99 protein-coding genes and 3 tRNA genes (1 of these 102 only partly in view) are annotated in these 115,343 nt (G+C 71.2%); 63 read left to right on the top strand and 39 right to left on the bottom strand.

Going from position 1 to position 115,343, the window contains the following annotated elements; all coding sequences use genetic code 11:
* Nucleotides 1-67 precede the first annotated feature (67 nt).
* Genes CUC05_RS24845 through CUC05_RS18410 form a run of 7 tightly spaced genes read right to left on the bottom strand, consistent with a single transcriptional unit; the run spans nt 68 to nt 8,496 of the window.
* Nucleotides 68-1,135 carry a peptidoglycan DD-metalloendopeptidase family protein gene (locus CUC05_RS24845; RefSeq protein WP_157965740.1) on the bottom strand — a complete coding sequence of 356 codons (1,068 nt, stop codon included), beginning with the start codon at nt 1,133-1,135 and terminating at the stop codon, nt 68-70.
* On the bottom strand, nt 1,132-3,630 hold the full coding sequence (locus tag CUC05_RS18430) for a hypothetical protein (protein WP_157965739.1): 2,499 nt from the start codon (nt 3,628-3,630) through the stop codon (nt 1,132-1,134). Before CUC05_RS18430 ends, CUC05_RS24845 begins: the two co-directional genes overlap by 4 nt.
* Nucleotides 3,627-6,086, bottom strand: coding sequence for a VirB4 family type IV secretion system protein (locus CUC05_RS18425; protein WP_108667591.1), 2,460 nt, complete (start codon nt 6,084-6,086; stop codon nt 3,627-3,629). Before CUC05_RS18425 ends, CUC05_RS18430 begins: the two co-directional genes overlap by 4 nt.
* Nucleotides 6,083-6,490 carry a TcpE family conjugal transfer membrane protein gene (locus CUC05_RS18420; RefSeq protein WP_157965738.1) on the bottom strand — a complete coding sequence of 136 codons (408 nt, stop codon included), beginning with the start codon at nt 6,488-6,490 and terminating at the stop codon, nt 6,083-6,085. Before CUC05_RS18420 ends, CUC05_RS18425 begins: the two co-directional genes overlap by 4 nt.
* On the bottom strand, nt 6,487-6,717 hold the full coding sequence (locus CUC05_RS24840) for a hypothetical protein (RefSeq protein WP_157965737.1): 231 nt from the start codon (nt 6,715-6,717) through the stop codon (nt 6,487-6,489). The genes CUC05_RS18420 and CUC05_RS24840 overlap by 4 nt, the downstream gene beginning before the upstream one ends.
* Before the next feature lie 55 nt (nt 6,718-6,772).
* Nucleotides 6,773-7,594 carry a hypothetical protein gene (locus tag CUC05_RS18415; protein ID WP_108667589.1) on the bottom strand — a complete coding sequence of 274 codons (822 nt, stop codon included), beginning with the start codon at nt 7,592-7,594 and terminating at the stop codon, nt 6,773-6,775.
* A complete protein-coding gene (locus tag CUC05_RS18410; protein WP_157965736.1) occupies nt 7,591-8,496 on the bottom strand; it encodes a LysM peptidoglycan-binding domain-containing protein in 906 nt (301 codons plus the stop codon). The genes CUC05_RS18415 and CUC05_RS18410 overlap by 4 nt, the downstream gene beginning before the upstream one ends.
* 137 nt (nt 8,497-8,633) lie before the next feature.
* Between CUC05_RS18410 and CUC05_RS18405 the strand changes: the two genes are divergently transcribed.
* Nucleotides 8,634-9,500, top strand: coding sequence for an SDR family oxidoreductase (locus CUC05_RS18405; protein WP_108667587.1), 867 nt, complete (start codon nt 8,634-8,636; stop codon nt 9,498-9,500).
* 104 nt (nt 9,501-9,604) lie between these two features.
* On the opposite strand, the gene CUC05_RS18400 is transcribed toward CUC05_RS18405, so the two are convergent.
* Nucleotides 9,605-12,139 (bottom strand): cell wall-binding repeat-containing protein, encoded by a 2,535-nt coding sequence (locus CUC05_RS18400; protein ID WP_108667586.1) that lies wholly within the window; start codon nt 12,137-12,139, stop codon nt 9,605-9,607.
* Between the two features lie 122 nt (nt 12,140-12,261).
* On the opposite strand from CUC05_RS18400, the gene CUC05_RS18395 reads away from it, so the two are divergent.
* The 4 genes from CUC05_RS18395 to CUC05_RS18380 all read left to right on the top strand — a co-directional run bounded on the left by CUC05_RS18395 (nt 12,262) and on the right by CUC05_RS18380 (nt 16,246).
* Nucleotides 12,262-12,846, top strand: coding sequence for a class I SAM-dependent methyltransferase (locus CUC05_RS18395; RefSeq protein ID WP_108667585.1), 585 nt, complete (start codon nt 12,262-12,264; stop codon nt 12,844-12,846).
* Nucleotides 12,847-12,887: 41 nt separating this feature from the next.
* The gene (locus CUC05_RS18390; protein WP_108667584.1) at nt 12,888-13,622 is read left to right on the top strand and encodes an alanyl-tRNA editing protein; all 735 of its coding nucleotides are present in this window, start codon (nt 12,888-12,890) and stop codon (nt 13,620-13,622) included.
* A gap of 35 nt (nt 13,623-13,657) precedes the next feature.
* Nucleotides 13,658-14,116, top strand: coding sequence for a class I SAM-dependent methyltransferase (locus CUC05_RS18385; protein WP_108667583.1), 459 nt, complete (start codon nt 13,658-13,660; stop codon nt 14,114-14,116).
* A 117-nt stretch (nt 14,117-14,233) separates the two neighbouring features.
* Entirely contained in the window at nt 14,234-16,246 is a 2,013-nt protein-coding gene (locus CUC05_RS18380) for an SDR family oxidoreductase (protein WP_108667582.1), read from the top strand.
* Between the two features lie 426 nt (nt 16,247-16,672).
* Here CUC05_RS18380 and CUC05_RS24835 read toward each other — a convergent pair whose 3' ends face one another.
* On the bottom strand, nt 16,673-17,158 hold the full coding sequence (locus CUC05_RS24835; protein ID WP_157965735.1) for a GNAT family N-acetyltransferase: 486 nt from the start codon (nt 17,156-17,158) through the stop codon (nt 16,673-16,675).
* Nucleotides 17,159-17,604: 446 nt separating this feature from the next.
* Between CUC05_RS24835 and CUC05_RS18370 the strand changes: the two genes are divergently transcribed.
* Genes CUC05_RS18370 through CUC05_RS18360 form a run of 3 tightly spaced genes read left to right on the top strand, consistent with a single transcriptional unit; the run spans nt 17,605 to nt 20,901 of the window.
* A complete protein-coding gene (locus tag CUC05_RS18370; RefSeq protein ID WP_108667581.1) occupies nt 17,605-18,537 on the top strand; it encodes a c-type cytochrome in 933 nt (310 codons plus the stop codon).
* The gene (locus tag CUC05_RS18365; RefSeq protein ID WP_108667580.1) at nt 18,534-19,481 is read left to right on the top strand and encodes a QcrA and Rieske domain-containing protein; all 948 of its coding nucleotides are present in this window, start codon (nt 18,534-18,536) and stop codon (nt 19,479-19,481) included. Before CUC05_RS18370 ends, CUC05_RS18365 begins: the two co-directional genes overlap by 4 nt.
* Before the next feature lie 40 nt (nt 19,482-19,521).
* Entirely contained in the window at nt 19,522-20,901 is a 1,380-nt protein-coding gene (locus tag CUC05_RS18360; RefSeq protein WP_108667579.1) for a cytochrome b, read from the top strand.
* A 36-nt stretch (nt 20,902-20,937) separates the two neighbouring features.
* On the opposite strand, the gene CUC05_RS18355 is transcribed toward CUC05_RS18360, so the two are convergent.
* Nucleotides 20,938-21,306, bottom strand: a complete 369-nt coding sequence (locus tag CUC05_RS18355) for a hypothetical protein (RefSeq protein WP_157965734.1) — start codon at nt 21,304-21,306, stop codon at nt 20,938-20,940.
* A gap of 55 nt (nt 21,307-21,361) precedes the next feature.
* On the opposite strand from CUC05_RS18355, the gene CUC05_RS24830 reads away from it, so the two are divergent.
* The gene (locus CUC05_RS24830; protein WP_157965733.1) at nt 21,362-22,630 is read left to right on the top strand and encodes a hypothetical protein; all 1,269 of its coding nucleotides are present in this window, start codon (nt 21,362-21,364) and stop codon (nt 22,628-22,630) included.
* Between the two features lie 38 nt (nt 22,631-22,668).
* Nucleotides 22,669-23,151: a methyltransferase family protein gene (locus CUC05_RS18350; RefSeq protein WP_157965732.1), complete on the top strand. Its 483-nt coding sequence runs from the start codon at nt 22,669-22,671 to the stop codon at nt 23,149-23,151.
* A gap of 27 nt (nt 23,152-23,178) precedes the next feature.
* Here the strand turns inward: CUC05_RS18350 and CUC05_RS18345 are convergent, their stop codons facing one another.
* From CUC05_RS18345 to CUC05_RS18325, 5 genes are all read right to left on the bottom strand, one after another.
* The gene (locus CUC05_RS18345) at nt 23,179-23,868 is read right to left on the bottom strand and encodes a hypothetical protein (RefSeq protein WP_108667576.1); all 690 of its coding nucleotides are present in this window, start codon (nt 23,866-23,868) and stop codon (nt 23,179-23,181) included.
* Nucleotides 23,869-23,882: 14 nt separating this feature from the next.
* Nucleotides 23,883-25,016 (bottom strand): glycosyltransferase, encoded by a 1,134-nt coding sequence (locus CUC05_RS18340; protein ID WP_108667575.1) that lies wholly within the window; start codon nt 25,014-25,016, stop codon nt 23,883-23,885.
* A gap of 8 nt (nt 25,017-25,024) precedes the next feature.
* Complete coding sequence (locus CUC05_RS18335) at nt 25,025-26,173, bottom strand: glycosyltransferase family 4 protein (protein ID WP_108667574.1); 1,149 nt, start codon at nt 26,171-26,173, stop codon at nt 25,025-25,027.
* 265 nt (nt 26,174-26,438) lie between these two features.
* Complete coding sequence (locus CUC05_RS18330) at nt 26,439-28,640, bottom strand: transglycosylase domain-containing protein (RefSeq protein WP_108667573.1); 2,202 nt, start codon at nt 28,638-28,640, stop codon at nt 26,439-26,441.
* An 89-nt stretch (nt 28,641-28,729) separates the two neighbouring features.
* Complete coding sequence (locus tag CUC05_RS18325) at nt 28,730-29,167, bottom strand: DUF5318 family protein (protein ID WP_157965731.1); 438 nt, start codon at nt 29,165-29,167, stop codon at nt 28,730-28,732.
* Nucleotides 29,168-29,548: 381 nt separating this feature from the next.
* Here CUC05_RS18325 and CUC05_RS18320 point away from each other — a divergent pair, with 381 nt between their 5' ends.
* The 5 genes from CUC05_RS18320 to CUC05_RS18295 all read left to right on the top strand — a co-directional run bounded on the left by CUC05_RS18320 (nt 29,549) and on the right by CUC05_RS18295 (nt 36,326).
* Nucleotides 29,549-30,253: a PadR family transcriptional regulator gene (locus tag CUC05_RS18320; protein ID WP_157965730.1), complete on the top strand. Its 705-nt coding sequence runs from the start codon at nt 29,549-29,551 to the stop codon at nt 30,251-30,253.
* On the top strand, nt 30,250-31,392 hold the full coding sequence (locus CUC05_RS18315; RefSeq protein ID WP_108667570.1) for an inositol-3-phosphate synthase: 1,143 nt from the start codon (nt 30,250-30,252) through the stop codon (nt 31,390-31,392). Before CUC05_RS18320 ends, CUC05_RS18315 begins: the two co-directional genes overlap by 4 nt.
* 153 nt (nt 31,393-31,545) lie before the next feature.
* Complete coding sequence (locus tag CUC05_RS18305; protein WP_205712419.1) at nt 31,546-33,819, top strand: CRTAC1 family protein; 2,274 nt, start codon at nt 31,546-31,548, stop codon at nt 33,817-33,819.
* Nucleotides 33,820-33,872: 53 nt separating this feature from the next.
* Nucleotides 33,873-35,162, top strand: coding sequence for an acetyl-CoA C-acyltransferase (locus CUC05_RS18300; RefSeq protein ID WP_108667567.1), 1,290 nt, complete (start codon nt 33,873-33,875; stop codon nt 35,160-35,162).
* Nucleotides 35,163-35,501: 339 nt separating this feature from the next.
* Nucleotides 35,502-36,326, top strand: coding sequence for an alpha/beta hydrolase (locus CUC05_RS18295; RefSeq protein WP_157965728.1), 825 nt, complete (start codon nt 35,502-35,504; stop codon nt 36,324-36,326).
* 742 nt (nt 36,327-37,068) lie between these two features.
* Here the strand turns inward: CUC05_RS18295 and CUC05_RS18290 are convergent.
* Nucleotides 37,069-38,556, bottom strand: a complete 1,488-nt coding sequence (locus CUC05_RS18290; protein ID WP_108667565.1) for a CCA tRNA nucleotidyltransferase — start codon at nt 38,554-38,556, stop codon at nt 37,069-37,071.
* 93 nt (nt 38,557-38,649) lie between these two features.
* Nucleotides 38,650-39,723: a type IV pilus twitching motility protein PilT gene (locus tag CUC05_RS18285; RefSeq protein WP_108667564.1), complete on the bottom strand. Its 1,074-nt coding sequence runs from the start codon at nt 39,721-39,723 to the stop codon at nt 38,650-38,652.
* Nucleotides 39,724-39,899: 176 nt separating this feature from the next.
* Between CUC05_RS18285 and CUC05_RS18280 the strand changes: the two genes are divergently transcribed.
* The 9 genes from CUC05_RS18280 to CUC05_RS18240 all read left to right on the top strand — a co-directional run bounded on the left by CUC05_RS18280 (nt 39,900) and on the right by CUC05_RS18240 (nt 50,443).
* Nucleotides 39,900-40,397: an NUDIX hydrolase gene (locus CUC05_RS18280; RefSeq protein WP_108667563.1), complete on the top strand. Its 498-nt coding sequence runs from the start codon at nt 39,900-39,902 to the stop codon at nt 40,395-40,397.
* Nucleotides 40,394-42,523, top strand: a complete 2,130-nt coding sequence (locus CUC05_RS18275; RefSeq protein WP_108667562.1) for a DUF6049 family protein — start codon at nt 40,394-40,396, stop codon at nt 42,521-42,523. The genes CUC05_RS18280 and CUC05_RS18275 overlap by 4 nt, the downstream gene beginning before the upstream one ends.
* A gap of 17 nt (nt 42,524-42,540) precedes the next feature.
* Entirely contained in the window at nt 42,541-44,256 is a 1,716-nt protein-coding gene (gene murJ, locus CUC05_RS18270; protein ID WP_157965727.1) for a murein biosynthesis integral membrane protein MurJ, read from the top strand.
* Between the two features lie 64 nt (nt 44,257-44,320).
* Nucleotides 44,321-45,886 carry a protein kinase domain-containing protein gene (locus CUC05_RS18265; RefSeq protein WP_157965726.1) on the top strand — a complete coding sequence of 522 codons (1,566 nt, stop codon included), beginning with the start codon at nt 44,321-44,323 and terminating at the stop codon, nt 45,884-45,886.
* A 40-nt stretch (nt 45,887-45,926) separates the two neighbouring features.
* Nucleotides 45,927-46,511: an RNA polymerase sigma factor gene (locus CUC05_RS18260; RefSeq protein WP_108667559.1), complete on the top strand. Its 585-nt coding sequence runs from the start codon at nt 45,927-45,929 to the stop codon at nt 46,509-46,511.
* Between the two features lie 41 nt (nt 46,512-46,552).
* Entirely contained in the window at nt 46,553-47,713 is a 1,161-nt protein-coding gene (locus CUC05_RS18255; protein ID WP_108667558.1) for a hypothetical protein, read from the top strand.
* Nucleotides 47,714-47,823: 110 nt separating this feature from the next.
* Nucleotides 47,824-48,762 carry a thioredoxin-disulfide reductase gene (trxB, locus tag CUC05_RS18250; RefSeq protein WP_108667557.1) on the top strand — a complete coding sequence of 313 codons (939 nt, stop codon included), beginning with the start codon at nt 47,824-47,826 and terminating at the stop codon, nt 48,760-48,762.
* 115 nt (nt 48,763-48,877) lie between these two features.
* On the top strand, nt 48,878-49,201 hold the full coding sequence (gene trxA / locus CUC05_RS18245; RefSeq protein ID WP_108667556.1) for a thioredoxin: 324 nt from the start codon (nt 48,878-48,880) through the stop codon (nt 49,199-49,201).
* A gap of 132 nt (nt 49,202-49,333) precedes the next feature.
* On the top strand, nt 49,334-50,443 hold the full coding sequence (locus CUC05_RS18240) for an N-acetylmuramoyl-L-alanine amidase (protein WP_170128055.1): 1,110 nt from the start codon (nt 49,334-49,336) through the stop codon (nt 50,441-50,443).
* Here CUC05_RS18240 and CUC05_RS18235 read toward each other — a convergent pair.
* Entirely contained in the window at nt 50,401-51,066 is a 666-nt protein-coding gene (locus tag CUC05_RS18235; RefSeq protein ID WP_157965725.1) for a GNAT family N-acetyltransferase, read from the bottom strand. The genes CUC05_RS18240 and CUC05_RS18235 overlap by 43 nt on opposite strands.
* Nucleotides 51,067-51,349: 283 nt before the next feature.
* Here CUC05_RS18235 and CUC05_RS18230 point away from each other — a divergent pair, with 283 nt between their 5' ends.
* Nucleotides 51,350-52,597: an aminotransferase-like domain-containing protein gene (locus tag CUC05_RS18230; RefSeq protein ID WP_205712418.1), complete on the top strand. Its 1,248-nt coding sequence runs from the start codon at nt 51,350-51,352 to the stop codon at nt 52,595-52,597.
* Complete coding sequence (locus CUC05_RS18225) at nt 52,594-53,553, top strand: D-alanine--D-alanine ligase family protein (RefSeq protein WP_108667553.1); 960 nt, start codon at nt 52,594-52,596, stop codon at nt 53,551-53,553. The genes CUC05_RS18230 and CUC05_RS18225 overlap by 4 nt, the downstream gene beginning before the upstream one ends.
* 110 nt (nt 53,554-53,663) lie before the next feature.
* Here CUC05_RS18225 and CUC05_RS18220 read toward each other — a convergent pair whose 3' ends face one another.
* The 8 genes from CUC05_RS18220 to rpmH all read right to left on the bottom strand — a co-directional run bounded on the left by CUC05_RS18220 (nt 53,664) and on the right by rpmH (nt 61,826).
* Entirely contained in the window at nt 53,664-54,563 is a 900-nt protein-coding gene (locus CUC05_RS18220) for a ParB/RepB/Spo0J family partition protein (RefSeq protein ID WP_108667552.1), read from the bottom strand.
* The gene (locus CUC05_RS18215; RefSeq protein WP_108667551.1) at nt 54,560-55,522 is read right to left on the bottom strand and encodes a ParA family protein; all 963 of its coding nucleotides are present in this window, start codon (nt 55,520-55,522) and stop codon (nt 54,560-54,562) included. The genes CUC05_RS18220 and CUC05_RS18215 overlap by 4 nt, the downstream gene beginning before the upstream one ends.
* A gap of 2,943 nt (nt 55,523-58,465) precedes the next feature.
* Nucleotides 58,466-59,281 carry a 16S rRNA (guanine(527)-N(7))-methyltransferase RsmG gene (gene rsmG / locus CUC05_RS18205; protein ID WP_108667549.1) on the bottom strand — a complete coding sequence of 272 codons (816 nt, stop codon included), beginning with the start codon at nt 59,279-59,281 and terminating at the stop codon, nt 58,466-58,468.
* 2 nt (nt 59,282-59,283) lie between these two features.
* The gene (locus tag CUC05_RS18200) at nt 59,284-59,787 is read right to left on the bottom strand and encodes a Jag family protein (RefSeq protein WP_108667548.1); all 504 of its coding nucleotides are present in this window, start codon (nt 59,785-59,787) and stop codon (nt 59,284-59,286) included.
* A 111-nt stretch (nt 59,788-59,898) separates the two neighbouring features.
* On the bottom strand, nt 59,899-61,011 hold the full coding sequence (locus CUC05_RS18195) for a YidC/Oxa1 family membrane protein insertase (protein WP_108667547.1): 1,113 nt from the start codon (nt 61,009-61,011) through the stop codon (nt 59,899-59,901).
* A complete protein-coding gene (gene yidD / locus CUC05_RS18190) occupies nt 61,011-61,316 on the bottom strand; it encodes a membrane protein insertion efficiency factor YidD (protein ID WP_108667546.1) in 306 nt (101 codons plus the stop codon). The genes CUC05_RS18195 and yidD overlap by 1 nt, the downstream gene beginning before the upstream one ends.
* Entirely contained in the window at nt 61,313-61,654 is a 342-nt protein-coding gene (rnpA, locus tag CUC05_RS18185) for a ribonuclease P protein component (RefSeq protein WP_108667545.1), read from the bottom strand. Before rnpA ends, yidD begins: the two co-directional genes overlap by 4 nt.
* A gap of 34 nt (nt 61,655-61,688) precedes the next feature.
* The gene (gene rpmH, locus CUC05_RS18180; protein WP_108667544.1) at nt 61,689-61,826 is read right to left on the bottom strand and encodes a 50S ribosomal protein L34; all 138 of its coding nucleotides are present in this window, start codon (nt 61,824-61,826) and stop codon (nt 61,689-61,691) included.
* Nucleotides 61,827-62,247: 421 nt separating this feature from the next.
* Between rpmH and dnaA the strand changes: the two genes are divergently transcribed.
* From dnaA to CUC05_RS18125, 11 genes are all read left to right on the top strand, one after another.
* Complete coding sequence (gene dnaA / locus CUC05_RS18175; RefSeq protein WP_108667543.1) at nt 62,248-63,666, top strand: chromosomal replication initiator protein DnaA; 1,419 nt, start codon at nt 62,248-62,250, stop codon at nt 63,664-63,666.
* 292 nt (nt 63,667-63,958) lie between these two features.
* Entirely contained in the window at nt 63,959-65,083 is a 1,125-nt protein-coding gene (gene dnaN / locus CUC05_RS18170; RefSeq protein ID WP_108667542.1) for a DNA polymerase III subunit beta, read from the top strand.
* A gap of 1 nt (nt 65,084) precedes the next feature.
* Nucleotides 65,085-65,606 (top strand): DinB family protein, encoded by a 522-nt coding sequence (locus CUC05_RS18165; protein WP_205712417.1) that lies wholly within the window; start codon nt 65,085-65,087, stop codon nt 65,604-65,606.
* Nucleotides 65,607-65,634: 28 nt separating this feature from the next.
* Nucleotides 65,635-66,798: a DNA replication/repair protein RecF gene (gene recF / locus CUC05_RS18160; protein ID WP_108667541.1), complete on the top strand. Its 1,164-nt coding sequence runs from the start codon at nt 65,635-65,637 to the stop codon at nt 66,796-66,798.
* A 55-nt stretch (nt 66,799-66,853) separates the two neighbouring features.
* Nucleotides 66,854-67,174, top strand: a complete 321-nt coding sequence (locus CUC05_RS18155; protein ID WP_108667540.1) for a DciA family protein — start codon at nt 66,854-66,856, stop codon at nt 67,172-67,174.
* 150 nt (nt 67,175-67,324) lie between these two features.
* Complete coding sequence (gene gyrB / locus CUC05_RS18150; protein WP_276308918.1) at nt 67,325-69,379, top strand: DNA topoisomerase (ATP-hydrolyzing) subunit B; 2,055 nt, start codon at nt 67,325-67,327, stop codon at nt 69,377-69,379.
* A 33-nt stretch (nt 69,380-69,412) separates the two neighbouring features.
* Entirely contained in the window at nt 69,413-72,106 is a 2,694-nt protein-coding gene (gene gyrA / locus CUC05_RS18145) for a DNA gyrase subunit A (protein WP_108667538.1), read from the top strand.
* Nucleotides 72,107-72,167: 61 nt separating this feature from the next.
* Nucleotides 72,168-72,605 carry a DUF3566 domain-containing protein gene (locus tag CUC05_RS18140; protein WP_108667537.1) on the top strand — a complete coding sequence of 146 codons (438 nt, stop codon included), beginning with the start codon at nt 72,168-72,170 and terminating at the stop codon, nt 72,603-72,605.
* A gap of 51 nt (nt 72,606-72,656) precedes the next feature.
* Nucleotides 72,657-72,730 (top strand) — tRNA-Ile (locus CUC05_RS18135).
* A gap of 428 nt (nt 72,731-73,158) precedes the next feature.
* Nucleotides 73,159-73,818 (top strand): carbonic anhydrase family protein, encoded by a 660-nt coding sequence (locus tag CUC05_RS18130; RefSeq protein ID WP_157965724.1) that lies wholly within the window; start codon nt 73,159-73,161, stop codon nt 73,816-73,818.
* Nucleotides 73,819-74,138: 320 nt separating this feature from the next.
* Nucleotides 74,139-74,211, top strand: a tRNA-Ala gene (locus CUC05_RS18125).
* A gap of 33 nt (nt 74,212-74,244) precedes the next feature.
* Here the strand turns inward: CUC05_RS18125 and CUC05_RS18120 are convergent.
* Entirely contained in the window at nt 74,245-75,069 is an 825-nt protein-coding gene (locus tag CUC05_RS18120) for a class I SAM-dependent methyltransferase (protein WP_108667535.1), read from the bottom strand.
* Between the two features lie 15 nt (nt 75,070-75,084).
* Between CUC05_RS18120 and CUC05_RS24825 the strand changes: the two genes are divergently transcribed.
* On the top strand, nt 75,085-75,408 hold the full coding sequence (locus CUC05_RS24825) for a hypothetical protein (protein ID WP_108667534.1): 324 nt from the start codon (nt 75,085-75,087) through the stop codon (nt 75,406-75,408).
* A gap of 182 nt (nt 75,409-75,590) precedes the next feature.
* On the opposite strand, the gene CUC05_RS18110 is transcribed toward CUC05_RS24825, so the two are convergent.
* A complete protein-coding gene (locus tag CUC05_RS18110; protein ID WP_157965723.1) occupies nt 75,591-75,821 on the bottom strand; it encodes a cell division protein CrgA in 231 nt (76 codons plus the stop codon).
* Nucleotides 75,822-76,090: 269 nt separating this feature from the next.
* Between CUC05_RS18110 and CUC05_RS18105 the strand changes: the two genes are divergently transcribed.
* Nucleotides 76,091-76,783 carry a class E sortase gene (locus CUC05_RS18105; RefSeq protein ID WP_157965722.1) on the top strand — a complete coding sequence of 231 codons (693 nt, stop codon included), beginning with the start codon at nt 76,091-76,093 and terminating at the stop codon, nt 76,781-76,783.
* Nucleotides 76,780-76,905, top strand: a complete 126-nt coding sequence (locus CUC05_RS25960) for a hypothetical protein (RefSeq protein ID WP_276308917.1) — start codon at nt 76,780-76,782, stop codon at nt 76,903-76,905. Before CUC05_RS18105 ends, CUC05_RS25960 begins: the two co-directional genes overlap by 4 nt.
* Here CUC05_RS25960 and CUC05_RS18100 read toward each other — a convergent pair.
* Nucleotides 76,880-78,307, bottom strand: coding sequence for a glycosyl hydrolase family 18 protein (locus tag CUC05_RS18100; RefSeq protein WP_157965721.1), 1,428 nt, complete (start codon nt 78,305-78,307; stop codon nt 76,880-76,882). The two genes, CUC05_RS25960 and CUC05_RS18100, sit on opposite strands and share 26 nt — an antisense overlap.
* A gap of 104 nt (nt 78,308-78,411) precedes the next feature.
* Between CUC05_RS18100 and CUC05_RS18095 the strand changes: the two genes are divergently transcribed.
* Genes CUC05_RS18095 through CUC05_RS18085 form a run of 3 tightly spaced genes read left to right on the top strand, consistent with a single transcriptional unit; the run spans nt 78,412 to nt 82,942 of the window.
* A complete protein-coding gene (locus CUC05_RS18095; RefSeq protein ID WP_108667530.1) occupies nt 78,412-81,648 on the top strand; it encodes an AMP-binding protein in 3,237 nt (1,078 codons plus the stop codon).
* Between the two features lie 14 nt (nt 81,649-81,662).
* Nucleotides 81,663-82,334: a TetR/AcrR family transcriptional regulator gene (locus tag CUC05_RS18090; protein WP_108667529.1), complete on the top strand. Its 672-nt coding sequence runs from the start codon at nt 81,663-81,665 to the stop codon at nt 82,332-82,334.
* A gap of 8 nt (nt 82,335-82,342) precedes the next feature.
* Complete coding sequence (locus CUC05_RS18085) at nt 82,343-82,942, top strand: anthranilate synthase component II (RefSeq protein WP_240606281.1); 600 nt, start codon at nt 82,343-82,345, stop codon at nt 82,940-82,942.
* 599 nt (nt 82,943-83,541) lie between these two features.
* On the opposite strand, the gene pknB is transcribed toward CUC05_RS18085, so the two are convergent.
* The 7 genes from pknB to CUC05_RS18050 all read right to left on the bottom strand — a co-directional run bounded on the left by pknB (nt 83,542) and on the right by CUC05_RS18050 (nt 92,235).
* A complete protein-coding gene (pknB, locus tag CUC05_RS18080) occupies nt 83,542-85,488 on the bottom strand; it encodes a Stk1 family PASTA domain-containing Ser/Thr kinase (RefSeq protein ID WP_170128054.1) in 1,947 nt (648 codons plus the stop codon).
* 43 nt (nt 85,489-85,531) lie between these two features.
* Nucleotides 85,532-87,013, bottom strand: coding sequence for a peptidoglycan D,D-transpeptidase FtsI family protein (locus tag CUC05_RS18075; RefSeq protein ID WP_108667527.1), 1,482 nt, complete (start codon nt 87,011-87,013; stop codon nt 85,532-85,534).
* A complete protein-coding gene (locus tag CUC05_RS18070) occupies nt 87,013-88,395 on the bottom strand; it encodes an FtsW/RodA/SpoVE family cell cycle protein (RefSeq protein ID WP_157965720.1) in 1,383 nt (460 codons plus the stop codon). The genes CUC05_RS18075 and CUC05_RS18070 overlap by 1 nt, the downstream gene beginning before the upstream one ends.
* Nucleotides 88,392-89,738, bottom strand: a complete 1,347-nt coding sequence (locus CUC05_RS25955; RefSeq protein ID WP_108667525.1) for a Stp1/IreP family PP2C-type Ser/Thr phosphatase — start codon at nt 89,736-89,738, stop codon at nt 88,392-88,394. The genes CUC05_RS18070 and CUC05_RS25955 overlap by 4 nt, the downstream gene beginning before the upstream one ends.
* Before the next feature lie 7 nt (nt 89,739-89,745).
* Nucleotides 89,746-90,210, bottom strand: a complete 465-nt coding sequence (locus CUC05_RS18060; protein ID WP_108667524.1) for an FHA domain-containing protein — start codon at nt 90,208-90,210, stop codon at nt 89,746-89,748.
* A gap of 4 nt (nt 90,211-90,214) precedes the next feature.
* Nucleotides 90,215-91,045 (bottom strand): FhaA domain-containing protein, encoded by an 831-nt coding sequence (locus CUC05_RS25950; RefSeq protein WP_108667523.1) that lies wholly within the window; start codon nt 91,043-91,045, stop codon nt 90,215-90,217.
* A 95-nt stretch (nt 91,046-91,140) separates the two neighbouring features.
* Nucleotides 91,141-92,235 carry a hypothetical protein gene (locus CUC05_RS18050; protein ID WP_108667522.1) on the bottom strand — a complete coding sequence of 365 codons (1,095 nt, stop codon included), beginning with the start codon at nt 92,233-92,235 and terminating at the stop codon, nt 91,141-91,143.
* 149 nt (nt 92,236-92,384) lie between these two features.
* Between CUC05_RS18050 and CUC05_RS18045 the strand changes: the two genes are divergently transcribed.
* The 9 genes from CUC05_RS18045 to CUC05_RS18005 all read left to right on the top strand — a co-directional run bounded on the left by CUC05_RS18045 (nt 92,385) and on the right by CUC05_RS18005 (nt 103,512).
* On the top strand, nt 92,385-96,023 hold the full coding sequence (locus CUC05_RS18045; RefSeq protein ID WP_108667521.1) for a penicillin acylase family protein: 3,639 nt from the start codon (nt 92,385-92,387) through the stop codon (nt 96,021-96,023).
* Nucleotides 96,024-96,144: 121 nt separating this feature from the next.
* Nucleotides 96,145-96,657: a DUF2617 family protein gene (locus CUC05_RS18040; RefSeq protein ID WP_108667520.1), complete on the top strand. Its 513-nt coding sequence runs from the start codon at nt 96,145-96,147 to the stop codon at nt 96,655-96,657.
* Nucleotides 96,654-97,112: a DUF4247 domain-containing protein gene (locus CUC05_RS18035; RefSeq protein ID WP_108667519.1), complete on the top strand. Its 459-nt coding sequence runs from the start codon at nt 96,654-96,656 to the stop codon at nt 97,110-97,112. Before CUC05_RS18040 ends, CUC05_RS18035 begins: the two co-directional genes overlap by 4 nt.
* Nucleotides 97,113-97,179: 67 nt before the next feature.
* The gene (locus CUC05_RS18030) at nt 97,180-97,611 is read left to right on the top strand and encodes a DUF350 domain-containing protein (protein WP_108667518.1); all 432 of its coding nucleotides are present in this window, start codon (nt 97,180-97,182) and stop codon (nt 97,609-97,611) included.
* Between the two features lie 25 nt (nt 97,612-97,636).
* Nucleotides 97,637-99,193, top strand: a complete 1,557-nt coding sequence (locus tag CUC05_RS18025; protein WP_108667608.1) for a polyamine aminopropyltransferase — start codon at nt 97,637-97,639, stop codon at nt 99,191-99,193.
* Nucleotides 99,193-100,035, top strand: coding sequence for a potassium channel family protein (locus CUC05_RS18020; protein WP_108667517.1), 843 nt, complete (start codon nt 99,193-99,195; stop codon nt 100,033-100,035). Before CUC05_RS18025 ends, CUC05_RS18020 begins: the two co-directional genes overlap by 1 nt.
* A gap of 198 nt (nt 100,036-100,233) precedes the next feature.
* The gene (locus tag CUC05_RS18015) at nt 100,234-100,914 is read left to right on the top strand and encodes a TetR/AcrR family transcriptional regulator (RefSeq protein ID WP_170128053.1); all 681 of its coding nucleotides are present in this window, start codon (nt 100,234-100,236) and stop codon (nt 100,912-100,914) included.
* A gap of 1 nt (nt 100,915) precedes the next feature.
* A complete protein-coding gene (locus tag CUC05_RS18010) occupies nt 100,916-101,860 on the top strand; it encodes an ABC transporter ATP-binding protein (RefSeq protein ID WP_108667515.1) in 945 nt (314 codons plus the stop codon).
* The gene (locus CUC05_RS18005; RefSeq protein ID WP_108667514.1) at nt 101,860-103,512 is read left to right on the top strand and encodes an ABC transporter permease subunit; all 1,653 of its coding nucleotides are present in this window, start codon (nt 101,860-101,862) and stop codon (nt 103,510-103,512) included. The genes CUC05_RS18010 and CUC05_RS18005 overlap by 1 nt, the downstream gene beginning before the upstream one ends.
* A 126-nt stretch (nt 103,513-103,638) precedes the next feature.
* Here the strand turns inward: CUC05_RS18005 and CUC05_RS18000 are convergent, their stop codons facing one another.
* Entirely contained in the window at nt 103,639-104,292 is a 654-nt protein-coding gene (locus CUC05_RS18000) for a hypothetical protein (protein ID WP_108667513.1), read from the bottom strand.
* Nucleotides 104,293-104,409: 117 nt separating this feature from the next.
* On the opposite strand from CUC05_RS18000, the gene CUC05_RS17995 reads away from it, so the two are divergent.
* Nucleotides 104,410-104,493: transfer RNA gene (locus tag CUC05_RS17995), tRNA-Leu, on the top strand.
* 54 nt (nt 104,494-104,547) lie between these two features.
* On the opposite strand, the gene CUC05_RS25945 is transcribed toward CUC05_RS17995, so the two are convergent.
* Nucleotides 104,548-106,734 (bottom strand): winged helix-turn-helix domain-containing protein, encoded by a 2,187-nt coding sequence (locus CUC05_RS25945; RefSeq protein WP_157965719.1) that lies wholly within the window; start codon nt 106,732-106,734, stop codon nt 104,548-104,550.
* A gap of 100 nt (nt 106,735-106,834) precedes the next feature.
* Here CUC05_RS25945 and CUC05_RS17985 point away from each other — a divergent pair, with 100 nt between their 5' ends.
* The 10 genes from CUC05_RS17985 to CUC05_RS17940 all read left to right on the top strand — a co-directional run bounded on the left by CUC05_RS17985 (nt 106,835) and on the right by CUC05_RS17940 (nt 115,014).
* Nucleotides 106,835-107,107 (top strand): hypothetical protein, encoded by a 273-nt coding sequence (locus CUC05_RS17985; protein WP_157965718.1) that lies wholly within the window; start codon nt 106,835-106,837, stop codon nt 107,105-107,107.
* Nucleotides 107,104-107,796, top strand: a complete 693-nt coding sequence (locus CUC05_RS17980; RefSeq protein WP_108667510.1) for a DUF4386 family protein — start codon at nt 107,104-107,106, stop codon at nt 107,794-107,796. The genes CUC05_RS17985 and CUC05_RS17980 overlap by 4 nt, the downstream gene beginning before the upstream one ends.
* A 129-nt stretch (nt 107,797-107,925) precedes the next feature.
* Nucleotides 107,926-108,993 carry an NAD(P)-dependent alcohol dehydrogenase gene (locus CUC05_RS17975; RefSeq protein ID WP_205712415.1) on the top strand — a complete coding sequence of 356 codons (1,068 nt, stop codon included), beginning with the start codon at nt 107,926-107,928 and terminating at the stop codon, nt 108,991-108,993.
* Nucleotides 108,990-109,163, top strand: coding sequence for a hypothetical protein (locus CUC05_RS17970; RefSeq protein ID WP_157965717.1), 174 nt, complete (start codon nt 108,990-108,992; stop codon nt 109,161-109,163). Before CUC05_RS17975 ends, CUC05_RS17970 begins: the two co-directional genes overlap by 4 nt.
* A gap of 53 nt (nt 109,164-109,216) precedes the next feature.
* Nucleotides 109,217-110,206, top strand: coding sequence for an ABC transporter ATP-binding protein (locus CUC05_RS17965; RefSeq protein WP_108667606.1), 990 nt, complete (start codon nt 109,217-109,219; stop codon nt 110,204-110,206).
* The gene (locus CUC05_RS17960; RefSeq protein ID WP_108667508.1) at nt 110,203-110,946 is read left to right on the top strand and encodes an ABC transporter permease; all 744 of its coding nucleotides are present in this window, start codon (nt 110,203-110,205) and stop codon (nt 110,944-110,946) included. The genes CUC05_RS17965 and CUC05_RS17960 overlap by 4 nt, the downstream gene beginning before the upstream one ends.
* 52 nt (nt 110,947-110,998) lie before the next feature.
* Complete coding sequence (locus CUC05_RS17955; protein WP_157965716.1) at nt 110,999-111,481, top strand: acyltransferase; 483 nt, start codon at nt 110,999-111,001, stop codon at nt 111,479-111,481.
* Nucleotides 111,482-111,518: 37 nt separating this feature from the next.
* Nucleotides 111,519-112,814 (top strand): hypothetical protein, encoded by a 1,296-nt coding sequence (locus CUC05_RS17950; RefSeq protein WP_108667506.1) that lies wholly within the window; start codon nt 111,519-111,521, stop codon nt 112,812-112,814.
* A gap of 126 nt (nt 112,815-112,940) precedes the next feature.
* Complete coding sequence (locus CUC05_RS17945) at nt 112,941-114,032, top strand: spore photoproduct lyase family protein (RefSeq protein ID WP_205712414.1); 1,092 nt, start codon at nt 112,941-112,943, stop codon at nt 114,030-114,032.
* Nucleotides 114,033-114,153: 121 nt separating this feature from the next.
* Nucleotides 114,154-115,014, top strand: coding sequence for a flagellin N-terminal helical domain-containing protein (locus tag CUC05_RS17940; protein WP_108667505.1), 861 nt, complete (start codon nt 114,154-114,156; stop codon nt 115,012-115,014).
* Between the two features lie 48 nt (nt 115,015-115,062).
* Here CUC05_RS17940 and CUC05_RS17935 read toward each other — a convergent pair whose 3' ends face one another.
* A protein-coding gene (locus CUC05_RS17935; RefSeq protein ID WP_108667604.1) for a VOC family protein crosses the window boundary here: on the bottom strand, nt 115,063-115,343 show its 3' portion. 103 nt of this gene lie beyond the right edge of the window; 281 of the gene's 384 nt are visible here — the last part of the coding sequence; its start codon lies off the right edge, out of view; the stop codon is at nt 115,063-115,065.

Here is a 115,343-nt window from a genome sequence, read left to right as displayed (position 1 = left end):
CCCCGGCGTGGCCGTCAACCGCCCGTTCCCCGGGTGCCGTGGGCGGGCCGCCGCACGACGGGCTCGGTCAGTGGCCCGGGCAGGCAGCGTCGAGGAGCGGGTAGGGGTTGGTGTCGGGGCCGTGTCGGCCGGCCGGGCGCCACTGGATGTGGAGGTGCGGCGGGGTGCTGGCCGCGTTACCGGTTCGGCCCACGTAGCCGATCACCTCGCCGCGGTCGACGTGCCGTCCGGGTTCGGCGCTCCGCGCGAAGCCCGACAGGTGGGCGTAGTACCAGGCGTGCCCGTCGTCGGTGCGCAACCACACGATGTTGCCGCCCAGCCCCGCACCCACCCGCACCTCCGCGATCGTGCCGTCGGCGACCGCGACGAGCGGCTGGCCCTCGGCGGCGAACAGGTCCTGCCCCAGGTGGACGCGGTCGTCCCCCCGCGGGAAGTGCCACGAGTCGATGAAGGTGACCGGCGCGACGACGGGGCAGGCGACGGGGCCACCTCCTGGGAACATCCCATCGGACAGGGCCGTGGCCTCGGCCTCGTAGGCCGCCGCGATGGCCAGGACCTCGTCCACGTACGCCCCGCTCCGGTTGTAGGTGAAGACCGCAGACCTGGCCGCATCGGGTCTGGTGAGGTCAGGGGAGGAGTTGCACAGGTACGCGGCGGCCGACTCGGCGACGTCGTGGATGTCCTGCGGATCGGTGTGCCCGTCACCATCGGCGTCGCGCCCCCACATGGCCCAGGTGCCGGGGATGAACTGCATCGGGCCGACCGCGCGGTCCCAGACCGGATCGCCGTCGAGCCGGCCCTCGTCGGTGTCGCGTATCGCCGCGGTGTTGTTGCTGCCGTCCAGGCGGATGCCGATGATCGGCGGGGTGGCGCGGCCGGCGCCGTCGAGCTGGCTGCCGCCGTACCGTCCGTGGTCGCTCTCGACCTTCCCGATCGCGGCGAGGAGTGCCCAGCTGATCGTGCACGGCGGGGTGAGGCCTCCCGCGGCGGTCGCCCCGTCGACGTAGGCCTGCAGCGCGACGACGGGGATGTCGGGATGCTGGAGGACCCCACCGCCGTCATCGGCCCCGACGAAGAGCATCGGCATCGCGAGGACGCCCAGCACTGGCAGCCCGGCGAGCACAAGGGCCTTCATCGGCCGGCTCCGGGGCGACCACGCGATCCGGTTGGCCGAGCGTCCCCGCCGTCGGCTGCGGCCGCACGGCGGAGGCCGATCTGCACGGCCCTGCCAGCGGCGCCCGGTCGGCCGCGACGAGGTCGATCCGGCGGCCCACCCATCGGGTGGGGTGACCCGTCGCCGTCGTGTCCCGGGCCGAGCGCCGCCGGGGTGTGGAAGGCCTGCTCGAGCGACCGTTCGACGCCGAGGCCCTCCACGTCCCAGCCGCCACCGCGTTCGGCGAGCACTCGGACGGGCACGCCGTCCCAGCTCGACGTCGCCGAGCGGTCGGGAACACTCGGCGGGGGCCGGTCCGCCGAACGGGACGAGGAGGCACGCTGCTCGGCGCCATGCGGGCCAGTGGGAGCGTCGACCGTGGCGACCATCCACGCACGACTGGACGTCGTGCTGGAGGCGAACATGCCGGCGACGGCGTGGACCGGCGTGTCACGTGGAACCCCACCGGGTGCCGGACCTGCCTCGGACGTCCGGTGGAGGTCGGGCACCACGACCGCACGAGGCGGGGCGAGCAGGACACCACCAGCCCCGGGGATGCGTGCGGGGAGGACGCCGGTCCCATGGACCGGGACGGCACGGTCGCCCCCGGTTCCGTGTACCAGCACGTCGGGGTCGCCACCCGCCCCGGGCGACACCACACGAGGTGATGCCGCTCGAGGGGGCGCCGCACGACGTGATGCCGGTGAGTCAGCGACGGCACGCCCGAGCACGTCCACCGGCGGCCGCCCCGCGTCCCCCGAGGACCCGGCAACCCCCGACGACCCGGCAGCCCCCGACGACCCCGCGTGGCCCGACGACCCGACACGCCCCGGCGACCCCACACGCGCGGCCGGCTGGGACGAACCGGTTGGCCCACCAGCGCCCGATCCCGCAACGGGGTGGCCGGCGGCCGGCGTCGACCCGGCGGCGGCCGCCACGCCGACCTGGGTCGAGGACGTCCTGGTCGCAGCCGCAGCCACGAGGAGCCGCTGGCCGCGTCCGGCGGTCTGGACCCCCTCGCCGCTGCGGCTGCCGCGCATGGCGGCCACTGCGGACAGGCCGCCGGTCTTCACGGCCATGGCGGCCCCGACCGCCTGCGTGGCTGCACCCTTCAGGCGCTGCTCGGGGTCACCGCCGACCGCACCGACGTCGGCACCGGGGCCCGCCGCGCGCGCCGAGATGCTCTGGGCCGCGAACCGCATCGAGCCGAAGACCTGTCGTCGCAGCGCCACGACCGCCCACGCCGCGCCGGCGCTCGCGAGCATCCGCATGGCCACGGGCTGGTCCTGCATCCCCGTCTGCAGGGCGTGCACCGCCTCCACGAGCAGGACGAGCAGCACCGCGGACCCGAGGAAGAGCACCCCGACCTTCAGGACGGCGTGGCCCCATCGGGCCAGCAGCTCGCGACCGGTGCCGGGGGCGATACCGGCCGTCAGCGCGAACGGCATCACCACGACGAGCAGCGCCCCGGCCACCTGACCCAGCAGCAACATCACGGCGACGATCGCGATGGCAGCCGCGAACGCCACGCAGGCGATGAGGTGGGCGAGGGCCCCGACGAGGCGATCCACACCCATGTGTGCGTTGAACGCCACGTGGTCCTCGCACCCGGCCTCCTCCATGCGATCCCGGGGGAAGTCGTCGTCGCCCCACGGTCCCTTCTGCAGCAGGGCGTCGGCGACCTGGCGACACCCGCCGGTCGGCACGCTGCCCCACTGCAGCGTCATCCACGGGTCGGCGACGAAGGTTCCGTGGGCCGTGGCTGCGAAGCCAGAAGGCAGCGCCGACCCCTGGGGTTCGCCGCAGGGGCCGGGCTCGCGATCGGCCTCACCCGTACCGAGGTCGACGATGGCCAGCGTCGTCCCCGCCAGCACACGGAGCCCTCGGCAGGCAGCGGTTGTGGGCTGCGCCACGAGCGCCGTCGCCATCGCGGTGATCGCCATGGCCACGACGATCTCGGTGGCGCCCGCATGGGCCCGATGGCGCAGCAGCAGCCAGCCGCCACGCGCGACGGCCAGGAGCAGCGCCAGGTGGATCAGCTGCAACCCCCCGATCACCCGGGTGGCGTAGACCTCCGCCAGCCGGCCGGCGGGCCCGGCGAGCACGCGACCGAGGTCGAACCGGAGGACCCATTCGACGACGTGCAGACCCAGCGCCACCGTCCAGCGCGCGATGGTGAACAGGCTGCGCGCCTGCAGGGCCACGATGCGGTCGAGCACACCCACCGACGCCCCGAGCTCGTAGTGCGACGACGGGGTGTCGCCGCCCGGGACGCCGAACATCGCCCCGAGCAGGTCCTGGCCGGCGGCGTCCGGCGGGTCCTCCCGCTCGATCGTCCGCAGCGCCCCGGCGACATCGGCTGCAGCGGGACGCATCGCCGCCGGACCGACCACGAACAGGACGACGAACAGGCCCACGAACACGGCGACGAAGACGGCATGCGCGGCACCTGTCGCTGGACGACCGCCCCTCCTCACCCCGTGACCTCCCTGTCCTGCCGCGCGTCGGATGCGGTCGAATGGGGCACCGACGACGACACGGGGCTCGACATCGGGGTCGTGTCCAGCGCCGCCCGGACCGCCGGGTCGGCCGGCGGCAGGACCTGGACGAGACCGACCCGGTCGGCGACGTCACGCAGCAGGCACTGGCCCGTCCCGAGCTCGCTGCTGACCAGCTCGACCATCGAGTCGGTGGCGGGCAGGCCCATGAACTCCAGCGCGGCTGCGGCCGCGCCACGGGACTGGCGGAACAGCACCCGCATGCCGAGCAGGTCCCGCAGGGCGTCCTCGCCGAGGTCGGTCGGGTGCTGTGACAGCACCCAGACGGCGGCGTTGTGCTTGCGGCCGTCACGGATCGTGTCGAGGAGCAGCTGGCGCCCCTGTGGGCTGGCGGTGAGCGCCCAGGCCTCGTCGACCAGCACCGCGCCGAAGCGATCGTCGGCGAACGCGAGGGTCCGCGAGACCGCGGCGACCAGGTACAGCAGCGCCTGCCCGAAGACCTGCTCGGGAAGCAGCTGCTTGGCGAGGTGCTCCAGCCGCATGGCATCGCGGTCCGGAAGGGCCAGCCCGGGCGCGTGGAAGCAGATGAGGTCGGCATCCAGCTGCAGGGGTGGCCGGTCGGCGAAGACCAGCTGGGACAACGGATGCTCACGGTACGCCTGGAGCTTGCGGCGCAGGACCCGGGCCTCGGGTTCCCCGGAGGCGTCCAGCCGGTCGAGGACGTCGACCAGCCGACCGTCCTGCGACGCCACGTCACGGACCGCGGCGGCGAGCACGGCACCGTCCACATCGGTCGGCGTCGTTCGGGTCAGGACGCTGAGGAACCCCAGCGCCACCCGGATGCGGTCCTCACCGGCGAAGACACGCAGCGGGTCCATGCCGACGGGCGCAGACGGGTCCAGCTCGACCACCGCAGCGGTGCCGTCGACGGCGCCTGCCAGCCGCACGTACTCGCCGGCGGTCGTCCGGTCGAGGGTGACCACGCGGCCTCCCCGTGCGACGGTGCCGAGCACCACCCGCTTGACGAAGAACGACTTGCCGCTGCCCAACGCGCCGAAGACGCCGAGCGACCCCGACCGGTTGGTGGCGGGTCCGTGGGCCGGGTCGAGCAGCACGGCTTCGGGCAACGCACCGGCGATGGACACGCCCAGCGGCATGCCCTGCGGATCGCCGACGCTGGCCCCGGCGAACGGGGCACCGGCGGCGAGGTCGCGGGGCAGCATGAACTGCACGTAGTCGCGACACACCGCGGGGGCGGGGACGCCCGGCAGGCCCGCGGCGAACAGGGGGACCTGCCCGCCGGTGGGACGGTGCACGGCGTATCCCCACGGCTCCAGCAGGTCACCGAGCTGGGAGGCGCGGGCGTCGAGCTGGCCGACGTCGTCACCCCAGACGGTGAACCCGATCGTGACCTCGAGCTCCGGGTCACCGGGGTTGGCGGCCAGGGCCGACTGCTCCTCACGGATGCCGTGCAGCGCGTCGGCGAGGGTGTCGGGCGGGCCGGTCGGCTCGCCGTCGTACTCCGCGACCTGCGCGGTCAGCTGTCGTTGCTGGCGACGGGCACGGGTCTGGGCCGCGGCGTTTGGCACGGCGTCCAGGCGGGCGACCCAGTCCACGGGGAACGGGGCGAGGTCGGCGACGGCGAACCACTCGCCCCCGCCCGGGTAGGCGAACGCCGGTGGCATCTCGGAGATGACGAGGGTGGACTGGAAGGAGGTGCCCTGTTCGTTGTCGACGCGCAGGTACCGCCGGTGGCGACCGCGGCCGGGGTCGTGTGCCGTCCCGCCCTCGTGGAGGACGGCGTCGCCGAGGCTGCCGGTCAGCGGGCGCGGACCATGGTCGCCGGCGGGCGCGGGGAGTGGCGGGGGAGGATCGGCCACGCCGCGGAGGAACGCCCGCTGGTACAGCCATCGCAGCTCCGCGGGGTGCGCCGGCTGGACCCGGAGGGTCCTGGACAGCCGGGTGCCCAGCTCCTCTGCCCGGCGGTGGGACGTACGATCGTCGATCCGGGACGGGCCGGGCCCGTCGATGCCCAGCACGTCCCCGACGATCGCCATGGCGCTCTCGACGAGGGTGCGACCGTGGGGGTCGACGATGCGTGCGGCGAGGTAGACCCGCCGTTCGACCGGCCCGCGCTCCAGCAGGGCCCGGGCGTCGGGACCAGCAGCATCCCGCCAGCGGGCCAGGCGGTCGGGACGGACGCCTCGGGTGAAGGCCTCGCCCAGCTCCTGCGGACCGACCCGGCGGTGCACCCCGATCACCTGCGCGTGGCGTGGCAGCGTCGTCAGCGCCGAGCGGACTCGCCCGTGCAACGACAGCTTCGCGTCGTCGGACAGGAACGGGTAGCTGGGCAGCTCGACGCGCCAGACCGCCCAGACGGCGCCGTCGTGGGTCCACAGCCGGTTGCCGGCAACGGCTCGAGCGGGCAGCCTCATCCGGTGGGCACCCGGCGTTCGGGACGGTCGGCCGTGCGGACGCCGATGCGCAGGGGGCGCGTGGCACGCACCGGTCGCCCTGCACGGGTGCCACGTCGAGGCCGCAGCAGGTAGGTGAGCACGCCGACGGCGAACCGCATGGGTGCGCGTCCCTCGACGACGGCATGCCGGACGGCCCACGCTGCCGCGACGGGCAGCAGCATGGCCACGACCAGGTCCATGGCGCCGGGCAACCGCGCCCAGACGTGACGGGTCGACAGCTCGATCGCGGCGACACCGACGAGCGCCACGACCTGTGTGGGCGTCAGCGGCGTCGGCAGGGCGTAGCCACCGATGCGACCGATCACGATGGGGAACCGGCGGGCGTGTGTGTAGGTGCGGCACTGCAACGTCGGGCTGCTCACGGCGTGGCCATCCAGTCGCTGGAGTCCTCGGCCACGCGGCCCTCCAGGACGTCGACGTTGCCTGCAGCCCAGACGACGACGGCGGCCAGGATGATGGCCGTCATCGTGGGGACCAGCGCCTTGGTCTTCCACCAGACGCTGGCCACGTAGACCGCAGCTGCAGCGGCGATGGCCGCGGTGATGACGTCGCTGACGTCACCGATCATGTTGCTGAGGAAGTCGATCACTTCGGTTCACCTCGGGGTTGGCGTTGGAGGGGCTGGGGCTGGGGGACAGGGCGGGTCATGGGCCGGTGGGGACGAGGGGGAGGGCGGGAAGCACGCGCACGACCTCGATCCGGCCCTCCGCTTCGACGAGCAGGAGGGGGTACTGGGCGACCACGACGCTCCCGTCGTGCCGTCGCAGCTCGACCTCGGCCATGACCGCGACCGCGGAGGCCGACACGCGGTGGCGAGCGACCCGACGCACCGACATCTCGGCGACAGGCCGGTCCAGCGCAGCCAGGCCGCTGTCGACCGCCGTCCAGCGCTCGACCTCGCCCGTCCCCAGCAGCACGGCCCGGAGGAACCCCTCGACGGTCGTGGCCAACGGGTCGTCGGGCACAGGTGGCTGGAGGGCACCGAGGGCAATCGAGACCGACGGCTCGGAGTCCGGCGTTGGGACCAGCGCGGGCACCCCCTCCACGACCGGACCACCCGACGTCTCGGCGATGGTCACCTGCCAGGACTCCAGCGCGCCGTCGCGGCCCAGGACCATGACCGTGACCCCCCACCGACCGGGCCCGGCGGGGAGGGCGGCCACCGCGGCCACGTCCAGGGGGGAGGGGGCGTGCAGGCCGTCCGGCGACCCGGTGTCGGCAATGGCTGGACGGAGCTGCTGGTGCACGGGCTGCAGCCGGGCCGGCGGACCCGATCGGCTGGTGACGTGCTGGAGGACCACGAGCTCGGCGAACGCGGGTGTCCCGACGTCGGGAACAGCAGTGGGTGCCGGTTGCCGCCCGGCGACGGTGGCGACGACCATGGCGGCCACGCCGAGGACGGGACCAGCCGCAACGGCCACCCACAGCGCGAGCTGCAGGAGGCGAACCGGGGCGGGCGGTGTCATGGCCGTCCGTCGCCGGTGTCCGCTGATGGCTGGGTCACCACGTCGGGCAACCGCAACCGTTCGCCCGGGTGGATCACATCGGGGTCGCCGCTGCGGAGCGTCGGCAGGTTGTCCTGCACCAGACGCGACCAGTAGGCGTGGACCTCCACGTCGCGCGGCGCCGGCAGCCCGTCCCGGAGGAGATGGGCGCGGGCGATGACCCACAGGTTCTCGCCGGGCGCGACCACGTGGGTCCCCGGGTCGGCCTCGTCGCCCGGATCCGGGCCGCCGGGTTCGGCGGGCACGGCTTCGGGATGGGCGGGCATCGCGGTCGAGGCGGGATCGTCCATGGGCAGGGCCTGGCCGTCCGGGGGCGACACCGGAACGTCCAGCGGCGGGACCGGAACGTCCAGCGGCGGGACGGGCAGGGACCACGGCACCGGCAGGCGCACCGGGGTGGAGGGGCCCAGCCACGCTGCCGTATCGGGTCCATCACCGGCGGGTGCCTGCGACGACAGGTCTGCCAGCGAGCGGGGACGGGGATCGCTGAAGTCCGGGGACACCTCCGACAGGGCCAGCGGCAGGTCTGCCGGCGTGACGGCAGCCGCAGGCCCGGCCATGACCCCGACGAGCACCACCGTGCCGAGGGCTTGGTCGACCACCTGTCGGATCCACGCAGGCGCCACACGACGACCCCCACCGGACCGGACCACCATCACGAGGTCGGCCACGGTGACCAGCAGCATCCACGTCGAGGCCAACGGGGTGACCGCGAACAGCAGAAGGCGTGCCAGCGCCGCAGCCGTGGCGTCGGCCAGCGCGGGCGGATCCGCCAACGCCGCGCCGACCTCGGGGCAGGCGAGGCCGAACAACCACGCGGTGCTCGCGGCCTGGACCATCAGCAGGACGATCAATCGTGTCATCGTGAATCACGTTAGATCACGTCAAGGCTTCTCGTACATGACAATGATCCACAGGCCCGTGGAAAACCATGGGGGTCCTGCGCGGTAGCCTCCGCGCACCCCCGTTTCCCCGAACACATCAGCGAGGTCACAGAGCCATGGCAGGAGTCGAAGGACGCGTCGTCGCCATCACCGGAGCAGGCGGAGGGCTGGGCCGCCAGCACGCCCTGCTGTTCGCGTCGCGCGGCGCGAAGGTGGTCGTCAACGACCTGGGTGGGTCGCGCGACGGCACGGGTGCCGGCAGCGCGATGGCCGACCAGGTCGTGGAGGAGATCACGTCTGCCGGCGGCGAGGCGGTCGCCAGCTACGACAACGTGGCCACCGAGGAGGGCGGCGCGGCGATCGTCCAGACAGCGCTGGACACCTTCGGCCGGATCGACGTGGTCGTGAACAACGCCGGCATCCTTCGCGACGGCACCTTCCACAAGATGACCGCCGACAACTGGGACTCGGTGCTGAAGGTCCACCTCTACGGCAGCTACAACGTGACCCGCGCCGCCTGGCCGCACTTCCGTGACCAGTCGTCGGGCAAGGTCATCATGACCACCTCGACCTCTGGGTTGTACGGCAACTTCGGTCAGGTCAACTACGGCGCCGCCAAGCTCGGGATGGTCGGGATGATGAACTCCCTCGCCATGGAGGGCGCCAAGTACAACATCAAGGTCAACTCCGTCGCGCCGATCGCCGCGACGCGGATGACCGAGGACCTGTTCAACGACGAGATGCTCAAGCAGTTCGACCCGGCGTACGTCTCACCGCTGGTCGTGCACCTGGCGAGCGACGAGATGACCGACTCGGGCTGGATCGTCCTGGCCGGGGCCGGTCAGTACGCCCGGGTGCACTTCTCCCAGGCCAACGGCGTCCACTTCGACGAGGTGCCCACTCCCGAGGCGCTCGGCGAGAAGTGGGACCAGATCACCGACATGACCGGCGCACCCCTCGGCAAGCCCTTCGGCACCGAGTAGCTGGTCAGGCCGACGGGGGCAGGCGTCGCAGGATCTCCTGCACCCCGTCGCGCAGTTCGCGGACGTCCTTCTGGAACTCCGTCATCCGTCGCTCAGTGGAGGGATCAGCTGGGGAGCAGCGCGGCGAGTACGGCGTCGCTGATCGCCGCGATGCCGCCCGCCACGTGGATCGTGCCGATCGCGTCGGCGTGGGAGCGGATCAGCGCCGTCGTCTCCGGGGACCCGCTCGGGTCCTGGCCGTCGACCAGCACCAGCGGCACGCCTGCGTGGCCCGCGGCCGCACCGGCGACCAGGCCGTCGGGGAACCCGCGACCCGTCGCCACCCACACACCGTCCATCGACAGGCCGTCGGCGATGCCGGCCTCGGCGATCGCCGCCGACGTGCCGTACCGGGTCGGGCCGGCGATCCGCGCGACGGTCGCGCCGGTCCCGGCGACCGCCGTCGACACCGCCGCCGACAGCACACCCTCGCCGCCGACCAGCGTCACCTCGACACCATCGCCGATGCGCGAGGACACCTCCTCCGGGAGGTCGCCCGCGCGTGCCAGCAGCACCGGCGTGCCCGCAGCGGCCGCGACCGCGGAGGCCGACAGCGCGTCGGGGAACACCTCGCCGGACGCCACCACGGCCGCACCCTCGATCCCCACCCGGTCGGCGACAAGGCCCGCCGTCTCGTACCGGGTCTCGCCACCGATCCGTTCGACGTCCAGGCCGAGCGCCTCGAGATCGTCTGCCACGGTCGCCGACAGCGCCGCCTCCCCGCCCAGCAGCACCGCGTCCGTGGCACCCAGGCGGTCGATCTCCGCCTGCGTCGCCATGGACAGCGCGTCGGGTTCGGTCAGCAGCAGCGGCGCCCCCTCGGCCACCGCGAGCGGCGCGCCGGCAAGCGCGTCGGCGAACGTGGCGGCCGTGGCGATCACGACGGTATCGGCGCGGTCCAGCGCCACACCCGACACGGCCGCGGCGGTCGCCACCCGGTCGTGGCCGGCGTGCCGCAGGAACGGTCCCTCGACCACGTCCACGGTGGCGTACCCCTCCGCTGCGTAGAGGTCCTCGTCCACCGACACGGTCAGCCAGTGCTCACCGGTGTCGTCCAGCAGCATGCCGTCGACGGTGTAGGTGTAGACGCCGTCCCCGACCTCCGTCGCGGACTCGCGGACGATGGGCCAGTGGTCGCGCTCGTTGACCAGCACGGTGGGCTCCAGGCCCGTCGCCGCCTGCCCGGTCGGCTGGGTCACGGTGATCGTGACCTCCAGCGGCACACCGGTCGGGTGCTGGTCGGGCACGTCGACGCGGACGGTGGGGACCTCCCGCAGGGCAAGCAGCTCCGGCGGGACGTTCTGCACGTCGAGCATGAAGCGGGTCAGGAACTCCGTCACTCGCTCGTGGGAACCGGCCGGGATGTGGTCGGTCGTGTCCTCGGTCGTGTGGTAGTAGCTGGAGGAGGAGAAGGTCGAGAAGCCCTGCACCCCGGCGGTGTAGAAGGGCTGCAGGTCGGTGGGGATGATCCCGCCCTGGATCGACCGGATCGCCGGGGCGGTGGTCGGGACGCCGACGTGTCCCGTCTGGGCCAACGAGGTGGCGATCACGGTGTTCATGCCGGGGCTGACGGTCCCGAAGATGAGGTTGACCAGCGACGCGTCCAGCTCCGTCTCGCCCAGCTGGGTCGCGGCCGAGGTCATCTCGAGGTTCTGGTTGACGACGATGTTCTCGACGAGGTCCGGGTGGTTGCGGACCCAGTCGTAGCTGCCGACCAGTCCGGTCTCCTCCGCATCCCAGGCGCCGAACATGACGGTGTAGGCGGGGTCGACGTCGGCGAGCGCCTCGACCATCTGCAGCATCGAGCCGATGCCCGAGCAGTTGTCGACCGCCCCGTCGAACCACGAGTCGTAGTGCCCCCCGACCATGACGATCCGGTCGGGGTACGTCGTGCCGACCCTGGTCCCGATCACGTTGACGCCGACCGCGTCCTTCTTGGCCGCGTCGACGGTCAGGCGCATCCGCAGGGTCCCGGCGTCGGCCAGGTCCCTCAGGGTGGCCCCGTCGTCGGAGCCGACGGTCACGGTCGGGATGGTGGGGGAGGGGTGCTGGGCGAACCGGACGGTGCCGACCTGGATCAGGTTGTCGGGTGCCTCGGAGACGTAGAGCATCGCCGCGCCGCCCTGGGCGACGACCTCGTTGAGCTGGGCCGAGCGGTGGAACGTCGTGTCGCGGTCGACGAGGACGATCTTCCCCTCGGCGTCGACCCCTGCGTAGTCCTGCGAACGGCCCGTGCCGACGTACACGACCTCGGCCTCGACGGTCCCGATGCCGCCGTAGGCGAACGACGTCGCCGGGACGGTGCCGACCGCGTCGTCGGGGGCGAGGACCTCCGCGGCGACCTCCTCCACGTCGAACACCGGCATGTGGAAGGTCTCGCGCTCGACGTCCAGGCCGTTGGCGGCGAAGAACTCGGCGATGTGATCGGCCATGGCCGCGTCGGCGGGTTCACCCGGCTGCTTGCGGCCGAGGTCGGCGCACCACTGGGTCTCGCGGATCACCGTGGCCACGTCCTCCTGCGCCACCGCGGCGGTCGGGAGGAGGAGCGCCACGGTGAGGGTGCCGATGAGCAGGCGAGCGGTGAGGGCGAGCGGACGCACGGAACGGATCTCCGGGAGGTGGACGAACGGTGAGACGGGGGTGACGACGAGTCGATGGTGACACGCTCGCCGTTGCCGCCCCGTTACGGCGGGGGTGCGACCACGAGGTCTACTTCGGTGCCATGAGCGAGAACCGATGGCTGGCCAAGCGCGACGGCGTCCCCCGCGGCAGCGACTACGACGCCCGCATGGCTGCGGTGGAGGAGCGCGGCCAGTACATGCACGGCGAGGCCGACCGCGTGCAGGCGTACGAGCCGCGGACGGTGCTGGACGCCGGTTGCGGGACGGGCCGGGTGGCCGTGGAGCTGGCGCGTCGTGGCCTCGAGGTCGTGGGCGTCGACCTGGACCCGTCGATGCTGGAGGTCGCCCGGACGAAGTCCGATGCGGTGGAGTGGATCGAGGTCGATGTCGCCGAGCTCGACCTGGGCCGGACGTTCGACGTCGTCGTGGCAGCCGGCAACGTGATGATCTTCCTGACGCCGGGTACCGAGCCGACGGTGACACGCCGGCTGGCTGCCCACCTGGCGCCCGGCGGCACGCTGGTCTGCGGGTTCTCGCTGGCCGGGGACCACCTGTCGCTGGAGGACCACCACGCCCACTGCACGGCGGCGGGCCTCGAGCCGGTGGAGGACCTGGCGACGTGGGAAGGCGAGTCCTACGTCGGCGGCGACTACGTCGTCAGCGTGCACCGGCGGCCCGCCACGTAACGGGTACCACCGCCCTCGACGAACGGACTAGGCTCGCGGCCATGCCCGAGCCGACCGAGGACCTGTACTCCACCGACGCCTACCTGCGCACCTTCGAGGCGGTCGTCGCCGACGTCGACGTCGACGTCCACCGGGTCGCGCTGAACCGGACCGCGTTCTACCCCGGCGGCGGTGGGCAGCCCGCCGACCGAGGGACCCTCGTGTGGGGTGACGGATCGGCGGAGGTGACCAAGGTCGGCAAGGACAAGGCGGTCGTTTGGCACCAGCTGGGGGAGGACGACCCGCTGCCGGACCCGGGCACGACGCTGGAGGGAACGCTGGACTGGGACCGTCGGCACCTGCTGATGCGGACCCACACCGCCCTGCACATCCTCTGCGGCGTCATCTGGGCCGACTTCGGCGTCGCGGTGACCGGCGGCAACATGGACCCGGGCAAGGGACGGCTGGACTTCGAGCTGGACGCCATGTCAGCAGAGCTGGGCGAGCGCGCCGAGAAGCGGATCAACGAGGAGATCGCCGCTGCCCGCGAGATCATGGTGGAGTTCGTGGGCCGCGCCGCCGCCGACGAGGATCCCGCCCTGATCCGCACCAAGGCCAACCTGATCCCCGCCTTCATCGACCCGCTGCGCGTCATCGACATCCGCGGCCTCGACAAGCAGGCCGACGGCGGCACCCACGTCGCCACGACCGCCGAGGTCGGTCGGGTCGAGGTCACCAGGACCGAGTCCAAGGGCAAGGCCAACAAGCGCATCCGCCTGGTGGTCCACGACGCCTGACGACACCGTGCGGTGGAGGGGGGACGGCATGGGCGATGACACGGTGCTGCCGGTCGTGGCCGACCACTGGGACGGCCAAGGCCGAGGGCACCTCGGCGCGGTTCGTCGTCGGTGACGCCGCCGACCCTCCCCTCTCCATGGGTTCGGTCGACGTGGTGCTGGTCCGCCACGTCGTCTGGACGCTGCCCGACCCCCATGACGCCCTGCGCCGGTGGACATCGCTGCTCCGGCCCGGCGGCCGGCTGGTGCTGGTGGAGGGGCGTTGGGGGCAACCCGACGCACAGCCGGGCCCAGACGCCGACCACGGCGACTACACCCCGATCCACACCCGGCTGCCCTGGTACGGCGGGGTGACACCCGACGCCCTGGCCGCTGCCCTCGACCCGCTGGTGGCGGACATCGAGGTCCACGACCTCGCCGACGACGACGTGCTCTGGGGGCACGCGGTCACCGACATCCGCTTCGCCCTGATCGCCCGAGCTGCCACGCCCTGACCACGGCGGTTCCCGCCGAATCCCCCACGCCGCCGGCCCGGACTAAGTACGCTGCCGGTCGCGGAGCAGGCACGCGGAGTCGAATCGTCGTGCCGCAGAACAAGGGGCACCACACACATGAGCTACTTCGTCACCGGCGGCACCGGTTTCATCGGCCGTTTCCTCATCGAGAAGCTGGCCGAGCGCGGTGAGACCATCCACGCGTTGGTCCGCGAGTCGTCGGTCGCCAAGCTGGACGCCATCCGCGAGCGCTGTGGGCTGGACGAGACCCAGCTGGTCGCGGTCGTCGGGGACCTCTCCCAGCCGCGCCTCGGCCTGGACGACGACCAGGTCGCCGAGCTCCGCGGGCAGGTCGACCACCTCTTCCACCTGGCCGCCATCTACGACCTGAAGGCCGACGCCGAACGGCAGCGGATCGCCAACGTCGACGGCACCCAGCACATGGTCGAGCTGGCACATGCCGTCGAGGCCGGCCTGGTCCACCACGTCTCCTCCATCGCCGCGGCCGGTGACTTCCGCGGCTGGTTCCGCGAGGACATGCTCGACGAGGCCACCGGCCTGAAGGACCCGTACTACCGCACCAAGCACGAGTCGGAGAAGCTGGTCCGCGACGAGTGCCAGCGGCCGTGGCGGATCTACCGGCCGGGCATCGTGCTGGGCCACTCCCGCACGGGCGAGATGGACAAGGTCGACGGGCCGTACTACGTCTTCCCGCTGCTCAAGCGACTGCGCCACGCCATGCCGGGCTGGCTGCCGCTGGTCGGCCTCGAGGGCCGGCGGATGAACATGGTCCCGGTCGACTACGTGGCCGAGGCCATGGACCACATCGCCCACCTCGACGCGACGTGGAACGGCAAGGCCTTCCACCTGACGCAGGCCAAGCCGAGGTCGGCCGGCGAGATCATGAACGCCTTCGCCCGCGTGGCCGGGGCTCCCGAGTTCGGCATCCGCGTCGACCCGGCCGTCTTCGAGCTGATCCCGCCGGCCATCAAGACCGGCCTGGGATCCCTCCCCCCGGTGAAGCGGATCGTCAACACGACGATGGACAGCCTGGGCATCCCCAAGCAGCTGCTGACCTACATGTCCAACCCCACCAAGTTCGACATGACCAACACCACGGCGGCGCTGGAGGGCACCGGCATCGAGGCGCCCGACGTCGAGACCTACGCCGACAAGCTGTGGGACTACTGGGCGCGCAACCTGGACCCGGTGCTGTTCCTCGACCGGTCGCTGGAGGGGGCGGTCAAGGGCAAGCGCATCATGATCACCGGCGCGTCGTCGGGCATCGGCGAGGCGGCGGCGATGCAGGTCGCCGAGGCCGGTGGCACCGTCCTGCTCGTCGCCCGCAGCGCCGACAAGCTGGAGTTGCTCAAGACCCGCCTGGAGGAGATGGGCGGCACGGCCTTCGTGCACCCGTGTGACCTGACCGACGGCGAGGACATCCAGCGGATGGTCGACGAGGTCATCGCCGAACACGGCGGCGTCGACGTGCTGGTCAACAACGCCGGCCGCTCGATCCGACGGTCGATCAAGCTGTCCTACGACCGCTTCCACGACTTCGAGCGGACGATGCAGCTGAACTACTTCGGGTCGCTGCGGCTGATCCTCGGGTTCCTGCCGGGCATGCGCGAGCGGAAGTTCGGCCACATCATCAACATCAGCTCGATCGGCTGCCAGACCAACGTCCCGCGGTTCAGCGCCTACGTGGCGTCCAAGTCGGCGCTCGATGCGTTCTCGCGCTGCGCGGCGACGGAGATCATCGACGACAACTGCCACATCACGACGATCTACATGCCGCTGGTCCGCACCCCCATGATCGCACCGACGAAGATGTACGACGCGTTCCCGGCCATCACTCCCGACGAGGCCGGCGCGATGATCACCACCGCGATCATCCAGCGCCCCAAGCGGGTGGCCACGGGGCTCGGCAACACCGCCATGGTCGGCCACGCCGTCGCCCCCAAGCTGATGGACGCCATCCTCAACACGGGCTACCACCTGTTCCCGGACTCCACGGCCGCGAAGAAGGGGGAGGACGCCGTCAACGACGTCACCCCGGCCAAGCCCGAGGAAGAGGCCTCCAGCGAGGGCCTGGCCTTCGCCTACCTCCTCCGCGGCGTCCACTGGTAGGAGCGCGGCTGTGCTGGTCAGGTCGGCCGCGGTGGCCGGTCTGGCGTGTGCGTTGGGCACCCCTGAGGACGGCCGATCCCACACGGGATGAGGGTTCGTGGGCGATGCACGCCCCTTGGCGCCGGGGATACCGCACACCGGCCCAGGGTGGGTGCGATGGACAACCCAACGCGAGGTCGAACGCACACACCAGTCATGTGCGGGGGGCCTCCGAGGTGCCAACGCACCGCCGCAGGGCGCCGGCGAAACGCGAGTGAGACTCGCAGCGCCCGATGCGAAGCGAGGGTCGAGAATCGAGGGAGCGATTCGTCGGTCACGAGCCCGAGGACCGTCCGAACGGAGTGAGGACCAACCAACAACGCCCGAGGACCGTCCGAGCGCAGCGAGGCAGTGTGAAACGACCGTGGCGGCGGAGCCGCCACCATGTCACAGCGTCAGGCTGTAGCCCTCCGCGCGCACGCCGGGGGCGGGCTCGTGGTCGAGCTCGGGGGCGCGTTCGAAGCCGAGCCTGTCGGCCATCTCGCGCAGGGTGTCCATGACCTGCATGGCGGTCAGGACGATGCGTTCCTTGTTCGCGGCCTTGGCCTCGTCGATGGCCCACTGCATCAGCGACTTGCCGACGCCGGTGTGCCGTTCGGTCGGGGGGACCGCCAGCATCCGCATGGCCATCGTGTCCTGCTGCGCACCGCGCCAGTCACGGAACACCGTGACCGACCCGACGATCTTGCCGTCGCGTTCGGCCACGACGATCTCGCCATCACCCCGTCGGCCGTGCACGTTCGCGATGTCCTGGGCGAACATCGACCAGGCGTCGGGCGACATCGTCGCGGCGAACTCCGCGTATGCGTCGACGATCAGCGACGCGACGATGTCGAGCTCGGAGTCCTCGGCATGGCGGATGGTGACAGTCATCGACGCGCATCCTACCCACGTCTCGCAGGCGGCCGAACGGGAAGTTCGGGAGGGGGAGCCAGCTGATCCTCCAACGGTGGTTCGCGAAACAGCAGGTGGGTGCGTCCCCGATGCCCCACGACATCCACACCGATGCGCCACACGTCCTCGACGAGCGCCGGGGTCAGGACGACCTCGGGCGGTCCATCCTGCCGCGCGGCACCAGCAGGTGGTCGCAGTCAGGCGCCGCCAGGTTCGGATCCAGCACGTGCCGGTAGGGCTCGGCTGGCGTGATGCCCCGCTGGAGGAGGGTGCGCTGAACCGCTGGCCCATCCCGCACGCCTGACCCCTGTCGCCGCCGGGACAAAGGGGGACCCGGCGGCGCCGTCCCGCTGTCACGAACCGGTCCGGGGCAGGTAGCCTCCGTGGGGAATCCCGCCCTGACGTGCTGAAAGGACCGCAGCGAGATGCTGGCCGCCAACCGTCGATCGCTGGCTGGGTGGCTCGTGGTGGTGGCATCCGCAGCAGCCGCCGCCCTGCTGTTCTGGCCGTCCGCCTTCGCGCAGGAGGCCGAGCAGGAACTCGCGGACTCCTTCGCGGTCGAGAGCTACGCGCAGAACTGCTCGCGGTGCCACGGCCTCGACGGCCAGGGTGGCGAGGTCCCGACCGACGGCCGTCCGGTGCCGTCGCTGCGCAACAACGACGACCTGACCGTTCCGTACCTGGACCTGGTCCTGCGCACCGGCCGCATGCCCCCCGCCGGCGACCCGTTCGACAACCGCGAACGCCATGTCTTCTACGACGACGCCGAACGCACGGCGCTGGTCGAATGGATGTCGGAGGAGTTCGACATCCCCGGTGAGGTGCCCGAGGTCAACGAGGGCGAGGTCGCCCGCGGCCTGGAGGTCTTCGCCCGCAACTGCGCGCACTGCCACGGCAACGCGGGCGCCGGCGGCACGGCCGGTCGCCAGGCGTGGACGCCGCAGGTCAACAACCTGCCGGGCATCGCCATCGCCGAGGCCATCCGCGTGGGCCCGTTCGAGATGCCGGCCTTCTCCGCCGAGGTCATCCCCGACGAGGACGTCGACGCCGTCGTGGCCTACCTCGAGGCCGTCGACGAGGAACGCGGTACGCCGTTCCTCGGCCTGGTCGAGCTGAACCCGGTCTTCGCGTCGGGCTTCGTCGGACTGCTGTCCCTGGCCCTGCTCGGCTCGCTGGTCTACATCGGCAGCCGGCCGGTGCGCCTGGAGGACCTCATCGACGAGGGGTCGCAGCCCGAGGCCGGGATCACACCCCCCGACGGCCGACCCGCCACGCGGGACGCCGATCCCGACACCACCGACACGAACGACGCCGACCCCGACCACCCCCACGATCCCGACGAGGAGCCCCGGCCGTGAGCCAGGACCCGACCACGAGCCCGATCACGGCCGACGACCAGCCCGAGGATCCCACCGCCCGCCCCGTGCTCGAGCGGCACGTGCTGGAGATGCACGTCCCCGACCCCAGCCGGGCCAACGACGCCTTCGTCGCCTGGACTGCGGGACTCGGCGGCGTGCTCGCCGTCGCCTTCGCGCTGGTCCTGCGGTTCGGCGGGCCCCTGCCGGTCTACTCCGGCTGCCTCGCCCTGTCGTTGTTCCTGTTGGGCCTCGCCGTGCGGCGCTACTTCTTCGACCGCTTCCCGGAGGTCGTCGCCGCCGAGCCTCGCGATGTCGTCGAGGAGGACCGCGTCCCCGTCGGCGCTGCGGTGGACCCGACCGCAGGGGACGACGACTACACCCTGATCAAGCCGCTGGAACGCCGTGGCTTCCTGACCCGCATCCTCGTCGGCGCGTTCGGGGCGCTCGGCATCTCCCTCCTCTCCCTCGTGCCCTCCCTCGGCCCCAACGTGGGCAACACCCTGCGGCAGACCCCCTGGGCCCGTGGCGTCCGCGCCGTCAACAACGACGGTGAGCCGCTGCGCCCCGAGGACCTCGCCGTCGGCAACATCGCCTCGGTCTGGCCCGACGGGGCCATCGGCTTCGAACGTGCCGCCGTGGTGATCATCCGGCTGTCGGAGCCACCGAAGGAACCCACGAACATGTCGTGGGTCGTCGACGAGACGGTGGTCGGCTACTCCAAGATCTGCACCCACGCCGGCTGCCCGGTCGCGCTGTACCGCGAGCAGGACCAGTCCCTGTTCTGCCCGTGCCACCAGTCGACGTTCGACGTCCCGCACGCGTGCATCCCCACCTTCGGCCCCGCCGCCCGTCCGCTGCCGCAGCTGCCGCTCGGCGTCGACGACGAGGGCTACCTGATCGCCATGGGCGACTTCGAAGAGCTCGCAGGACCGTCGTTCGGATGATGCCCACGACGACCCCCACCCCCGCAGGAGGTCTCCGGCCATGACGCCGTTGTTCAGCGCGCTGCTCGACGCCCTCGACCGGCGCATGCACCTGTCCGGCCCGACGAAGAAGGCCGCCAACAAGGTCTTCCCCGCCAACTGGTCGTTCCTGCTGGGCGAGGTGGCGATGATCTCCTTCGCCGTCCTGGTCCTGACGGGGATCTTCCTCACCCTGTTCTTCCGCCCGGCGGTGGACCCGGTCGCCTACACCGGCTCCAACGAGTTCTTCGCCGGTGTGGAGCTGCCGGCGGCGTTCGAGTCCGTCGTCCGGCTGTCCAGCGACGTCCCGGGCGGGCTGCTGATGCGGCGCATCCATCGGGCGGCCAGCCACCTGTTCATCGCCTCGATGATCCTCCACATGCTGCGGATCCTGCTGACGGGTGCGTTCCGCAAGCCCCGCGAGGTCAACTACTACGTCGGCATCGGCCTGCTGACGATGGTGCTGGGGGAGGGGTTCCTGGGCTACTCGCTGCCCTACGACTCGCTGGCCGGCACCGGCATCCGGGTCATGTACTCCATCATCCTGTCGATCCCCTTCGTCGGCGAGAACGTCGCCTTCTGGGTCTTTGGCGGTGAGTTCCCCGGCGAGGCGATCATCCCACGCTTCTACGCCCTGCACGTGTTCGTGCTGCCCCTCCTGCTCGCAGGCCTCATCGCCGCGCACGTCTTCATCCTCGTCCGCCAGAAGCACACGCAGATGCCCCGTCCCGACGTCGACGGGCACTCCTACGTCGTCGGCAAGCCGCTGTGGCCGGGCCAGGCGGCGGAGTCGACCACGCTGGTGCTGTGGATCGGCGGGCTGCTCGCCCTGTCGGCCACGATCATCCCCTGGAGCGATGTCGAGCTGCTCGGCCCCTACCTGCCGGGCGAGGTCGGCAACAACGCCCAGCCCGACTGGTTCCTGTTCTGGACCGACGGCCTGCTGCGAGCGATCCCGGCGTTCGAGCTCGACATCCTCGGCACGACGATCAACAGCCTGTTCGTCGCCGGCGCGCTGATCCCCGGCATCCTGTTCGGCCTGCTGTTCGCCTACCCGACGCTGGAGCGCAAGGTCTACGGCCTGAAGGGGGAGTGGCACGTGCTGACCAACCCCCTGGACATCCCGCTGCGCGCGGCCATGGTCATGGGGACGTTCTCCTTCGTGCTGCTCGCCTCGGCGAACGCGACCAACGACATCATCAGCCGGATGGTCGGCATCCCCATCGAGGACCTGGTCTTCGCCTTCCGTGTCGCGATGGTCTTCGGCCCGCCGCTGCTGGCCTACCTCGCCTACGCCTACGCCCGCCGTCGGCTGCGTGCCGTCGGCACGGACGTGGCGCGGACCGAGGAGGAGGCCGAGAGCCGCTTCCAGTACGTGGGCGTCGGCGACCCCGCCGAGTAGCTCGACGGGCGTCGGCGCCGGTACCCCCGCCGGGGCTCAGCGCGTCGGCGTCCGCACCACGTGACCGGCGAGGTCCGCCAGGACCCGACCGGTGCGGACGATGGTCGTCGGCCCGGACGGCAGCTCGAGCTCGTCGTCGGGATGCCACACGACCGCGACGACCGGACCCGTGTGCCCGGCCGCGCGGAGGTCGTGGAGGGTCGGGTCGCCGGGGGCATGGGTGCAGACGACCACGAGGTCGGCCAGCAGCGTCGTGGTCGGCTGCGGGGTGCCGGTCGGGTCGTCAGCGGCCCACGCAACGGCGACCGACAGCCCCTCGGTGCGGAGGTGCTCGGCGAGCACGTGGACCACGCCGGCGTACCGACCGAGCACCGCCACCCCTGGTCCGTCGGCTCGCTGCTCCATCGTCAGGCGGAGGGTAGCGACCTCGGCACGGTGCGACCTTGGCATGATCGGCGTCGTGTCGTCTCCCCGAGCCCCCTCCACCCGTGCGTCGTGGTCGGTGTGGCTCGGGCTGGGGCTGGTGCTGGCCGCGGGGACCGCGGTGAAGGTCGGCTGTGCGTCGGGAGGCCTGGTCGGCAGCGAGGTCGGGCTGCCGGGGTGTTACAGCGACGTCGTCGCGATCGCGCAGGCACGTGGGCTGGTGGGCGACCCGACACCGTACGTCGAGGTGCTGACGGAGTACCCGCCCCTGACGACCGTGCAGTGGTGGCTGGCGATGGCCTGGTCGTCCTCGGTGACGGGCTTCCTGGGGGTGACCGCCGCGGTGGCCGTGGCGGCCACCGCAGTGTCGCTCCGGCTGCTCGGCCGGCTGGGGACGTCGGACCGGCGGGTGTGGCTGTGGGTTGCGTCGCCGACCGTGGTGGTGGCCACGCTGATCAGCTGGGACCCGGTGCCGGTGGCGTTGATGCTCGGGGCGCTGGCGCTGCACCGGTCCGGGAAGGATGTCGGTGCCTGCGTGCTCGCGGCGTTGGGCGGGCTGGCCAAGCTGTTCCCGCTCGTCCTCGTCCCGCTCGTCGTGTGGGCGGCGTGGTCGCGCGGACGGCGGGACGTGGCGATCCGTGGAGGGGCAGCGGCGGTGGCCGTGGTCACGGTCGGGATGGGACTGGCCACCTGGTGGGGCGGGGCCGAGGCGTGGGCGTTCGTACGGCTGAACGGCGAGCGTGCGGCTGACTGGGACACCGCGTGGTTCGCGCTCAACGTCGTGCTGGACCGCCTCGGTGCCGGGGTGGTACCGGTCGGGGCCACCAACGTCCTGGTGGCCGTGGCGACGCTGCTGGGCTGGGCGGTCGTGGTGTGGCGGGGGCGATCGCTGCCCGCGGGCGAGCGGTGGCGCCTGGCCCTCCCCCTCCTCGTCTGGTTCGTCCTGGCCGGCAAGGTCTACTCGCCCCAGTTCAGCCTGTGGCTGCTGCCGCTGATGGTCCTCGCGACGGCGGATCGTGCCCATCATCGCGAGGAGGCGATGCAGGCCCCGATCGCGCCGACCGGTGGGGCCGTTGACAGGCCCAACCCGACGACGCGGGCACACGTGCCCACCGTCCCCACGTGGCTGGTCGTCGCGTTCGTGGTCGCCGACGGCGCCGTGCTGCTGACCCGCTTCCCGTTCCTCGCCGGGCTGCAGGGCGCCACCCCCTCCCTCCCCTACGAGGTGTTCGCCGCCGCGCTGGCCGCACGGGCGCTGGCCCTGACCGGGGTGCTGGCGACGTCCATCCCCTCCGCCCGCAGGTGAAGCGCCTCGACGCCCATGGAGTTGCTACGTTCCAGCCCGTGCGTCGCCTTCGCCAGCTCAGCGGATCCGACCTCGCTTGGCTCGCCGGGCAGGGGGTGCTGTTCCTGGTCGCCTTCGTCCTCGTGCCCCGGGCGGACGGCGGGCCCGGTCGGGTGCAGGTCGCCGGGTCGCGGGCCGTCGGGACGACCGTGTTCGGCCTCGGTGTCGCGCTCGGCCTGACCTCGTTCGTGGCCCTCGGACGCCAGCTCGTCCCGCAGCCCACCCCGATCGAGGACGGTGAGCTGGTCGACCGCGGTCCCTACGGCGTCGTTCGCCATCCCATCTACACCGCCGTCCTGCTGATGATCGTCGGTGGCCTCGCACGGACCCCGAGCGCCACGGGTGCCGCCGTCGCCCTCGCCTCCGCGGCGTTCTTCGACCGCAAGTCCGCCCACGAGGAACGGCTGCTGGCCGCGGCCTACCCCGACTACGCCGGTTACCGCGCGCGGGTTCGCTGGGCGCTGCTGCCGGGCGTGCGCTGACGGGTTCGCCGATCAGGACCCCACGTGTCAGGCCTCGATGTGGGGAAGCCGGGTCCAGCCGTCGGCGGCGTCCACCGGCCGGACGACGGTGACCCGGTCGACCGGCGACCCGGCCAACCACGACATCGTGTGGTTGCGCTGGCGGTGCACGACCCGGGCACCCATCCGCTCGAGCGCCCGCACCCGCCCGGGCTTGCCGATCGGCACGTTGACCTCGCCGAAGTACCCCGGCAGGCCCGCGCCGCCGACCACGCGGTCGGCGTGGTCGGCGAGGTGGAAGCCGGCCACCGCGCCCCGCCGTGCCCCCTCGACGTTGAAGTGGAAGTGGGCGGGCATCGGTGGCGGCGTTCCACGTGTCACCGACACGACCCCGTCCAGCAGGCGCCGTCGCGAGAACGCCGCCGCGGTGCCCGTCGGTGCGGTCGCGAGGGTGCGCATCGCCCTCGTGGCCCACGCCATGGCCGGGCGCCTGACCCATCGTTCGTGGTCGGCGTGGTCCAGCGCGACCAGGGCGTAGCCGACGACCCGGCCGTCCTCGAGGTACACCCCGGACGCGGTCCCGTCGACGGTCAGGTAGTAGTCGAGGCACATGGCGGTGTAGGCGTCCAGGTCGCGACGCGGGAGGGACAGGGGGGACCCCAGCGCGGCGGTGGCCACGAACAGCTGTCGGACGGCGTCGGCGTCGCGGGGCTCGAGCGGTCGCACCCCGCTGGTCACCGCGGGCACGACGGTCAGTCCCGCGGCGAGTGCTGCGGTGCAGCCGACAGGCCGTGCAGGCCCAGCATGGCGTCGATGGCGGCCTGCCACGGATACCGCTCGGCCTCCGCTCGCGCCGCGGCCCGGGCCACTTCGCCGTTCTCCAGCAGCTCCATGGCGGCCGTCGCCATGGCCGGTCCGTGGTTGTAGGCCGGCATGCCGAAGGGAGGCCGGAGCAGCTCGGCGATCGCGCCGAAGCGCGACGACACGACCGGGGTGCCCGAGGCCATCGCCTCCAGCGCCGCCAGCCCGAACGTCTCGATGGGGCCAGGGCAGATCGCCACGTCGGCCGCCGCCAGCAGCTCGGCCACGTGGTCACGGCCCTGCAGGTGGCCGAGGAACGTCACCGGCAGCCCCTCGGCGGATCGGCGGAGCCGGCGATCGCTCTTGCCGGTCCCGGCGACGACGAGCCGTGCATTGACCCCTCGGGCCCGGAGGGCCTGCAGCGTGGTGATCGCGCTGTCGGGCCGCTTCTCCGGCGACAGGCGGCAGACCATGACCATCAGCACATCGGCGTCGCCGAGCAGCCGCCGGCGCAGCACGGCGCTCCGACGGTCCGGGTGGAAGCGGTCCAGGTCCACGCCCCAGCTGACGACCTCGCTGTTGTCGACGCCGGCGCGCCGGAACTCCTGGGCGGCCCAGGCCGACGGGGACACCACGGTGTGGAACCGTGCCGCCACGGCCGCGTTGTCCCGGCGGGCGATCATGCCCGGCCGCACGACCCACGGGACGTACATGCCGACCAGGCGGTCGAGCCGTTCGTGGATGACCGCCATGGCCGGCACGTCGTTGCGGCTTGCCCAGTCCCCGACGGCTCGCAGCGTGAACCGGTCGTTGACCTCCAGGCGGTCGGGCTGGAGGTCCTCCAGCGTCCGGTGGACGGTGCGGATGTCGACGATCATCCGGTAGCCGCCGGACCGCGGGATCCTGGGCGCCCCGACCCGGACGACCAGGCCGTCCTCGGTTCGTTCGGTGTGGTCCCTCGGGCCGGGGATGACGAGCACGGACTCGTGGCCGGCGGCCTCGTAGCCGTTGCGGAGCCGTGCGAGTGTGGTGCGGATCCCACCCGAGGTGGGCGAGACGAAGTTGGCGATCTGGACGATGCGCACGGATCCCCCTACAGGCCGACGACGGACGGAACCGGCGGCGCCATCGCGTCCTCCGGGGTGAAGCCGACCATCGCCTGGGCGTAGTGGCCGACGAGCTGTTCGGTCAGCGCGGCCCAGGTCCGACCGCGCACGCCCGGGCGGGTGCGGGCGGCCATGCGGTCGCGGCCGACCCGGTCGGTGGACAGCTGGGCGACCGCACGACGCAGGGCCCGACGGTCATCGGGGCGGTACAGCAGCCCGTTGCTGCCGTGCCGGATCAGGTCCAGCGGGCCCCCCACGGCCGGGCCCACGACGGGGACGCCGCTGGACAGCGCCTCCTGGATGGTCTGGCAGAACGTCTCGTGCGCCCCGGTGTGGACGAAGACGTCGAGGGACGCGAACAGCGTGGACAGCTCGACGCCCCCCTTGTAGCCGGTGAAGTGGGCGCGTGGCAGCTCGCGCTGCAGGGCGTCGCGGTCCGGACCGTCGCCCACGACCACCAGCCGCACGCCGGGCAGGCCCTTGAGGGCACGGAGGAGCGACACGTTCTTCTCGGGTGCCAGGCGACCGACGTAGCCGACGAGCATCTCGCCGTTCGGTGCCAGCCGGGCGCGCAGGGCCTCGTCGCGACGGCAGGGGTGGAACCGGTCGGCGTCGACACCGCGCCCCCAGATGCGGACCCGGGGGACGCCGTTGCGCCGGAGGTCCCACGCCGCCGCGCTGGACGGGGCGAGGGTCACCTCGGCCATGGAGTGGATGCGCCGCAGCCACCGCCAGGCCAGGCCCTCGGCGGCACCCACCCGGTAGTGGCGCGCGAAGCGGGGGAAGTCGGTCTGGTACAGCGCCACGGAGGGCACGCCCAGGCGACGGGCGGCCGACAACCCCCACGCGCCCAGCGCCACCGGCCCGCCGATGTGCATCACGTCGGGCGCGAACGCGGCAAGGTCGGCGTAGGTCCGGGTGGTCGGCATGCCGACGGGGATGGCCTGGTACCCCGGCAGCGGCACGGCCGCCGTGCGGATCACCCGGGAGTCGGAGAACCGATCGGGGCCCTTGCCCGGGGCGACGATCAGCACCTCGTGCCCTGCGATCTCCAGTTCCTCGGTCACCCGGGCCACGGAGTTGCTGACTCCGTTCACGGTGGGCAGGAAGCTCTCGGTGACGATGGCGACACGCATGTGGCGATGCTCCGGGCTGTTGGGGCACGCCGGGCGATCCCTAGGTTACGGCGCGGCCAACAGCTCGCGAACGACCGACCCGACAGGGTGGGGCGGGTCGTCGCCCCCGCCTCCGGGGAAGGAGACGGGGGCGTCCGGACACCGATCTGACGGGGGATGGATCGGATCCGCTGACGACCACGCGGAGAGACGGGGATGACCCCGCGAGATCAGCGCTGAGTACATCCCATACGACAGACGGTAGTCAAGGGGTCGGTCGGTCGGTTCAGCTCGACCGGCCTGCCGGACCGTCCGTCGTCCCGTCGGTCTCGGCGCCATCGGCCGTCCCGGTCCGCCCGGTCCCGCCGCTGCCGTCGGCGGCGGTCGGGGCCGGCGCCGGCTCGGGCGGGTCGGTGGGTTCGGGCGGCTGGGTCGGCTCGGGCCGTGTCGACGACGGGGTCGGACGCGGTTCGGTCGGCAGCGGCGCGGGCGTGGCCGACGGCGTCGGGACCCTCGTCGGGGCCGGGATCGGCGTCTCGGTCTCGCTGTCGGTCTCGGTCGGCGTCGCCGACTCGGTCGGGGTGGCCGACTCGGTGGCCGTCGGGGTCGGGGTGGCCGTCGCCGTCTCGGTCGGCTCGACCACCGAGTCCTCCGGCGCACGGCCGGACGGCGTCGGGAACTCCATCACGTCCAGCCCCTCGTGGACCGCCCCCATGAAGCTCGCGAACGTCCGGGCCGGCAGGCCGCCACCGGTCTCGTTGCCGGGCAGGGTCGCGCGGTTGTCGCGGTTGCCCATCCACACGACGGTGGCGACCTGCGGGGTGTAGCCGGCGAACCACGCGTCGCCGTAGTCCTGGGTGGTTCCGGTCTTGCCGGCGACGGGGCGACCGATGGCAGCTGCCTGGGCGGTGCCGTTGGTGATCACACCTCGGAGCACGTCGGTCAGGATCGCGGCGTCGTCCTCGCCCATCACGCGTTCCCCACCGACGTCGGCGCGGTACAGCACGTCCTCGCCGCGGCGGATCTCCTGGATGGCATGGACGTCGTTGCGGACGCCCTCCGCAGCGAACGTGCCGTAGATGCCTGCCATGGTCAGCGGGGACGTCTCGGTCGTGCCCAGCACGAGGGAGGGGTTGGCGGGGTGCGCACCCGGGCGGCCGGTCAGCGTGTCGGCCATCGCCGCGATCCGCTCGGGACCGAGCTCGACGGCCATCTCGGCGTACGCGGTGTTGCTGGACCGCCACGTCGCCTGGCGCAGCGACAGGGTGCCGAGGTCGCTGCCGCCGTAGTTGGAGACCGTCCAGTCGTTGCCGGCGTCGGCGCCGGGGAGGGTCACGCTGCTGGGTGCGCGGAAGGGCTCCTCCGCCGAGCGGCCGTCGGCCAGCCACGCGGCCAGGGCGACGGGCTTGAACGTCGACCCGGGCTGCCGGCTGGCGAGGGCCAGGTTGAACTGGTCGTTGGTGTAGTCGCTGCCGCCGACGAGGGCCAGCACACCGGCGGTCGTGGGATCCACGGCGACGATCGCGCCGGATGCCTCGATGCCGCTGAAGGCCTCCGCATGGGCACGCTCGGCATGCCGCTGCACGCCGAGGTTGAGGGTGGTCGTGACCGTCAGGCCGGCACCGTCGGCGAAGCCGAGGCTCTCCAGCTCGCGACGGACGACGTCGGTGAACCACGGCGCGTCGTCGCGGGCGGCGCTGCGCCGCGGGTTGGTCGGCGGTTGCTGGGACAGCAGCGCGTCGCGTTCGGCGGCGGGGAGGGTGCCCCGGTCGACCATGCGACCGAGCACGTAGCGGTAGCGGGCGTGCGACGCGGCGTTGTCCACCAGCGGGTCGTAGATCGACGGTGCGGGCAGCACGCCGGCGAGGACGGCGGACTGCGCCAGCGTCAGGTCGATGGCGTCGACCCCGTAGTAGGCCTGGGCGGCCGCCTGGATCCCGTAGGCCCCTCGACCGAAGTACACGGCGTTGAGGTACATCACCAGGATCTCGTCCTTGGTGTGGGTTCGCTCGAGCTTGAGGGCCAGCGCCGCCTCGGTCAGCTTGCGCCAGACGGTCTGGGCGTTGTCGCCCGACGCGACCTTGATGTACTGCTGGGTGATCGTCGACCCGCCCTGGCTGACCTCGCCGGAGCGGACGTTGGCCCACACGGCCCGGAGGACGCTGACCGGGTCGATGCCGATGTGGTCGTAGAAGTCGCCGTCCTCCGCTGCCAGCACCGCGTCGATGGTGTGCTGGGGGATCTGCTCGAGCGTGATGTCGCGCTGCAGGAACTCGCTCGTCAGCTGCGTGAACTCGGTGCCGCTGGAGTCCAGCAGCACCGCGGGAGCGCCCGGCTGGGGCGGCAGCGGCAGGGAGACGAACAGGACGGCGAGCAGCGCGGCCAGGGCCAGGACGGCCACGAGGGCGGGGAAGCCGGCCAGCCACCACAGCCACCGCGGCACGCGGCGACGGCGGCCGCCGCGCATGGGGGGAAGGTCGTCGGTCACCCGCCGATTGTCACATCATCCCGAGGCCACGCAGCGCAGCGGCATGGCCCCTCGGCCATCTGCGCCCGACCGCGGCACGCGACTCGGGCTCAGCCGCCGCCCTCGAGCCGAGCGGCCAGGTCGCGACCCGGACGGTGGTCGGTGCCGTGCAGCTCGGCGGTGACGAGGTGGCTCCAGGCGCAGACCAAGCAGCACTCGACCCGGTAGGCCGTGAAGCTCGGGTACTTCTCCGCGAGGACCCGCAGCTCCTCGTCGTCCCACACCACGTGGCCCTGTCGCTGCCGCAGCGACGAGCCGTAGACGTAGGTGACCTCGCGCAGGGTGGTCTCGGCGTCGATCGGGACGTCGGCCCGGTCGTCGGCCATGCGGCAGATCGGACACGTCCGTGCCGTCTCGGTCCCGATGTTGCGTGCGGCACGCAGCAGCTCGGGGTGCGCATCGCAGACGTCCTGCACACCGACCAGCCCTCGGGTCACCTGGCGCACCAGCGCGCGCTTGGCCATCCGGTAGTCGATGCGTCCCTGCATGGTCATCCAAGTGTGCCAGAGGCCCGCAACGGCGGGGCCGTCCGACCCTCCCGATGCCTGACGCGAGGTGTCGCGGTGGGGCCGAGGGGGATGTCGCGGGGGTGTCGCCCGTCCGTACCGGTGGTGAGTTCTTGACGACGTATCGCCGCGATGTATCGTGGGGACTATCGAGGTGATATATCGCCGCGATACATGGCCGTCATGGTGCCCCTCCACTGGTTCGATCCACGTGGAACGTGGTGTCCACGCGGCCGACAGCAGCCCCGCACGTCCCCCGTGCGGGGCCTGTCCGTGCACTGCCCGGACCACCCACGGCCGGCAGCCGGACCACACGACAGCGATACACCCGATCAGGAACAGCGACACGGAAGGAGGCGACTGATGCTCGAGCTTGCGGTACTCGGCCTGCTCAAGGAACGAGCCATGCACGGTTACGAGCTCAAGCGCCAGCTGGGGCAGCGCCTCGGCTTCTTCTGGACGGTCTCCTTCGGGTCGCTGTACCCCACGCTGAAGAAGCTGGAGTCCAAGGGTGTGGTCGAACGGGTCCCCGACACCGACGGACGCTCGCGGCGTCGGCAGGTGTACCGGATCACCGAGGTCGGCGAAGCCGAGTTCCTCGAGCTGATCGGCCAGGGATCCACGAGCGCGTGGGAAGAAGAGAAGTTCCCCCTGCGTTTCGCGTTCTTCCGGTACCTCAACACCGAGACCCGCGTCTGGTTGCTCCAGCGGCGTCGCGACTACCTCGAGGACCGGCTGCTGCAGGGCCGCACGGCCTTCAACCGCGCCCGCCGCGGTCGCGCGGACCCCTACACGCTGTCCCTGATGCGCCATGGCATCGAGACCACCGAGCACGACCTCAAGTGGATCGAGGAGCTGCTGACCGCCGAGGCCAACCCCGGCCGGCCAGACGATTCCCACGAGTACTTCCACGACGACTACGACCTGCCCGACGAGGACCGGCCCACCGGCCCCGACCCGGCAGCCCAGCCAGATCCCGACCCCGACCCAGAACCCCCCGCCAGCGTGGCGGACACCTCCGAGCCGCACACGTCGCCCACCCCAGCCACCCAGGAGTCATCCAGATGAGCGCAGCAAAGAACAGCCAGGTACACGAAGGAAAGGTCCGCGTTGCCATCGTGGGCGTTGGCAACTGCGCCAGCTCCCTCGTGCAGGGCGTGACCTACTACGCCGACGTCGACCCCAACGACAAGGTCCCGGGCCTCATGCACCCGGAGCTCGCCGGGTACCACGTCGGTGACATCGAGTTCGTCGCCGCCTTCGACGTCGACGCCAAGAAGGTCGGTCGCGACCTCTCCGAGGCGATCGTTGCCGAGCCGAACAACACCATCAAGTTCGCTGACGTCGCCCCGACCGGCGTGACCGTCCTGCGCGGCCCGACCCACGACGGCTTCGGCGAGTACTACGCCATGGTCGCCGAGGAGTCCGACGAGCCCGTCGTCGACGTCACCCAGGAGCTGCGCGACTCCAACGCCGACGTGCTGGTCTGCTACCTGCCCGTGGGCTCGGAGAAGGCTGCCAAGTTCTACGCCCAGTGCGCCATCGACGCCGGTGTCGGCTTCGTCAACGCCCTGCCGGTCTTCATCGCCACCAACCCGGAGTGGGCGCAGAAGTTCGCCGACGCCGGCGTGCCGATCATCGGTGACGACATCAAGTCCCAGGTCGGTGCCACCATCACCCACCGCCTGCTGACCAAGCTGTTCGAGGACCGCGGCGTCGCCATCGACCGCACCTACCAGCTGAACTTCGGCGGGAACATGGACTTCATGAACATGCTGGAGCGCTCGCGCCTGGCATCCAAGAAGATCTCCAAGACCCAGTCGGTGACCTCCCAGATGGTCGACGGCATCCCCGCGGAGAACATCCACATCGGCCCGTCGGACCACGTGCCGTGGCTCGAGGACCGCAAGTGGGCCTACATCCGCATGGAGGGCCGCAACTTCGGTGACGTCCCCCTCAACGCCGAGCTCAAGCTCGAGGTCTGGGACTCCCCGAACTCCGCCGGTGTCGTCATCGACGCCGTGCGCTGCATCAAGGTCGCGCTCGAGCGCGGCATCGGCGGCCCGCTGCTGGGCCCGTCGAGCTACTTCATGAAGTCCCCGCCCGTGCAGTACTCCGACGCCGTCTGCCATCAGATGGTCGAGGAGTTCATCGCCGGCTCGTTCAGTGACGACGAGATCCCCACGGCGGCCAACTCCGAGGCGTAGCACCACTCCTCACGAAACCCCGACGTCCTCGTGACGTCGGGGTTTCGTCCTGTTCAGGGGCCATCACGTCGGTCTAGCATCAGTCGGGCTGGTATCAGGACGGGCGTGACGCGCTCATGGTGTCCAGCAGGCTGATCTGAGGGAGGCCATCCGATGACCCGTTCCATGCGTTCGTGGATGCTCGTGTTCGTGGTGCTCGCGCTTGTCGCGGCCGCGTGCGGCGGCGACGACGACAACCCCGACGGCGACGCGAGCGAGGACGCCGCAACGGAGTCCGCCGACGCCGACGCCGACGCCGACGCCGACGAACCCGACGACGAGGCAACCGCCGAGGACGACGGTGACGCCGACGGCGCCGGTGAGGAGGGGCGGGCCCCCACCCTGGAGGCGCTCGAGGGCGAACCGGTCTCGATGGGCGAGGCCGGCAACGGCGGCCTCCGGCCGGCGGGCGACACCGCCGACGGTGAGGGGTCGGTGACGTTCACCGACGTCGCCGGCGACCCGGCGATGGGGTTGACCTACGCTCGTCAGCCCGCGCCGCGGTACGCCCAGGCGCTGGAGCTGTGGCAGGCCGCCACACCCGAGACGCCCGCAACGATGATGGAGTCGGCGCTGTGGCCCGCGCGGCCGCAGGGCACCCCCGGCGTGGCGTTGCTCGACGCCGACAACGACGGTGACCTCGACATCTACGTCACCAACGCCGCCGGGACCGCGAACTCCCTGTTCGTCAACCAGCTGGCCGACAGCGGCACGATGTCCTTCGTCGACAACGCCGTCGCCGCGGGGGCCGACCTGACCGCCGAGGAGGGTCACGGGGTCTGCGCCGGCGACGTCGAGGGCGACGGGGACACCGACATCTTCGTCACCTCCCACGGGTTCCCCAACCGCCTGCTGCGCAACAACGGCGACGGCACGTTCGCGGTGTCACCCGGTACGCCGCAGGCACCCTCCCTCGGGGGCAGCTCGTGCGCGATGGGTGACGTCAACGGCGACGGCCTGCTGGACATCGCGGTCGGGCACGCCTGGGACTTCTCCAACGCCCTGGCCCTGGTGGCCATCCCGTTCGAGCAGAACCTGCCGAACGAGCTGCTCGTGCAGCAGCCCGACGGGACGTTCGTCGACGAGGCAGGCGCTCGCGGGATGCTGGACCTTGCCGGCGTGCCCGACGGCGCAGCCACGATCACGTGGGGGTTGACGATGGTCGACTTCGACGCCGACGGCGACCTGGACATCGTGCAGGCCGACGACCAGGGCGCGCTGCCGTCCAGCAAGTACGACGGCGTCGACCGCGGCTACCTGCAGGTCCTCACCAACGACGGCTCGGGCATGTTCACGGCCATCGACGCCGGCACGTTGACGGCGGGCACCTGGATGGGGGTCTCCGTGGCCGACTTCGACTGCAACCGGACGCTGGACCTGTTCGGCTCCAACTTCGGTGACTACGGGATCCCGGCGCTCGGCGAACCCTACGAGCTGGGTGACTACGCCACCCGCTGGCTGCTGGGTGACGGCGGGGGCAAGTTCGACGACCCCGGCGTCGGGGACCTGGGCACCACCCACTTCGCATGGGGCGGCGTCAGCGAGGACTTCGACAACGACGGCGACCCCGACCTGATCTTCCAGGGCGGGCTCGACCTGTCGTTGTTCGTGGAGCTGTCCAACCCCGGGACCTACCTCGTGAACGAGGGTTGCAACGCCGACTTCGCGCTGCAGGACGGCACGTTCGACGTCAACCACCAGGCCCGTGAGGTCACCGGCACGGCGGCCGGCGACCTGGACGGCGACGGGTTCGTGGACGTCGTGACGGTCGCCAACTACGTGGTGCCCGACGAGTACCCGGTCTTCCCGCTGATGACGGAGTACGGCCTGGACACCGACGGCACCGGCTTCTTCACCTCCCGCTTCACCCCCACCGAGGAGGGCACGTTCGTCTACAACGGCGTGGAGTTCGCACCCGGCACGCTTACGGTGGAGATCAACTCGGGCAACGGCAACACCGGCCTGGCGGTGAACGCCGTCGGCTCGGCCGGCATCACCCCCGGCGCGCTGACGTCCCGGACGGGCATCGGCGCGATCGTCACCGTCATCGGCGCCGACGGCTCGACGTTCACCAAGCCGGTGATGGGCGGCACGGGGTACCTGTCGTCGGACTCGCCGACGATCCACGCGGGCCTCGGCGACGGCTCGACGGCGACGGTGGAGATCCTCTGGCCCGGCGGGACCCGCAACCGCTACTACGACGTGGCGGCTGGGTCGTTCGTGGCCCCGGAGATCCCCTGCAGCTACGACAACACCGAGAAGTCGGTCACGGAGTACACCTCCTGCGTCTCCGGTGCGCTCGCCGACCTGGCCGACGCCGGCGTGATCGACGACGCCACCTCCGACCGGCTGCTCGAGGACGCCCTGCGCGCCCGCGAGGAGGGGTGATCGCTCCGGACGGGCTACGCTGGGTCCCAGCCGAGAACTCAGGAGGGCCGTTCATGTTTCCGCTCAGCACCAGTGGTCAGCGCATCGCCGTCGTCGACGGCGTCCGTACCCCGTTCACCAAGCAGGGGGGCGCGCTGCGGTCGATGACCACGCTCGACCTGTCCGTCGCCGTCGTGGGGGAGCTGGCCAAGCGGCTGGAGCTGTCCCCGCAGGTCATCGGGTCGCTGGTCCTGGGCAGCGCGATGAACAACCCGGCGGTGCCGTACCTGGCGCGTGAGACCGCGATCGCCCTGGGCTGGGACAACGTCAACGCCTACAGCGCCGAGACCGCGTGCGCCACGTCGGCACGGACGGTGGCCAACGCCGCCTACGAGCTGCTGTCGGGTGAGGCGGAGATCGCCATCGCCGGTGGGGCCGAGTCGATGTCGAACCTCCAGCAGCTGGCGTCGAAGAAGGCCGGTGCCGCGTCGGCCATGCTGGCCCGCAAGCCCGAGCAGGGCTTCGAGATGCTGATGAACCTGACCGTGGGCGACCTGGTCCCGCCGGCCCCCGTCGTGGCCGAGCCGTACTCCGGCCTGACCCTGGGCGAGCACGCCGAGGAGATCGTCGCGGAGTGGGGCGTCACCCGTGAGTGGGCCGACGAGATCGCCGTCCGGTCCCACCACAACGCCGCCCGCGCCATCGACGAGGGCCGCCTGCCGGCCGAGACGATGGCCGTGCAGACCCCCGACGGGACGGTGAAGGAGGACGCGATCGTCCGGGCCGACACGTCCATGGAGGCCGTCGCCAAGCTGCGTCCGGTGTTCAAGTCCGCCGAGGACGGTGGCACGGTGACGGCCGCGAACGCCTCGCCGCTGACCGACGGTGCGTCGGCGGTCGTGCTGGCGACCGAGCAGGCCTGCGAGACCCACGGCCTGACCCCGAAGGCTTGGATCCGGTCGTGGGCGTTCACCAGCCACGCGCCGAAGAAGGGTGTACTGCTCGGCCCGACCTACGCCACCCCGGTCGCGCTGGACCGCGCCGGCCTGACGATGGCCGACATCGGCCTGTTCGACATGCACGAGGCGTTCGCCGGCCAGGTCGCCGCCAACCTGGCGGCGATGGACTCCGACGAGTGGGCGCGTGGCGAGCTGGGTCGCGAGTCGGCCATGGGTCGCCCGTCCGACGACATCCTCAACGTCAACGGCGGGTCGGTCGCGATCGGCCACCCCTTCGGTGCCACGGGCACCCGCATCATCATCCAGCTGATGAACGAGATGCAGCGCCGCGACGTCCGCTACGGCGCCCTCGCCATCTGCGCCGGCGGCACCCGCGGCGCCAGCATGGTGCTGGAGCGGGTCTAGCCCGGACGAGGATCCGAGCCCGCGACGAAGGAGCGCTCGCGAGGCCCGGAGTCCGGGCTACTGGGGTCCGGGGGCGCCAGCCCCCGGACAAGCAGGAATCGGAGCCCGCGACGAAGGAGCGCTCGCGAGGCCCGGCTCGACCGCGTTCTGGATGGAATCGACTCCAGCGGCGGTTGGAATCTCGGCGGGTACGGACCCGTCGTCGCGTTGACCTGCGGAGACGCGGGGAATCGCCTCCACAAGGCCGTCGCTGACGGCCGGCTGGAGTCGATTCCATCCGGGGTGGGCGGGCGCGCCGGGTCGGGCTGGTAGCGACGCCGGCGGTGCATGATCGGCCGCATGGGCGATCTCGAGCACGGTGAGGGCTTCTCGACGCGGCGGATCGCGGGGTTGGAGGTGCTGTCGGCCGGAACGGCATCGGACCGGCCGCCCCTCCTCCTGGTCCACGGGGCGTGGCACGGCGCGTGGTGCTGGACCCGCCACTTCATGCCGTACCTTGCCGACGCCGGTTGGGCGGTCCACGCGCTGAGCCTGCGGGGGCACGGCGGATCGGCCGGAGGCTCCCTGAACCGCCTGCGGCTGCGCGACTACGCCGACGATGTCGCCGCCGTGACGGCCGAGCTCGGCCCGGCCGTCCTCGTCGGCCACTCGATGGGCGGCGCGGTGGTCCAGCGACTGCTGTGTCGTGCCGACCGGCCAGCCGTCGTGGCCGGCGCGCTGCTGGCGTCCGTCCCGCCCAGGGGTGTCATCCGGATCACCACCCAGGTCGCACGGGAGGAACCCGCCGTCTTCGCGATGGCCAACCTGACCGCCGACCTCGGCCGGCTGGTCGCCTCCCCCGAACAGGTCCGCAACCTCTTCCTGTCCGACGATGCCGACGACGGGCTGGTCGCCTCGGTGCACCAACGTGTCCAGAAGGAGTCCTACCTGGCGTTCCTCGGCATGTTGACCCCGCACCGCCCCCGCTCCCGTCCCGACCTGCCGGTGTTCGTGCTCGGCGCGGCGGACGATCGGATCTTCACCCCGTCCGAGGTGAAGGCCACTGCGGCGGCATGGAACACCTCCGCCCACCTCGTCCCCGGACTGGCCCACGACGTGATGCTCGACACCCGATGGCGCGAGGCCGCCGACCGCCTCCTCGGGTGGCTCGACGGCGTCACCTAGCCCTCGACGAGGCCGCATACGGCAACTTCACCCGCTCTGCTGAGTCTAGGAGTTTTCCCCAGCCTCCTCCTCAACCCTGAACAACGCACGTGTGTTTTCGCAGGTCAACACGATTGTGGAGAACTTGCCACAGAACGGAGTGATGAACACCGTTCACGCGCTGACGGTTCGGTACCCACCCACCGGACAGCCCCTGGACGACTTCGCGTCCGTCAAGAGGGGCCGCACATCAGGCGCGAACCGACGGATTCATCCCCACCGCCCGGCGAATTCGTCCCCACCATCCGCGAGCCAGTCCGCGGTCCGCGCGGGCCTGACCCGTGGCCACCTGATGGATCCGTCCCCACCCCGACCCGTCAACCGGCTCGACTGGGTCAGGATCCGTCGCGGGACCCTGGGCGGGCCATGTCGAGCCAGGTGAGCCAGGGGACCACCGGGCGGCCACGCCGCAGGGATGCCCCGACCACCCCCGTGCCGACGAGTGGGATGCGAGGTCAGCCGGTCGCTCGTCCGCGCCCCCGTCGCGCTCGGTCGAGTCCACGCACCGAGCCCGACCCCGCCCCGGATGGCGAACCACTCTCTCGCCGTGTCGTCCCACTCGGGTCAACCGGCCACGTTGCTCCCGCACCCACCCGTCAGAAGAGGACGGGACGGTCACCAGGAGTCGGTTCCGAGCTGGGTTTTCCACCCAGCCGCGGGGGTCAACCCTGAACGACGGGGATGTGTTTTCGCAGGTCAGACGCTATTCGGCGGCTTCTTCGGACTTCTTGGGCTTCGGGGGAACGATGTCGCCCGCGGGGACGATGTCGTTGGCCTCCGCCCACTCGTCGAGCAGCTCGTACCCGGTGTCGGGGTCGATCGGCCCGAGCTCCAGGGCCTTGTCCTTCATGAACGCCCACACCTTCCCGACCAGCGGGCCGGGGTCGATGCCCAGGTAGGCCATCATCTGGTGGCCGTCGAGGGCCGGACGCACGGCGTTCAGCTGCTCCTCCTCCTTCAGGCGCGCGATCCGGTCCTCCAGATCGGTCATCGCCGCAGCGAACCGGCGCTTCTTGCGCTTGTCCCGCGTCGTGACGTCTGCCCGCGTCAACGCGTTCAGACGCCGCAGCTGGGCCGGAGACCCCGCATCGTTGACATACCTCCGGACGGCGGAGTCCGTCCACTCATCGTCCGCGTAGCCGTGAAACCGCAGGTGAAGGCGCACGAGGTGGGCCACATCCCGGATGACCTCACGGCTGTACTTCAGCTCGCGCAGCCGGGCCTTGGCCATCCGTGCGCCGACGACGTCGTGGTGGTGGAAGCTGACCATCCCGCCCTCGTGGAACTCCCGCGTCGCCGGCTTGCCGATGTCGTGCAGCAGCGCAGCCAGCCGCAGGACCACGTCCTCCCGGTCGCACCCCTCCACGACGGCAAGCGTGTGGGCGTACACGTCCTTGTGGTGGTGCACGGGGTCGCGCTCCATCCGCAGGGCGGGGATCTCGGGCAGGAAGACGTCGGCGAGGCCGGTGTCGACCAGCAGGTCCATCCCCACCGCGAAGTGCCGACCCATCAGCAGCTTGTCCAGCTCGACCTGGATCCGTTCGGCCGAGACGGTCCGCAGCTGCTCGGCGAGCTCGGTGGCAGCCCTCACCGCCGCCTCGTCGGGGCGGAAGCCCAGCGCCGAGGCGAAGCGGGCCATGCGGATCATCCGCAGGGGGTCGTCGCCGAAGCTGGTGTGCGGGTCGATCGGCGTGCGGAGGACGCGGTCACGCAGGTCCTCCCACCCGCCGAAGGGGTCGAAGACCTCGTGGTCGGGCATCCGCACGGCCATCGCGTTGACCGTGAAGTCCCGCCGGGAGAGGTCGGTCACGATGTCGTCGCCGAACCGGACCTCGGGGTGGCGTGAGCCCTCCTCGTAGGTGTCGGACCGGAACGTCGTGATCTCGATGGTGTCCTCGCCCTTCTGGGCAGACACCGTCCCGAACCGGGCACCCGTCAGCCACACGGTGTCAGCCCATCCCTTGAGGACCTTCTCGGTCTCCTCGGGCAACGCCGAGGTCGCGAAGTCCAGGTCGGGCCAGTCGGTGGCGTGCAGCACCGCATCCCGGACGCTGCCGCCGACGAGGTACAGCTCGTGGCCGGCCGCCGCGAACCTCGCACCCAGCTCCTCGGCTCTGGGCACGTCGATCAGGGCCCCGAGGGCCTGGATCTGGGCATCGCGGGTTGCGTCGTCGGAGCGGGTGGTGCTCATGAGGGCATGGTACGGCCCCGTCGGAACCTGCCGATCCGGGCGATCGGTCGGGTGAACGACCCGCGACGGGCGGGAGGTCTGGCTGCCGGCGCGTCAGCCCTCGAGGCCCGCGGCGCGGACGGCGATCTTGAAGTCGTGCGGGTTGGTCGCCGCAGTCATGGCGTCGCGCAGGGTGACCTGCTTGGTCGCGTAGAGGTTCAGCAGGTGCTGGTCGAAGGTCTGCATGCCGTAGTAGGCGCCTTCGGAGATGGCTTCCTCGATCTCCGACGTCTTGTCGGGATCGGCGATGAAGTCGTACACGCGGCTGGTCATCACCAGGGCCTCGATGGCCGCCACCCGGCCGCCACCGACACGGGGCAGCAACCGCTGGCACATGATCCCCTTCAGCGCGTTGGCAAGCGACAGGCGGGCCTGGTGCTGCTGGTGCGGCGGGAAGAGGTCGAGGATGCGGTTGATCGTCTCCGTCGCGTTGGTGGTGTGCAGCGTGGAGATCACGAAGTGGCCGGTCTCGGCGGCCTGGAGCGCGGCGGTCACGGTCTCGACGTCGCGCATCTCACCGATGAAGATGACATCGGGGTCCTGACGGGCGACCGAGCGCAGGGCGCTGGTGAAGTCGTCGGTGTCGACGCCGATCTCGCGCTGGTCGACGATCGACAGGTTGTCCTGGTGCAGGATCTCGATCGGATCCTCGATGGTCACGATGTGGGACCGTCGAGTGGCGTTGATGTGGCCGATCATCGCCGCGGTCGTCGTGGTCTTGCCCGAGCCGGTCGGGCCGGTCACGAGGACCAGGCCACGGTGCTCCTCCGCCATCGCCCGGCAGACGGGCGGCAGTCCGAGCTCGTCGAAGGACTGGTTGCCCGGCAGCACGCGACGCAGGACCAGCCCGGTCGAGCCGCGCTGGCGGAACACCGCCACGCGGAACCGCCCGAGGCCGTGCACGGCGTAGGCACAGTCGGCCTCGGCGCCGCTCTCGAAGTGGTCCAGCGCACGGCCGTCCAGCACCTCACGGGCGAAGCGTTCGGTGTCCTCGGAGTACAGCCACGGCAGGTCGTGGATCTCGCTCAGCTCGCCATCGATGCGAACGTAGGCAGGCCCACCGGCCTTCAGGTGCAGGTCGGAACCGTCCTTGTCGACAAGGAGTTGCAGGTAATCCCTGATGTGCATGTCGGCGATCGGTCCTCGTGTCTGGGGAAGTGGGCGATGCGGCGCGATCCGATGCCCTTCCTATCGGCAGCAGCGGCCGAGTACTTGACCCACTGCGAACGGAAGGTGGACACGAGCACGTATCCTGCAGACCAACGTTGAGAGAGGCGCCGCGCGAAGGTGAGCGCTCGTAGCAAATGGCCAGATACCCGACCAAGCACGCGACGTCGGCCGGTGGCCTGGTGTATCAGGACCGGACCGATGGACGTTGGGTTGTCCTCATCGCGCACCGCAACGCCGCAGGAACGCTCCAGTGGACGCTGCCGAAGGGTGGGCTGGAGGACGGCGAGACGCTCGAGCAGGCGGCCATCCGCGAGGTTCGCGAGGAGACCGGACTCGACGCGGTCATCGAGGACAAGCTGGGCGTCGTCGACTACTGGTTCGTGTGGCGCCCCGACAAGGTCCGGTACCACAAGTACGTCCACTACTACCTGATGGGGCTGCGCGGCGGACACTTCGACCGTCGTGACGACGAGGCCGAGGACGTGACCTGGCTGCCCATCGAGGACGCCCTCTATCAGCTGGCGCACCCGAACGAGGCCAAGCTGGTGCGCATGGCGCTGGACGACCAGGACACTCCGGAACCCACGGCCACGGCAGACGTGCCGGCCGACGCCGAGCACGGCCGGCCATGACCGTGCGCACGCGATGGCCTGCCAGCACGGCGGTCATCGCCCTCGTCGCCGTCCTGCTGGGCGTCGCGCTGCTCGGCAGCCCGGCGCAGGCACAGGACGACGTCGTCGACGTCGACATGGCGCTGGCGTCGATCGACGCGGTGTTCACCGGCGGCGCGGACGACCGTCTCGACGCGGTCCTGGAGATCGACAGCGGGCCCGATGCCCGCGAGGACCTCAGGCTCGTCACCACGGTGCACACCCGGGTTGACGACCCGTCCGAGCTGGACGCCGCGCTGCTCGGCGACACCAGCGGGGTCTACGCCTCGGTGTCCACCGAGGTCCAGGACCTCGCCGCCGGCGAGCTGCGCCTGGAGTCGATCAGGGTCACCACAGAGGACCTGGAGCTCGACGACCCAGACCTGGCCGGCGTGTATCCGCTGGAGTTCCGCCTGTTCCAGCGCGGTGACGCGGTGGGATCGGTCACGACTGCGGCTGTCGTTGTCCCCGAGGACCCGCCCGATCCGCTCCCCACGTCGCTGGTGGTGCGCGTCGCCGCAGACGACACCGTGCCGCTCACCGGCGATGTCCTGACCGGTGACATGGCCGCGCTCCTCGCCCCCGACGGCGCCCTCGTCGACCTCGCCCGTGACCTCGACGGCACCTACGCCGATGGCTCCGCCGCCGGCCTGACGCTCGCCCTCGATGGCCGCACCCTCAGCGACCTGGCCACCATCGCCGACGGGTACGCGCTGCCCGACGGCCAGCTGCGTGACCCCGGCGACCGACGGGCCAGACGCGCCCGGACGATCCTGGACCGGTTGGCCGAGCTGCTGCGCCGGCCCGACGTGTCGTCGCTGTCGCTGCCCTACGGCCCTGCCGACATCGTGGCCCTCGTCCGCGGTGGCGAGGCCGACGAAGCCGTCCGCCTGCTCGACACGGGCCGGCAGGCCGTCCGCCAGCTGACCGGGCGTGCCCCCCTGGACGACATCCTCGTGCCCCCCGACGGGCTGGACGCCGACACGGTCGCCGCCCTCGGTGCGACCACTGACGCCTTCCTGCTGGAGGAGCGCTACCTGGCGCTGGCCGGGGCCGACATGCCGCAGCCGCTCAGGCGCCTTCGGACCGCCGACGGGGGCGAGGTCCGCATGCTGGTCGCCGACGAGTCGTTGTCGGCCGTGCTCGGTGATCCGCGGGACGAGGGGTTGGCCGCCACCACGCAGCGCCTGACCGCCGCGACCGCGCTGCGCTGGCTCTCGGCCGACGGGGCCGACGAAGCGGCCGTGCTGCTGCAGGTGGACGGGCTGGGCGCGTTGCCCGACGGGATGCTGACCGCAGCGACCGACACCATCGGCGCGCTGGACTGGTTGCGTCCGATGTCGCTCGGCACCCTCGCCGACGTCGTCGACCCGTCCGACCGCGTCATCCGGCTGGCCTATCCCCCCAGCTCGCGGGCGGCCGAGCTGGACGAGGAGTACGTCGAGGCGCTCGGTGCGGCCCGCAGCGCCCTGGTGCCGATCCGGGCCCTGCTGCCCGACAGCGACACCCTGGCCACCACGTTCGGCCGGTCGTTGCTGGCCGCCGCGGCCCTGCCGTACCGCTCCCTGGACGAACGGGCCGCCGGACTGGCCCGGATCGAGGACACGATCGGTGCGCTGGAGGGCTTGGCCGGCGCGGTCAGCGTGGTCGAGGCCCCGCCGGTCACCCTCACCTCCACCACCGGGGAGATCCCGATCAGCCTGGTCAACGAGGCCGACCAGGCCCTCGACGTGCGGGTCCGCGTCGGCTCGACCGGGTTCGAGTTCGACGAACCGATCACGCAGCTGACCCTGCCCCCCAACGCCACGCAGACGTTGACGTTCCGGGCCACGGCGCTCAACCCCGGTGGCCTGTCGGGCGTCGGCGTCGCCGTGGAGGACCCGACCGGACGCGTGCTGCTCGTCAGCTCGACCATCGCGGTGCGCTCGACCGCCTTCCCGGTCGTCGCGCTCGTCGCCACGATCGGTGCCGCGCTGTTCCTGGCGGTCTGGGGGCTGCGACAGACCCGTCGTCGCCGCGTTCCCGGTGAAGCCACGGGGGACCAGCACTCCGACGAGCAGGCCGCCGACCCGATCGGCGGCAGCGGACGGCACGGGGTCGGCGGGTGACGTCGACCCTCGGCAGGGTGGCATCGCGCCTCGGCGGCTCGGGCAAGGTCGCCGTCGGCATCTTCTCCTCCCGCGTGGCCGGGCTCGCCCGCGAGATCGCGGTGGCGGCGTTCCTCGGCAACGGCGCGGCCCTCGACGCGTTCAGCGCCGCCATGAAGATCCCCAACCTCATGCAGAACCTGCTGGGGGAGGGGGTGCTGTCGGCGTCCTTCATCCCCTCCTACGCCCGGCTGCTGGCCGAGGACCGTGAGGAGGAGGCCGGACGACTGGCCGCCACCGTCCTGTCGTTGCTGGTGGCCCTGACCGGCGTGCTGGTCGTGCTCGGGGTGCTCGGCGCCGAGCTGCTGACCGACCTGCTGACCCCCGGCGTCAGCGGCGACCGCCGTGACCTGACGATCTCGTTGATCCGAGTCGTCACCCCCGGCATCGGTCTGCTGGTCGTCTCGGCCTGGTGCCTCGGTGTCCTCAACAGCCACCGGCGCTTCTTCCTGTCCTACGTGGCCCCCGTCGTGTGGAACGTCACCCAGATCGTGGCCCTCGCCGTCGGCGGCTGGTTCGTGTTCGACGCCGCCGTGTCGACCCAGGGGACCAGCGTCATCAACGCCGACGCCCGCGGCCTGGCGCTGGTGCTCGGCTGGGCAACCGTCGCGGGGGCCGCGCTGCAGGTGGGCGTGCAGGTCCCCCAGATCCGTCGGCTCTCGCCGGACATCCGTCCTCGGTTCACCGTCGACGGGCCCGTGCGGGAGGTCATCTCCCGGTTCGTGCCGGTCCTCGGCGCCCGCGGGGTGGTCCAGCTGAGCGCCTTCCTCGACCAGCTGCTGGCCAGCTTCCTCGTGGTCGGGGCCATCGGTGCGTTGCGCTACGGCCAGGTGCTGTACCTGCTGCCGATCAGCTTGTTCGGCATGAGCGTGGCCGCAGCCGAGCTGCCGGCCATGTCCGCGGCCACGTCGGCCGACGCCGAGGCCGCCGCCAGGGCCATCCGCGCCCGCCTGCACCGGGGCCTGCGTCGCATCAGCTACTTCGTCGTCCCCACCGCCGTCGCCTACGTCGCCGCGGGCGACGTCGTCGTGGGCGCGCTCCTGCAGCGGGGCGAGTTCAGCCGGGCCAACACCCTGCAGGTCTGGGCCGTGCTCGGCGGCTACGCCATCGGGTTGCTCGGCGCCACGTCCGCCCGGCTGCTGCAGTCCGCGCTGTACGGCCTGGGCGACGCCAAGCTGCCGGCGCGGGCCAGCATCGTCCGCGTCGTGGTCTCCAGCATCATCGGGGTCCTGCTGATGTTCCAGCTGGACCGTGTGGGCGTCGGCCCGGACGGCCTGCAGGTGCTCGGCGACCTGCCCGCGTTCGGCCCCCTCCCCCCTGCGGTTCGGGAGGCCGCCGACCTGCCGCGCCTGGGCGCGCTCGGCCTGACCATCGGTTCGGGCATCGCCGCATGGGTGGAGTACTGGTTGCTGCGGGACCGGCTGCAGCGTCGCGTCGGGGCCATCCATCATGCCGGCGGGGTGCTGGACCAGACGCTCGCCGGTGCGCTGGCAGCGGTCGGCGTCACCGTGGCCGGACGGTTCGTGATCGGCGACATCCCGCCCCTGCTGGAGGGGATGTTGGTCCTGCCGGTTGCCGGTGTGGCCTACCTGCTGGTCACCAAGCAGATGGGCTTCCCCCTGGCCCGGGCCGTCTCGGGACGTCCACCCGCCCGATCGGCCCATGGACGCCGGGCCACGGGTCCGGGCCCATGACCCGCCCCTAGAATCGGGCCCTGCCGGGTACCGCAGAGGGGTCCGGCGGAACGCGAGCGCACCCGTGGCCGACAACCAGCAACGCCGAACACCAAGCCGGGCGCCCTCGACCTCCGATCTGCTCGCCGGTCGTTATGTGCTGGAGGAGCGGGTCGCGGTCGGCGGCATGGCGGCCGTGTGGCGTGCCCACGACGAGGTGCTGGCCCGGACCGTTGCCGTCAAGATCCTGCACGACGACCTGGCGCGGCAGGACACCATCAAGGAGCGGTTCCGCCGCGAGGCCATCGCCGCCGCCAAGCTGGTCCACCCGGCGATCGTGTCGCTGTTCGACACCGGCCTCGACGGTGAGCTGGTCTACCTGGTCATCGAGTACATCCAGGGCGAGACCCTCGCCGACCTGCTGGAGGACGGCCCGATGGAGGTGGGCGAGGTCGCGCGGATCGGCGTGCGGATCGCCCAGGCGCTGGGGCACGCCCACCAGCGCGGCATCGTGCACCGCGACGTCAAGCCCGCCAACGTCCTCATCGGGATCGACGGCGGTGTGAAGGTGACCGACTTCGGGATCGCCAAGGCCGCCGACGACCCCACCCTGACCGCCACTGGGCGGGTGATGGGCACCGCCGCCTACGTCGCACCCGAGCAGCTGCGGGGCGAGGCCGTCGACGGTGCCGCCGACCTGTACTCCCTCGGCCTGCTGCTGTACGAAGCACTGACCGGTCAGCAGGCGTTCGCCGGGGACGACCCGATCGCGGTGGCCGAGGCCCGGCTGTCTGCGGCGGCGCTGCGTCCCCGTGACCTGCGGTCCGACGTGCCCCGGGACCTGGACCTGCTGGTCAGCGAGCTGACGCAGCCCGACCGCGCCCGACGGCTGGACGACCCCGTCGCGATCGTCGAACGCCTTCGTCCCTTCGCGGCCGTGCACGATGCGCCGGCCCCCCTGCCCGCGCCCGTCACCGAGGCCGACGACACCTCCATCCGCAGCGAGATGCGCTGGCTGATCCCCGTCGGGGCCCTGCTGCTGCTCGCGGGGGCGCTCGTCGCCGTCGGCATCTTCGGCGGCGTCATCGAGCAGGACTCGGTCGCCTCCTTGTTCGCCGAGGAGGTGACCCCCACACCGGTCGCCGCTGACCCCGAGCCCGACGGGGACGGGGAGGGCAGCGAGGACGACGCGATCGAGTCGGTGCCCCTCACCGGCCTGACCGCGTTCGACCCGCAGGGGGACCGCGGCGAACGCGACCGGTTCCTCGCCAACCTCACCGACGGGGCGCCGAACACGATCTGGGCCACCGAGCGCTACAACACCGCCGACTTCGGCAACCTCAAGACCGGGGTGGGATTCTACGGCGACCTCGGCGGTGCCAGGACCGTTCAGGCGGTCACCCTCGCCGTCCCCACGGGCGGCTTCGACATGGAGATCCGGGTGGCCGGACGTCCCAGCGACGACCTCGACGCCTGGCCCGTCGTGGCGACGGTCACGGATGTCGAGGAGGGGGACTCGGTGCGCATCGAGCTCGAGGACCAGCCACAGGCGCGGTACCTGATGGTCTGGGTGACCGGCAACCTGCAGCCCTTCGAGGGGCAGTTCCGGGCAGAGATAGGTGAAGTCAGGGTGCAGGCACTGGCATCCTGACGGCATCGACGTCCCGACCATCCCGGTGGGCTGACCGCCAGTGGGCAGCCCGCGCAGCGACGAGGAGCTGGTCCGCGCCTTCACCGGCGGGGACGAGCGGGCGTTCGCCGAGCTGCTGGAGCGCTACCAGCGGCGCGTGTTCGGCATCTGCTACCGCTACTTCGGTGACGCCACCGATGCAGAGGACGCCGCCCAGGACGCGTTCCTGACGTTGTACCGGCGGGCCGAGACCTTCAACGGGGCCTCGAAGTTCTCCACTTGGATGTACCGGGTCACCACCAACGCCTGCAACGACCTGGGGCGCAAGCGTTCCCGCCGGCCGAAGAAGTCCGAGGCGGTCATCGAGGACCTGCCGCTCGCCGACGACCATGACCGCTTCGGCCAGGCCGACCTGCAGCTGGACCTTCGACAGGCGCTGCTGCAGCTCGAACCGGACTATCGGGACGCCGTCATCGGCCACACGCTGCACGGCCGCCCGTACGCCGAGCTGGCCGAGGAGGCCGGTGTCGCCGTGGGGACGATCAAGTCGCGGGTCCACCGTGGCCACGCCAAGCTGGCAACCATCCTTGCCGAGGCGGACAGGTCGACCGGGGAACCTTCGGGACGTGCCCCACCTCCTACCTGATACCGCCTGACGACCCTTCCCCTGCAAGGACCCCCGCACCCGTGCCCGAGACCCCCGACGTTCGCATCCAGCTCGCCGCCTACCTGGCCGGCGAGTTGGACGACGCTGCCGTCGAGGCGCTGGAGGCCCGGATGCAGTCCGAACCGTGGGTGGCCGACGCCGCCGACGACATGGCCGACATGCTGGTCGAGCTGGGCGCAGTGGAGGAGGTGGACCCGCCGGTGGGGTTCGCCGACCGCCTCCGGGCCGGCCTGGCCGCCGAGATCGGGCACGAGCTGCCCCGTGCCGCTCGCCTGGACCCCGACGTCGTCCGCGCCAGCGGCGCCGCCGCGATGGACGGCTGGTCCACGACGTCGCGCGGGCGTCGTGACCGACCGACGGGCTCGAGGCCGGGGGACCGACACCGCGCGGAGACGCGCCGGTCGAGGTTCGGCCGTGCGGCGATGGCCGTGGCTGCTGGTGTGGTCGTGCTGTTCGTCGGCACCACCGCGGTGTTCCTGTCCTCGTCGTCGGACGACAGCGGTGACAGCGTCGAGTCCGTGGACGACACCAGCGCTCGGACCATGGGCGACGAGGCGGCGTTCGCCGGCGGCGCAGCCGATTCCGCCGAGGACGAGCGGGAGGAGGCCGCCATGGAGATGGCGCCCGACATGCTCCAGGAACCCACGGCCCTCGACGCCCCGCTCGCCGCGGAGGAGGCACCCGTCGAGGACGCCGAAGAGGAGGCCGCCGAGGGAACCGCGGCGGACGAGGCCGCAGCCGACGGCGAGCTGGCCGACGACGACACGGGGGATGCCACCGGAGCCGCCTCCGCGGCGCCGGTGGGACCCGCCCTCCTGAACCTCGGCGAGATCGGTGGGGACGACGACGCCGTTCGGGCCACCGTCGGCGGCGACCCGGCCGCAACGCAGCTGCTCGGCCGGTCCGAGGCGGACGCCCAGCAGCTGGCCACCCCGTTCCGCGACGAGATCCTCCGGGCCGAGCCGTTCGACGACGGGGTCGAACCCGGTGCCTGTGTGACCGAGGTCCTCCGCGACGCCGACGGGGTCGTGGTCCCCGCCGTCGCCGCGTCGTTCACCGCCGACGGCGATCCACGCCTCGGCTACGCGCTCGTGCGCTCCAGCAGCGGGGACGCACTGGACCGCATCGACGTGTGGGTCGTGGACCCGGACGGATGCACCGTCCTGGCTGTCGTGTCGTGAGCCCCACGGAATAGGATCGGGGTCCCCGGCGTTCTGCCATGCCGACCGCCCTACCCGCCCCCACCGCAGACACGGTGCGCGAGGCACCTCTCGTCGAAGGACCCTTTCCCATGAGCGCTGACACCATCCACGACGTCGTCATCATCGGCTCCGGACCCGCTGGGCTGACCGCCGCCCTCTACGCCGCCCGTGCCGACCTGGCGCCCCTCGTGATCGAGGGCATCGCCGCCGGCGGGCAGCTCATGCAGACCACGGAGGTCGAGAACTTCCCCGGCTTCCCCGACGGTCGCATGGGCCCCGAGCTGATGATGGACTTCCGCAAGCAGGCGGAGAAGTTCGGCACCCAGTTCATGACACAGGACGTCACCAGCGTCGACCTGTCCACCGGCTCGCCGTTCACCATCGAGGTCGGCGCCGACCGCGTGCAGGCGCGCACGATCATCATCTCCACCGGCGCGACCGCCCGCTGGCTGGGCCTGCCGAACGAGCAGCGTCTCATCGGCAAGGGCGTCTCGGCCTGCGCCACGTGCGACGGCTTCTTCTTCCGCGACCAGGAGCTGGTCGTGGTCGGTGGCGGCGACTCCGCCATGGAGGAGGCGATGTTCCTGACCAAGTTCGCCTCGAAGGTCAAGGTCGTGCACCGTCGTGACGAGCTTCGTGCCTCCCAGATCATGGCCGACCGTGCGATGGCCAACGAGAAGATCGAGTTCATCTGGAACACCGCCGTCGTCGATGTCCTCGGCGAGGACGCGGTCACCGGCGTCGTCCTCGAGGACACCAACACCGGGGAGCGTCACGAGATGGCGACCGACGGGCTGTTCCTGGCGATCGGGCACGACCCCTCCAGCTCGCTGTTCCAGGGGCAGCTCGACCTCGACGACGAGGGCTACATCCTGGTGCAGGAACCCACGACCGCCACGTCCGTCCCGGGCGTCTTCGCCGCTGGCGACATCACCGACACCATCTACCGTCAGGCCATCACGGCCGCCGGTCAGGGCTGCAAGTCCGCCCTCGACGCCGAACGCTGGCTGGAGTCCAACGCACACTGAACCCCGGGCACCCCGGGTCGGGCCGTGGAATAGTCGGTCCAGCAGCAGCGTTGAATCCACAGCACTTCCACCCCGACAGCACCCGACAGACCCCCCGCAGGAGGCAGTACCCCTCATGAGCAACACCCCCAAGGTGACCGACGCAACCTGGCAGCAGGAGGTCCTCGAGGCCGACAAGCCGGTCCTCATCGACTTCTGGGCCGAGTGGTGCGGACCGTGCCGCATGGTCGGTCCGATCATCGACGAGATCGCCCAGGAGCAGGCGGACAACATCAAGGTCCTTAAGCTCAACGTCGACGAGAACCCCGACACCGCTCGGCAGTACCGCGTGATGTCGATCCCCACCATGCTCGTCATCAAGGACGGCGTGGAGAAGAAGCGCCTCGTCGGCGCGAAGAACAAGGGCGCCCTCCTCGGCGACCTCGCCGAGTTCCTCTAGACGCGTAGCCCTGGGACAACCCGCAGGCCCCTCGCACGGGTCCTGCACCCGGCCGGTCCGGCCGCAACCTTCACCGACGGCCGCCCCAGCAGGGCGGCCGTCGGCATGTTGCCGCCTATCCTTCCTCACCTGATGGGACTCCCACTCACCCCCGGACAGCACGGCTCCGAGATCCTGGACCTGCGCCGCCGCCTCAGCCGGTGGCAGCGTGACCATGGGATCGAGCCGGCGCTGGAGGAGGGGGACGTCTTCGACGACGCCACCGCCGCAGTGACCCGGGAGTTCCAGCGGCAGCGCAACCTGCCCGCCGACGCCGAAGTCGGGCCCGAGACCTGGCAGGCGCTCGTCGAGGCCAACTACGCCCTCGGGGACCGGATGCTGTGGCACTCGGGCACCCCCATGCGGGGCGACGACGTGTTGGACCTCCAGCAACGGCTCAACCAGCTCGGCTTCGACGCCGGCATGGAGGACGGCATCTTCGGACCGTCCTCACGTGCCGCGGTCATGGAGTTCCAGGCCAACGTGGGCCTCGACGTCGACGGGATCGTGGGGGCCCGAACGCTGGAAGCCCTCCAGCGGCTCCACAGGGGCCATCAGGCGGCCGGAGTGAGCACGCGGGTACGGGAGGAAGCCGCCGTTCGCCGGATCGCCAGACAGGGCCTCATCGGCCTGCAGGTGATGGTGGACGCCACCCGTCCTCGGGACCGTGGCGACCTGCCACCCGAGGCCCAGGACGTGTCGTGGGAGATCGCCACCCGCCTGGCCGGCCACCTGGGCGCCCGCGGTGCCCGTCCGGTCCTGTCCCGCGGACGGCACCAGCACCCCACGTCCTCGGCCCGCGCACAGATGGCCAACCGACTCGGCGTCGACCTGATCGTCTCGATCGGCCTCAACACCAGCACGACCACGGCCGCCACCGGCTGCGCGGCGTACTACTTCGGATCGTTGCGGTTCGTGTCCGCCGCCGGCAACGCGCTGGCCGAGTCCCTGCTCGACAGCATGTTGCTCGCCGGCCTCGGACCCGACTGCCGGGCCCATCCCATGACCTGGACGCTGCTCCGCGAGACACGCATGCCGGCGGTCGTGATCGAACCCGGCTTCGCGACCAGCCCCGAGGACCTGGCTCGCCTGACCGACCCGGCCGTGCAGGACCGCCTCGCACGGCAGCTGACGGCCGGTATCCGGCGGTTCCTCGAGGGCTACGACGAGGACCCGTTGGTCCGCACGTCCTCCCGCAGCTGACGCTGCTCCAGGGCAGGACGCGCACGCGCGCGTTCGCGGCCCTGCAGGCTGGAGATGACCTCACCCAGCGCATGCCCGACCGCCTGCGGCCAGCTGACCGTGCGGTCCAGGTCCATGCGGTACAGCGCCGTCGTCGGGTGGGGACGGTGCAGGGCGAACCCGAGGGCTTCCAGCGCCGACCCGCTGAGCACGCAGGCACCGTCCCGGACGAACGCGGCGCCGTAGGCCTCGATCGCCTCGTACCCCTGGCTCAGCGCATCCCGTGCGAGCGCCTGGAGCAGGTGGCGGGCATGGCCGGCGCCCCGGTGGTCGGGGTCGCACCACATCGTGGCGAGGACCAGCGCGTCGTCGCTGGGCGCGAAGGTCAGGGTTCGGGGACGTTGCACGTGCAACGGTGGTGCGAAGAGGGCGAAGGCGATCAGCTCGTCGCCGTCCCAGATGCCCTTGCCGGGGGTGCCCCAGTCCAGCTGCATGGCCTGCCACCACGCGTCCTGACCCTGCGGGTCGCTCGCCTGTTCACCCGGCGGGGCGGCGGCGGACTGCCAGAACATGCACCCACGACACGGTGAGGGGAGGGCGTCGAGGTCGTCCATGTCGAGCACGCGCACCCTCGGCGGAATCACCGGTCCCGTCCTCCCGAGCTCCAGATCGCGAGCAGCCCGACACCGAGGCCGAGCACGAGCCCGACCACCGATCGGCGCAGCATCGACGGGCCAGTGGTCACGACCCGAGGATACGCAGGTCCGGACCGATGGCCGCTGCCCGTGCCGAATCACTTCATTACTGATCCAACAGTCTCCAAGAGGTCGACTGCCCATCGGTGGAGTGGCCATCAGGGTGGTCACGGGGCGCGTCGCTACGCTGAACCTCTCGACAACCCCGTGCCGCCGTTCTCAGGAGCCCGACTTGGCCGCCGTCGACCCCCATCTGAAGCGCTACGCCACCCGCGCCACCGGCATGAAGGCAAGCGAGATCCGCGCACTGTTCGCCGTCGCGAGCCGCCCGGAGGTCGTCTCCCTGGCAGGCGGCATGCCCGACGTGTCGGTCCTGGACTTCGAGGAGGTGGCCGCGGTCGCCGCCGAGGTCTTCGCCCGCGACGGGGTGACCGCGCTGCAGTACGGCGGGGGACAGGGCAGCGAGCGGCTGCGCGAGTCGCTGACGATGGTCATGGCGGAGGAGGGCATCCACGCCCGCGCCGACGACCTCGTCGTGACCACCGGCGGCCAGCAGGCGCTCGACCTGCTCGCACGCCTCTTCATCGACCCCGGTGACGTCGTGGTCGCCGAGGGTCCCTCGTACGTGGGCGCGCTGTCGGCGTTCCAGCAGTACGAGCCGAGGGTCGTGCACGTCGGCATGGACGGTGACGGCATGGACCCCGACGCCCTCGCCGAGACCATGCAGCGCCTGGTCGACGAGGGGCGGCCGGCCAAGATGATCTACACCATCCCCAACCACCAGAACCCGGCGGGAGTCTCCCTGTCCCTGGAACGACGGGAACGGATCGTCGCGATCGCCGAGCGGTTCGACGTCATGGTCATCGAGGACAACCCGTACGGGATGCTGGACTTCAAGCACGAGCGTCGGACGCCGCTGGTGTCCCTCGCGCCCGAGCGGGTCATCTACCTGAGCAGCCTCTCCAAGATGTTCTCCCCCGGCATGCGAACCGGCTGGGTGCTCGCGCCCCGGTCGGTCCGCGACAAGCTCGTACAGCTGAAGGAAGCCTCGGACCTGTGCCAGTCCAACGCCACCCAGGGGATCGCCGACGCCTGGTTGCGCACGCAGCCGTGGACCGAGCACGTCCGCAGCTTCACCGAGCTGTACCGCGAACGCTGCGACGCCATGCTGGCCGAGATCGAGTCGGCCTTTCCCGCCAGCGCGAAGGTGAGCCCTCCGACCGGCGGCATGTTCGCCTGGGTCAGGCTGCCCGACGCGATCGACACCGGGGCGATGCTGCCCCGCGCCATCAACGCCCGCGTGGCCTACGTCCCCGGACGAGGTTTCTACGCCGACGGTGGAGGAACCCACGAGATGCGACTGAACTTCAGCTACGCCAACGAGACCCGGATCCGCGAGGGCATCCGCCGCCTGGGCAAGCTGATCGGAGACGAGATGACGCTGCTGGAGGCGTTCGGACGTTCGGGGACCGAGGCATGAGCAGCAACCGCATCGCCGTCATCGCCGGTGGCCTGTCGCTGGAACGCGAGGTCAGCCTACAGTCGGGCACCCGTATCGCCGCCGCGCTGGAGAGCGTCGGCCACGACGTCAGGGTGCTCGATGTCGACCCACAGCTCGGTGATCACCTGAGCGAGTTCGAGCCGGACCTGGCCTACCTCGCCCTCCATGGACGCATGGGGGAGGATGGCACGATCCAGGGGCTGCTCGAGCTGCTCGGCATTCCCTTCACCGGCCCCGACGCGAGGGCGTCGTCGTTGGCCTGGGACAAGGCCGTCACCAAGGCGCTGTGGAGGCGCGCCGGGATCCCCACGCCGGACTGGGTGTCGGTGTCCAGCGAGGCCATCCGGGACCTCGGCGCCGCACGGCTGCTGCCCCGGGTGATCGACACACTGCAGCTGCCGCTGGTCGTCAAGCCGAGCCAGGGTGGCGGCAGCATGGGGGTCGGCTACGTCAACAGCGCCGACCAGCTGACCGACGCGTTGATCGGGTCGTTCCGGTACCACGGTGTGGCGCTGGTCGAGCGTCGGGTCGACGGGACGGAGCTGGCCATCTCCATCGTCGATGGTGAGGTGTTGCCGGCGGTCGAGATCGACATCGCGTCGCACGGCCCGGACGATCACTACGACTTCTCCGCCCGATACACACCCGGCGCGACGCTGCTGCACGCCCCGGCACGCCTCCCGGCCGACGTCCTGGACGCCGCGGCCTCGGCGGCGGTGGCGGCCTACGAGCAGGCCGACGCACGGCACGTGACTCGTGTGGACCTGATGGTTGACCACGACGGGCAGCCGTGGCTCCTGGAGCTGGACACCTGTCCGGGCATGACCGAGACCTCGCTGTTGCCCGCAGCAGCCGAGGCGAAGGGCATGTCGTTCGCCGAGCTCTGCGAAACGATCGTGTCAGCGGCGCTGGAGCCGGTCAGCACGCGCAAGTAAAACGCCTCTGACCTGCGGAAACGCCACCAGCTGCACGCTGGTGGCGTTTCGACTAGTGGAGTAGGCCCGACCATGGGCCGATTCGGCCCTCGTGGGTCACCAACCGGCGGTCAGCCGGCCAGCAGGTCCTGGCCGCTGCCTCGTCCGAGGATGTCGAGCAGGCGCTCGAGGTCCTCGGCCCCGGCGAACTGGATGACGACCTTGCCCCGCTTGACCGACCCCTTGATCTCGACCTTGGTCCCGAGCGCGTCGACGAGTCGTTCCTCCACGTGGGTGAAGGGTGACCGCTTCCGCTTCTTCGCCTCGGTGGCGAGGTCGGTCATGACGTCGTCGGTGCTCTGCGACTGACGCTCGACGATGCCGCGGACGAGCTCTTCCGTGGCACGGACCGACATGCCCTCGGCCACCACCTGGCTGGCGATGTCCTCCTGCTGCTCGGTGCTCGGCAGGCCGAGGATGGCCCTGGCGTGGCCGGCAGAGAGGGCGCCGGTGACGACCATGTCGGTGACCGACGCGGGGAGGGCGAGGAGGCGCATGCTGTTGGAGATCGCCGAGCGCGACTTGCCGAGCTTGTTGGCGAGCGCGTCGTGGGTCATGCCGAAGTCGTCGAGCAGCTGCCTGTAGGCCATCGCCTCCTCGATCGGGTCGAGGTTGGCCCGGTGCACGTTCTCCACCAGCGCCTCGGTCAGCAGCTGGCCGTCCTCGGTGTGGCGGACGACCACCGGCACCTCGGTGAGGCCGGCCATGCGCGAGGCCCGGTAGCGACGCTCACCGGCGATGATCTGGTAGCCGCCGGTGGGCAGGGGACGGGCCACGATGGGCTGCAGGATGCCGATCTCGGCGATGCTCAGCGCCAGCTCCTGCAGCAGCTCGGGGTCGAAGCGGTCGCGAGGCTGCCGCGGGTTCGGCTGCAGCTCGGCGAGCGGCACGGTGACCAGCCCCGACTGTCCGGGTGCCGCACTGGGGATCAGGGCCCCCAGCCCACGTCCGAGTCCGCCCGGCTTGCTCATGCCACTGCTCCTTGTTCGGTGTCTCGCTGCTGGTCGTCGGCGCGTCGGTCGAGGCGTTCGACGACTTCCTGGGCGAGCCGGCGGTAGGCCATGGCGCCCCTGGAGGAGGGGTCGAACTGGGTGATCGGCTGGCCGAAGCCGGGGGCCTCCGCCAGGCGGACGGTGCGGGGAATCCGGGCCTTGAAGACCCGGTCACCGAAGTGGGAGCGGACCTCATCCACGACTTGCTGGCTCAGGCGGGTGCGGGCGTCCAGCATCGTGAGGACGAAACCGGTCATCTCCAGCTGCGGGTTGAGCTGCTCCCGGATGAGGTCCACGTTGCGGCGAAGCGCCCCGAGCCCCTCCAGGGCGAAGTACTCGCACTGGATCGGCACGATCACGCCGTCGGCGGCGGTCATGGCGTTGACCGTCAGCAGCCCCAAGCTCGGCGGGCAGTCGATGATGATGGCGTCGTACTGGTCACGGACGGCGTCCAGGGCCCGGCGTAGCTTGTGTTCACGGCTGAAGGCGCTGACCAGCTCGACCTCGGCGCCGGCGAGGTCGATCGTGGCGCGGATCAGGTCGAGTCCGGGTTGTGTGGTCGGAACGACGGCGTTCTCGACCGGCACGGCATCGACCAGGACGTCGTAGACCGAGGCCTGGCCGGGATGCGCACGGAGACCGAGGCCGGAGGACGCGTTGCCCTGGGGGTCGAAGTCCACGAGGAGCACCCGCAGGCCGAGCTCCGCCAGGGATGCGGCCAGGCTGACCGACGTCGTGGTCTTCCCCACACCGCCCTTCTGGTTCGCGACTGCGAGGACCGTTGCGGCGGCGTACCGTCCCGCCCGTTCGGGTGTCGGGGCGGTCACGGGTTCGGGGGCCTCGAACGCGTCGACCTCGTCCTCGAGATCGTCGGTTTCCACGGCGTCGGCCTGCGGTTCGGCTGGGATGGTCGGCGTGTGGTCACGGGATGCGTCCATGCCTGCTTGGTCGTCCTCACGCGCCCAGTAGCGGTACCACGGTCCGGACGTGTCGTGTGGTGTCACCAACGGCCACCTCCAAGGGGCTCGAAGGGACCCCGCACACCACGTGACGGCGATCCCGCTTGCTCGCCACTGATGCTAGCAACCGTGACAGTGCCGGTAGGGAAGGTGGGACGCCGCTGTGGACAGTCATCCAGCGGTTGCAGGACCACGCTGCACCGTTCCACGTGGAACACCGTGGGTGGATGTGACGCCCACGGCTCGCGGCCCCGCCCACCGCTCCAGGATCCGACGCCCTTGCGGGACGACAGTGGCACGTTGCCCCGATCTGTGCGCGCGTTCCACCGGGCAGCGTCCAGGCGCACCACACGGGCGCTCAGCGTTCCATCCGGTCCCTGTGCCGACGTGCCACCCAGGTGCCGATCCTTCCATGCAGTCGACGACAGCCATGTCGCAGAGCTGCAGAAGGGGGCCCCTCCCGGACGGACCGCTGGAGAACACCCTCGGGGACGAGTCACCACGTCTTTGGATCCCCGGTGTGCCGACCTCCCTCCACCGTGGCGAGTCGCAGTGGCACATGGGCTGCGGTTCGCGCCCGTCAGGTCCGGCGGCCCTCCGACGGCGGGAGGCCACGATCCTCTGCGTCCCATCGGCCACGCCACAATTCAGACCGCCATGCCTGCGGTGGGCTGCGTGCCGGGCCCCCGTGGGCCATCGGCGTTCACCACGCCGTCGAATCCTCGTGATGGTCCTCTGTTCGCGAATCCGAACGTCCGGGGTTCCACTCCATACATGCTTGGCGGCAGACGGGTGTGTTCCACGTGGAACGCCTTGGGGGGTCCTCGGGGCCCACCTGGGCTCCTGCCGCCATCCAGATGTGGTGGTCCCCGCCGCATACGGCGGACCCGAAGACTGGGACGCTCCGGCGGTAACGACTCAGGAAGCGAGTGACACGCGCCCCAAGGTATGGAAGCGGGGACTTGGTACACCTCGCCGCTCTCTTCCTCAGGGAAGACACCGACCCTTCTCCCGCAGTCACGGCCATCTGGGTCTTTGCGGGTCCTTGCCGCCTTGCACCATGCCGAGCGCACACCGTCTCGTGCCGCACGGAGACATGCGCACTGCCTGGATCGCTGCGGCCCTGTGCGACACCGAACGGGGGAGCGGAGACATCGGCGGAAGATCCCGACACGCCCCCCGGTGACCCACGGCGGTCGGGGGGGACGGTCACCCCCAACTCACGTTGCCTTCGGTCGTGGCCCGCTCAGTCCGCTCACCACCTCCGTCCAGGGCCCGCCGAGTCCATGCCCCGAACAACGCCATCGGTCACTGCCACCCGCTCCTTGCTGTTCGAATGACCTCCAGGCCTCTACACACCGAGGTTGCACGTGAAACGCTCCCGCGATCGACGGGGAGTTGGTTGCACGTGAAACCTCGGGTGATCGCCGCTGGAAGTCCACAGAGGTGCCCAAACCCCCGCCAGATGATCGGAATGTCCCACGAAGCGAAAGAGCGGCGATCCACCCGGGCAGACACGGGCGAACGCGCCGCGGGTGTGGGGCCACCTGGTCAGTAGGGGACAATGCCGAGAAGCAGTCCTCGCCCTGCCCTACCTAGGGACCGCACAACCCGGCCCGTCCACCCCGGTCCCGTCGAGGTGTTCGCCCCCGGACGGCCGATTACCGCCGGGCGATCCCCAACCGTTTGCACGGAGCGACCCTGGCTACCCCGGTTCGGGACAGGGGGTGCGTGCGGAGCTTGCAGAAGCACAAGCGCCGTTGAGGACCATTCATGGCGTTGCACGTGGAACGCTCGAGTCCACAGCGCGTCGTGGCAACGAGCAGTCAGCTGCGGCCCCATGCACACTCACCATCCGAACGACGGCAGCATCAGCCGCATGCAAGGGGGGCCACCTTCGACGGCCGGTGACGGCACTCCAGGAACCCGCCGATGATCGGGACGGCGGGCACATACTGGACGGCGCTGGTCGCACTCGGGGACACCGCGACGCAAGAACCATCCAAGTCCGTCAAAGACCGACCATCATGCCCACGTGGTCGACCGACCACTGACCAACGCCCGTGGTCGAGAAGCGTCTCCATCTCGGACTCGATCGCCACCACGCCATGCAGCCGTGCGTCCCCCGTCCCGGTGTCCGACCGCGCGACCACGGCGGCCATCAGGACCCCAGCCGGCTGATCCCGCTGCGGACCACAGGGCCGCGTCGGACCCGGCTCGGAAGATGGGTCGACTCCGGCAGTCCTGCCGGTGTCCCGCCACTCGCCTCACCGAAGGGCTTCCGCAGGCCGTCAGATCCCCAGTGCGGCCACTCCAGCCCACGGCCCTGCCCCTCCCAGGAGGGGCTGTCTGCCCCCCGTCCCCCACCTCTCACGACAGGGAACAACCGATGACGACGCGCCAGACCCGCCTCCCACCGGACGCGCTCCAGGCGGTAGCCGGCGGGGGAGTGGGCACGGACCATCCGACCCGTCGCCCGTTCGTCGTTCGGCGCGTCCACCAGTGCGACCCGAACGTGCGTCGTCCGAACCATGCCAGCACGCTGCCGGACCAGCCGCCTTGCCGGGACCCGCAGCCCGAGTCGAGGCGCATCGTCCCCAACGATGAACCCTGACCACGACCCACACGCAAGGACCCCCGGGCACGTGCGGCTCCGTTCCGGCTGACGCGCCGGGCACGCCCACGTCGGATCCCAACGACCTCGGGGTCCTGCAACGCGAGATCGCGAGCTACCGAGCGCCGGCCCACCTGGCCGAGCAGCCGATTCGGCCCAGGATGGCCTGTCGCGAAGGATACCGGACCATCAACCCGCCCGGTAAACGCCCGCAGGCGACCGTTCACTGCGTTTTCGCAGGTCAGACGGAGTTTCGAAGGAGGGTCAGCTGGGGCTGCACACGAGGATCATCGACCCCAGCTGTCCCATCAGCTCTTGGGGCCGCCCAAGGGCTTCGCCTGCGGCAGGCCATCCGACCGCGGCACGCCGGTCGGGGGACCACCCTTGGCGACGAGGCTCACGATGACGGTCCCGCGGTCAGACATCTCCAACGCAGACGTGCTGTTCTCGCGCATCCGGAGCTTGGAGGCTGCGCGCTGGAAGTAGCCGCGTTCCTGGTCGATGCTCGGGCCCTTGACGACCTCCAGGCGACCTCGCGGCTTGAGGAAGCCACGCGCCAGCTCCGCCACGATGTCCAGCCGAGCCATGGCGCGGCTCACCACGCCGTCGTAGATGCCGCGGTACTCCTCCTGACGGGCCAGCACCTCGGCCCGACCGGCGACGGCGCGGGCGTTCTCGAGTCCGAGGATCTCGATGAACTCGTTGACCGCGTCCACCTTCTTCTGGCGGCTGTCGATCAGCGTCCATCCGACGTGCGGCCGCATGATGGCCGCGACCAGCCCGGGAAGGCCCCCGCCCGTGCCGAGGTCGATCCAGTGCTGGCCGTCGCCCGCATGGATGGCCTCGACGACCGCAACGCACTCGGGGATGTGGACGCTGTCCAGCAACCCCCGGTCACGGGCCGACACCAGGTTGTGCGGCGACTCGGCGATCAGGTGCCCGAGCAGCGCGAGCTGTTCGCCGACGCCAAGGCCATCCTCGGCGCGATCGCCGACGGTGAGGCCGTCAGCGCGACCACCCTCGGACGCGCCGCCCTCGCCACCATCCCCGCGTGCACGAGAAACGCGGGCCGGACCATCGTCCAGACCCGCGTCGTGCTCGGGGCCCTCCGTGGAGCCCGACACCCTTAGCCCTCCGGCCGGATGACCACGCGGCGACGCGGCTCGGCGCCTTCGCTCGCGGAGGTCACGCCACCCGCAGCGGCGGCCAGGTTGTGCATCATCTTGCGCTCGTAGGCGTCCATCGGCTCGAGCTTGACCGGCTCCAGGGTCTCGCGGACCTCGGCGATGGCCTCGCGGCACCGCTCGCGCAGCTTCTCCAGCTGGCGGGCACGGTAGCCCTCCACGTCCACCCGGACGTGGGACCGTCGCTCGGTCTGGCGCTGCACGGAGCACCGAACGAGCTCCTGCAGGGCGTCCAGGGTGGCCCCGCGGCGGCCGATCAGCAGCCCGGATCCCACCTCCTGCACGGTGACGGTGGCCTGGTCGGGCTGGACCTCGATGTCGATGTCCCCCGGCAGGTCCAGGATGTCGAGCAGCCCCTCCACGAAGTCAGCGGCGAGGTCTGCATCCTCGTCCAGCAGCTCCATGGTCGTGCGCTCGTCGGACTCGGCTTCTTGAACGTCGGTCATCGCGAACGTTCCTTTCGTGCTCGATGTCCCCGATGGATGCGGGGACGCGTCTGATGGAAATCCTCGGCGGAGTCGTCAGAACTGGTGTTCGATCAACGGCCGCCGTTGTGGTCAGCGCTTGCTGCGCCGTCCCGTGGTGTCGCTGGACCCCTCGGCGTCGGTGGACGCCGCGCTGCCGTTGGTGTTGCCGGTCCTGCCGGCCCCGCCCTTGCTGGCCCCGCCCTTGCCGGTCCCGCCCTTGGTCGTCGAGTCCTTGCTGGCGCGACCGTTGGTCGTCCCGCCGCTCGACCGGCCGTTGGAGGTCCCACCGGCGGTCGACTTCTTGCCCGACGTGCCCCCGGGCTGGTTCTTGGCGGCCTTGGCGCGGGCCCGCTCCCTGCGAGCCTCGGCGCGGGCCTCCTCGTCACGGGCCTCCTCGGCCTCGACCTGGCGGAAGATGACCCACTGCTGGCCGATCGTCCACACGTTGGTGGTGACCCAGTACAGGACCACACCGATCGGGAAGGTCCAGGACAGCCAGCCCAAAAAGACCGGCATGATGTAGAGCATCAGCTTCTGCGCCTGCTGCTGCTCGGCGGCCGCCTGGGTGTTGCGGCCCTGCATCATCTTGGTGGAGTAGTACGTCGTCCCGACCTGCAGGGCGACCAGGACGATCGCGCCGATCCCGGCGCCACCTGCCGCGGTGTTGGCCAGCGAGTCGATGCCGAAGAAGTTGGCGGTCGTCAGCTCGGGGATGCGGTCCCCGAAGGTCAGCGCCACGCCGATGCGCTCGGACACGTCGATGAAGATGCGGTCGAGCGCGCCTACCGGGTTGGGCTGCAGGACCCGGAAGAGGGCGAAGAAGATCGGCATCTGCAGCACGAGCGGCAGGCAACCCCCGACGGGGTTGACGTTGTGCTCCTGGTACAGGGCCATCTGCGCTTCGCGCTGCTTCTCCTTGGCGGCCTTGTACTTCTCGGGATCCGTCTTCATCAACGTCTTGTCGACGTCGTACTTCTTCTGGATCTTCTTGAGCTCGGGCTGCAGCTTCTGCATCGAGCGCATGGACTTGGTCTGGCGCACCGCGAGGGGCACCAGGAACAGCCGGACGGTCAGGGTCAGCAGGATGATGCTGAAGCCCCACTTGTAGCCCCCTGCGATCGGGTCCAGCAGGTTGGCGTACATGTGCAGGATGGCGGAAAGGCCGTCCTGGAGACCGTTCCATATCTGGCTGAAGAACGACATCAGAGGTGCTCCTCCTGACGCGGTTGGGACGCGTCAGCTGGGGGGTGGAGTTCGGGAGGTGTGGAGTCGCCGCGCGTGGCGCGACGCGGTGGGACGGGGTCGAGTCCCGTGCCACCCCAGGGGTGGCACCTGCCGAGGCGACGAAGCGTCAGCCAGGTTCCCCGCACGGCGCCGTGGACACGGATGGCCTCGAGGCCGTACGCCGAGCAGGTGGGGTGGTACCGACAGGTCTCGGCCCGCTTGGGCACGAGCCGATACAGCCTGATCAGGCCGGCCAGCACCCAGGCGAGCGGTGACGTCCTCATGCCGCGGCTGCCCGCACGTGAACACGAGACAGCGCACGCTCCAGGTCCTTGCGGACGTCGGCGAACGCCGCAGTCACCGCCGGTGGCTTGGCGGTGACAACGAGGTCCATCCCGGGGGGCAGGTCAGCCGCCTGGAGGGCAGCACGAATGCGGCGCTTGGCGCGATTGCGCTGCACAGCGCCGCCGACGCGACGACCGGCCACCACGGTGGCACGGCATTCGTGCGTCGGGTCCGAGGGACGTCCGTGGACCACGAGGGTGGCGGTGCCCATCGCGTTTCGCGCATCGAAGACCGCCCGGATCTCTCGCCCGGAACGCAGTCGCGCGGGGGTGGGCATGCTCCCCACCGTAGCGAGGACAGGTGGAGCCGACCTACGCGGTCAGCTTCTTGCGGCCCTTCGCACGACGCGCCTTGATCACGGCACGGCCGGACGCGGTCTGCATGCGGGCGCGGAAGCCGTGCTTCTTGGCGCGACGACGGTTGTTGGGCTGGAAGGTGCGCTTGCTCATGACTGGAGGCCTTACTGTTGGGTCGTGGCCGTCCCCGCAGACGGCGGCCCACAGCTCGGGGGCCTGGGCAGTGCGGGTGGCGTAGGTGTCGCGGCGGGGCGTGGCATGAGTCGGGCCCCCGGATGGGGGCACCAATCCCGCGCGCGATGGACCAGTGTATTGACCACCCCCCAGAAGCGTCAACCGGCCACCAATCCACACTTGTCCACAGGTCGACAGGCCCCCTAGACTCCGCAACCTTCCCATGGGTGAACGGGAGTGTCCAACGGCCTCGAATACCACGCGCCCGACATTCCCACAACCTGTGGAAAACTCTGTGGATGACCGGTACGCATCACGTCGATGATGCGCTCGACCGGCCCTCCGGAGCCCTCGTGCTCCAGCCCCGCCGTTCCCGACGACCAAGTGAGCTGACCGCGCGATGGACCTCGAAGGCCAAGACCTCGTCGACGTCTGGAACACGGCGGTGAGGCAGCTCTCGGCCGACGTCCCCAGCGCCGCACAGCTGACCTGGATGGCCGAGACCCACCCGATCGGCCTGTCCGACGGGGTCTGCGTGCTGTCCGCCCCCCACGAGTTCGCCCGCGAGCAGCTGCGACGGAAGTTCCAGGACAAGATCTCCGGCGCCCTGTCCGATGCGGTCGGCTCGCCGGTCACCCTGGTCATCACCGTCCGGCCCGACACCGCCGAGCCCACCTCCACCAGCGACCCCGCACCGTTCGTCGAGGAACCCGACGACGTGCGCATGGCACCGCCCACTCCGCGCGTGGACACCTCCGTGCACGGCAACGTGCACGCGCTGCCCACGTCGAACCTGTCGGACAAGTACGTCTTCGAACGCTTCGTCATCGGGCCGGGCAACCGGTTCGCCCATGCCGCCGCCTTCGCCGTGGCCGAGGCCCCCGCGAAGGCCTACAACCCGCTGTTCATCTACGGCGGCTCCGGCCTGGGCAAGACCCACCTCCTGCAGGCGGTCGGCCACTACGCCGGCCGGCTGTACCCCCGCTCCAAGATCACCTACGTCACCTCCGAGCAGTTCACGTCGGAGTTCATCGAGGGGGTGCGCAGCGGACACCAGGCAAGCTTCCAGCGCCGTTACCGCGACGTGGACATCCTGCTGATCGACGACATCCAGTTCCTGGAGAAGGCCGAGCGGACGCAGGAGGAGTTCTTCCACACGTTCAACGCCCTCCACCACGCCGAGAAGCAGATCGTCCTGACCTCCGACCGGCCGCCCCGCGCGCTGGAACGCCTCGAGGACCGGCTACGCACCCGGTTCGAGATGGGCCTGCTGACCGACGTGCAGCCGCCCGACCTCGAGACCCGCCAGGCGATCCTCCGTCGCAAGGCGGAGCTGGAGGAGGTCGACGTCCCCGCAGGGGTCCTCGAGCTGATCGCCAGCCGCATCTCCACCAACATCCGTGAGCTCGAGGGCGCGCTGATCCGCGTGATCGCCGCGGCCAGCCTCTCCAAGCAGCCCGTCAGCATGGCGCTGGCCGAGACGGCGCTGAAGGACATCTTCCCTGCGGCCACGCTGGGGGAGATCACCGCTGACGTGATCATGGAGGAGACGGCCAAGTACTTCGGCTTCTCCACCGACGAGCTGTGCTCGGCCACGCGCACCCGGTCGCTGGTGACGGCCCGCCAGATCGGCATGTACCTGACCCGCGAGCTCACCGAGCTGTCGTTGCCCAAGATCGGCGAGCAGTACGGCGGCCGCGACCACACCACGGTCATCCACGCGAACAAGAAGATCCAGAAGCTCATCCGCGAACGGCCCGCCCTCTTCGAGCAGATCCAGGAGCTCACGGGGCACATCAAGGCGCGGTCCCGTGGCTGAGATTCGCCCACAGGTGCTCGTGGACAACCGGTGGACGGTCCTCGACGCTCCACGAGCAGAACGCGACACTGGGCTTGTCCACATGCGCGTTCCCGGAATTACACGTGTGCCGCACAGCTTCCCCACGAGGCGGCCAACAGGGTCAAACGACCTGTGACCTCGCGAAAGAGCGGTTACCCACAGGCGTTCGTCGCCCCTACAACTACAACTGTTCCTAGAGATCTGACATCAACCCCTTAACCCGAGGGCCCGGGGAGCGGTGGAAAACACCGCCACGAGCCGAGGAGATCCCATGAAGTTCCGCGCCGAGCGCACCGAGTTCGAAGAGGCCATCAAGTGGGTGCAGCGCACCGTCGGTGAGCGCGTCAGCTTTCCCGCGATGGCCGGCATCAAGCTGAGCCTTGCCGGTGACGAGCTGACCCTGTCCTCGACCAACGGGCAGATCGACTCCGAGCTGACCCTGCCCGTCCAGGGCGAACGGGATGGCGGCGCGCTGGTGTCCGGCAAGCTGCTCAGCAACGTCGTCCACCTGCTGCCCAACGACGCCGTGGAGATCGCCGCCGTCAACGAGGCCATGAACATCCGGTGTGGCCGTGCGAGCTTCGAGCTCCGGCTGATGGTGCTCGAGGACTTCCCGTCCATGCGCACCCCGCTGGAGGACGCCCCGTCGGCCACCCTGCAGGCCGGCGAGTTCTCCCAGCTGATCACCCAGGTCGCCCGCTCCGCCAGCACCGAGGACGCCCGTGCCGTCCTCACCGGCGTGAAGCTCGAGGCCAGCGACGGCAACTTCACCGCCGCAGCCACCGACTCCTACCGCCTGGCCGTCCGCACGATCCCGTGGGACGAGGCCGGCGAGATGAGCGCCCTCGTGTCGCGTCGTGCGCTGGAGCAGGCCAAGCACGCTGCCGACATGCTCGGGAGCGCCGTGAAGCTGGTCCTGGAGCCCAGCTACGCCACCTTCGTGTTCGCCGACCGCCGCCTGGTCTCCACCCTGGTGGAGGGCAAGTACCCGGAGTACCGCGGACTGATCCCCGACGGCTACGAGCGGCGCATCCGCGTCGACCGCCAGGCCCTGACCGAGGTCGTGCGACGCATCGCCGTCGTCGGTGAGGCCGACAAGGCCATGACGCCGGTGATCCTGGGCATGGACAGCGACACGCTGACGGTGAAGGCCGACTCCACCGAAGCCGGGCAGGCCGAGGAGTCCCTCCCGATCGAGCTGGAGGGCGAGCCGCTCCAGATCGCGTTCAACCCGCGCTTCCTCATCGACGGCCTCGACGCCATGGGTGGCGAGCAGGTCATGTTCGAGTTCCGCGACGAGCTCAAGCCCGCCGTCATGCGCCCGCCGGCGCCGGAGGAGGGCGACGACGAGTCCGAGGCGGACTACCTGTACCTGCTGATGCCCGTCCGGGTCTGACGTGGGTCTCGCCGAGCGCGTCGACCCGGACGGCGCGACCGACGAGAAGACCATGCTGGTCCAGTACCTGGATCACCTGCGCGCGACCGTGGCGATGAAGGCCCGTGGCGTCGATGCCGCGGGCGCGGCTGCCACGGTCGGCGCCTCGACCCTCACCCTGGGCGGGCTGGTCAAGCACCTGACCCTGGTCGAGCACAGCTGGTTCGAGCACCGGTTCGTCGACGGACCGGGCCGCGAACCCTGGATCGGCGTCGACTGGGAGTCCGACCCCGACTGGGAGTTCCGCACGGGGGCGACGGAGGACGTCGACGACCTGCTGGCGGAGTACGACGCTGCCTGCGCACGGTCCAACGCCATCATCGCGGCCGCGGAGCTGGACGACCTGCTCGCCTGGTCGGGCTGGGAGGGGCGCGAACGGCCCAACCTCCGCTGGGTCATCCTCCACATGATCGAGGAAACCGCCCGCCACGCGGGGCACGCGGACCTGCTGCGCGAAGCCATCGACGGCGTCGTCGGCGAGTGACGCGTCCGACCACGACACGGACGACCTGATGCGGCTGGAATCGCTGCACCTGCTCGACGTGCGCAACTACGAACGGCTGGACCTCGAGCTCCAGCCCGGCGTGACGACGTTCGTCGGCTCCAACGCGCAGGGCAAGACCAACCTGCTGGAGGCCGTGCATTACCTGTCGCTGGGGCGATCCCACCGGGTCTCCAGCGACCAGGCGATGGTCCGGGCCGGCGCCGACGCGGCCGTCATCCGCGCGGAGGCCCGCAGCGACATGGGCCAGCGGATCGCCGTCAGCGTCGAGCTTCGGCAGGGACGCAACCGTGCCCAGCTCAACGGCCAGCCGATGCAGCGCATGTCCGACGCGTTCGGGGCGATCCGGTCGGTCATGCTCGCGCCGGAGGACCTGACCCTGGTCCGCGGCGACCCCGGTGATCGCCGGCGCTTCCTCGACGACCTGCTGGCCGGCCGACGCGCCACCTTCGCCGGGGTGCGCAGCGACCTCGACCGTGCCCTGACCCAGCGCAACGCGATCCTCAAGGACGCACGGATCACGGGTCGCCTCCAGCGGGACGTGCTCGAGGTCTGGACCGACACCTACGTCAACACCGCCGGGCCGGTGCTGGCGGCGCGGATCGCGGCCATCAACGCCCTCGCCGAACCGGTCGCCGAGGCCTACGCCGACCTCGTGGCCGCGAGCCCGTCCCAGGACGTCGATCGGCTGCCCGTCCTGGCCTACGAGCTGTCCTGGGGCCGCACGGTCACCGGCACGACGGGCCAGCCCGTGCCCGATCCGGGTGAGCTGGCCGGGGAGCTGCGCGAGGCGCTGGCCGAGCAGGAACGCGACGAGGTCCGACGTGGCATGACGCTGGTCGGACCGCACCGCGACGAGCTGTTCCTCGGCATCGGCGACCTGCCGGCCAAGGGCTACGCCAGCCACGGGGAGCAGTGGTCGCTGGCCCTCGCGCTCAAGCTCGCCTCCCACGAGGTCATCGGCGAGATCGGCGACGAGCCGATCGTCCTGCTCGACGACGTGTTCGCGGAGCTCGACGAGGACCGTCGTCGACGCCTGGCTGCACGCTGCGCAGGGTTCGAGCAGGTCCTGGTCACCGCCGCCGTCGGGACGGAGGTCCCCCTCGAGGGGATGCGCGTCCACATCCGGGCCGGTACGGTCATCGACCCGCCGTCGATCGGAGGATCCACGTGAAACCCCCATCCCTCCGCCCGGTGCCCATGCTCGTCCCGAGCGCCCGACCTCGCGGATGAGCCGCCGACCACACCGCCCGGACCCCCAGCCGATCGGGCGGGTCATCGACGAGATGATCACCCGTCGCCGCTGGGCCGGCCGGCTCGACGGGGCGCGGATCTTCGACTTCTGGGACGAGGCCGCAGGCCCCGACATCGCCGCCCATGCCAACCCCGTTCGGCTGCACGGCGGTGTCCTCGTGATCGCGGCAGAGGACGCGGGCTGGGCGACCCAGCTGCGCTACTTCACCGGCGACCTCCAGGCCCGTGTCAACTCGATTATGGGACCGGACACTGTCCGCAAGATCGAGATCGTGGTCCAGCGCTCCTCCAAATAGCCTCTGACCTGCTGAAACGCCACTGCGTGGCTTCCAAGGGTCGAAGGTCACGTACGTGGTAGTCTTCGTGGTCACCGCAATATGCTTCCCACAGGGCCGTCTGGCGCGACAACGCGCGCGGCCCGCTGGGATCGATCCGGAAGGCGTTCTGTGTCCGACGACCAGACCCCGAAGGACGACGTCGCGGGCGAGCAGGCCGAAGCATCCACGCCTGCTCCCGCGCCGGAGTCCTCCTACGAAGCCAGCGACATCACCGTCCTCGAAGGACTCGAGGCGGTCCGCAAGCGTCCCGGCATGTACATCGGTTCGACGGGGCCACGGGGCCTGCACCACCTGGTGTGGGAGATCGTGGACAACTCCGTCGACGAGGCCATGGCCGGTCGCTGCGACAGCATCGACGTCCGGCTCCTCGCCGACGGTGGCGTGCGGGTCGAGGACGACGGTCGCGGCATCCCGGTGGAGATGCACCCCACCCAGGGCAAGTCCACCCTCGAGGTCGTCCTGACGATCCTCCACGCGGGCGGGAAGTTCGACAACCAGGCCTACGCCGTCTCCGGTGGCCTCCACGGCGTGGGTGTCTCGGTCGTCAACGCGCTGTCCAGCCGCCTGATCGCCGAGGTCAAGCGCGAGGGCAAGCTCTGGCGCCAGTCGTTCCAGCGCGGGGTCCCCGACGCGCCCATCGAGGCCGTCCGGGACCTCGAGCCCGGCGAGGGCACCGGGACGATCATCACGTTCTGGGCCGACGACGAGATCTTCGAGACCAACGAGTACAGCTGGGAGACGCTGACCACCCGGTTCCGCGAGACCGCCTTCCTGACCGCAGGCCTGCGGATCAGCGTGGCCGACGAGCGCACCGGGCACACCGACGAGGACGGCAACCAGCTGACCCAGGAGTTCCACGCCGAGGGCGGCCTGTCGGACTTCGTGGCCTACCTGAACTCCACCAAGAAGACCGAGGTCCACGACGACATCATCGCCTTCACGGCCTCCGAGACCCACGACACCGAGGGCATCGCCGAGGTCGACATCGCGATGCAGTGGTCCAACGAGTACCACGAGTCCATCCACTCCTTCGCCAACACCATCAACACCCACGAGGGCGGCACACACGAGGAGGGGTTCCGGGCGGCGCTGACCTCCACGGTCAACCGCATCGCCACCGACGCCGGGATCCTGCCGATCAAGGGCCAGGGCGGCATCGAGCGGCTCGAGGCCAACGACATCCGCGAGGGGCTGACCGCCGTCATCTCCGTGAAGCTCGGCGACCCCCAGTTCGAGGGACAGACCAAGACCAAGCTGGGCAACACCCACATCCGGTCGTTCGTGCAGCGCACGGTCAACGACCAGCTCAAGACCTGGTTCGAGGAGAACCCGGCCGAGGGCAAGCGGATCTTCATGAAGGCCATCGACTCGGCGCGCGCCCGCAAGGCCGCCCAGCAGGCCCGCGACCTGACCCGCCGCAAGGGGTTGCTGGACTCGACGTCGCTGCCGGGCAAGCTGGCGGACTGCCAGTCGCGTGACCCCGCGGAGTGCGAGGTGTTCGTCGTCGAGGGTGACTCGGCCGGTGGCACCTCCAAGCAGGCCCGTGACCGTCGCTTCCAGGCCATCCTGCCGCTGCGCGGGAAGATCCTGAACGTCGAGAAGGCCCGCCTGACCAAGATCCTCGAGAACAAGGAGGTCCAGGCGCTGATCACCGCGATCGGCACCGGGATCGGCGAGGAGTTCGACATCGAGAAGGCGCGGTATCACAAGATCGTGATGCTGATGGACGCCGACGTCGACGGTGCCCACATCCGCACCCTCGTGCTGACGTTCCTGTTCCGCTACATGCGGCCGCTGATCGAGGCCGGCTACGTCTACATCGCGCAGCCGCCGCTGTACCAGATCCAGCCGCGTGGCTCGAAGTCCAAGAAGTCGATCCGCTACGCGTTCTCCGACCGGGAGCGCGACGCCATCCTCCGCGAGATCAACCCCGAGGGGACGCGGAAGATCGAGGTCCAGCGGTTCAAGGGCCTCGGCGAGATGGACGACGAGCAGCTCGAGATGACCACCATGGACCCGACGAAGCGGAACATGCTGCAGGTCACGCTCGCCGACGGTGCGGCCGCCGACCAGATGTTCTCCATCCTGATGGGCGACGACGTCCAGGCACGTCGCGACTTCATCATCCGCAACGCCAGCAACGTCCAGTTCCTGGACGTCTAGGACCCTTGAACGGTCCAGCAGAGGTTCACCATCATGGCTGACGACACCACTCCTGACGTGCCCGAGGACGCCACACCCGAGACCCCCGAGGGGGAGGGCGAGGCGACAGTGGCCACCGAGGTCTTCGAGGCAGTCGAGATCGAGGAGGAGATGCAGCGCTCCTACATCGATTACGCGATGAGCGTGATCGTGGGGCGTGCGCTGCCCGACGTCCGTGACGGCCTCAAGCCCGTCCACCGCCGCATCCTGTTCTCCATGTGGGAGGGCGGCATGCGCGCTGGCACGCAGCACCGCAAGTCCGCGGCTGCCGTCGGCGACGTGATGAAGAAGTACCACCCCCACGGCGACTCCTCGATCTACGACGCGCTGGTCCGCATGGCCCAGCCGTGGGCGATCCGGTACCCGCTGATCGAGGGACACGGGAACTTCGGCTCCGTCGACGGTGACCCGCCCGCGGCGATGCGCTACACCGAAGCCCGGCTGTCCCCCCTCGCGATGGAGCTCCTCCGCGACATCGAGGAGGAGACCGTCGACTGGCAGGACAACTACGACGGCCAGGAGTCCGAGCCGCTGGTCCTGCCCAGCCGCTTCCCCAACCTGCTGGTCAACGGGTCGGCCGGCATCGCCGTCGGCATGGCCACCAACGTCCCGCCGCACAACCTCGGTGAGGTCACCCGGGCGATCGTGGCGCAGATGGCCAACCCCGAGATCACCCTCGACGAGCTGATGGAGATCATCCCGGGTCCGGACTTCCCGACCGGGGCCCTGATCATGGGTGCGAACCCCATCCGGCAGGCCTACGAGACCGGCCGCGGGTCCATCCGCATGCGCGCCGTCGTCGACATCGAGGAGAACCGCGCCGGCGAGCAGCTGGTCGTCACCGAGCTGCCCTACCAGGTCAACAAGGCCAACCTGGCGCTGAAGATCGCCGAGCTGGTCAACACCAAGCGCCTGACGGGCATCCGCGACATCCGCGACGAGTCCAACCGCAAGGGCATCCGGCTCGTCATCGAGCTGAAGCGCGACGCCAACGCCCAGGTCGTGCTCAACCAGCTGTACAAGGCCACGCAGCTGCAGGACACCTTCGGGGTCATCAACCTCTCGCTGGTCCCCACCGGCGAGGACGAGGTCAGCCCCGGGGTGCCGCGCACGATGGGTCTCAAGGACACCATCTCGCGCTACATCACCCACCAGATCGAGATCATCACCCGGAGGACGGAGTACCGGCTGCGCAAGGCGCGCGAACGGGCCCACATCCTCGAGGGCCTGATCATCGCGCTGGACAACCTCGACGACGTCATCCAGCTGATCCGCAACTCCGCCTCCGCCGACGCGGCCCAGTCCGAGCTGATGTCGCGCTTCGACCTGTCCGACGTGCAGGCCACCGCGATCCTCAACCTCCCCCTGCGCCGCCTGGCCGCCCTCGAGCGCCAGCGGATCCAGGAGGAGTACGCCGAGCTGATGGAGCGGATCACCGAGCTCGAGGGGATCCTCGCCGACCCGCAGAAGGTCAAGGACATCATCGTCGAGGAGCTGGAGGAGATCGCCGACCGCTTCGGCGACGCCCGCCGGACCCGGATCGTCCCCGCCGAGGGCGACCTCGACATCGAGGACCTCATCGCCGAGGAAGAGGTGGTCGTCACGATCACCCAGGCCGGCTACATCAAGCGGGTCTCGGCCAGCGAGTACAAGGTCCAGAAGCGCGGCGGAAAGGGCATCAACGCCGGTGGCCTCAAGGACGAGGACATCATCTGGGACCTGTTCTCGACCTCCACCCACCACTGGGTGCTGTTCTTCACCTCCAAGGGCCGGATGCATCGCATCAAGGCCTGGCAGATCCCCGAGAAGAGCCGCACCGCCCGTGGTGTGTACATGGCCAACGTCCCCGGCCTGGAGCTGGACAAGGACGAGGTCGTGCGCACCGTCGTGCACCTGGACTCCCTGGAGCAGGACGGCAAGCACCTGCTGTTCTCCACCCGCAACGGGATCGTCAAGCGCACGAAGCTGGAGGAGTACGACTCCCCGCGTTCGACGCTCATCGCGATCAACCTGCGTGACGGGGACGAGCTGATCGACGTGCGGCTGACCTCCGGCGACGACGACGTGATCCTCGTCTCGCTCAAGGGCCAGTCGATCCGGTTCCACGAGTCCGACGCACGCGCCATGGGCCGCAACGCCAGCGGCGTGAAGGGCATGAACCTGGCCGACGGCGACGAGCTGCTGGCCTGCGCCATCGTCGAACCCGACGGGTACCTGGTCGTCATCACCGACGAAGGCTTCGGCAAGCGCACCCCGCTGGAGCGCTACCCCACCCAGAAGCGCGGCGGCATGGGCGTGAAGACGGCCAAGCTGACCGACGGACGAGGTGGGCTCGTGGGGGCGATCGTCGCCGGGTACGAGCAGGAGATCTTCATCGTCACCGACCGCGGCACCATCATCCGGATGGACGTCAAGGACGTCCGCCCCACGGGGCGCAACACCCAGGGCGTGCGGGTCATGACCCCGCGAGAGGGCGCCAAGGTCGCGTCGGTCGCGAAGGTCATGGAGCTCGAGGACGACGACGTCGAGGACGAGGCGGCCACCGGCGGCGATGCCTCGGCCGATGCGCCGGCGATCGACACCGACCGAGAGGTGTCGGCGACGGACAGTGAGGGCATCGATGGTGACATCGACGACGACATCGACGGGGACGCAGCGTCCTCGGACACCTCCGAGGAGGAGGAGTAGCCTTCACCCGGCCGATCGGCCCGCACGGCGCCGTCACCGGGTCAACTAGACTGCGAGCACCATGTCAACCACCCAACGCCCCAGCAGCGGGAAGAACAAGCCCGCCACGCGGGTGAGCAACCAGCAGCCCCCGCGCGAGCGGGTCAGGACCGGTCAGGTCGTCCGTCGCCGGGCGACCGTGCGCCGCATCGACCCGTGGTCGGTGCTGAAGCTGTCGGTGATCTTCTACTTCTGCTTCCTGCTCGTGGTCATGCTGGGCCTCAGCGTCTTCTGGTCCGTCATCCTGCGGATCGGCGTGATCGACACGCTGACGTCGTTCCTCGACGAGCTGCAGCTGACGCTGGTCATCAACGGTGGGAACATCGCCCGGGCAGCGTTCCTCCTGGGCCTGCTCAACGTCGTCCTGTGGACCGGCATCAACGTTTTCCTTGCCTTCCTCTACAACCTGGTCGCCGATCTCCTCGGCGGACTGCGCATCGAGTTGGCAAGCGAGGAGTAGTCGACCTACACTCCTTGACTCCCGCGCGGGCTCTCCGCATCCGCGCAACAAGGGCCATTAGCTCAGGCGGTTAGAGCGCACCCCTGATAAGGGTGAGGTCCGAGGTTCAAGTCCTCGATGGCCCACGACAGCGTCACTTGCTTCGCTGCGTGACGTGTCGTTGTTCATCGAGGACTTCGTCCATCCTCTCGCTCCGCTCGGGCCGTTCGGGCCACGGAGGCCAGGGCGACCGACCTGGGGCCGGATTCGGTGCTGCCCGCTGGCCGTTCGGGCCACGGAGCCCATGGCGACAGAGCTGGGGCCGGATTCGGTGCTGCCCGCTGGCCGTTCGGGCCACGGAGGCCAAGGGCGACCACTCCGGGGCCGGATTCGGTGCTGCCCGGTGTCCGATCCGGTGGATTCGCGCGGTGGTCGAGCGGCCTTCGTGTGAACTTGGCTGGTGGCGTGCCGGTGCGCGTGGCCGGGCTGCGGCTGGTTGGCGCGATCGGGGCCTGCATCGTCCATGGACGAGTTCGGGCACGATCGGGCGGCGTGGAGTGGTTGAATCCCGTCCATGCAGCCACCTCTTGGGGAACCGCCGATGTCGTCCGCGGCCGGCGGCGCGCCCATCGAGTTCCCGGAACCGCGCAGCGGGGGTGGGCAGGTGACGATCCTGACGCGTCGGGCGCGACTCGGCGTGGCGGGGACGCACCATCGCCGGCCGCTGGAGGACAGCGCCCTGCTCGTCCTCGGGACCGGCACGTCGGTGCTGCAGACGGTCAGCACCCGGACCCCGGCGGAGCACCCGCACCACGGCAGGACCCCACCGGCGGAGCTGCAGCTGCGGTTCGCCGCCGACGAGGGGGCGCAGGTGGGCCTCGCCGTCCCGATCGTGCCCGGACCACCCAGCGCCGCCCTGGACGACCTGGAGCGCGGCATCCTCGACGTCTACGGGCTGCTGACCCGGCCGCGCGAGTTCGCCGGGTACCACGGAACCGACACCCTCCCCCCGTTCGTGGACCCCACCATGTGGCTGGTCGCGCTCACCTCCCTGACCGCCAGCGGCGCCCAGCTGGAGCGCCTGACGACCGCGACGGCTCCCGGGTATCGACCGCTTCCTCCGCGCAGCGCCCAGCCCAGCCAGGGGCGCCCGGTGGTCCGCCTGCGCGCCAAGGTCCTGATCCTCAGGACGGGCAGCTCGGGGGCCGAGACCGGTGAGCTGGCCCTGACCTGACGCGGCACCGCCCTGACGCATCACCTGCCCGAGGTGTCGTCCTCGGGTAGGCTCCGCGGCCGAACATCCCCATCGTGACGCGAGCCCTGCCCGACCGAGGCAGACGGAGGAGACCGAGATGAAGAAGCTGATTGTCCTGCTGGCCGTCCTTGCCGCTGGCGCCATGGCGCTCAAGCGCCAGCGCGACATGGAGCTCGACGAGGCCATCTGGGAAGAGCCGCGCGACCTGTAGGCAACCCGGACGAGGGACGGCTGTACGACGGGTCCAGCACCCAGCTGGGCCCGATCGCTCGTGCCGCGCTACCCTTCGTTCTCCCCTCGGGGCCATAGCTCAGTTGGTAGAGCGCTGTCTTTGCATGGCAGATGTCGGCGGTTCGATTCCGCCTGGCTCCACCGGACCGCCCGCGCCAGCACCCGCCCAGCGGGTCAGCGACGACGCTGGTAGGTCACCGCAAGCGACTTGACCGGGGACAGGTACTTGCCCCACCACGATCGCAGCAGGCGTTCGGCGCGGGGGTCGTCCACCGGCAACGGGTCGCCCGGCTCGTCGCTGCGGTGCAGGACCGTCATGTGCAGGTCCAGCCGCTTGGCCAGCCGGCGCAGGCGCCACATCGACATGTTCTGGGTTCGCATGCCCCGCAGCTCGCGGTACTTCTGTCGACGCTCCGAGGACAGCCAGGGCAGCAGCGCGAGCACCCCGAAGATCGTGTCGGCCAATCCGATCGGCAGCCACGGTGGCCCGGCGATGCCCAGGTGCTGCTCGACCGGCCAGATCCGGTTCGGGGTGACCACCAGGATGATCCCGCCGGGGGCCAGCACCCGGCGAAGCTCGCGCAGGTACCGCTCGTCGTCCGGCACGTGCTCGATGACGTCCATCGACTCGATGACGTCCACGCTGCCATCGGGGATCGGCAGCCGTGCCTCGGGGGCCAGCTCGTGCACCTCGACCCCGTCGACGTCGGCGACGCGTGACCGGGCCATGTGGGCGAAGTGGGCGTCGACCTCCACCCCCTCCACCAGCTCGGCGCCCGCATCGGCGTAGGCCAGCAACGATCCACCGGCCCCGCAGCCGCTGGACAGCACCCGGGCCCCGTCGAGCGGATGCAGGCGGTCCATGTACCGCGCCCAGCGGTGGAACCGCTCGATGTCGGTGAAGGTGTGGACCAGCGCGTCGTAGTTGAACTGGGCCTCCCGACCGGCCAGGTAGGACTGGACGGCCTCGAGGAAGGCAGGAGGTGTGGGATCGGTCATGGCAGGCTGGGGACGATGAAGCGGTTGGTGATGGTCCTGTTCCTGGTCGGCGTGATCGCCGCATCCAGGGGGCTGATCGCGTGGCAGCTGGTCTTCGCCCCGCTGCTCGGCATGCTGATCTGGTCGATCGGCATCGCCTCGTTCGGGTCGCTCAACCGCGGCGCCGCCCACATCCCCGACGGCCCGCCGGTCGCCGTCGACCCCGACGAACGGGTCACGTACACCTGCACCGGCTGCGGGGCCGAGGTCATGCTGCTGGTCCGGGGATCGGCCATGCCGCCCCGCCACTGCGGTGAGAAGATGCACGAACGTCGAGAGGTCCGCAGCGGCCGCGGCTGACCCGCGAACGACGATCGGCACCGCCGTCGGCGCACCCATCGGCGTGCCGAGGTGTCCCCCGGTTCGTCCACAGCTGTGGAGAACCCTGTGGAGGAAACCTCCGCCATGTAGTTCCCCTCCCGGGGTTCATCCACAGACGTGGACAACCCTGTGGACGGGCGGGACCGAAACGGTTCGGCCCGTCAGCGCCACTGGCTGAGGATGCCCAGCCCGACCGCCATCATGACGAAGCCCACGATGATCGCGTAGTTGCCACCGGGCAGGAAGCCCGGGAACACGTAGTTGATCAGGATCACGATGATGCCCAGGGCGATGAGCCCCGTGCCCGCGACCGGCACCCACTGCGGGCTGGGCGGCGGGTTCGGCTTCGGCGGCGGTGTGTAGTTGTCGCGCTTCGACTTGGACTTGGGCACGTCGGCACCTCTGAACGGCTGGCGTTGCGGTTGGCTCCGCACCCATGACGAGGGCTGGAGCACAGGGACAGTAAAGGGTGATGGTACCGCCACCGTGCGTGGACCGAGGTACGCCCGTGGGGGTGCGGCCGGTCGACCCGCCCCGACGGACGATCGGCCCGCCCCCCCGACGCGGCTACCCTCGCGCGTGGACCGCCTGCTGGTGACGACGCCTCGTCGCCGTCGGCGTGCCCTCTCCCGCCCCTCCGACGACCCGGATGTCCACTCCCATGCGTACGGCCCTGCGTTCCCTCGGCTGGCTGTTCATCGCCGGCGGCGCTGTGCTGGCCCTGTACCTCGTCTACTCCCTGTACTGGACGGGCATCGCCACCAGCAGGGCCCAGGAGCAGTTCCTGGACGACTGGGTGCTGGAGGTCGGCGAGATCGACGACCGTGGCGACCCCCTGCTGCCGGTCGAGACCGAGCAGCCACTCGAGGCAGTCGAGGTCGGTGAGGCCGTGGCGGCCCTGCAGTTCCACCGTCCCGGCAGCGCCGAACAACCGGTGTACGACGGCCCCCTGTTCATCGTCGAGGGTGTCAACGCCGAGTCGCTGAGCGAGGGCCCGGGTCACTACCCGGGGACGGCCTACCCGGGCGAGCAGGGCAACTTCGCCGTTGCCGGGCACCGCACGACCGCCGGTGCGCCGTTCTACGACCTCGAGACGCTCGAGGCCGGTGACGAGATCCACGTGACCGACCGCAACGGCGTGCGCTGGGTCTACCGGGTCGTCGAGCAGCGGATCGTCGACCCGTCGGAGAACTACGTGCTCGGGCAGGACCCGCTGGGTACCGGCGCGCCGATCCTCACCCTCACGACCTGCCACCCCCGCTGGTCCAACCGGGAGCGCCTGATCGTGTTCGCCGAGCTCGTCCCCGACCAGCAGACGGCCGCTGCGCCGGCGGCGGGGACGACTGCCTCGTGAACCCGTGGCTCCGCGGTGGGTTGATCGCCGTGGCCGTGCTGGTGGTCGTCTACCTGCTCTTCACCGTCGTTTTCCCCTGGGTGGAGATCCGGTACGTCACCGATCCCGTGCTCGGCGGCTGAACCGCCAGCGCACCGTGTGGGCAACGCCGACCACCCCCAGGAGCGTGGCGGCGGCCAACGTCACCATGTCCCCACCGGCGGTTGCCGAGGTCGCCGTGGCGTCCATCGGTTCGGACCCCTCGGTCGCTGCAGCGGTGGGAGCCCCGGTCGAGGGTGTGCTGCCGGCAGGCACCGCCCCCTCCTCCACCGCAGGGCCGTCCGCGACCGGGCCGTCCTCGGCAGGCATGTCGGCGGTGCTGGGGTCGGGAACGGCGGTGGGCGTCTCGGTGGGGGCAGCTGGGGCGGTCGATCCGGGTGGGGCCATGGCGGCCAGCTGGGCGTCGAGCGCGGTCCACACCTCGGGTTGCTCGAACCCTGCGCGCCACGCGGCGATGCCGGCCAGTCCGTGGAGGTCCACCAGCTCGGTCTTGCGCTGCAGGCTGGCGACGTCCTCCAGCCACACCCGGTTGGGTCGGCCCTGCTCGTCGGTCCACGTGTGCAGGTCCTGCCCGGCGACCGGGTCGTAGGTGACCGCCTGAGACCGTTCGGCCACACGGTTGGCCATCGCGGCCATGCCGAGCGTGGCCTCCAGGGAGATGCCGTCGCGGGCCGAGGCGTCGGTCGCCCAGTGCCGCGAGTACAGCGGCAGGCCCAGCACCAGCTTCTCCGCGGGAACCGTGCGGAGCAGGAACTCCGTGGACTCGCTGACCCACTGCAGCCCGGCCACCGGTCCGTCTCGCCGCAGCGAGTTGTGCTGGTCGTAGCTCATCAGCATCACGTAGTCGGCGACCCGGCCGAGTCCCTCTCGGTCGAAGGCCGTCGACCAGTTGCCCAGCACCCACGTGTCGGTCATGGCGGTCACGTCGACGGAGACGACGACCTCGGGCAGGGCCACCTCGAGCTCGCGCACCAGGTCGGTGAGGAGGAAGCGGGTGTCGTCGTGGAGGTTCTCGAAGTCCACGTTGACGCCGTCCACCCCCGACCGCCGGACCTCCGCGACGATGCCGTCGACGACTCGTTGGCGCAGCACCGGGTCACGGAGGACCTGATCGGTCAGGTCGGGGTCGATGTGGTTGCCGAACAACGGCCACACCGCCAGGCCACGGGCCTGCGCCCAGGCGACGAGCTCGTCGTCGGTGCCGATCTCCAGCCCGCCGGGATCGTCCTCGTCCAGGTACCACCACGTCGGCGAGATCGTCGTCAGCCCGGGCATCGCCTCTATCTGCGCACGGTAGTCCGCCGACGACCCCCCGTAGAGCCACGCGAGGGAGATGTGGCCGTCGTCCCGGAGGTGCGGCGTGTTGCTGGCCGGGTCGATCGTCGAGGCCGGCACCGCGAGGGCGGGCAGGCAGACCATGGCCGACAGCAGGATCCCTGCGGCGACGGCCCGTGCCCGAGGGACTAAGGTGCGTACGGAGCCCACCCGGGTCAACGTACCAGCGAGCCCACGGCGCCGCCGATGGAGGTTCGCAAGGGTGGATACATGATGGAACAATGCGGCGTCCACGAACAACGAAGGCGGCAGCGGTGTCCAGAGACGAATCGAGCGCGAAGGAGCGGGCCGAGCAGGCTCGGCAGCAGGCCGAGGAGGCCCGCCGCAGCGCCGCGCGTCATGCCGCCGCTCGTCGGGCCGTGCAGGACTCCGCCCGCCGCCGTGTTCCCGACCGTCGACCGCCGGCGCTGAGCCGGAAACCCGGCCTGGAGTTCCGCGGCGGCGGCATCACCGTCGACCCGACCCTCACCCGGACCCGCCCGACCCCGCCGGACCCCGAGGTCGCGCCCACGTCCGCCCGTCAGGAAACCCCCCCGACGCCAGCGACCCCGTCGACCGACAACGGCAGCACCGCCCGGACCCGCCCGACGACCCCGGCCCGCCGCGCGCAGGACCGGCCCCAGCCGCCGGCTACGCTGCGCACCCTGCCGCCCGTGGCGCGCCCCCGTCCTCCTGCGGCCACCCCGCCCGACACCAACGTCACCACGTCGGCGCCCGCCCGCGTCGAGGCGGCCCCCGAACCCGACCTCGACGAGCCGACCGAGCAGCCACCCCGGCCGACCGAGCCCGAGGCAGCCGCGCCGACGGCGCAGGAGCCCGACGCCGTCGAGCGCCTCGGCGCCCTGACCGGTCTGCCCACCGACATCCCGGCGCTGCCGGACCCGCCCTCCCAGGACGCACCGTCCGAGACAGGGAATGCCGAGGGAGTCCCTGCTGCGGACGTGTCCGTGGCGGATGTGTCCGTCGACGAGCCCGCCTCGATTGACGAGGAACCGGCGCACGGGCCTGCCGCTGCCGAGGACGGGGTCGAGGCCGTCGCCGGGACCGAGGACATTCCCCCGCTGCCGACCCCGCCGATCAGGATGGTCACGGCACGCGACCTCGAGGCCGCTGGCGCCAGCGAGGCCCCGGACGACGAGGTCGAGGTGGCGGAGCCGACGGCGGACGACCAGCCCGTCGACATCGACGAGGACGACGCCGGTTCGGTGACCGGTGCAGACGAGGACTCGGGCCCCGAGGCGTCGGTCGTCGACGACGAGGCCCCCACCCTCGTGGTCACCCAGGACGCACCTGTGGAGGACGACGCCGACACGGAGGACGCCGGCGACGGCGCGGGCGAGGACGAACCCGCCCTCGTCCTTCCCCTCCCTCCGGATCGGTCCGCGGCACCCGACACCCCTGAACCCGTCGAGGGAGGGGCTCCCGCCCCGGTGTCGTTGTCGACCATGTCGATCGACGTGTCGCTGCCGACCAGCGACGAGGACCCCACGCTCGTGGCCGAGGCGTCACACGTGGAACCGTCAGAGGACGACGACGCTGCCGTCGGAGACGACGACGGGGCCGGGCCGGAAGGGGAGTCCGAAGGGGGGGACGACGCGCGGGCGGACGCCGAGACCGGTGACGACGATCCCGCGGCCGAGGACTCCACGGCCGCCGACACCGCTGACGACGAGTCCGCTGACGACCACGAGGTGGAGGACGGTCTGTCGATCGACGGGGCCGACCGCACCGTGGACCTGTCGACGGTCGTCGACCAGCTTCCGTCCGCCGCGGACGCGCCGCAGGCCATGCCCGAGCGGCCCTGGATCCGGCTGTACCCGCCGGGCGTGCCCGACACCTACCGCTATCCCCTGGTCCCGATGACGCGGCTGCTCGACGACGCCGCGCAGGACTTCCCCGACGCCACCGCGGTGCAGTTCCTCGGCACCGAGACCTCCTACCGCGCCCTGGGCGAGCAGGTCGACCGCCTGGCGACCGCGCTGCTGCAGCTCGGCCTCGGCCGCGGCGATCGCGTGGGCGTCGTCCTGCCCTGGTCACCCCAGCTCGTCCTGGTGCTCCACGCCTGCTGGCGCGCCGGCCTCGTCGCCGTCGTGTGCGACCCCGACGACGGCCCCGAGGTCGTGCTCCGGCAGATCGAAACGGCCGCACCGACCGCGCTGGTGGTCATCGACACCACCTACCCGGCGCTCGCGGCGTCCAGGGACCAGCTGGCCAGCGTCCAGCACGTCGTCACGACCGGACTGCTCGACGTCCTGCCGGCCATCCGCGCGAAGGTCCAGGCCGTCAAGCTCCGCCTGCCGGCCATCACCATCCCGGCGGAGGACGGCGTCCTGTCGCTCAACGACATCCTGGCCCAGGCCCCGGCGGCCACCCCGCAGGTCGAGCTGGCCGTCGACGAGACCACCGCCGTCGTCGTCTTCGACGGGGACAACCCCGTGGCGCTCAGCCACCTCAACATGATCGCGGCCAGCTTCCAGGCCCGCCTGTGGATCCCCGACGTCCAGGCCGGCAAGGAGTCCGTCGTCCTCGCCGGCAGCCCGGCGTCGGCGTTCGTGCTGACCGCCGGACTCGGACAGGCCATGCTGTCGGCCGCCACCCTGGTGCTCCCCGAGCCCCGTCCGGGTGCCGCCGCCCGCGTCGTCGACGACATGCGCCCGAGCCTGCTCGTGGGCACCGACGCCGGCCTGACCGACCTGCTGGCACCCGACTCCAAGCGGCGTGACCTGACCTCCATCCGTGTGACCCTGTCCGCGGCCCCCCCGAGCGAACCAGCCATGGGCGCCGCGATGCGCAACCGCACCGGCGGCCGCTTCCGGACGTCGGTGTCCGGCCAGTCGGTCGGCGGCATGGTCGCCGCCCAGCCGGTCTACGGCGAGTCGCGCACCGGCATCCAGGGCCTGCCGATCACCGACACCGAGGTCGCCGTCGCCGGTGCCGGTCCCGACGGCGTCGGCACGCTCGTGGCACGTGGTCCCCAGGTTCCCGGCGACGACGACACCTGGGTGTCCACCGGCTACCTCGGGCACATCGACGAGCGTGGTCAGGTCAAGGTCGTGGGACCGGCCGACCGGGTCGTCACCCACAGCGGTGGCACGTCGGACCCCACGGTGCTGGCCACCGCCCTGCGCCGCACCGACGGCGTGCTCGACGCGATGGTGCGCACCGAGGTCGAGGACGGCGACCTGATCATGACCGCGTCGGTCATGGTGTCAGACGACACGCTGGACGAAGGGCGGCTGACGGCACGCCTCAGCGAGGTGGTTCCCAACCAGGCGCCGCCGGGCCGCTGGACCATCACCGTGGTCACCCCGCCCGAGGAGGCCGTCGAGGGTGCGGACGCCACCCCCGGTGCGGAGTCCGCCACCACCGAGTCGGCCGAGGCCGTCGAGTCCGACCGGGACGTCGATCCCGCCGACTCCTCGACCGGTGCCGACGCCGCCACCGCTGTCGACGACGGGGTCGTGGGCCCGCTGCCGCTGCCGCCACGCTGAGGGGCGGGCCGCTGATGCCGACCCGCGACGTATCCCGGACCCGCTCCCGCGCACGTCGCGGCGACGGGGCCCGGCTGCGCGAGGAGATCCTCGAGGCGGCCACCGAGCTGTTGCTGGAGACCGGCGACGAGGCGGCCGTGTCGGTCCGGGCCGTCGCCACGCGCGTCGGCGTCACCCCTCCCTCCATCTACCTGCACTTCGCCGACAAGAACGAGCTGCTGTTCGAGTGCTGCAGCTCGCTGCTCGGGCGGCTGCGACGCGACATCCTGCAGTCCGCGACGGCGGTGGACGACCCGGCGGAGCGGTTGCGCGTCGCCGCCCACGCCTTCGTGCGCTTCGGGCTGGACAACCCCGAGCCGTACCGCATCATGCTCATGTCGCCCCACCACGACCTGCCGGCGGGGTTCGACCCGCAGGCCTACGAGGGGTTGCTCGCGTTCAACGCGCTGCGCGGCCTCGTGGCCGACGCGATGGGCGAGGGAGCCGGTGATCCCGACGACCCCACCTCGCCGGCGTCGATGCACGCGATGGGACTGCTCGTGGCGGTCCACGGCGTGACGAGCATGATGGTTGCCAAGGCCGTCGAGCCCATCGACTTCCCCTGGCCGGACGTGGACCGCCTCGTCGACCACGTCATGGACGTCCACCTAGCGGCGATCCGCGACACCGCCACTCCACCCCGATAGGTCATCCCGTGACACGGATCCTGCTGATCGACAACTACGACAGCTTCACCTACAACATCGCCCAGGAGATGGGGGAGCTGGGTGCGGACGTCACGGTGACCCGCCACGACGCCTTCGTCCTCGAGGACGTCGCGACCGACCGGCCCGACGGGATCGTCATCTCCCCGGGCCCGGGGACACCGGACGACGCGGGCCTGTCGATGGACGTCATCCGCCGCTTCGCCGGCGACATCCCGATCCTCGGGGTGTGCCTCGGCCACCAGTGCATCGCCCAGGTCTACGGGGCGACGATCGTGCAGGCCCCCGAGCTGGTCCACGGCAAGGTGTCGGCCATCCACCACGACGGCCGGGGCGTGTTCGCCGGCCTCCCCCAGCCGTTCGACGCCACCCGCTACCACTCCCTCGTGGCCGACCCCGCGACCGTGCCGGACGTGCTGGAGGTCACCGCCCGCACCGGGCCCGAGTCGACCCACCCCGACATCATCATGGGCCTCCGCCACCGCGAGCTCGCCGTCGAGGGCGTCCAGTTCCACCCCGAGTCGATCCTCACCCGCAGCGGCATGAAGCTCCTCGGCAACTTCCTGAGTGGGTTGCCGGTCAGGGTGTAGCCCTGTTTGTTGGTCCTCGCTTCGCTCGTCGGGTCCTCGGGCTCGTGATCGACGATCCGCGGCGGCTTCCTCGACCGTCGCTTCGCGAACCGACCCTCGCTTCGCATCGGGGCACTGCGGGAGCCACCACGGAGTCGTCGGCGCCCTGCGGTGATGCGTGGGCACCCTCGGTGAGTCGCGCACACGACTGGTGTGTGCGTTCGAGCGCGTGAGGTGGAGTGGATCGCACGCACCCTTGCTCGGTGTGCGCGGTCGACGTCGTCCGGGGGCGTGCATGCCACACGAGGCCTGACCCTGGGTGCGGTCGACCGCCCCCAGAGGGGCCTATCGCACACGTCGCGCCGTCCACGGCGACCTGACCGGTCGGTGCGTGGGGACCTCGATGGGCCCCGCGCACGAATGGTGTGTGTGTTGGACAGCCTGAGGTGCGGCTCATCGCACCCACCCTCGGCCGGTGTGTGGCGGCCACGCCGCCGGCGGGTGTGGATCGCACACGCGGCCTCACCCCGCGTGCGGTCGACCGCCCTCAGAGGCGCCCAGGCCACACGCCATCCCGGCGACCGCGACGTGCCTGACCACAGGCTGCCGCAGGGTGCCGACTATTCAGTCGGCGCGGGGACCGTTGGGGGAGGGGGTGGTGGGGCCGGCTCGGGGGTCGGCTGGGGCTGCGTCGGGGTGGGCTCGGGCTGCTGGGTCGGCTGGGGTTCGGGCGGAGCCGTGGTCGGCTCGGGCTCGGGTTCCGGCTCCTCCGTGGTGGGCTCGGGTTCCGGCTCCTCGGTGGTGGGCTCCTCCGTGGGCTCCTCCGAGGACAGCACGATCGTCACGCGGGAGCCGATGAGGACGTCCTCGCCGGACTCCGGGTCGGTGCGGATGACCCGCCCGTCGCCGGTCACGGTGGCGTCGGTCGTGGCGACGACGACGGCGCACGGGGTGTCGTCCTCACGGTCGCAGGCGCCCTCGATCAGCTCCCGCGCGGCCTCCTCGGTCAGGTCGACCACCGGGGGCATGCGGAACGTCTCCTGCCCCGCCGAGATCACCAGGATGATGGCGGTGCCCTGCTCGACCTCGATGCCGGCGGCCGGCTGGGTGCGGATGACCAGCCCCTCCTCCACATCGGGGTCCTGGGCGGTCTCCTCACCACCGACGACCAGGCCGTCGGCGGCCAGCAGCTGCTCGGCCTCGGCCGCGGTCAGGCCCATCACCTGCGGGATGCGGATCAGCTCCGGGCCCTCCGAGAGGATCAACGTCACCGTCGAGCGGATGTCGACCGACGTCCCCTCACCCGGTTCGGTCCGCAGCACCGTGTTGGGCGGCGCGGTCGCGCTGGGTTCCCGCTCACCGATGGCCGGCTGCAGCTCCAGCGCGACCAACGCCTGCTGGGCTGCGTCGACGTCCATGCCGATCAGCGACGGGACCTGCACCTGGGTGATGGCCTCGTCGTCGCCGCCGAGGTCGGAGAACAGGAACCACGCGATGCCCACCAGCGCGGCGATCAGCACGACGAGGAAGGCGTAGGCGGCGATGCGGCCGTAGTCGGGGCCGGACCGCTCGTAGTAGTCCTCGCTGGGGCGGGGCGTCTCGCGCACCGGGGTCGCCACCGGGGTGGACGCCACCAGCGTGGGGTCGTGCGGGGCGGCGGTGCCGGCCTGCTGCCTCGGGATGGCCTGGGTGGTGGCGTAGGCCGCGGTCTGCCCGGCGGACGCGGCGACCTGCTGGCCGGCCACGGCGCGGTTCAGGTCGTCGGCGAAGTCCTTGCCCGTCTGGTACCGCTGCGCCGGGTCCTTGGCCATCGCCTTCAGCACGACCGCCGACAGCGCCGGGGGGATGTCGGGGTTGATCGAGCGCGGTTCGGGCGGCGCCTCCGACACGTGCTTGTAGGCCAGCGTCACGGCGGTGTCGCCGGAGAACGGCTGCTGGCCGGTCAACATCTCGAACAGCACACAGCCCAGCGCGTACAGGTCGGTGCGGCCGTCGACCCGCTGGCCCTGGGCCTGCTCGGGCGCGACGTAGGCGGCGGTGCCGAACACGGCGGCGGTCTGGGTGACCGACTCGACGTTGACGGCCCGGGCGATCCCGAAGTCGGTGACCTTCACCCGTCCGTCGTCGCCGATCATGATGTTGGCCGGCTTGATGTCGCGGTGGACGATCCCGCGTTCGTGGGCGAAGTGGAGCGCCTGCGCGGCCTCGGCACCGATCTCGGCGGCCCGGCGGGGCAGCACGCCCTCGCGGCGCATGATGTCGCGCAACGACCGGCCGGCGATGTACTCCATGACGATGAACGGGCGGCCGTTGTCGGCGCCGGTGTCGTAGACCCCGACGACGTTGGGGTGGTTCAGCGCCGCAGCGGACTGGGCCTCTCGACGGAACCGCTCGACGAAGGAATCGTCGCCGGTGTAGCGCTCGTGGAGCATCTTGACCGCGACCTGGCGGTCGAGCACCTCGTCGTAGGCAAGCTCCACGTCGGCCATGCCGCCCTGACCGAGCAGGCCGCGCAGCACGTACCGGCCGGCGATGACGCGCCGATCCTGTCCGTCGGTGGTGCTCACTCGAGTGCCTTCTTTCTGTCGTGATCCGGGGAAGCTGCAGGCGTCAGATCCCCAGCGCTGCTGCCATAACCGTACGGGCGATCGGGGCTGCGATCCCACCACCGGTGCCGGACTCGCCGCCGTTGCCGCCCTCCTCGACGACGACGGCGACGGCGACACGCGGGGCCTCGGCGGGGGCGAAGCCGATGAACCACACGTCCGGCGACTGTCCCTCCCCCTGCTCGGCGGTGCCCGTCTTGCCGGCGACCTGCACCCCGGGGATGGCGGCGTTGGTGCCGGTGCCGTTGTTCACCACGCCGACCATCATGTCCGTCAGCGTCGCCGCGGTGCCGGGGCTGACGGCCTGGGAGCCGTCGCGGCTGGGGATGGACAGCGGCTCGGCGGGGTACTCCCGCAGCACCCGGCCGGCGTAGTCCTGGACCTCGGTGACCAGCCGGGGACGCATCATCACGCCGCCGTTGCCGATCGCGCCGGCGACCATCGCCATCTGCAGCGGCGAGACCCTCACGTCACGCTGGCCGATGGCGGACTGGGCGGTCTGGGGCGGGTCCAGCTCGGTGGGGATGCGGCTGGTCGCCGTGGGGACGTCGAACTCGATGTCGGTGTTCAGCCCGAAGGACTGGGCGGTCTCGACCAGCGCAGCGGCGCCGATGTCCAGGCCGATCAGCCCGAAGGTGGTGTTGCACGACACCTCCAGGGCCCGTCGGAGGGTGATCGTGCCGCCGGCGCAGCTGCGGCCGGACGCGAAGTTGCCGATCTGCGCGGTGGTCTGGGGCAGGTCGAGGAACGCGGGATCGTCGAAGGTGTCCTCGGGGCTCCCGCCGCGTTCCAGCAGCGCGGCGGCGGTGACCACCTTGAAGGTGGACCCGGGGGCGTACAGCTCGCTGGTCGCCCGGTTCAGCCGGGGGTTGGCGGGGTCGGCCTCGAGCCGTTCCCACGCCGCGCGGATCGAGGCGCCGTCGTGGCTGGACAGCTCGTTGGGGTCGTAGGTGGGGCTGGACACCATCGCCAGTACCGCGCCGGTCCGCGGGTCGATCGCGACGATCGCGCCGGTCTGCCCGCCGAGCGCCTGGACGGCCGCCTCCTGCACGGCCGGCACGATCGACGTGACGACGGTGTCGCCCTGCCGTTCGCGGCCCTGCAGCGCGTCGGCGAGGTTGCGGAACAACGCGTCCGGCGAGGACCCCTGGAGGAACTCGTTGTAGCGCTGCTCCAGCTGGGTGCGGGCGTAGATGAAGGAGTGGAAGCCGGTGACGTGGGCGTAGGTCGGCCCGTCGCTGTAGACACGCTGGAACCGCAGCTGGTCCGAGGTGTCCTGGGACCTGGCGATCGTCCGCTGCTGGGTGCCGCTGCCGGCGGTGATCGACCCTCGCTGGATCTCGTACTCCGCCAGCAGCTGCCGGCGGTTGCGTTCGTCGCGGGCCAGGTCGTCGGCCTGGATGACCTGCAGCCAGTTGAGGTTGACGAACAGCAGCCCGAACAGCACGAAGACGGTCCAGGCGGTGTGGCGGATGGAGCGGGTCATCAGCCGTCGATCCTGGCGAGGTCGGCGCGGGCCGAACGGCGGGCCACCGGCGCTCGCGCGGCCGACACCCTGACGAGCAGGGCGATCAGGACGTAGTTGGCCAGCAGGCTGGAGCCGCCGTAGGACACGAGCGGCAGCGTGATGCCGGTGAGGGGGATCAGCCGGCTGACCCCGCCGACGATCACGAAGACCTGCAGGCTGAACACGAACGTCAGCCCGGCGGCCAGCAGCTTGGAGAAGTCGTCGGGGGCCCGCAGCGCGGTCACGAAGCCGCGGCCGGCCAGCAGGAAGTACAGCAGCAGGACGGCGGTGGTGCCGAGCAGCCCCAGCTCCTCACCGATGGCGGAGAAGATGAAGTCGGTCTCGACGTCCGGGATCAGCTCGGGGTTGCCCTGCCCCCAGCCCACGCCGGCCACGCCGCCGGTGCCGAAGGCGAACAACGACTGCACGAGCTGGAAGCCCGACCCCTGGGCGTCGGCGAAGGGGTCCAGCCAGATCGACACGCGGGTCTGCACGTGGCTGAACACCGACCACGACGCGAGCGCCCCGGCACCGAACAGCGCACCGCCGAACACGACGTAGGCCAGCCGGCCGGTCGCCATGTAGAGCATCGCGACGAAGATGCCGAACACCAGCAGGGACAGCCCCAGGTCGCGTTCGAAGACCAGCACGCCGAGGGAGACGAACCAGGCCAGCCCGACCGGCCCGAACGCCCGTGCCGGCGGGACGTGCAGCGGGCCCAGCCGCGAGGTGGCGGCCGACAGCAGCGCGCGCTTCTCGGCCAGGTAGGCCGCGAAGAACACGACGAGGCCGATCTTGGCGAACTCGCCGGGCTGCAGGGAGAAGCCGCCGGGGATCCGTACCCAGATGCGCGAGCCGCGACCGAAGTCGGTCCCGAGGACCGGCAGCAGCGGGGTCATCAGCGCGACGACGGCAGCCAGGCCGATGATGTAGCGGTAGCGGTCCAGGACCGTGTGGTCGCGCAGCAGCAGGAGCGTCCCCGCGAACAGCGCCACCCCGATGATCGTCCAGATCGTCTGCAGCGGGGCCAGCTCGAGCCCGCTGTCCCGGGACGCCTCGGCGAAGTCGACCCGGCGGATCATCACCAGGCCGATGCCGTTGAGGAGGAAGGCGATCGGCAGCAGCAGCGGGTCGGCACCGGGCGCGAGGCGACGGCTGACCAGGTGGGCGGCCGCGGCCAGCGCCGCGAGCGCCCCGCCGTAGGCCAGCAGCCCGGCGGGGATCACCGGTTCCTGGGCCAGCCCCACCAGCGTGTAGGCGCTGAGGGTGATGATGATCGCCAGGACCAGCAGGCCGACCTCGGTGTTGGCCCGCCGCCGCACCTCCGGGGTGCCCCGGAGCTGGTCGAGCGACACGCTCACGAGCTGGCCGGGGAGGGCGTGGGTCGTGGCGCCGTGGTCGGTTCCGGAGTCGGAGCGGGTGCGTCGGCCCCGATGGACGGGGGGTCCTTGGGTTCGCTGGCCGGGGAGGGCGACGGCGTCGGCGACTCGGTCGGCAACGGCTCCTCCTCCTCCACCTCCAGCTGTGGTTCGAGGACGTCGGTGACGTGCATGCGGGCCTCGGCGAGGCTGGAGAAGGCGATGCCGCCCTCCAGGCCCGGGTGCAGGCCTTCGGGCAGGTCGTCCAGCCCGAAGGACTCGGCCTCGACCAGCCCGATGGAGAACGCGGGGATGCCGCGGTAGATGCCGACCTGGCCGTCGTCGTCCACCCCGACGAAGAAGCTGCGGTTGAGCAGCAGCAGCGCGCCGCCGACCAGCACGGCCAGCACGAGCAGCACGCCGAGGAGGGTGGCACCGAGGCGACGACGACCCGAGCTGCGCTCCTCCGCCTGCACCTCCTCCGGCACCTCGCTGCCGCCGCCCAGCTCGGCCAGGCGGCGGGCGTCCAGCTGCGCCGGGTCGCCCAGCTCGGCGGTCGCGTCGTCGTCGGAGGACGTCGCCGGCGCGATGGCCGCGGGCGCGGTCGTCGTGCCGTCACCCTCGACGCGCAGCAGCACACAGGTGATGTTGTCGGGGCCACCGCCGGCGTTGGCGGCGTCGATCAGGCGACGACAGGCGATGTCGCCGTCGTCCTCGGTCGCCAGGATCTCGGCGATCAACGACTCGCTGACCGGGCCGGTCAGGCCGTCGGAGCACAGCAGGATCTGGTCGCCGGGCGCCAGCTCGAGCGGCTCGACCATGGTGTCGACCTGCACGCCCATCTCCACGCCGATGGCGCGGGTGATGACGCTGCGCTGCGGGTGGGTGGCGGCCTGCTCCTCGGTGAGGCGGCCCTCCTTCACCAGCTGGTTCACGAGGGTGTGGTCCTCGGTGAGCATCTGCAGCATGCCGCCGCGGAGCAGGTAGGCGCGGCTGTCGCCGACGTGGGCCAGGTGCAGCCGCGAGCCACGGACCATCACGGTGGTCAGGGTGGTGCCCATGCCCCGCAGGTCGGGGTCGGCGGCAGCCCGTTCGAGGACGAGCTCGTTGGCCTGGCTGACCGCGTGGGACAACGCGTCGGTGGCGGCCTGCGGATCCCGGTAGGTGCCACCGTCGATCTCGCGGAGCGGCATCAACGCCGCTTCGGAGGCGACCTCGCCGGCGGCATGGCCGCCCATCCCGTCGGCCACCGCGAACACGGTGCGCCCGGTGAGGAAGTTGTCCTCGTTGATCTCGCGGATGCGCCCGACGTTGGAGTAGCCGAAGGCGTGCACGACAAGGGTCATTCCGGCCTCACCTCCTGACTTCCACTGTGGTCCGACCGAAGGAGATCTGGTCGCCGGCCCGCAGCGGCGTGGGTGCCGTCAGTCGGACCTGGTTGAGGAACGTACCGTTCGTCGAGCCCTCGTCGGTCAGCGTCCAGCCATCACCGTCGAAGTCGATGCGCGCATGGAAGTCGCTGGCGTACAGGTCGGTGAGGACCACCGACGCCGTCTGGTGTCGACCGAACGTCACGCTTCGTCCCTCTTCCAGCGGCAGCACACGCGGGGCGGAATCGGGGAAGTGGATGACCAGCTCACGGGGACGAGCACGCTTCTGCTTCGGCTGGCGGCCGCGCGGCGCGCGTGGCTGGCTTGCCGCCAGGGCTGGACCGGGGTTGGCGACGTCCTTGATGACCCAGCGGACGGCCCGGGCCACGAAGGCGTACAGCAGGACCAGGAAGAGGACCTGCAGCGCGGTGAAGACGATGGGCGGCACGTCATCAGCCCGTGAGGAGGAAGGTGAAGGTGATGTCGCCGACCTCGACCCGGTCGCCGGGCTTGATCTCGCTGACCTGGACGGGCTGGGCGTTGACCCGGACCCCGTTGGTGGAGCCGAGGTCGGTGATCGTCCAGCGCCCCCCCTCCTGCTGCACCCGGGCGTGGCGACGGGAGACCGCCGCGCCGGTCAGGGTGATGTCGCAGTCGGGCAGCCGGCCGATGACCAGCTGGGGGCGGTCGAGGGTGAAGATCTTGCCGGTGTCGGAGCCCTGGACGGCTCGCAGGACCGGTGCGGCACCGGCCGGCGACGGGGCGGGCTCGGCGCCGGGCACCGTGGCAGCCACGGGTGCGGCGGACGGCGGGGCGGCGGGTGTGGCCGGCGCGGGCTGGAACACCGGCTCGGCCGGCAGCGGCGCGGGGGCCGGTCGTGACGGGGCCTGCACCCCGGCGGCCTCGGCCTGGCCCGGTGTCTCGGTCTTGCCGCGCAGCTCGAAGGTGCCGACGCGGATGTCCTCGGACCGCTCGAACTCGATGCGGATCGGGCCGTGGGTCCGCCAGCCCTTCTCGTCGGCGGTGCGCCGGGCGACGTCGGCCAGCTCGCGCTGCAGGGACCGGGTGAAGCCGCTGAACCGCTCCAGGTCGGTGGGGGAGAGGGTGAAGCGGTAGACGTTCGGCACGAACACCGCGTCGACCCCTACCTGCTGGTAGTTGCCCTCGTAGCGCTGGATGGCCTTCGCCAGCTCGACCGGCTGCAGGCCGGACCGGAACGCGCGCGCGAAGAAACCCTCTACCGCGCCTTCCAATCTCTTCTCGAAGTCCCTGAGGATGCTCATGTGTGCGGTGCCTTGCCGGCGTCGTTCGCTCGTCGACGCTGGATGTTGCGGGAAGTCTACGGTCCGTCGCCGCCGCGCACGGGTGCCCCGTCGTGCTAGTCGGTCACCGCACGGTCACGGCGGGCCATCGGGGGCTGAACGTACAGCGTCACGACGGCGCTCCCCTCGAGCTCGACGAGCACCGGCAACACGGGTCGGTCGGGCCACTCCAGCAACGCCTGGATGTGGCTGCTGCCGACGAGCAGGTCGGCGATGTCGGGCCGGTCCGTGCGGGTGCCGGCCGCCGCAGCCACCGTCCGGCGCAGGGCCTCGACCACCGCCGGTGGCCCGACGTGCCGGGTCCCGTCCCCCTCGAGCAGCACCACGTCGTCGGCCAGCAGCCGCTGCACGATCGGCCATCCGCCGGTGCGGACCGCGCCGACGAGCTTCTGCCCGATCCGACGGTGGGACGGCGTGAAGGAGTCCGACCGCCGCACGTGCATCACCAGCAGCTGCTCGATGCGCCAGTGGGCAACCTGCTCGGGACTGATGCCGATGAGCCGCGTGAACAGGGCCTCGTGCAGCACCCGGGCGTAGGGGTCGTCCCGCACGTAGGTCAGGCGCTGCCAGGCGTCGTCGAGGTCGTCGCCGATCCAGTGGATCAGCAGCAGGGCCGGACAGTTCGACGTCGGTTCCTGCAGCCAGATCCATTCCTCGCGGATCGAGGCGTCGGCGAGGAACTGCCCGTGGGCCCGCGAGAGGTCGCCGTGCTCGATGCGTTCCACGAGCGACCTGACGGCGTCGATGCCCTCGGTGGGTATCGGCAGGGCGAACATCGTCTGGCTGCCGGCGGTTGCGGTCGCCATCGTCGTGGTGCCGCTCAGCAGGTGCACCTCCGGCAGCGCGGACCCCGCTGGATTGAGGCCGTGGATCTGCCCGACCACCTGCTCGGCCATCCAGTCGTCGTGGCGGTTGCCCGTCCCGATCCGCGACAGGCCCACACGATCAAGGTCGTCGCAGTCCCACAGGACCAACGACAGGGGCGGCGTGCCCGCGCCCGTCTGCATCCACCACCGTTCCTTGAAGATGCCGCGCTCCAGCAGGTGCTGACGGTGTTCGGTCGCACGGCGAACGGGGATCTCCCCAGCGGTCGCGCGCCACTCGTCCTGCTTGTGTGGCAGGAACGGCACGGCGAACGCGAAACGCGGCATGGGGAGGCGATCTCTTCCGGTGTGGGGATGGTGCTCCCCACCAGCACCGACCCCGGATCGTAGTGCGTTCGGGGCCGTCGTGAACCCCCGTCGAGGGATTGGTACCCACCGCGAGGGCCCGTGTGCGCTGTGTTGTTACCCTCCCGCGAATGCAGTCACGTTCGGTCCACGCCTCCTTGTTCCTCGTCGCGACCCTCGTGGCCGCCTTGCTGGCCCCGATCGTGCCGTCGGCACGTGCACAGGACGCACCCGTCGACATCCCTCCCCAGGGGGTGACCGCGGTGTCGTTGATGCCGCCGGGCAACTCCGGCTTCACGTCGGTGACCGACCAGGTCGCCGGGTCGGCCGGTGGCAGCTTCGGCGAGCACACCGACGACCAGACGTCGATCTACTGGGGGCTCGAGGGCTACGCCGGACAGGGCTTCCTGGACCCCGCCGACGCCGTGCGCACCGAAACGCTGCGCGACGGCGCGGTCCGGGTGTACTGGGACGAGTTCGGCACCCCGGCCATCCACGGTGACACCGCCGAGGACGTGTGGTTCGGCACCGGCTGGGCGGTCGCGCAGATCCGCCTGTTCCTGATGGACGCCGTGCGGCGACAGGGGAGGGGCACCTTCGCCGAGCTGGTCGGCACCTCCGGTGTCCCCCTGGACGTGCAGACCCGCACCCTCACCTACAGCGACGAGGAGTACCAGGCCATCATCAACGGCCTGTCCGACGAGGCGCTGACGGCCGTGCAGGGCTACGTCGACGGTGCCAACGAGTGGATCGCGGAGGTCAACGCCAACCCCGACCTGCTGCCCGTCGAGTACGCGCTGCTGTCCACGCGGCCCGAGCCGCTGGACCTGATCGACATCGCCGCTGCAGGAGTCCTGATCACCCGTTCGGTCGCCGCCGAGGGCGGCAACGAGATGGACAACGTCCGCCTGCTGCGCGACCTGGAGGCCGAGCACGGTGAGGAGGAGGGCCGCGCGATCTTCGCCGACCTGGTCTGGCAGGACGATCCCCTGGCGGTCACCACCGTCCCGCGGGAGGAGGGGACGTTCCCCAACTCGCCGCTGACCGACCTCGACGCGTCGCTGGACGCCGCCGCGGACTTCGCGGCCACCCTGCCGCTGGAGCTCGCCGACGGGCCCGGGACCGGCGCCTACCCCGAACCCTCCACGCTGCCCGCCTTCGCCGACGACACCGGCTCCCGTTCCGGCGCATCCGACCAGGCCGACGCCGTGGATCGGGCGCGGGCCTTCCGGGCGGCCGACGCCCTCGCCGAGTGGGCCGCGTCGTTGCACGGCGGGTCCATCGGCATGGCGATCGGTCCGTCCCGCACCGCCGACGACAACGCCATGCTGATCAGCGGCCCGCAGCTGGGCTGGACCTATCCGAGCCTGCTCGTGGAGTACGAGGTGCACGGCGGCGGCTACGACGCCCGCGGTGCCTCGGTGCCCGCCCTGCCGGTCGTCGGCATCGGCTACACCGACCGGGTCGCCTGGGCGCTGACCACCGGCTACTCCAAGACCGTCGACAGCTTCATCGAGACCGTCCGCGACAACCCGACCGACGGCGGGCCGCTGCAGTACCGCCACGACGGGCAGTGGAAGGACGCCGACTGCCGCACCGAGACCATCGACTACCGCGAGTCCACCCAGGGCCTGCCGGTCACCCCGGCGCTCCGGTCCGTCGACGTCGAGGTCTGCCGCACCGTCCACGGCCCGATCGTCGCGCAGGAGGACGGCGACGGCGAACGGCTGGCCCGGTCGGTGCAGTACCAGATGTTCGGCCAGGAGGTCGACACCATCGACGGTGTCCTCGCGTGGAACCGGGCGGAGTCCCTCGAGGACTTCGAGGCCGCCATGCGCCAGGTCACCTGGAACGAGAACACCACCTACGCCGACGCCGACGGCCACATCGCCTTCTGGCACCCCGGCATCCACCACGAGCGTCCGGCCAACGACCTGCGGTTCCCCCTGCCCGGCGACGGCTCGGCGGACTTCGGTGACCGCATCCCGTTCGACGACCTGCCCCACGCCATCGACCCCGCCCAGGGGTTCCTCGTCAACTGGAACAACAAGCCCGCGCACGACTGGCTGGACGGGGAGGGCATCGGCCCGACGTCCCGTCCCGGCGGTGCCGTGCAACGCGTCGCCACGCCCATCGCGCTGGCCGAGTCCCGGACCGACCACACCTTCGAGACCCTCCAGGCCATCGAGATGGAGTCGGCGCTGACCGACCCCCGGGCCGAACCGTTCCTGCCGCTCGTCCTGTCCGCGATCGACGGGGTGGACGCCCGACTGGACGCGGTGGCCGACCTGCTGGCGGGCTGGAACACCCGCTTCTACGACCCGCCGAACGCGCCGACCACCTTCCGTGGCCCCGGCGGGCAGTCCTCGCTCGAGGACGGCACCGACGGTCCGGCGGCCACGATCTTCTCCGCCGTCGTCGACGCGCTCGTCGTGGAGGTGCTCGGCAGCGTCTGGGGCGGCCCGATCGCCGACGCCGACGCCGCGGCGGCCTGCAACTCCGGCCGCGGCTGTCCCGACCTCGTCTCCCGCCAGCTGGGTGTCGGGGGCCACCGCTACGACATGTCCCCCGCCCTCAACCTGGTCCTGCGGGCCCTCGACCCGGCCTCGTCCGGCCTGGCCGTCCGGCACGACTGGCTGGGCGACCGGACCGCCGAGGAGGTCCTCGTGGCCGCGGTCGAGTCGGCGCTGGCCACGCTGGAGGACCGCTTCGGCGCCGACGACCTGTCGGCCTTCCGTCGGACGACCTTCACCACCGAGGTCAACAGCCTGACCGGCGTGACCGGGCCGTCCTCGGTGCAGCCGTACCTGGAGCGCGGCTCCTACGTCCACCTCGCAACCTTCGACGGCCTGCCGGCGCTGACCACCGAGCGGGCCGGCGGTCCCGAGCGGGTCGCCACGTCCGTCGCGGCGGCCCTCGCCGCCCACCCCGACGGCAGCGACACCGTGGTGCTCGCCGATGCGGGGACCTACCACGACGCCCTGCTGGCCTCGCCGCTGGCCGGGTTCCTGGATGCCCCGATCGTCCTGGTCGACGGCACGCTGTCGACCGTCGCACGCGAGGGGATCGCCCAGCTGGGTGCCACGGATGCCGTGATCGTGGGGTCGCTGGTCGGCCCCGAGGTCGCTGCGGAGCTGGAGTCGATGGGCCTGTCGGTCCGCCGTGTCGGCGATGGTGACCCTTACGCCGTCGGCGCGGCCGTCGCCGCCGAGCTGCCCGGGTCGGTCCTCGACGACGGGGCACCCGAGGCCTACGTCGTCACCGCCGACGGGTTCGCCGACGCCGTGTCGATCACCGGTGTCGCCGCGCGCACCCACCGGCCGATCCTGTTCGTCACCCGCGACGAGATCCCCCGGGCCACCGCCGACACCATCGAGGCCCTCGGCATCGAACGGGTCGCCGTGGTCGGTGGGACCGCCGTGATCGCCGACGCCGTCATGGAGCGTCTGCCGTCACCGACGCGGCTGGCAGGCCCCGAGCGGTACACCACCGCCGAGGCCGTCCTGAACCACGCCCGCGCGATCGGCCTCTCCTTCGACACACTGGTGCTGGCGACCGGCGCGAACTTCCCCGACAGCCTGACGGGCGGTCCGGTCGCGGCGGCGCTGGACGGCGTCGTCGTGCTGGTCAACGGCCTGGATCCTGCGGCGCCCGGTGCGGCGCTCGGCCACGCCCTGTCCCAGCGTGCGTCCGTCAAGCGGGTGATCGGGCTGGGTGGCACGGCGGTGATCAGCGACGCCTTCCTCGCGGCCGTCCCGACCGCCTCCTGAGGGGACGATTACCGGCCGGCAACATCCATCCGAGGGGGCCCGCGGCGGGTATAGGGTGTGGCCACGATCGAGGGCCGGCGGCGTCGAGGGGCGCCCGCACCGATGCCAGGAGGGAGGACACGTGCACGACCCGACAGACCTCAGCCCCGACCGGCTGACGGTCGCCTTCGGCGGGCCGCTCCAGCCCGCGCTGGCCCGCGCGACCCTGGCCCTGCCGACGACCACCGTCGAGGTGGCCGTGCTGTCGGCGTCCCATCAGGTCCGCACCCTGGAGGGACACGCGGTGGAGACCCTCGCCTGCAACACCGGCGGGAGTGCCCCCGGCCCCCGTCGGGTCATCGTGCACACCGGCGTCGACCGCTGGGACCTGGCCTTCGACTACGCCGTCGACACGGTCACGCCCGTCGGCCTCGCGACCCTCGTCGAGCAGCTTCGGGACGGGGCGCGCACCGCCGGCGTCGTGCATGCCTTCCCCGGCCACCCCCACGCCGTCACCGCCGTCCTGCCCACGCCGAGCGGCGACGGCTGGGCGACCTGGCACTGCTACCCCGAGCACGGCCGCGTCGCCCGCAGCACCACCACCGTCCTTGCCCACGACCGCATCGCGGTCGCCGTCCACGGAGCCAGCCGATGACCAGCCTCCGACCCCGCCCGCCACTCCTCGCGATCCTCGTCGTCCTGGCGCTGACGTTGACCGGCTGCGGCTCCTCCACCTCCCTCACCGAGGCCACCGCCTTCCTCGACGGCGCCTACAGCTACGACGCCGCCACGTCCCAGTGGCGCACCGGTGATGCGCCGAGCGTCGTGGCCGACAACCTGCAGATCAACCTGAAGGCCAACGACAGCGTCCGCGAGTCCGGCAACTACTACCTGCGCGGCGCCGACTGGCTGGCGGTCGTCCGCACCGAGGCCGAGGGCTCCAGCATCGAGCTCGACGACTACGACACCGGCTACCGGCGGCACAGCACCTTCATCGCCGGCTACTGGGGCAGCCGGCCCCGCGACTACGGCCCCCGGTCCTCCGGCGGCAGCTCCGGCGGCGGCGGGTTCACCGGCGTCCGCGGCGGCGGCTCCGGCAGCGGCAAGTGACCCCTCCCCCCTCCTCGCGTTCCCGGATCACCCTCGACTCCCGCACCACCCGAAAGGCCCACCAGAGATGATCGACATGGCCGCCATCCTCGCTGACGCCTCCGAGGGCCTGGCCTGGGGCGTCCTCGCCCTGGTCCTGCTCGCCGTCAGCTTCGGCGTCATCGACGTGATGACCCCCGGCAAGCTCGGCAAACAGATCACCGAGGACCACAACCGCAACCTGATCATCGTCGTCGCGTCGGGGATGCTGGCCAACGCCATCGTGCTGGCCACCGCGATCCTGACGTCGGCCGACGGCTTCGCGCTCGGGCTGACCACCGCCGGCATCTACGGCGTGCTCGGCATCCTGCTGAACGCCGCCAGCTTCGGGCTGGTCGACATCATCACGCCGGGCAAGCTGCGGGACACCGTCGCCTCGGCGGAGCCCACCCCGGTCGCATGGTTCGTCGCCGCCAACCACATCGCGGTCGGCATCGTGGTCGCCGCCGCGATCAGCTAGGAGCACGACGCCTGCCGTGGCGACCCTGACCAGCCCCGCGACCACCGACACCCCCACCGGGCACCGTGTCGGCAGGACGGCGCTGCTGTTCGTCGTCGCGGTCTGCGCGGCCTGCGGGCTGGTCTACGAGCTGGCGCTGGTCGCCACCGGCAGCTACCTCGTCGGCTCGTCGATCACCCAGACCAGCCTCGTCCTGGGTGTGGCCCTGGCGTCGATGGGCATCGGTGCGCTCGTCGCCAAGCGGCTGATCGGCCGGCCCGCCGCCGGGTTCGTCGCCGTCGAGCTGGTGCTCGGCGTCGTCGGGGCGTTCTGCGTCCCGGCGCTGTACACGGCGTTCGCGTGGCTGGGCCTGTACACCCCGGCGCTGCTGCTCGCGGCGGTCGTGGTCGGCACGCTGATCGGCGCGGAGATCCCGTTGCTGATGGCCCTGATCGGTCGGCTGGGCGACGACGACCCGGCGTTCGTCGTCGCCGACATGTCCGCGGCCGACTACGTCGGGGCGCTGGTCGGCGGGCTGGTCTTCCCGTTCCTGCTGCTGCCGGTCTTCGGGCTGCTGACCGGATCGTTGCTGGTCGGGGGGGTGAACGTCACGGCGGGCCTCGCGACCGGGCTGGTGCTGCTGCCCGACCGTCGGCGCTGGCTGCTGGTCGCCGGGGTGCTCGCCCTGGGACTGATCGGGGTGATGCACCTCAAGACCGGCGACTTCGAGCTGACCGCCCAGCAGAAGCTGTTCCGCGATCCGATCGTGCTGCACGAGCAGACGGCCTACCAGGACCTGGTCATCACCGAGTCCACGACGCCCGACGGGCCCGACACGCGGCTGTTCCTCGACGGCGACCTGCAGTTCTCCACCCTCGACGAACACCGGTATCACGAGGCGCTGGTCCACCCGGCGATGAACGGACCGCACGAACGGGTGCTGATCCTGGGCGGTGGTGACGGGCTGGCCGCCCGCGAGGTCCTGGGCTACGACGACGTTCGGTCCGTGACGCTGGTCGATCTCGACCCGGCCGTCGTGGCGGCGGCCCGGACGGTCCCGAGGATCCTCGAGGCCAACCGCGGGTCGTTGGACGACCCGAGGATGACCGTCGTGCACGACGACGCGTTCACCTGGGTGCGCGACGGGGGGGACGGGCCCGTCGACGTGATCGTCGTCGACCTTCCCGACCCCGACACCGTCGACCTGGCCAAGCTGTACAGCGTGGAGTTCTACGGCATGGCCGCGGGGCTGCTGGCCCCCGGCGGGCGCATGGTCGTGCAGTCCGGCAGCCCCTACTTCGTGCCGCTGGCGTTCTGGACGATCCGCGCCACGGTGGAGGATGCGGGCCTGGCGACCGTGCCGTACCACGTGGACGTGCCGACGTTCGGTGACTGGGGCTTCGTGCTGGCGACCCGCGAGGGCCAGCCGGCGCTGCGGGTCCCCGAAGATGCGCCGACGCTTCGGTTCCTGACCGACGAGGTGCTGGCTGCCGCGGCGGTGTTCCCGCCCGACCGGCTGCCCGACCAGGCAGCCGTGCAGCCGTCGACGCTGCTGGACCCCGCCATCGTCGACGCGGCCCGATCGGGCTGGGCGGGCTACTGATGGGACGGCTTGCCGTCATCGCCTCTGCCGCCGCCGAGGAGGTCAGGACCCAGATCAACGTCGACGACATGGACCTGGACAAGGCCTCGTCGATCGGGCGGATGCTGCGCTGGGCGTGGGAGGGCCTGATGATCGCGGCGGCCGTCCTGGCGGTGCTGTGGTTCAACCGGGACGACCCGGTTGCGGTGACCACGCAGTGGGCGATCTGGGGCCTGTTCCTGACCGACTACCTGGCCCGGCTGGCCGTGGCGAGGAACCGCCGGCAGTTCGTGCGGACCAACCTGATCGACCTGGTGGCGATCATCCCGCTGGACCTGCTGCGGGGCTTCCGGGCGCTGCGGGTCCTGCGGATCGTCCGGTCCGGCGTGGTGATCTGGCGGGTGCTGCGCACGACCAGGGACGTGCTGACGACCAACCACACGGGGTCCCTGCTGGTCGTCGCCGCCGGCCTCGTGGTCGTCGGTGGGACCCTGGTCTCGACCATCGAGCCGGGCATCGAGGGGATCGGCGACGGCGTGTGGTGGGCGGTCGTGACCGCGACCACGGTGGGGTACGGCGACATCTCCCCGGTGACCGGGGCCGGTCGGGGGATCGCGACCCTGCTGATGCTGACCGGCATCGGCGTGCTCGGGTCGGTGACGGGGGCGATCGCCACCTACGCCGTGCGGCTCGGCAACCGTCCGGACACCGACCCCGACGACCCCGACGTCGCCCACACGATCACTCGCCTGACCCACTGGGACGAGCTGACCGTCGACCAGCGCGTCCGCTTGGCCAACCACCTCGCCGAGCTGGCCGCCGACCCCTCCACCGGCCCCACCCCCTCCACCGACCCCACCTGACCCGGGGGGCGGCCCGGGCCGCGGGACATGCGCGTGCCGGGACCGCCGGACGTGCGCGTGCCGGGACCACCGGGACCGCCGGGATTGTGCAATTCGGCGCCGTGGGCCGCGAAGGTGCACAGCCCGCCGACGGTGGTGTGCAGTTCGGCCGACATGTGGCCCTTGCCGCACATTGAACATATGTTTAGGATGTTGAACATGAGTTCAACGGACGATCGGTCGACCCGGGCAAGGATCCGTGACGCGGCGATCGAGGCGGTCGTCGAGGCCGGGCCCGGCGGGCTGACCGCCCGCAACGTCGCCGCCCGCGCTGGCGTGTCGGCGGGGTCGGTCATCCACCACTTCGGGTCGATGGACGAGCTCCGCGACGCGTGTGACCACCACATCGTGTCCGAGGTCCGGCGGCTGAAGGCGGCCGCGATGGCCCGTGGTGCGCAGGTCGATCCGATCGCCTCGCTCCGCGACGCCGCCGACGGGCCGCCGCTGATGGCCTACCTCGCCCGCACGATGGTCGACGGCACGCCGCGGGTGACCGACCTCGTCCGCGAGATGGTCGCCGACGCGGTCGTCCACATGAAGGAGGGTGCGGCGAGCGGACTGCTGAACGAGCTCGACGACCCCGAGGGCTGCGCGACGATCCTCACCATCTGGTCCCTGGGCGCGCTGGTCCTGCACGACCACGTCGAGGCGCTGCTCGGCGTGGACCTGCTCAGCCCGTCGGTGCAGGCCGACCCGACCTACATCCGCCGCTACATGGCCCCGGCGTTCGAGCTGCTCAGCGGCGGCATGGTGACCGCGGAGGCCGCCGCGGGGATCGCCGCCGCCATGGCCGCCGCGGATACCACCCCCGCCGACCCCGCCCCCACGAAGGACAGCTGACATGAGCGACTCCCCGGCCATCCAGACCGTCGGCCTGAGCAAGGACTTCGGTGACGTCCGTGCCGTCGACGGGCTCGACCTCGACGTCAGGCGTGGCGAGGTGTTCGGGTTCCTCGGCCCCAACGGCGCCGGCAAGACCACGACCATCCGCACGATCCTCGACCTCATCCGCCCCACCGAGGGGTCCGCGTCGATCCTCGGCATGGACAGCCACCGTGACGCCGTCGCCATCCGGCGCCACATCGGCTACCTGCCCGGCGACCTGGCGATGTACCCCAACCTGACCGGCCACGACACGCTGACCTACTTCGCCAACCTGCGCGGTGGGGTCGACTGGACGGTGGTCGAGGGGCTGGCCGACCGGCTGGACGCGGACCTGTCCAGGAAGGTCGGCGACTACTCCACCGGGAACCGACAGAAGATCGGCCTCATCCAGGCGTTCATGAACGTCCCCGACGTGATCATCATGGACGAGCCGAGCACCGGCCTGGACCCGCTGGTCCAGCAGGAGTTCCAGGCGATGATGCGCGAGGTCGCCGCCGAGGGGCGGACGGTCTTCCTGTCCAGCCACACGCTCTCGGAGGTCCAGCGGGTCGCCCACCGCGTCGGCATCATCCGGCAGGGTCGCCTCGTCGACGTCGAGTCCGTCCACGACCTGCGGTCCAAGGCGCTGCGGAGGGTCGAGATGACCTTCGCCGAACCCGTCGCGAGCGAGGCGTTCCGGACCGTCGAGGGGGTCAGCAACGTCGCCGTCGTCGACCGGACGGTGACCCTCTCCTTCGAGGGCAGCATGGCCGCGCTGATCGCCACCGCCACCGACGGCCGCCAGCTGATCGACATCGCCACCGGCGAGGCGGACCTCGAGGAGATCTTCCTGGCCTACTACCGGACCGACGCCCCCGACGACGTGCACACGTCCTCGACCGGCGCGGGGGCGCGGGCCTGATGCTCGGCAGCGTCTGGGCCAAGTCCATCCGCGATCGCTGGAGCGCCGTCGTCATCGCGGGGGTCGGCGTCGGCCTGCTGCTGTGGATGGCCATGGCGGTCTACACCCAGATCGACACGTCGTTCTACTACGAGCTGCCCGCGGCGTTCCTCGAGACAGCGGGCATCTCCGCCGAGGTCGGAGGGGTCGGGGGCATCGCCTACGGCGCCATGTACAACCTGATGGGGGCGATGGCGCTGGCCGGCGTGGCCATCTCGATCGGGGCCAGCACCATCGCGGGCGAGGAGCGCAACGGCACCCTCGACCTGCTGCTGGCCAACCCGCGCAGCCGCACCGCCGTGGCGGTCTCCAAGCTGGGCTCGATGGTGTCCCTGGTCGTGCTCGGCGGGGTGCTGTACCTGGCGGCGGCGCTGCTGGTCCCGACCGTGGTGGGCGTCGACATCACCGGTATCCACGTCGCCGCGCTGATGGTGCACCTGGCGGCGAACGCGCTGCTGTGGGGCCTGCTCGCCTTCGCCGTGGGCGGCTGGACCGGCAACCGTGGCGCCGCTGTCGGTGTCGCCGCCGGGGCGATGGTCACGTCCTGGCTGGCCACGTCGTTCCTGCCGTTGATCGCCGACCTGGCCGACGTGGCGAAGGCCTTCCCGTGGTACTGGTTCAACGGCAGCCAGCCGGAGCTGAACGGCATCGGCTGGGGCCACCTCGTCCTGCAGGTCGGCGCGTGCGTGGCGCTGGCGAGCGTTGGCGTGGTCGGGGTCCGTCGGCGGGACCTGCGCGGGGCCAGCACGGCGACGAGCCTGCTCGACCGGCTGCGCGCCAACCCGCGGACGCAGGCCCTGGTCGAGCGGATGGCCGGGTCGGCCCGGGTGTCGGGCATCACCGCGAAGACCATGTCGGACCACCAGGCGCTGCTGTCGGTGATCGTCGCGATCGTCTTCTACATGTCGCTGCTCGTGGTGCCCATGTTCAACCTGCTGCCCGACTCGATCGGCGAGGTCTTCGGCAACCTGCCGGAGGGGTTGATCGCCGCGATCGGTGGGGTCGACATGTCGACGCCGAGCGGCTGGATCCAGGGCGAGCTGCTGGCGTCGGTGTTCCCCATCGCCGCCATCACGCTGTTCGCGTCCATGGGATCGCGGGCCCTTGCGGGGGAGGAGGAGAACCACTCGATGGAGCTGCTGCTGGCCAGCCCCATCTCACGGCGGCGGGTCCTGCGCGACAAGGCCGCGGCGATGGTTGCCTTCGCCGTCGTGCTGGCCGTGGGCACCTCGATCGGGCTGGGGGTGGGCGTGCTGATCGCCGGCTTCGACCTGCCGATCACCGGCGTGGTGTCCGCTGCGGTGCTCGGCAGCCTGCTCGGGCTGGTCTTCGGCGGCGTGGCGCTGCTGATCGGGGCGGCAACGGGACGCGTGAAGGTGGCGGTGTTCGGTGCGGCCGGGCTTGGGCTGGTGGCGTACTTCGTGGACTCGTTCTTCCCGCTGGCAGCGTTCTTCGAGCCGTTCGCCGTGCTCAGCCCGTTCCACTACTTCCTGTCCAGCGACCCGTTGGTCAACGGGATGCACTGGGGACACGCCGGGATCCTCGTGGCGACCTTCGCGGTGCTGGTCGCCGCGGCGGTACCGCTGTTCGAGCGGCGGGACCTCCGCGGCTGAGGAAATGTTCAGCTTCGCCGGTCCGCCGGCCGAGGTGCACGAACCGTCGCGGGGGTGGTGCGCCTGAGCCGGTCACGTGGTCGAACTGCACAGTTCCGGTGAGGGGTGGGCGGGCCGGACGGTCGGTCAGCGCTCGATGGTCAGGGCGACCGCCGTGTGGGAGTCGCCCTGCTCGCCCACCCAGGAGAGGGAGAGGTGGTAGGTGCCCGGCTCGAGGGTCGAGACGTCGACCAGGTTCACGCCGGGGTTCTCCTGCACGACGGTCAGCTCGGTGCGGCTGGCGTCGTCGGGCTGGGCGGCCGGGTCGGCCTCGTCCAGCGGCCAGGCATGGGCGGTGACCGTGCCGGGTTCGTAGGTGACGACCAGCTGGGCGTCGGCCTTCACGGGGTAGGTCGTGGGGCTGGGGCCGCCGTCGGAGCAGAGGCCGACGTCGTCGGTGGTCCAGCAGGAGGTGTAGGGGGCAGCGGACAACGAGTCGGTCTCGGAGGAGATGCCGAAGTCGGGGGCCTCGGCCGGAGGACCGGGGGGGCCGGCGCCATCGCCGATGCCGCCGTCGGGCTCGACCGGGATGGGTGCGTCGCCGATCGGGGCGGAGGAGTCGCCGGGAGCGCCGGCACCGTCGCCGATGCCGCCGTCGGGCTCGACGGGGATGGGCGCGTCGGTGGTCGTGTTGTCGTCGGCCGGTCCGCCGGCACCGACCGCCGTGCCGTCGGCACAGGCGGCAAGGGCGAGCAGGAGGACCGACAGCAGGAGGAGACGTGGGATGGTCAGTGTTGGCATGTCCCTTCCGACGCCGACCGACGGCCGATCGTTCCATGATCGGCGATGCCGAAATGCGAGTTGGCCGACACGCGTCGCCCTCGCTACACTCTCCGTTCCTCACTGCGATGAGGCCACGGGCGAGTGGCGGAATTGGCAGACGCGCACGGTTCAGGTCCGTGTGGACTTAGGTCCTTGGGGGTTCAAGTCCCCCCTCGCCCACCCACCTCCGGGGTATCCCCGAACCCCCTCCCGACCCGGTCCCATCCGGCCGGATCAGAGCAGCCCGTGGTCCCGTGCGGCTTGGATCGCCTGCTTGCGGTCGCTGACCCCGAGCTTGCGGTACAGCGAACGGGTGTGGGTCTTCACGGTGTTCAGCGACACGAACAGCTCCTCGGCGATCTGGCGCTGGGACAGGTTCGTCGGCAGGTAGCGGAGCACCGCCGCCTCGCGCTCCGTCGGCGCGTCGACGAGACCGGCCGGGCGCACGGGTGCGGTGGTCAGGGCGTGGCGGGACTCCACACGGGCGAGGTAGGGCGCCACGATGCCGGGATCCACGCACCGGTCCACGACCGCCCGCGCCTCGCGGAGCAGCTCGGGGCCGTCCGGCTCGCCGAGCTCGCACAGCACGTCTCCCGCGCTCGCCAGGGCATGGGCCAACGTCACCCGCTCCTGCGCGGTCCGCGCCAGCGCCACGCCACGACGCGCCGCCGCCAGGCGTTCGTCGGGGGCCTCGGCCGTCCTGCCGACGATGCTGTGGGCCAGCGCCAGCTGTGAGAGGGATTCCATGGCGTTGTCCTCGGCGAAGCGGATCGACCACGAGGCACGCTCTGCGGCCGACGCCTCATCCCCCTGCTCGATGTCGGCGATCGCCTGGAGTACCGGGGTGACGGCGGCCACGAAGAGGTGCTCCTCGTCCGCCGCCCTCGCTGCCGCCTCCTGGAGCAGCGGGCGGGCGTCCTCGTGGCGGCCCGCCCAGACCAGGGCCCCGCCGAGGGTCATGGCATGGGTCGAGTCGATCGTGGGGCCGGATGCGGCCACCTCGGCCAGGCAGGCGCTGACGTCGCCGTCGGCGAGGCCCCGCATGATCGACAGCGCGGTGGCCTGCCCGGCCTCCTCGGCATCCAGGTCCAGCGCACGGGCACGGTCCAGGTGACGCCAGGCGTCGGCCTGCCGTCCGGAGAACAACGAGATCCAGCTGCGCACGAGCAGCGCCCGCGGGTGGTCCCGACCCGCAGACCCCAGCCGTTCCAGCTGTCCGAGGACGGTACCGAGCTGCCCACGGTTCATCAGCACGGGCGCGTGATCCCACAGCAGGTCGACGGCGATCACGTGGTCACCGGCCCCCACCCGGTGCTCGACCGCCTCGTGGGGGCTCCCGTCGGACTCGTGCCACTCCGCGGCCGCCCGATGGATCGCCGGGAGCTCCGCGGCCAGGTCGACGTCGGCCTCGAGACGGAGCAGATCACCCAGCAGGTGGTGGTAGCGGTACCAGGTCCCGGTCCGGTCGAGCGACACGACCATCTGGTTGCGGGACGCCAGCCGCCGCAGCCACGCGGTCCCGTCGGCGCTCCCGCAGACCGCGTCGACGAGCGGGCCGCACATCCTGTCCAGGATGGACGTGCGCAGCAGGCGATCCCGATCCTCCAGCGACAACCCCGACAGCAGCTCCGCGCTGAGGTACTCCACCACCAGCCGGTCGTCGCCCTGGAACGCCGCGACCGCATGGTCGAGGTCCGTGGTCACGGCCAGCGACATGCCGGCGAGGACCAGGCCCGCGGCCCACCCCTCCGTCCGCTGGCACAGCGTGTCCAGCTGGGACGGCGTCAACCCGTCGACGCCGGTGGCCAGGAGCCCGGCGGCCTCACCGACCTCGAAGCGCAGGTCCGCGGCGCGGAGCTCCGTCATCCCGCCGGTCAACCGCAACCGGGCAAGCCCGAGCGCCGGGTCGACCCGCGTGGCCAGCACGATCCGAAGCTGCGGCGGGGCGAGGCTGATCAGGTAGGCCAACCCCTCCATCACACGCAGCTGGGTGATCAGGTGCAGGTCGTCGATGACCAGCACGATGGATCCGCCGTGCGCCGAGAGCGCGTTGACCAGCCTGGCGACGACCGGGGCCTCGTCGGCGGCGGCGGCCGCCAGCGCAGGCCCCGTCGCCGCGTCCAGCCCGGGGACCTCAGCAGCGAGGGCACCGACCACCGACGCCCAGAAGCGGGCAGGGTCGTTGTCGAAGCGGTCGACCTGCAGCCACGCGGACGCCTCGGGCCGCTCCGCCAGCCAGCCGGCGAGCAGCGTGGACTTGCCCGACCCGGCGGGCGCGCTGACGAGCCCGACCCGTTGCCCGTCGGGTTCGAGCAGGTCGTCGAGCCGGCGGTGCAGCCGTGACCGCGTGACGTGCTGGTCGCTCAGCGTCGGCGGCGAGAACTTCGTCGCCGGGAGGATCACGCCTGTCGCACCATGCATGCTGCCGCAAGCCTAGTGGGGCGCTGGGCGCGACGGCTCACCCGGGTGAGATCGCCGTTGAGGGGAGGCGGCGGCTGCGTCCGGGAGGGACGGTGTGGACATGCCCGAGCACCCGACACCCCGGACCTACGAGATCGTGCTGCGCGGTCGCGTCGGTCCTCGACTCCTCCGCCCGCTGCTGGACGACTTCACCGTCGACCACCCGGAGCACGGGCGAACACGTCTTGTCGGCGAGGTCCGTGACCCCGGCCACCTGCACGGCGTGCTCGCGCACCTGACCGCCTTCGCGTTGGAGGTCGACAGCGTCAGCGCCACACCGTCGGCACCGCCGACGAGCAGATCCACCCCCATCACTCAAGAGGAGACATCATGAGCACCGCCATTCCATCCAGCACCGTCCACGACGTGGAGGCGTCGCCAGCCGGATCGGCCCGCGCCGGCGGCATCGGCGCGCTGGTCGCCACAGCCACGTTCCTGTTCGGCATCGTGCTGTTCGTCACGCAGCTGGCCGACTTCACCGCACCCGACACGACCGTCGCGGACTCCGTGGCGTTCCTCGTCGACAACGAGGAGGTCCTGTTCGTCGGCTACGCGGTGATCTACCTGCTGTTCGGCCTGGCGATCGTGCCGCTCGTCCGTGCGCTGCAGCAGCGCCTCCATCGCGCCGAGCCGGAGCTCTCCGCGATGTCGGCCGTCTTCGGCTACATCTGGGTCGGCCTGATGTTCGCCACCGGCATGGTGCTCACGATCGGCATGGGTGCGGTGGCGGACATGGCCGGCGATTCCGCGCAGGCCCAGTCGCTCTTCACCGCCATCGACACGGTCGGCAACGGCCTCGGTGGTGGCAACGAGCTGGTCGGCGGGGTCTGGATCCTGCTCGTCAGCCGAGCCGCCCAGCGCGCCGCGGCGCTTCCCCGCTGGCTGAACGTCCTCGGCATCGTGACGGCGCTGGCCGGCATCGTGACCGTGATTCCGGCCCTGACCGAGGTCGGCATGGTCTTCGGGCTGGGGTGCATCGCCTGGTTCGCGGCCGTGGGTCGCGAGCTGCTCGTCCGCCCCTGATGGCCGCGCGTGCACCCGACGTGCACCGGACCTGAACCGTCACCGACGACGGTGCCGTTGTCACGAGGCGCCAACCCACACCGACGCCCCCGGGAGCACCCCATGACACCCACCACGAGGAGCACCGCCATGCACACCGAGAAGACGACCACGACCACGCACCCCATGCCTGACCTGCCCGACAGCTCCTTGGCTGCCGTCCGTCACGAGTACGGCCCACCCGCCGGGATCGAGATCGCACCCCAGCCCGTCCCGACCCCCGGCCAGGGCCAGGTCCTGCTGCAGGTGCACGCAGGCGGTCTCGACCGCGGCGCCTGGCACCTGATGGCCGGTGAACCCTTCGCGGTTCGACTGGCCGGATACGGCCTGCGCCGTCCCAAGCAGCCACGGCTCGGGATGGACGTCGCCGGCACCGTCATCGCCCTCGGCGAGGGCGTCGACACCTTCGCCGTCGGTGACGAGGTCTTCGGCATCGCGGACGGCTCCTGGGCCGAGCACGCGGTGGCCGACGCCGCGCGGCTGGCGCTCCGCCCGGCGAACGTGTCACCGGTTGAGGCGGCGGTCTCCGCCATCTCGGGCATCACCGCGCTGCAGGCGCTGGTCGACGTCGCGCGTGTCGAGGCGGGCCAGCGCGTCCTGGTCGTCGGCGCGTCGGGTGGGGTCGGCAGCTTCGCCGTCCAGCTGGCGGTGGCCCTCGGCGCGGAGGTCGACGGCGTCGCGAGCGGCGCGAAGGCCGACCTCGTGCGGGCCCTCGGCGCGAGCCACACCTACGACTACGCCACCGACGACCCCTATGACGGCACGCAGCGCTACGACGTCATCCTCGACACCGGCGGCCGCAACCCGGTGCGCACCCTCCGGCGAGCCCTGACCGACCGCGGGACGCTGGTGATCATCGGGGGCGAGGACGGCGGCTCGATCACCGGCGGCGTCGGCCGCCAGCTGCGTGCGGCGATGCTGTCGCCGTTCGTCCGGCACCGCCTGACGACGTTCATCAGCGCCGAGGCGAAGGGCCACATCGCGACGCTCGCGGCGTTCCTGGAGGACGGCTCGGTCGTCCCGGCGGTGGGCGCCTCCTACCCGCTCGCGGAGGTTCGGACCGCGATCGAGGACCTGCTGGCGGGCCGTGCACGCGGCAAGTCCGCGATCCTGGTCGCCCCGAGCGAGGGCGAGGCCATGCCATGGACGCGGTCATGATGCTGTCGCGACGTGACCAGACGGTGCTCGGCATCGGCATCGCGCTGTGCGGTGTGCTGTTCGTGCTGTCGAGCACGATCCCGGACGGCCTGGGTCCGGTGTTCGTCGTGCTCGGGATCGCCGCGCTCGGCACTCGCCCGTCGGCCGCCCCCGAGGACAAGGAGGAGTGAGCACCACCATGACGACCCGGACCTCCAGGCAAACCACGACCAGCAGGCAGACCATGACCAGCAGGCAGACCATGACCAGCGCCGCACCACCCGCCACCGCCATCGCCGTCGACGGACTCACCAGGTCCTACGACGGCCGGACGGTCGTCGACGACGTGTCGTTCACGGTCGAGGAGGGCGAGATCCTCGCCATACTCGGTCCCAACGGCGCCGGCAAGACCACCACCGTCGAGTCGGTCGCCGGGCTCCGCACCCCGGACGCGGGCACCGTCCGCGTCTTCGGGCACGACCCGATCGTCGACCGGACCGAGGTCGCCCGCCTCCTCGGCGTCCAGCTGCAGGAGAGCAGCTTCCAGGACAAGCTGACGGTTCGCGAGATCGTCGACACCTACCGGGGCCTGTACCCCGACCCGCTCGGCACCGACGAGCTGCTGGATTCCCTCGGTCTCGGCCCGTCGGCCGGAACCCGGTACGCGAACCTCTCCGGTGGCCAGCAGCAGCGTGTGTCGATCGCCGTGGCGCTCGTCGGGCGGCCCCGTGCCGTCATCCTCGACGAGCTGACGACCGGCCTCGATCCGCAGTCCCGCCGCGACACCTGGATCCTCGTGGAGGACCTCCGCGACCGCGGCGTCACCGTGCTGCTGGTCACCCACTTCATGGAGGAAGCCGAACGACTGGCCGACCGCGTGGCCCTGATCGACCGCGGGAGGCTCGTCGCCCTCGACACCCCGCAGGGCCTGATCGACCTGGCCAACCTCGAGCAGCGGCTGCGCTTCTCCACGACCGCCGAGCTCGACGAGGACTGGATCCGTCGCCTGCCAGAGGTCTCCGGCGTGGCGCGCGACGCCGACACCTACACCGTGACCGGCGACGAGCGCATGGTCTTCTCGGTCGTGTCGCTGCTCGCGGCGCACGACATCGTCCCCGGCCGGCTGCAGGTCGACCAACCCACGCTCGACGACGCGTTCGTCGCCCTCGCCGGCCGCCCGCTCGTCACCAACGCCGACACCACCATCGACACCACCCTTGAGGACACGCGATGACCGCGTTCATGACCCTCACCCGAACCCAGACCCGGGTCTTCCTGCGCGAGCCCGCCGTGGTCGCCTTCGGCCTGATCTTCCCGGCGGTCCTGCTGCTGGTCATCGGCAGCGTCTTCCCCGGCGCCACCGAGGTCAACGCCGAGCTCGGCAACAAGAGCCTGGTGCAGATCTACGCGCCGGCGTCGGCGGTGATGGCGCTGCTGACCCTGGGCATCGCGATGCTGCCGCAGGCGCTCGGCCTGGACCGCGAGCGGGGCATCCTCCGCCGGCTGTCGGTGACGCCGGCCCACCCCCGTCTGCTGGTGGCAGCGCATGTGATCGTGCAGGCCGTCGCGGTCACGATCGCCACCGTCGGGGCGGCGCTCGTCGGACGGTTCGCCTTCGACCTGCCGTTGCCGCAGGCCCCGGGCTGGTTCGTCATCGCGTTCGCCCTGTCGACTGCGGCGCTGCTGGCGGTCGGGGTGCTGATCGGGGCGTTGGTCCCGACGGCGCAGGCCGGGGTCGGCACCGGGATGCTGCTGTACTTCCCGATGCTGTTCTTCGCCGGCATCTACCTGCCGCTGGAGATCATGCCGGAGGGCCTTCGGACCATCAGCGGCTGGACCCCTGCGGGTGCGGCCGTCAACGCCATCGGCGACGCCTGGGCCGGCGCCGCGCCGACCCCCACCAGCCTGCTCGTCCTCGTCGTGACGGCGGCCGCAGCCGGGGGGCTCGCCACGCGCCTGTTCCGATGGGAGTAGGCGCTCCACTCGGCATCCCGCGGACGGGCATGCCCACCGGCGGAGGTCCCACGTGAGTCCCCGGAACGACCGGCCTGTCCGCGGGATGACGCTCGGCGAGTACGTCCAGCATCGGAACGGCTCACCGCTCGGCGGTGCCGGTTCGATCCGGCAGATGGTGTCCCGGTCCCTTGGGGCTGGATCGTTCGCGGAGTTCTGGCGGCACTGGAATCCGATCTGGGGGTACGGCCTGAAGAGGTTCGTCCATGACCCCCTCCGGCGGTTCGTCCCGTCCGCCGTGGCGGGCTTGGCCACCTTCGTCGTCTCCGGAGCGCTGCACGACGGTGCCGTGACGCTCCTCCGAGGGTCGACGACCCACGTCATGACGCCATGGTTCCTCCTGCTCGGGATCGGGGCGTACGTGGGGCGGTTGCGCGGCATGGACCTCTCGCGCAGCACCTGGCGGTGGCGGGCCACCATCAACCTCGCCTACCTCGGCGGAAGCCTCGCCACGGTGCTGCTCCTCGGGTCGTTGATCGGGCCGAACGCCCCGTGAGCTGACCTCGGGGTCTCGGATGGCCTAGGGTCGCCCCATGGAGTGGGAGGGAGTCCACGAGCACCGGCCGCGTCGCCGGTGGCTCGTCGGCTGGGTGGTGCTGGCGGCTGCCGTGATCGGCTGGCTGGTTCGCAGCCCGGCGGAGATGCGCGAGTTGCACGTCGACCCGACTCCCGAGCCGACCGTTGCCGAGGTCGCGCCGTCGCCCACGGTGCAGGCGCCCGAAGGACTGTTCGGGGTGGACGACGTGCTGCCCGTGGCCCGGGGTCGATGGCGCGAACACCTCCCGCCCGGGGGCTGGGATGCGACGCAGGAGCGCGTCGCGCTCTGGGACGGGACCGAGGTGGTCGTCGTCGATGCGTCCAGCGCCTGGGCCTACGACCCCGCCGTCGACCAGTGGCGCGGCCTCCCCGCCCCTCCGTCGGTCGACACTGGAGAGGTCGATCGGCAGGGGCTCGTGGTCGACGGGACCGTGGTCGTCAACGCGGACTCCGCATCCGGACGGTCGCCGTCCTCGAACGTCCTGCCACCGACAGGTCGTTCGGCCGCGTGGGCGCTGACCGCCGATGACTGGGCACCGGTCGCCTCGATCCCGGACGACGTGGCGATGCTCGGCGTTGCCGACGGGGCCATCATCAGCGCCCGGTACGCACGCAACGGGGACGCGTTGCAGATGTCGCTGTGGCAGTCCGTTGTGACCGCAGAAGAACCGACCGCGCTCCCCCCTCCACCCGTCGCGGTGCAGTTCGCGCAGGTCGTCGACACGCCCGACGGCTTCGTGGTCCTGGGCTCGACCGTCGTGGGCGGCACGGGGAGTGCGATCGACCCGTTCGAGTACGAGGGGGTGGGGCTGCACTGGGCCCGGGATGGGTGGGTGGTGCTGGACCTGCCGGCGACGGACCTCCTGGGGGCAGCTGCGGTGTGGGTCCCGGCCTTCCCCGGCGCGGCCCCGGATCCCGGCCCCGAAGGCTGGCTGATGATCATCGGCGGCCAGCACGTCGGCCCCGAGGTCCCCGCGACAGGCCACGACCTGGCGACAGGGGTCACGGTCGACCTCGTCCTGCCCCGGATCGAGCAGCCCCGCGACGACCGCTGTTGCTGGTGGACCGCCGAGTGGGACGGACAGGACACCGTGTGGGTGCTCGGCGGCTACGCCGAGGCGGTCCAGATGGCCGTCGACCTGCCGACCGGACAGCTGCGTGTGGCCTCGCCGACCGCCGGACGCGTGCGTGCCGAGCTGGCCTGGGACGGGGAGGGGCTGCTGCTGCTCGGCGGCTTCGGCCTCTCGGGCCCGGTGGACGTCGTCGAACGCTGGACACCCGCGACCCGTTGATTCACTTGAACGGAACGCCAGCGTCGTGATTCGCCTGTTCCACGGCGGACCACGCCTGCCCATCAGCTGCCAACCGCGTTCGTGATGCTGGCCGTGCGGCGAGACTCCCTCGCTACGCTGGATCGGATGGGAGACGATCCCGCCGTCTCGTCCGACGCCGACCTCCGTCGACTGCTCGACGTTCGGACGATCCACCTCCAGCCGGGCGTGGAGGCGATGCCGACCGGCCGACAGATCCTTGCCCGCTTCCCAGATGCGGAGCGGATCGAGGTGGACCGACACCAGCTCATTCCCGGGCTGCACGGCAACGAGGGAAACGCCGAACGGTGGATGGCGGTCAAGCGGCACTCGCTCGTCCTCGGTGTCCTGGCCTCGCCGAGGGTGCGGCCCAACGGCCGGTCGGCGGACTTCATCGCCCCGTCCCTTGCCAACGGCTGCGCGATGGCGTGCGCCTACTGCTACGTGCCGCGTCGCAAGGGCTACGCCAACCCGATCACCGTGTACTGCAACACCGAACGCATCCTGTCCACGCTCAGCCGACATGCTGACCGGCAGGGTCCAAAGGCCACTCCCAACCAGTGCGACCCGGACCGCTGGGTGTACGACCTGGGCGAGAACAGCGACGCCTCGGTGGACGCCCTGCTGTCCGACGCCACTCGGCAGGCCGTGGAGATGTTGCGCGATCACCCCCACGCCAAGGCCAGCTTCGCGACCAAGTACGTCAACCGCGACCTGCTCGCCTGGGACCCACGGCAGCAACGCATCCGGTTCTCGCTGATGCCGGCACGCATGGCCGGCCTGCTGGACCTGCGAACCAGCCCGATCGCCGAGCGCATCGCGGCGGTCAACGACTTCGTCGACGCCGGGTGGGAGGTGCACCTCAACTTCTCGCCAGTCGTGCTCCACGAGGGCTGGCGGCAGGAATGGGTGCCGTTGCTGACCGAGCTGGCTGACGTGCTGTCCCCCGCCGCCCGGGCGCAGCTGGCCGCCGAGGTCATCATGCTGACCCACAACGCGGAGCTCCACGAGGTCAACACACGCTGGCATCCCCGAGCCGAGGAGGTGTTGTGGCGGCCCGACATCCAGGAGGAGAAGCAGTCCCGGAGTGGCCAGGTCAACGTGCGATACCGCACCGGCTGGAAGGGGCAGTGGGTACGGCAGTTCCGCGACCTCGTGGACCGCCACCTGCCCGGCTGCCGCATCCGCTACGCCTTCTGAAGCCGAGCCCGGCCCGGCGGTCCACCTCCCAGCAGCTCAGCTCGGGGGCCAGCCGTCCGATCAGAGATGTGCGAACCACCCAAGGACGGGTGGTGCGAACCCACTCACGGAGGAGGCGGGAATGCGCATCAACAACAACGTGATGAGCGCCAACGCACACAGGAACCTTTCACGAACACAGAACTCGTTGGGGAAGAACCTCGAGAAGCTGTCGTCGGGGCTGCGGATCAACCGGGCCGGCGACGACGCCGCGGGGTTGGTGATCAGCGAGTCCCTGCGCAGCCAGGTCGGGGGCCTCGCGGTCGCAAGCCGCAACATCCAGGACGGCATCTCCCTCGTGCAGACCGCCGAAGGGGCGCTCAACGAGATGCACGGCATGCTCCAGCGCATGCGCGACCTCGCGGTGCAGGCAAGCAACACCGGTGCCAACGGCGGGTCGGGCGGAGCCTCGGTGGCGGCTGCCCAGGCCGAGGTCGACCAGCTGCACGACGCGATCCAGCAGATCAACGCCACCACGAAGTTCAACGGCGCCGACGTCCTCGACGCGGGGACGTTCACCTTTCAGGTCGGCGCAAACGGCGGCGAGACGCTCAGCGTGTCCGTCTCCACGTTCATGGACGTCAACTTCCTCGGGATCGGCGCCAACGAGCTGATCTCCGACCTCAAGTCCGGCGGAGTCGCCGACTTCGACTCCTCCGCGACCGCTGCGAGCGATGCGATCGCGATCGTCGATGCGGCCATCGCGCAGGTCTCGGCGCAGCGGGCCACGTTCGGTGCCACCCAGAACCGGCTGGAGCACACGCTCAACAACCTGCAGGTGGCCAGCGAGAACCTGTCGGCGTCGGAGTCCCGCATCAGGGACGTCGACATGGCCGCGGAGATGACGAGCTTCACCCGCAACCAGATCCTGTCCCAGGCCGGCACCGCCATGCTGTCGCAGGCCAACGCCGTCCCGCAGGGCGTGCTCTCGCTCCTCGGATAGGCCAACGGGTAGGCCCGGGCAGGCCTCGATCAGGCCTGCCCGACCACGTCACATGCTGCTCAGCTGGATCAGGTTGCCGCAGGTGTCGTCCAGGACCGCGGTGACCACCGGGCCCATGGTGGTCGGGGGTTGGGTGAAGGTGACGCCAGCACTGACGAGCCGTTCGTGCTCGGCCGCGACGTCGTCCACGGCGAAGGAGGCCAGCGGGATGCCGTCGCCGGTCACGCCGTCCCGGTAGGGCCCCACCGCAGGGTGGGAGGCCGGCTCGAGCAGAAGCTCGACGCCTTCCTGCCCCGGGGCTCCGACGGTCAGCCAGCGGTCGCCGTTGC

This window comes from Euzebya rosea (assembly GCF_003073135.1).
Classification (GTDB): domain Bacteria; phylum Actinomycetota; class Nitriliruptoria; order Euzebyales; family Euzebyaceae; genus Euzebya; species Euzebya rosea.
The sequence above is the reverse complement of the archived record's forward strand: the minus strand, read 5'-3'. Positions and strand labels throughout refer to the sequence as shown.

What these genes read in the sequence shown, in the direction of transcription:
- CUC05_RS18300 (WP_108667567.1), top strand. Translation starts at nt 33,873, where the DNA reads ATGTTTCCGCTCAGCACCAGTGGTCAGCGCATCGCCGTCGTCGACGGC.
- trxA (WP_108667556.1), top strand. Translation starts at nt 48,878, where the DNA reads ATGAGCAACACCCCCAAGGTGACCGACGCAACCTGGCAGCAGGAGGTC.
- trxB (WP_108667557.1), top strand. Translation starts at nt 47,824, where the DNA reads ATGAGCGCTGACACCATCCACGACGTCGTCATCATCGGCTCCGGACCC.
- CUC05_RS25945 (WP_157965719.1), bottom strand. Translation starts at nt 106,734, where the DNA reads ATGCATGGTGCGACAGGCGTGATCCTCCCGGCGACGAAGTTCTCGCCG.
- CUC05_RS17985 (WP_157965718.1), top strand. Translation starts at nt 106,835, where the DNA reads ATGCCCGAGCACCCGACACCCCGGACCTACGAGATCGTGCTGCGCGGT.
- dnaN (WP_108667542.1), top strand. Translation starts at nt 63,959, where the DNA reads ATGAAGTTCCGCGCCGAGCGCACCGAGTTCGAAGAGGCCATCAAGTGG.
- CUC05_RS18405 (WP_108667587.1), top strand. Translation starts at nt 8,634, where the DNA reads ATGGCAGGAGTCGAAGGACGCGTCGTCGCCATCACCGGAGCAGGCGGA.
- CUC05_RS18275 (WP_108667562.1), top strand. Translation starts at nt 40,394, where the DNA reads ATGACCGTGCGCACGCGATGGCCTGCCAGCACGGCGGTCATCGCCCTC.
- CUC05_RS18020 (WP_108667517.1), top strand. Translation starts at nt 99,193, where the DNA reads ATGGGACGGCTTGCCGTCATCGCCTCTGCCGCCGCCGAGGAGGTCAGG.
- CUC05_RS18000 (WP_108667513.1), bottom strand. Translation starts at nt 104,292, where the DNA reads ATGCCAACACTGACCATCCCACGTCTCCTCCTGCTGTCGGTCCTCCTG.
- CUC05_RS18285 (WP_108667564.1), bottom strand. Translation starts at nt 39,723, where the DNA reads ATGCACATCAGGGATTACCTGCAACTCCTTGTCGACAAGGACGGTTCC.
- CUC05_RS17970 (WP_157965717.1), top strand. Translation starts at nt 108,990, where the DNA reads ATGATGCTGTCGCGACGTGACCAGACGGTGCTCGGCATCGGCATCGCG.
- recF (WP_108667541.1), top strand. Translation starts at nt 65,635, where the DNA reads ATGCGGCTGGAATCGCTGCACCTGCTCGACGTGCGCAACTACGAACGG.
- CUC05_RS18280 (WP_108667563.1), top strand. Translation starts at nt 39,900, where the DNA reads ATGGCCAGATACCCGACCAAGCACGCGACGTCGGCCGGTGGCCTGGTG.
- gyrA (WP_108667538.1), top strand. Translation starts at nt 69,413, where the DNA reads ATGGCTGACGACACCACTCCTGACGTGCCCGAGGACGCCACACCCGAG.
- CUC05_RS18335 (WP_108667574.1), bottom strand. Translation starts at nt 26,173, where the DNA reads ATGCGTGTCGCCATCGTCACCGAGAGCTTCCTGCCCACCGTGAACGGA.
- CUC05_RS18220 (WP_108667552.1), bottom strand. Translation starts at nt 54,563, where the DNA reads ATGAGCAAGCCGGGCGGACTCGGACGTGGGCTGGGGGCCCTGATCCCC.
- CUC05_RS18305 (WP_205712419.1), top strand. Translation starts at nt 31,546, where the DNA reads ATGACCCGTTCCATGCGTTCGTGGATGCTCGTGTTCGTGGTGCTCGCG.
- CUC05_RS24845 (WP_157965740.1), bottom strand. Translation starts at nt 1,135, where the DNA reads ATGAAGGCCCTTGTGCTCGCCGGGCTGCCAGTGCTGGGCGTCCTCGCG.
- CUC05_RS18130 (WP_157965724.1), top strand. Translation starts at nt 73,159, where the DNA reads ATGCAGCCACCTCTTGGGGAACCGCCGATGTCGTCCGCGGCCGGCGGC.
- CUC05_RS18415 (WP_108667589.1), bottom strand. Translation starts at nt 7,594, where the DNA reads ATGACACCGCCCGCCCCGGTTCGCCTCCTGCAGCTCGCGCTGTGGGTG.
- CUC05_RS18140 (WP_108667537.1), top strand. Translation starts at nt 72,168, where the DNA reads ATGTCAACCACCCAACGCCCCAGCAGCGGGAAGAACAAGCCCGCCACG.
- CUC05_RS17950 (WP_108667506.1), top strand. Translation starts at nt 111,519, where the DNA reads ATGGAGTGGGAGGGAGTCCACGAGCACCGGCCGCGTCGCCGGTGGCTC.
- CUC05_RS18425 (WP_108667591.1), bottom strand. Translation starts at nt 6,086, where the DNA reads ATGAGGCTGCCCGCTCGAGCCGTTGCCGGCAACCGGCTGTGGACCCAC.
- CUC05_RS18360 (WP_108667579.1), top strand. Translation starts at nt 19,522, where the DNA reads ATGACGCCGTTGTTCAGCGCGCTGCTCGACGCCCTCGACCGGCGCATG.
- CUC05_RS18325 (WP_157965731.1), bottom strand. Translation starts at nt 29,167, where the DNA reads ATGCAGGGACGCATCGACTACCGGATGGCCAAGCGCGCGCTGGTGCGC.
- CUC05_RS18050 (WP_108667522.1), bottom strand. Translation starts at nt 92,235, where the DNA reads ATGCCGCGTTTCGCGTTCGCCGTGCCGTTCCTGCCACACAAGCAGGAC.
- CUC05_RS24835 (WP_157965735.1), bottom strand. Translation starts at nt 17,158, where the DNA reads ATGACTGTCACCATCCGCCATGCCGAGGACTCCGAGCTCGACATCGTC.
- CUC05_RS18410 (WP_157965736.1), bottom strand. Translation starts at nt 8,496, where the DNA reads ATGACACGATTGATCGTCCTGCTGATGGTCCAGGCCGCGAGCACCGCG.
- CUC05_RS18320 (WP_157965730.1), top strand. Translation starts at nt 29,549, where the DNA reads ATGCTCGAGCTTGCGGTACTCGGCCTGCTCAAGGAACGAGCCATGCAC.
- CUC05_RS18155 (WP_108667540.1), top strand. Translation starts at nt 66,854, where the DNA reads ATGAGCCGCCGACCACACCGCCCGGACCCCCAGCCGATCGGGCGGGTC.
- CUC05_RS18390 (WP_108667584.1), top strand. Translation starts at nt 12,888, where the DNA reads ATGCCCGAGCCGACCGAGGACCTGTACTCCACCGACGCCTACCTGCGC.
- CUC05_RS18195 (WP_108667547.1), bottom strand. Translation starts at nt 61,011, where the DNA reads ATGTCGTTCTTCAGCCAGATATGGAACGGTCTCCAGGACGGCCTTTCC.
- CUC05_RS18200 (WP_108667548.1), bottom strand. Translation starts at nt 59,787, where the DNA reads ATGACCGACGTTCAAGAAGCCGAGTCCGACGAGCGCACGACCATGGAG.
- CUC05_RS18005 (WP_108667514.1), top strand. Translation starts at nt 101,860, where the DNA reads ATGCTCGGCAGCGTCTGGGCCAAGTCCATCCGCGATCGCTGGAGCGCC.
- rnpA (WP_108667545.1), bottom strand. Translation starts at nt 61,654, where the DNA reads ATGCCCACCCCCGCGCGACTGCGTTCCGGGCGAGAGATCCGGGCGGTC.
- CUC05_RS18290 (WP_108667565.1), bottom strand. Translation starts at nt 38,556, where the DNA reads ATGAGCACCACCCGCTCCGACGACGCAACCCGCGATGCCCAGATCCAG.
- CUC05_RS18035 (WP_108667519.1), top strand. Translation starts at nt 96,654, where the DNA reads ATGACCAGCCTCCGACCCCGCCCGCCACTCCTCGCGATCCTCGTCGTC.
- CUC05_RS18315 (WP_108667570.1), top strand. Translation starts at nt 30,250, where the DNA reads ATGAGCGCAGCAAAGAACAGCCAGGTACACGAAGGAAAGGTCCGCGTT.
- CUC05_RS18215 (WP_108667551.1), bottom strand. Translation starts at nt 55,522, where the DNA reads ATGGACGCATCCCGTGACCACACGCCGACCATCCCAGCCGAACCGCAG.
- CUC05_RS25955 (WP_108667525.1), bottom strand. Translation starts at nt 89,738, where the DNA reads ATGACCCTTGTCGTGCACGCCTTCGGCTACTCCAACGTCGGGCGCATC.
- CUC05_RS18380 (WP_108667582.1), top strand. Translation starts at nt 14,234, where the DNA reads ATGAGCTACTTCGTCACCGGCGGCACCGGTTTCATCGGCCGTTTCCTC.
- yidD (WP_108667546.1), bottom strand. Translation starts at nt 61,316, where the DNA reads ATGAGGACGTCACCGCTCGCCTGGGTGCTGGCCGGCCTGATCAGGCTG.
- CUC05_RS18225 (WP_108667553.1), top strand. Translation starts at nt 52,594, where the DNA reads ATGAGCAGCAACCGCATCGCCGTCATCGCCGGTGGCCTGTCGCTGGAA.
- CUC05_RS17975 (WP_205712415.1), top strand. Translation starts at nt 107,926, where the DNA reads ATGCACACCGAGAAGACGACCACGACCACGCACCCCATGCCTGACCTG.
- CUC05_RS18090 (WP_108667529.1), top strand. Translation starts at nt 81,663, where the DNA reads ATGCCGACCCGCGACGTATCCCGGACCCGCTCCCGCGCACGTCGCGGC.
- rpmH (WP_108667544.1), bottom strand. Translation starts at nt 61,826, where the DNA reads ATGAGCAAGCGCACCTTCCAGCCCAACAACCGTCGTCGCGCCAAGAAG.
- CUC05_RS18370 (WP_108667581.1), top strand. Translation starts at nt 17,605, where the DNA reads ATGCTGGCCGCCAACCGTCGATCGCTGGCTGGGTGGCTCGTGGTGGTG.
- CUC05_RS17980 (WP_108667510.1), top strand. Translation starts at nt 107,104, where the DNA reads ATGAGCACCGCCATTCCATCCAGCACCGTCCACGACGTGGAGGCGTCG.
- CUC05_RS18355 (WP_157965734.1), bottom strand. Translation starts at nt 21,306, where the DNA reads ATGGAGCAGCGAGCCGACGGACCAGGGGTGGCGGTGCTCGGTCGGTAC.
- CUC05_RS18010 (WP_108667515.1), top strand. Translation starts at nt 100,916, where the DNA reads ATGAGCGACTCCCCGGCCATCCAGACCGTCGGCCTGAGCAAGGACTTC.
- CUC05_RS18015 (WP_170128053.1), top strand. Translation starts at nt 100,234, where the DNA reads ATGAGTTCAACGGACGATCGGTCGACCCGGGCAAGGATCCGTGACGCG.
- CUC05_RS18240 (WP_170128055.1), top strand. Translation starts at nt 49,334, where the DNA reads ATGGGACTCCCACTCACCCCCGGACAGCACGGCTCCGAGATCCTGGAC.
- CUC05_RS18385 (WP_108667583.1), top strand. Translation starts at nt 13,658, where the DNA reads ATGACACGGTGCTGCCGGTCGTGGCCGACCACTGGGACGGCCAAGGCC.
- CUC05_RS24825 (WP_108667534.1), top strand. Translation starts at nt 75,085, where the DNA reads ATGAAGCGGTTGGTGATGGTCCTGTTCCTGGTCGGCGTGATCGCCGCA.
- dnaA (WP_108667543.1), top strand. Translation starts at nt 62,248, where the DNA reads ATGGACCTCGAAGGCCAAGACCTCGTCGACGTCTGGAACACGGCGGTG.
- CUC05_RS17965 (WP_108667606.1), top strand. Translation starts at nt 109,217, where the DNA reads ATGACCAGCAGGCAGACCATGACCAGCGCCGCACCACCCGCCACCGCC.
- CUC05_RS18030 (WP_108667518.1), top strand. Translation starts at nt 97,180, where the DNA reads ATGATCGACATGGCCGCCATCCTCGCTGACGCCTCCGAGGGCCTGGCC.
- CUC05_RS18105 (WP_157965722.1), top strand. Translation starts at nt 76,091, where the DNA reads ATGCGTACGGCCCTGCGTTCCCTCGGCTGGCTGTTCATCGCCGGCGGC.
- CUC05_RS17945 (WP_205712414.1), top strand. Translation starts at nt 112,941, where the DNA reads ATGGGAGACGATCCCGCCGTCTCGTCCGACGCCGACCTCCGTCGACTG.
- CUC05_RS25950 (WP_108667523.1), bottom strand. Translation starts at nt 91,045, where the DNA reads ATGAGCATCCTCAGGGACTTCGAGAAGAGATTGGAAGGCGCGGTAGAG.
- CUC05_RS17960 (WP_108667508.1), top strand. Translation starts at nt 110,203, where the DNA reads ATGACCGCGTTCATGACCCTCACCCGAACCCAGACCCGGGTCTTCCTG.
- CUC05_RS18075 (WP_108667527.1), bottom strand. Translation starts at nt 87,013, where the DNA reads ATGACCCGCTCCATCCGCCACACCGCCTGGACCGTCTTCGTGCTGTTC.
- CUC05_RS18120 (WP_108667535.1), bottom strand. Translation starts at nt 75,069, where the DNA reads ATGACCGATCCCACACCTCCTGCCTTCCTCGAGGCCGTCCAGTCCTAC.
- CUC05_RS17940 (WP_108667505.1), top strand. Translation starts at nt 114,154, where the DNA reads ATGCGCATCAACAACAACGTGATGAGCGCCAACGCACACAGGAACCTT.
- CUC05_RS18395 (WP_108667585.1), top strand. Translation starts at nt 12,262, where the DNA reads ATGAGCGAGAACCGATGGCTGGCCAAGCGCGACGGCGTCCCCCGCGGC.
- CUC05_RS18295 (WP_157965728.1), top strand. Translation starts at nt 35,502, where the DNA reads ATGGGCGATCTCGAGCACGGTGAGGGCTTCTCGACGCGGCGGATCGCG.
- CUC05_RS18045 (WP_108667521.1), top strand. Translation starts at nt 92,385, where the DNA reads ATGCAGTCACGTTCGGTCCACGCCTCCTTGTTCCTCGTCGCGACCCTC.